The 115,343-nt window shown below is 39.2% G+C and carries 98 protein-coding genes; 54 read left to right on the plus strand and 44 right to left on the minus strand.

Translation table 11 applies throughout. From position 1 onward, the window contains the following. Window positions 1-467: 467 nt before the first annotated feature. The 4 genes from clpB (at window position 468) to OC25_RS20725 (ending at window position 5,697) form a co-directional block, all read left to right on the plus strand. Window positions 468-3,068 (plus strand): ATP-dependent chaperone ClpB, encoded by a 2,601-nt coding sequence (clpB, locus tag OC25_RS20705; protein ID WP_039479992.1) that lies wholly within the window; start codon window positions 468-470, stop codon window positions 3,066-3,068. Between the two features lie 546 nt (window positions 3,069-3,614). Beyond that, window positions 3,615-4,268, plus strand: a complete 654-nt coding sequence (locus tag OC25_RS20715) for a hypothetical protein (protein WP_156131548.1) — start codon at window positions 3,615-3,617, stop codon at window positions 4,266-4,268. Window positions 4,269-4,277: 9 nt separating this feature from the next. Next, the gene (locus OC25_RS20720; protein WP_039479995.1) at window positions 4,278-4,898 is read left to right on the plus strand and encodes a hypothetical protein; all 621 of its coding nucleotides are present in this window, start codon (window positions 4,278-4,280) and stop codon (window positions 4,896-4,898) included. Between the two features lie 148 nt (window positions 4,899-5,046). Then, on the plus strand, window positions 5,047-5,697 hold the full coding sequence (locus OC25_RS20725) for an outer membrane beta-barrel protein (protein WP_156131549.1): 651 nt from the start codon (window positions 5,047-5,049) through the stop codon (window positions 5,695-5,697). A 54-nt stretch (window positions 5,698-5,751) separates the two neighbouring features. On the opposite strand, the gene OC25_RS20730 is transcribed toward OC25_RS20725, so the two are convergent. Then, on the minus strand, window positions 5,752-6,954 hold the full coding sequence (locus OC25_RS20730) for an MFS transporter (protein WP_039479997.1): 1,203 nt from the start codon (window positions 6,952-6,954) through the stop codon (window positions 5,752-5,754). Between the two features lie 265 nt (window positions 6,955-7,219). Between OC25_RS20730 and OC25_RS27070 the strand changes: the two genes are divergently transcribed. After that, the gene (locus OC25_RS27070) at window positions 7,220-8,521 is read left to right on the plus strand and encodes a M12 family metallopeptidase (protein ID WP_052266362.1); all 1,302 of its coding nucleotides are present in this window, start codon (window positions 7,220-7,222) and stop codon (window positions 8,519-8,521) included. 398 nt (window positions 8,522-8,919) lie between these two features. Continuing rightward, complete coding sequence (locus OC25_RS20740; protein ID WP_039479998.1) at window positions 8,920-9,528, plus strand: outer membrane beta-barrel protein; 609 nt, start codon at window positions 8,920-8,922, stop codon at window positions 9,526-9,528. A gap of 80 nt (window positions 9,529-9,608) precedes the next feature. Here OC25_RS20740 and OC25_RS20745 read toward each other — a convergent pair whose 3' ends face one another. Together OC25_RS20745 and OC25_RS20750 are read right to left on the minus strand one after the other, a co-directional pair. Beyond that, window positions 9,609-11,261 carry a M28 family metallopeptidase gene (locus OC25_RS20745; RefSeq protein ID WP_039479999.1) on the minus strand — a complete coding sequence of 551 codons (1,653 nt, stop codon included), beginning with the start codon at window positions 11,259-11,261 and terminating at the stop codon, window positions 9,609-9,611. Between the two features lie 52 nt (window positions 11,262-11,313). Then, window positions 11,314-14,139, minus strand: coding sequence for a S8 family peptidase (locus OC25_RS20750; RefSeq protein ID WP_039480000.1), 2,826 nt, complete (start codon window positions 14,137-14,139; stop codon window positions 11,314-11,316). 123 nt (window positions 14,140-14,262) lie between these two features. Between OC25_RS20750 and OC25_RS20755 the strand changes: the two genes are divergently transcribed. After that, window positions 14,263-15,099, plus strand: a complete 837-nt coding sequence (locus tag OC25_RS20755) for a M57 family metalloprotease (RefSeq protein ID WP_039480001.1) — start codon at window positions 14,263-14,265, stop codon at window positions 15,097-15,099. A 122-nt stretch (window positions 15,100-15,221) separates the two neighbouring features. On the opposite strand, the gene OC25_RS20760 is transcribed toward OC25_RS20755, so the two are convergent. After that, a complete protein-coding gene (locus tag OC25_RS20760) occupies window positions 15,222-17,729 on the minus strand; it encodes a S9 family peptidase (RefSeq protein WP_039480002.1) in 2,508 nt (835 codons plus the stop codon). Window positions 17,730-17,905: 176 nt separating this feature from the next. On the opposite strand from OC25_RS20760, the gene OC25_RS20765 reads away from it, so the two are divergent. The 3 genes from OC25_RS20765 to OC25_RS27075 are packed head-to-tail and all read left to right on the plus strand — an operon-like array spanning window position 17,906 to window position 20,869. Continuing rightward, window positions 17,906-18,787, plus strand: coding sequence for a polysaccharide deacetylase family protein (locus OC25_RS20765; RefSeq protein WP_039480003.1), 882 nt, complete (start codon window positions 17,906-17,908; stop codon window positions 18,785-18,787). A gap of 13 nt (window positions 18,788-18,800) precedes the next feature. Then, window positions 18,801-19,664 (plus strand): polysaccharide deacetylase family protein, encoded by an 864-nt coding sequence (locus tag OC25_RS20770; RefSeq protein ID WP_039480004.1) that lies wholly within the window; start codon window positions 18,801-18,803, stop codon window positions 19,662-19,664. A gap of 38 nt (window positions 19,665-19,702) precedes the next feature. After that, complete coding sequence (locus OC25_RS27075) at window positions 19,703-20,869, plus strand: RsiV family protein (RefSeq protein WP_052266363.1); 1,167 nt, start codon at window positions 19,703-19,705, stop codon at window positions 20,867-20,869. A gap of 772 nt (window positions 20,870-21,641) precedes the next feature. Here the strand turns inward: OC25_RS27075 and OC25_RS20780 are convergent. The 4 genes from OC25_RS20780 to OC25_RS20795 all read right to left on the minus strand — a co-directional run bounded on the left by OC25_RS20780 (window position 21,642) and on the right by OC25_RS20795 (window position 23,915). Continuing rightward, window positions 21,642-22,094 (minus strand): 3-oxoacyl-ACP synthase, encoded by a 453-nt coding sequence (locus tag OC25_RS20780; RefSeq protein WP_039480005.1) that lies wholly within the window; start codon window positions 22,092-22,094, stop codon window positions 21,642-21,644. A 47-nt stretch (window positions 22,095-22,141) separates the two neighbouring features. Then, window positions 22,142-22,486 (minus strand): DUF1801 domain-containing protein, encoded by a 345-nt coding sequence (locus OC25_RS20785; protein ID WP_039480006.1) that lies wholly within the window; start codon window positions 22,484-22,486, stop codon window positions 22,142-22,144. 107 nt (window positions 22,487-22,593) lie between these two features. Further along, entirely contained in the window at window positions 22,594-23,169 is a 576-nt protein-coding gene (locus OC25_RS20790; RefSeq protein WP_039480007.1) for a nitroreductase family protein, read from the minus strand. Window positions 23,170-23,339: 170 nt separating this feature from the next. Next, window positions 23,340-23,915: a hypothetical protein gene (locus tag OC25_RS20795; RefSeq protein ID WP_039480008.1), complete on the minus strand. Its 576-nt coding sequence runs from the start codon at window positions 23,913-23,915 to the stop codon at window positions 23,340-23,342. Window positions 23,916-24,098: 183 nt separating this feature from the next. Between OC25_RS20795 and OC25_RS20800 the strand changes: the two genes are divergently transcribed. The 5 genes from OC25_RS20800 to OC25_RS20820 all read left to right on the plus strand — a co-directional run bounded on the left by OC25_RS20800 (window position 24,099) and on the right by OC25_RS20820 (window position 29,187). After that, window positions 24,099-25,721, plus strand: a complete 1,623-nt coding sequence (locus OC25_RS20800; protein ID WP_039480009.1) for an ABC-F family ATP-binding cassette domain-containing protein — start codon at window positions 24,099-24,101, stop codon at window positions 25,719-25,721. A gap of 168 nt (window positions 25,722-25,889) precedes the next feature. Next, complete coding sequence (locus OC25_RS20805) at window positions 25,890-26,585, plus strand: DUF4397 domain-containing protein (RefSeq protein WP_052266364.1); 696 nt, start codon at window positions 25,890-25,892, stop codon at window positions 26,583-26,585. A gap of 114 nt (window positions 26,586-26,699) precedes the next feature. After that, complete coding sequence (locus tag OC25_RS20810; protein WP_039480010.1) at window positions 26,700-27,284, plus strand: RNA polymerase sigma factor; 585 nt, start codon at window positions 26,700-26,702, stop codon at window positions 27,282-27,284. Then, entirely contained in the window at window positions 27,277-28,518 is a 1,242-nt protein-coding gene (locus OC25_RS20815) for a hypothetical protein (RefSeq protein WP_156131550.1), read from the plus strand. The genes OC25_RS20810 and OC25_RS20815 overlap by 8 nt, the downstream gene beginning before the upstream one ends. 39 nt (window positions 28,519-28,557) lie before the next feature. Next, entirely contained in the window at window positions 28,558-29,187 is a 630-nt protein-coding gene (locus OC25_RS20820) for a Uma2 family endonuclease (RefSeq protein WP_082018676.1), read from the plus strand. A gap of 84 nt (window positions 29,188-29,271) precedes the next feature. On the opposite strand, the gene OC25_RS20825 is transcribed toward OC25_RS20820, so the two are convergent. Together OC25_RS20825 and OC25_RS20830 are read right to left on the minus strand one after the other, a co-directional pair. After that, window positions 29,272-29,778: an FKBP-type peptidyl-prolyl cis-trans isomerase gene (locus OC25_RS20825; RefSeq protein ID WP_039480012.1), complete on the minus strand. Its 507-nt coding sequence runs from the start codon at window positions 29,776-29,778 to the stop codon at window positions 29,272-29,274. A gap of 10 nt (window positions 29,779-29,788) precedes the next feature. Further along, window positions 29,789-31,798 (minus strand): thioredoxin domain-containing protein, encoded by a 2,010-nt coding sequence (locus OC25_RS20830; protein WP_039480013.1) that lies wholly within the window; start codon window positions 31,796-31,798, stop codon window positions 29,789-29,791. Between the two features lie 126 nt (window positions 31,799-31,924). Between OC25_RS20830 and OC25_RS20835 the strand changes: the two genes are divergently transcribed. After that, window positions 31,925-32,302, plus strand: a complete 378-nt coding sequence (locus OC25_RS20835; protein ID WP_052266365.1) for a DUF1016 N-terminal domain-containing protein — start codon at window positions 31,925-31,927, stop codon at window positions 32,300-32,302. A gap of 17 nt (window positions 32,303-32,319) precedes the next feature. Beyond that, window positions 32,320-33,417 carry a mandelate racemase/muconate lactonizing enzyme family protein gene (locus tag OC25_RS20840; RefSeq protein WP_039480015.1) on the plus strand — a complete coding sequence of 366 codons (1,098 nt, stop codon included), beginning with the start codon at window positions 32,320-32,322 and terminating at the stop codon, window positions 33,415-33,417. 80 nt (window positions 33,418-33,497) lie between these two features. On the opposite strand, the gene OC25_RS20845 is transcribed toward OC25_RS20840, so the two are convergent. After that, window positions 33,498-34,394: a glycoside hydrolase family 25 protein gene (locus OC25_RS20845; protein ID WP_039480017.1), complete on the minus strand. Its 897-nt coding sequence runs from the start codon at window positions 34,392-34,394 to the stop codon at window positions 33,498-33,500. Between the two features lie 141 nt (window positions 34,395-34,535). On the opposite strand from OC25_RS20845, the gene OC25_RS20850 reads away from it, so the two are divergent. Next, on the plus strand, window positions 34,536-35,762 hold the full coding sequence (locus tag OC25_RS20850; protein WP_039480019.1) for an MFS transporter: 1,227 nt from the start codon (window positions 34,536-34,538) through the stop codon (window positions 35,760-35,762). A gap of 53 nt (window positions 35,763-35,815) precedes the next feature. On the opposite strand, the gene OC25_RS20855 is transcribed toward OC25_RS20850, so the two are convergent. Both OC25_RS20855 and OC25_RS20860 read right to left on the minus strand, forming a co-directional pair. Then, complete coding sequence (locus OC25_RS20855) at window positions 35,816-36,796, minus strand: glycoside hydrolase family 43 protein (protein ID WP_039480021.1); 981 nt, start codon at window positions 36,794-36,796, stop codon at window positions 35,816-35,818. 457 nt (window positions 36,797-37,253) lie between these two features. Further along, window positions 37,254-38,624: a dipeptidase gene (locus OC25_RS20860; protein WP_039480023.1), complete on the minus strand. Its 1,371-nt coding sequence runs from the start codon at window positions 38,622-38,624 to the stop codon at window positions 37,254-37,256. Window positions 38,625-38,881: 257 nt separating this feature from the next. Here OC25_RS20860 and OC25_RS20865 point away from each other — a divergent pair, with 257 nt between their 5' ends. Genes OC25_RS20865 through OC25_RS20875 form a run of 3 tightly spaced genes read left to right on the plus strand, consistent with a single transcriptional unit; the run spans window position 38,882 to window position 41,974 of the window. Next, on the plus strand, window positions 38,882-39,868 hold the full coding sequence (locus tag OC25_RS20865) for an SGNH/GDSL hydrolase family protein (protein ID WP_039480025.1): 987 nt from the start codon (window positions 38,882-38,884) through the stop codon (window positions 39,866-39,868). A gap of 55 nt (window positions 39,869-39,923) precedes the next feature. Then, the gene (locus tag OC25_RS20870) at window positions 39,924-40,472 is read left to right on the plus strand and encodes a PH domain-containing protein (protein WP_052266366.1); all 549 of its coding nucleotides are present in this window, start codon (window positions 39,924-39,926) and stop codon (window positions 40,470-40,472) included. Further along, on the plus strand, window positions 40,469-41,974 hold the full coding sequence (locus OC25_RS20875) for a PH domain-containing protein (RefSeq protein ID WP_039480027.1): 1,506 nt from the start codon (window positions 40,469-40,471) through the stop codon (window positions 41,972-41,974). Before OC25_RS20870 ends, OC25_RS20875 begins: the two co-directional genes overlap by 4 nt. 45 nt (window positions 41,975-42,019) lie before the next feature. On the opposite strand, the gene OC25_RS20880 is transcribed toward OC25_RS20875, so the two are convergent. Then, window positions 42,020-42,904 (minus strand): NmrA family NAD(P)-binding protein, encoded by an 885-nt coding sequence (locus OC25_RS20880; RefSeq protein ID WP_039480029.1) that lies wholly within the window; start codon window positions 42,902-42,904, stop codon window positions 42,020-42,022. Window positions 42,905-42,985: 81 nt separating this feature from the next. Here OC25_RS20880 and OC25_RS20885 point away from each other — a divergent pair, with 81 nt between their 5' ends. Then, a complete protein-coding gene (locus tag OC25_RS20885) occupies window positions 42,986-43,339 on the plus strand; it encodes a winged helix-turn-helix transcriptional regulator (protein WP_039480031.1) in 354 nt (117 codons plus the stop codon). A gap of 369 nt (window positions 43,340-43,708) precedes the next feature. Next, complete coding sequence (locus tag OC25_RS20895) at window positions 43,709-46,018, plus strand: ATP-dependent helicase (RefSeq protein ID WP_039480220.1); 2,310 nt, start codon at window positions 43,709-43,711, stop codon at window positions 46,016-46,018. A 246-nt stretch (window positions 46,019-46,264) separates the two neighbouring features. On the opposite strand, the gene OC25_RS20900 is transcribed toward OC25_RS20895, so the two are convergent. After that, entirely contained in the window at window positions 46,265-46,684 is a 420-nt protein-coding gene (locus OC25_RS20900) for a hypothetical protein (protein WP_039480034.1), read from the minus strand. Window positions 46,685-46,786: 102 nt separating this feature from the next. On the opposite strand from OC25_RS20900, the gene smc reads away from it, so the two are divergent. The 5 genes from smc to OC25_RS20930 all read left to right on the plus strand — a co-directional run bounded on the left by smc (window position 46,787) and on the right by OC25_RS20930 (window position 55,062). Continuing rightward, window positions 46,787-50,326 (plus strand): chromosome segregation protein SMC, encoded by a 3,540-nt coding sequence (gene smc, locus OC25_RS20905; protein ID WP_039480036.1) that lies wholly within the window; start codon window positions 46,787-46,789, stop codon window positions 50,324-50,326. Between the two features lie 373 nt (window positions 50,327-50,699). Further along, window positions 50,700-50,888, plus strand: coding sequence for a hypothetical protein (locus OC25_RS20915; RefSeq protein ID WP_039480041.1), 189 nt, complete (start codon window positions 50,700-50,702; stop codon window positions 50,886-50,888). Window positions 50,889-51,007: 119 nt separating this feature from the next. Beyond that, window positions 51,008-51,982: a M28 family peptidase gene (locus OC25_RS20920; protein WP_039480044.1), complete on the plus strand. Its 975-nt coding sequence runs from the start codon at window positions 51,008-51,010 to the stop codon at window positions 51,980-51,982. A gap of 186 nt (window positions 51,983-52,168) precedes the next feature. Then, on the plus strand, window positions 52,169-52,540 hold the full coding sequence (locus OC25_RS20925) for a BlaI/MecI/CopY family transcriptional regulator (RefSeq protein ID WP_039480047.1): 372 nt from the start codon (window positions 52,169-52,171) through the stop codon (window positions 52,538-52,540). Then, on the plus strand, window positions 52,540-55,062 hold the full coding sequence (locus tag OC25_RS20930) for a M56 family metallopeptidase (protein ID WP_039480049.1): 2,523 nt from the start codon (window positions 52,540-52,542) through the stop codon (window positions 55,060-55,062). The genes OC25_RS20925 and OC25_RS20930 overlap by 1 nt, the downstream gene beginning before the upstream one ends. On the opposite strand, the gene rsmG is transcribed toward OC25_RS20930, so the two are convergent. Then, complete coding sequence (gene rsmG / locus OC25_RS20935; RefSeq protein WP_039480052.1) at window positions 55,063-55,698, minus strand: 16S rRNA (guanine(527)-N(7))-methyltransferase RsmG; 636 nt, start codon at window positions 55,696-55,698, stop codon at window positions 55,063-55,065. A gap of 25 nt (window positions 55,699-55,723) precedes the next feature. Continuing rightward, entirely contained in the window at window positions 55,724-56,941 is a 1,218-nt protein-coding gene (locus tag OC25_RS20940; protein WP_167335422.1) for a glycosyltransferase, read from the minus strand. A gap of 39 nt (window positions 56,942-56,980) precedes the next feature. Here OC25_RS20940 and tgt point away from each other — a divergent pair, with 39 nt between their 5' ends. From tgt to OC25_RS20970, 6 genes are all read left to right on the plus strand, one after another. Next, a complete protein-coding gene (tgt, locus tag OC25_RS20945) occupies window positions 56,981-58,111 on the plus strand; it encodes a tRNA guanosine(34) transglycosylase Tgt (RefSeq protein ID WP_039480055.1) in 1,131 nt (376 codons plus the stop codon). A gap of 1 nt (window position 58,112) precedes the next feature. Continuing rightward, window positions 58,113-59,216, plus strand: a complete 1,104-nt coding sequence (locus OC25_RS20950) for an LptF/LptG family permease (protein WP_082018677.1) — start codon at window positions 58,113-58,115, stop codon at window positions 59,214-59,216. A gap of 2 nt (window positions 59,217-59,218) precedes the next feature. Then, entirely contained in the window at window positions 59,219-60,097 is an 879-nt protein-coding gene (locus OC25_RS20955) for a DMT family transporter (RefSeq protein WP_039480058.1), read from the plus strand. 2,599 nt (window positions 60,098-62,696) lie between these two features. Further along, window positions 62,697-65,501, plus strand: a complete 2,805-nt coding sequence (locus OC25_RS20960; protein WP_039480060.1) for a TolB-like translocation protein — start codon at window positions 62,697-62,699, stop codon at window positions 65,499-65,501. Window positions 65,502-65,504: 3 nt separating this feature from the next. Further along, window positions 65,505-65,786 carry a LapA family protein gene (locus OC25_RS20965; RefSeq protein WP_039480062.1) on the plus strand — a complete coding sequence of 94 codons (282 nt, stop codon included), beginning with the start codon at window positions 65,505-65,507 and terminating at the stop codon, window positions 65,784-65,786. Window positions 65,787-65,886: 100 nt separating this feature from the next. Further along, window positions 65,887-66,288: a GxxExxY protein gene (locus OC25_RS20970; protein ID WP_039480064.1), complete on the plus strand. Its 402-nt coding sequence runs from the start codon at window positions 65,887-65,889 to the stop codon at window positions 66,286-66,288. A gap of 57 nt (window positions 66,289-66,345) precedes the next feature. Here OC25_RS20970 and OC25_RS20975 read toward each other — a convergent pair whose 3' ends face one another. The 4 genes from OC25_RS20975 to OC25_RS20990 form a co-directional block, all read right to left on the minus strand. Next, window positions 66,346-66,642: a response regulator gene (locus OC25_RS20975; RefSeq protein ID WP_039480230.1), complete on the minus strand. Its 297-nt coding sequence runs from the start codon at window positions 66,640-66,642 to the stop codon at window positions 66,346-66,348. A gap of 129 nt (window positions 66,643-66,771) precedes the next feature. Then, window positions 66,772-67,494 (minus strand): pirin family protein, encoded by a 723-nt coding sequence (locus OC25_RS20980; RefSeq protein ID WP_039480066.1) that lies wholly within the window; start codon window positions 67,492-67,494, stop codon window positions 66,772-66,774. A 186-nt stretch (window positions 67,495-67,680) separates the two neighbouring features. After that, a complete protein-coding gene (locus OC25_RS20985; RefSeq protein WP_039480067.1) occupies window positions 67,681-68,364 on the minus strand; it encodes a DNA alkylation repair protein in 684 nt (227 codons plus the stop codon). Between the two features lie 33 nt (window positions 68,365-68,397). After that, window positions 68,398-70,650 (minus strand): family 20 glycosylhydrolase, encoded by a 2,253-nt coding sequence (locus tag OC25_RS20990; protein ID WP_156131551.1) that lies wholly within the window; start codon window positions 70,648-70,650, stop codon window positions 68,398-68,400. Between the two features lie 169 nt (window positions 70,651-70,819). Between OC25_RS20990 and OC25_RS20995 the strand changes: the two genes are divergently transcribed. After that, a complete protein-coding gene (locus OC25_RS20995; RefSeq protein ID WP_039480070.1) occupies window positions 70,820-72,076 on the plus strand; it encodes a hypothetical protein in 1,257 nt (418 codons plus the stop codon). 73 nt (window positions 72,077-72,149) lie between these two features. Here the strand turns inward: OC25_RS20995 and OC25_RS21000 are convergent, their stop codons facing one another. The 3 genes from OC25_RS21000 to ispE all read right to left on the minus strand — a co-directional run bounded on the left by OC25_RS21000 (window position 72,150) and on the right by ispE (window position 74,771). Further along, entirely contained in the window at window positions 72,150-73,316 is a 1,167-nt protein-coding gene (locus OC25_RS21000) for a trans-sulfuration enzyme family protein (protein WP_039480073.1), read from the minus strand. 162 nt (window positions 73,317-73,478) lie between these two features. After that, a complete protein-coding gene (locus OC25_RS21005; protein WP_039480075.1) occupies window positions 73,479-73,895 on the minus strand; it encodes an OsmC family protein in 417 nt (138 codons plus the stop codon). Between the two features lie 72 nt (window positions 73,896-73,967). Next, window positions 73,968-74,771 (minus strand): 4-(cytidine 5'-diphospho)-2-C-methyl-D-erythritol kinase, encoded by an 804-nt coding sequence (gene ispE / locus OC25_RS21010; RefSeq protein ID WP_039480076.1) that lies wholly within the window; start codon window positions 74,769-74,771, stop codon window positions 73,968-73,970. A 498-nt stretch (window positions 74,772-75,269) separates the two neighbouring features. Here ispE and OC25_RS21015 point away from each other — a divergent pair, with 498 nt between their 5' ends. The 6 genes from OC25_RS21015 (at window position 75,270) to OC25_RS21040 (ending at window position 83,317) form a co-directional block, all read left to right on the plus strand. Further along, window positions 75,270-76,064, plus strand: a complete 795-nt coding sequence (locus OC25_RS21015; RefSeq protein WP_039480077.1) for a thymidylate synthase — start codon at window positions 75,270-75,272, stop codon at window positions 76,062-76,064. 97 nt (window positions 76,065-76,161) lie between these two features. Continuing rightward, entirely contained in the window at window positions 76,162-76,533 is a 372-nt protein-coding gene (locus OC25_RS21020; protein WP_039480078.1) for a four helix bundle protein, read from the plus strand. An 83-nt stretch (window positions 76,534-76,616) separates the two neighbouring features. Next, complete coding sequence (locus OC25_RS21025) at window positions 76,617-77,120, plus strand: dihydrofolate reductase (protein WP_039480081.1); 504 nt, start codon at window positions 76,617-76,619, stop codon at window positions 77,118-77,120. Window positions 77,121-77,451: 331 nt separating this feature from the next. Continuing rightward, a complete protein-coding gene (secDF, locus tag OC25_RS21030; RefSeq protein ID WP_039480236.1) occupies window positions 77,452-80,436 on the plus strand; it encodes a protein translocase subunit SecDF in 2,985 nt (994 codons plus the stop codon). Window positions 80,437-80,807: 371 nt separating this feature from the next. Continuing rightward, window positions 80,808-82,142, plus strand: a complete 1,335-nt coding sequence (locus OC25_RS21035) for an NAD(P)/FAD-dependent oxidoreductase (RefSeq protein ID WP_039480082.1) — start codon at window positions 80,808-80,810, stop codon at window positions 82,140-82,142. Window positions 82,143-82,456: 314 nt separating this feature from the next. Further along, window positions 82,457-83,317: a hydroxymethylglutaryl-CoA lyase gene (locus OC25_RS21040; protein ID WP_039480084.1), complete on the plus strand. Its 861-nt coding sequence runs from the start codon at window positions 82,457-82,459 to the stop codon at window positions 83,315-83,317. A 184-nt stretch (window positions 83,318-83,501) separates the two neighbouring features. On the opposite strand, the gene OC25_RS21045 is transcribed toward OC25_RS21040, so the two are convergent. The 3 genes from OC25_RS21045 to fbaA form a co-directional block, all read right to left on the minus strand. Continuing rightward, window positions 83,502-83,924, minus strand: coding sequence for a GNAT family N-acetyltransferase (locus tag OC25_RS21045; protein WP_039480086.1), 423 nt, complete (start codon window positions 83,922-83,924; stop codon window positions 83,502-83,504). Beyond that, window positions 83,899-84,405 (minus strand): low affinity iron permease family protein, encoded by a 507-nt coding sequence (locus OC25_RS21050; RefSeq protein WP_039480087.1) that lies wholly within the window; start codon window positions 84,403-84,405, stop codon window positions 83,899-83,901. Before OC25_RS21050 ends, OC25_RS21045 begins: the two co-directional genes overlap by 26 nt. A 131-nt stretch (window positions 84,406-84,536) precedes the next feature. Next, window positions 84,537-85,616, minus strand: a complete 1,080-nt coding sequence (gene fbaA, locus OC25_RS21055; protein ID WP_039480089.1) for a class II fructose-bisphosphate aldolase — start codon at window positions 85,614-85,616, stop codon at window positions 84,537-84,539. Between the two features lie 352 nt (window positions 85,617-85,968). On the opposite strand from fbaA, the gene accD reads away from it, so the two are divergent. The 3 genes from accD (at window position 85,969) to OC25_RS21070 (ending at window position 89,398) form a co-directional block, all read left to right on the plus strand. After that, the gene (gene accD, locus OC25_RS21060; RefSeq protein ID WP_039480091.1) at window positions 85,969-86,814 is read left to right on the plus strand and encodes an acetyl-CoA carboxylase, carboxyltransferase subunit beta; all 846 of its coding nucleotides are present in this window, start codon (window positions 85,969-85,971) and stop codon (window positions 86,812-86,814) included. A gap of 320 nt (window positions 86,815-87,134) precedes the next feature. Continuing rightward, entirely contained in the window at window positions 87,135-87,599 is a 465-nt protein-coding gene (locus OC25_RS21065; protein ID WP_039480093.1) for a YciI family protein, read from the plus strand. 251 nt (window positions 87,600-87,850) lie between these two features. Further along, a complete protein-coding gene (locus tag OC25_RS21070; RefSeq protein WP_039480095.1) occupies window positions 87,851-89,398 on the plus strand; it encodes a M20/M25/M40 family metallo-hydrolase in 1,548 nt (515 codons plus the stop codon). Between the two features lie 534 nt (window positions 89,399-89,932). On the opposite strand, the gene OC25_RS21080 is transcribed toward OC25_RS21070, so the two are convergent. From OC25_RS21080 to OC25_RS21095, 4 genes are all read right to left on the minus strand, one after another. Continuing rightward, on the minus strand, window positions 89,933-90,937 hold the full coding sequence (locus OC25_RS21080) for a cytochrome d ubiquinol oxidase subunit II (protein WP_039480097.1): 1,005 nt from the start codon (window positions 90,935-90,937) through the stop codon (window positions 89,933-89,935). A gap of 303 nt (window positions 90,938-91,240) precedes the next feature. Then, window positions 91,241-92,560, minus strand: a complete 1,320-nt coding sequence (locus OC25_RS21085; protein ID WP_052266368.1) for a cytochrome ubiquinol oxidase subunit I — start codon at window positions 92,558-92,560, stop codon at window positions 91,241-91,243. Between the two features lie 218 nt (window positions 92,561-92,778). Beyond that, entirely contained in the window at window positions 92,779-93,678 is a 900-nt protein-coding gene (locus OC25_RS21090; RefSeq protein WP_039480239.1) for an MBL fold metallo-hydrolase, read from the minus strand. Window positions 93,679-93,758: 80 nt separating this feature from the next. Beyond that, window positions 93,759-93,962 carry a hypothetical protein gene (locus OC25_RS21095; protein WP_039480101.1) on the minus strand — a complete coding sequence of 68 codons (204 nt, stop codon included), beginning with the start codon at window positions 93,960-93,962 and terminating at the stop codon, window positions 93,759-93,761. 229 nt (window positions 93,963-94,191) lie between these two features. Here OC25_RS21095 and OC25_RS21105 point away from each other — a divergent pair, with 229 nt between their 5' ends. Further along, window positions 94,192-94,752, plus strand: a complete 561-nt coding sequence (locus tag OC25_RS21105) for a transposase (protein ID WP_209435619.1) — start codon at window positions 94,192-94,194, stop codon at window positions 94,750-94,752. A gap of 971 nt (window positions 94,753-95,723) precedes the next feature. Here OC25_RS21105 and OC25_RS21115 read toward each other — a convergent pair. Together OC25_RS21115 and glmM are read right to left on the minus strand one after the other, a co-directional pair. After that, a complete protein-coding gene (locus OC25_RS21115; RefSeq protein WP_039480108.1) occupies window positions 95,724-96,872 on the minus strand; it encodes a cysteine desulfurase family protein in 1,149 nt (382 codons plus the stop codon). A 141-nt stretch (window positions 96,873-97,013) separates the two neighbouring features. Beyond that, the gene (gene glmM, locus OC25_RS21120; protein WP_039480110.1) at window positions 97,014-98,399 is read right to left on the minus strand and encodes a phosphoglucosamine mutase; all 1,386 of its coding nucleotides are present in this window, start codon (window positions 98,397-98,399) and stop codon (window positions 97,014-97,016) included. Between the two features lie 355 nt (window positions 98,400-98,754). On the opposite strand from glmM, the gene OC25_RS21125 reads away from it, so the two are divergent. The 5 genes from OC25_RS21125 to OC25_RS21145 all read left to right on the plus strand — a co-directional run bounded on the left by OC25_RS21125 (window position 98,755) and on the right by OC25_RS21145 (window position 102,217). Continuing rightward, a complete protein-coding gene (locus tag OC25_RS21125) occupies window positions 98,755-99,486 on the plus strand; it encodes a class I SAM-dependent methyltransferase (protein WP_039480112.1) in 732 nt (243 codons plus the stop codon). Continuing rightward, a complete protein-coding gene (locus OC25_RS21130) occupies window positions 99,483-100,046 on the plus strand; it encodes a phosphatase PAP2 family protein (protein ID WP_039480115.1) in 564 nt (187 codons plus the stop codon). Before OC25_RS21125 ends, OC25_RS21130 begins: the two co-directional genes overlap by 4 nt. 3 nt (window positions 100,047-100,049) lie before the next feature. Further along, window positions 100,050-100,766: a ZIP family metal transporter gene (locus tag OC25_RS21135; protein ID WP_039480117.1), complete on the plus strand. Its 717-nt coding sequence runs from the start codon at window positions 100,050-100,052 to the stop codon at window positions 100,764-100,766. Window positions 100,767-100,874: 108 nt separating this feature from the next. Further along, window positions 100,875-101,501 carry a Uma2 family endonuclease gene (locus tag OC25_RS21140; RefSeq protein ID WP_082018678.1) on the plus strand — a complete coding sequence of 209 codons (627 nt, stop codon included), beginning with the start codon at window positions 100,875-100,877 and terminating at the stop codon, window positions 101,499-101,501. A 116-nt stretch (window positions 101,502-101,617) separates the two neighbouring features. Then, window positions 101,618-102,217 carry a Uma2 family endonuclease gene (locus tag OC25_RS21145; protein WP_167335423.1) on the plus strand — a complete coding sequence of 200 codons (600 nt, stop codon included), beginning with the start codon at window positions 101,618-101,620 and terminating at the stop codon, window positions 102,215-102,217. 109 nt (window positions 102,218-102,326) lie between these two features. Here the strand turns inward: OC25_RS21145 and OC25_RS28155 are convergent, their stop codons facing one another. From OC25_RS28155 to OC25_RS21180, 8 genes are all read right to left on the minus strand, one after another. Then, the gene (locus OC25_RS28155) at window positions 102,327-102,470 is read right to left on the minus strand and encodes a C1orf53 family protein (RefSeq protein WP_167335424.1); all 144 of its coding nucleotides are present in this window, start codon (window positions 102,468-102,470) and stop codon (window positions 102,327-102,329) included. A 71-nt stretch (window positions 102,471-102,541) separates the two neighbouring features. Next, window positions 102,542-103,483, minus strand: coding sequence for an exonuclease (locus tag OC25_RS21150; RefSeq protein WP_039480120.1), 942 nt, complete (start codon window positions 103,481-103,483; stop codon window positions 102,542-102,544). A gap of 45 nt (window positions 103,484-103,528) precedes the next feature. Next, complete coding sequence (gene coaE, locus OC25_RS21155) at window positions 103,529-104,146, minus strand: dephospho-CoA kinase (RefSeq protein ID WP_039480122.1); 618 nt, start codon at window positions 104,144-104,146, stop codon at window positions 103,529-103,531. After that, window positions 104,146-105,093, minus strand: coding sequence for a YbbR-like domain-containing protein (locus tag OC25_RS21160; RefSeq protein ID WP_039480125.1), 948 nt, complete (start codon window positions 105,091-105,093; stop codon window positions 104,146-104,148). Before OC25_RS21160 ends, coaE begins: the two co-directional genes overlap by 1 nt. Before the next feature lie 120 nt (window positions 105,094-105,213). Further along, window positions 105,214-105,528, minus strand: coding sequence for a preprotein translocase subunit YajC (yajC, locus tag OC25_RS21165; protein WP_039480127.1), 315 nt, complete (start codon window positions 105,526-105,528; stop codon window positions 105,214-105,216). 76 nt (window positions 105,529-105,604) lie between these two features. Next, the gene (locus OC25_RS21170; protein ID WP_039480129.1) at window positions 105,605-106,054 is read right to left on the minus strand and encodes a DUF1573 domain-containing protein; all 450 of its coding nucleotides are present in this window, start codon (window positions 106,052-106,054) and stop codon (window positions 105,605-105,607) included. A 3-nt stretch (window positions 106,055-106,057) separates the two neighbouring features. After that, entirely contained in the window at window positions 106,058-107,008 is a 951-nt protein-coding gene (gene nusB, locus OC25_RS21175; RefSeq protein ID WP_039480131.1) for a transcription antitermination factor NusB, read from the minus strand. A gap of 50 nt (window positions 107,009-107,058) precedes the next feature. Continuing rightward, entirely contained in the window at window positions 107,059-108,147 is a 1,089-nt protein-coding gene (locus tag OC25_RS21180) for a Glu/Leu/Phe/Val family dehydrogenase (protein WP_039480133.1), read from the minus strand. Window positions 108,148-108,359: 212 nt separating this feature from the next. On the opposite strand from OC25_RS21180, the gene OC25_RS21185 reads away from it, so the two are divergent. Both OC25_RS21185 and OC25_RS21190 read left to right on the plus strand, forming a co-directional pair. Beyond that, on the plus strand, window positions 108,360-110,150 hold the full coding sequence (locus OC25_RS21185) for an ABC transporter ATP-binding protein (protein WP_039480135.1): 1,791 nt from the start codon (window positions 108,360-108,362) through the stop codon (window positions 110,148-110,150). A gap of 79 nt (window positions 110,151-110,229) precedes the next feature. Next, window positions 110,230-110,550, plus strand: a complete 321-nt coding sequence (locus tag OC25_RS21190; protein WP_039480137.1) for a DUF3276 family protein — start codon at window positions 110,230-110,232, stop codon at window positions 110,548-110,550. 72 nt (window positions 110,551-110,622) lie between these two features. Here OC25_RS21190 and OC25_RS21195 read toward each other — a convergent pair whose 3' ends face one another. Next, window positions 110,623-111,084 (minus strand): DUF5362 family protein, encoded by a 462-nt coding sequence (locus tag OC25_RS21195; RefSeq protein ID WP_052266370.1) that lies wholly within the window; start codon window positions 111,082-111,084, stop codon window positions 110,623-110,625. 192 nt (window positions 111,085-111,276) lie between these two features. Here OC25_RS21195 and ychF point away from each other — a divergent pair, with 192 nt between their 5' ends. Both ychF and OC25_RS28490 read left to right on the plus strand, forming a co-directional pair. Beyond that, window positions 111,277-112,377, plus strand: coding sequence for a redox-regulated ATPase YchF (ychF, locus tag OC25_RS21200; protein WP_039480140.1), 1,101 nt, complete (start codon window positions 111,277-111,279; stop codon window positions 112,375-112,377). 114 nt (window positions 112,378-112,491) lie between these two features. Beyond that, window positions 112,492-113,037 carry a YcxB family protein gene (locus OC25_RS28490; RefSeq protein ID WP_039480142.1) on the plus strand — a complete coding sequence of 182 codons (546 nt, stop codon included), beginning with the start codon at window positions 112,492-112,494 and terminating at the stop codon, window positions 113,035-113,037. A gap of 204 nt (window positions 113,038-113,241) precedes the next feature. Here OC25_RS28490 and OC25_RS21210 read toward each other — a convergent pair whose 3' ends face one another. Together OC25_RS21210 and mgtE are read right to left on the minus strand one after the other, a co-directional pair. Next, complete coding sequence (locus tag OC25_RS21210; RefSeq protein ID WP_039480145.1) at window positions 113,242-113,856, minus strand: HAD hydrolase-like protein; 615 nt, start codon at window positions 113,854-113,856, stop codon at window positions 113,242-113,244. A 5-nt stretch (window positions 113,857-113,861) separates the two neighbouring features. Then, complete coding sequence (gene mgtE / locus OC25_RS21215) at window positions 113,862-115,238, minus strand: magnesium transporter (protein WP_039480147.1); 1,377 nt, start codon at window positions 115,236-115,238, stop codon at window positions 113,862-113,864. Window positions 115,239-115,343: the final 105 nt, after the last annotated feature.

Below are 115,343 nucleotides of genomic sequence, written 5' to 3' on the forward strand. Positions count from 1 at the left end.
CCATAATAATAGGCCCTCAATGCCTGAATTTCTATTTAAGCCCGAAGCATAGCAAAGTCAAAGGACCGTATCCCTAAATAGGTCTTCACACCTAGGATTGCAGTTGGATCACCTCTGAATTGCGATATCTTTAAATATAAAACAAACCTAATGGATTGTAAGGGTTTAGTGCCGGTTTTTAACTGGTGCCGGAGCGCAGCGCAGCCCTGAAAAGCCCGACCCTTTCCCGATTTTTCATCGGTAAAGGGTAACGCCCAAATTAGTTAGCAGTTGGCAATGCACTAAAACTGTATGAGCGTCAGGTTGCTTCATCGTATTCTGTAATGCTGCCTTAACAACGCGACATTTTTTCAGTATAAAACACTAAAAATCAGCAATTTAGTCATTAAAAATAATTCCATACCGACAAAATTTCCGATTCTGAAAATCAAAATGGCTATGGCATTTGTTTTGACCTTAAAGGGAATATGAACTTCAACAATTTTACCATAAAAGCCCAGGAAGCAGTTCAACAGGCTTCTGCAATAGCCCAGGGCAACCAGCAACAGGCTATTGAAACAGCACACCTGCTTAAAGGTTTGCTTACTGTTGATGAAAACGTAGTTTCTTATGTATTAAAGAAGCTTAACGTTAACCTGAATACCTTAAATCAAAACCTTGATGCGGAGATTGCCAAATTCCCGAAAGTGAGCGGAAGCAATGTCTATCTGTCATCAAATGCCAATAGCGCTTTACAGAAAGCACAAACCTTTTTAAAAGAATTTAAAGACGAATTTGTTTCGGTTGAGCACTTATTATTGGGCATTTTAGCTGTAAACGATTCTGTTTCGAAATTATTAAAAGAACAGGGCGTTAACGAAAAAGACCTTAAAAAAGCCATTATCGAGTTGCGTGGCGATAACCGCGTGACCGATCAAAATGCCGAAGCCACTTATCAGGCTTTGAGTAAATATGCCCGGAATTTAAACGAATATGCCGAGAGTGGAAAACTGGATCCGGTAATTGGCCGTGATGAAGAAATCCGCCGGGTGATTCAGATTTTATCGCGCCGGACCAAAAACAACCCGATTTTAATCGGTGAGCCTGGTGTGGGTAAAACGGCGATTGCCGAAGGTATTGCTTTCAGGATTATAAAAGGAGATGTACCCGAAAACCTGAAAAGCAAAACCGTGTATTCGCTGGATATGGGTGCTTTAATTGCCGGTGCAAAATATAAAGGCGAGTTTGAAGAACGCCTGAAAGCCGTTGTTAAAGAAGTTACCCAAAGTGATGGCGATATCATCCTGTTTATTGATGAGATCCATACGCTGGTTGGTGCGGGTGGTGGCGAAGGTGCTATGGATGCCGCAAACATTTTAAAACCGGCTTTGGCTCGTGGCGAATTAAGGGCCATAGGTGCAACTACTTTGGATGAATACCAGAAATACCTGGAGAAAGATAAAGCTCTTGAACGCCGTTTCCAAAAGGTAATGGTTGAGGAGCCTGATACCCAGGATGCCATTTCGATCCTCCGTGGATTGAAAGAACGTTACGAAACCCACCACAAAGTGCGGATTAAAGACGAAGCCATTATTGCTGCCGTAGAAATGAGTCAAAGGTATATTGCCGACCGTTTCTTACCCGATAAAGCTATCGATTTAATGGACGAGGCTGCTTCTAAGCTTCGCATGGAAATGGATAGCGTACCCGAAAATGTGGATGCGCTAGAACGCGAAATTATGCGTCTGGAGATTGAACGCGAAGCCATTAAACGTGAAAAAGACGATAGAAAAGTTAAAGAGCTATCAGAAGAAATTGCCAACTTATCGGCCGAACGCGATGAGTTTAAAGCCAAATGGCAAGGAGAAAAAGATTTAGTTGATGCGGTAAACAATCAGATTGAGCAGATTGAACACTATAAATTGGAAGCCGAGCAGGCCGAACGTGCCGGAGATTATGGTAAAGTTGCCGAAATCCGTTACGGAAAAATTAAAGAAGCACAAGATAAGGTTGAACAGTTAAAAGCCGATTTAGAAAGCCAGCAAAGTGACAGCCGCATGTTGAAAGAAGAAGTTACAGCTGATGACATTGCAGGTGTAGTTGGCCGCTGGACAGGCATTCCGGTTACTAAACTGATTGCCAGCGAACGCGAAAAACTGCTGAATTTAGAAAATGAGCTGCATCAGCGTGTGGCTGGTCAAGACGAAGCTATTGAAGCCATTTCTGATGCAATCCGCCGCTCGCGTGCCGGTTTGCAGGATAAACGTAAGCCAATTGGTTCATTCATATTTCTAGGTACTACCGGTGTGGGTAAAACCGAATTGGCCAAAGCGTTGGCTGAGTTTTTATTTAACGATGAAAATGCTTTGACCCGTATTGACATGAGTGAATACCAGGAACGCCACGCGGTTTCGCGTTTAATTGGTGCGCCTCCGGGATATGTAGGTTACGATGAGGGCGGACAACTGACTGAAGCTGTAAGGCGGAAACCTTACTCGGTAGTATTGCTTGATGAGATTGAAAAAGCGCACCCTGATGTGTTTAACATCCTGTTGCAGGTACTGGATGATGGCCGTTTAACTGATAATAAAGGCAGGACGGTAAACTTTAAAAATACCATCATCATCATGACCTCTAATATTGGTGCACACTTGATTCAGGATAATTTCAAAAACTTAAGTGATGAAAACCGTGATGAAGTGATTGCCAAAACCAAAAATGAGTTGTTTGAAGTGTTGAAACAAACCATTCGTCCGGAGTTTTTAAACCGTATTGATGAGTTGATTATGTTTACCCCGTTGAACCGCAGCGAAATCAGGAATATTGTAAGCCTGCAGTTTAAACAGGTGCAACATACCCTGGCCGAGATGGGCATTGAAATGGAAGCGAGCGACGAAGCTTTAGATTGGTTGGCGCAACTGGGCTACGACCCGCAGTTTGGGGCAAGACCACTGAAAAGGGTTATTCAGAAAAGAATCTTAAACGAGCTGTCGAAAGAGATATTGGCGGGCAAGGTAGATAAAGACAGTAAAATTAAGTTAGATATGTTCGATCATAATTTTGTGTTCCTGAACCAAAAGGCAGATTAAAACATAGTAATCAAAATCCCATAGATTAACTTCTATGGGATTTTTTTATTTAAGATATAAGTTATTTAAAAATAAAAAGCACTCATCTCATTTAGATAAAATTCTCCTTTTGAGCTACGCTTCGTCATTATTGACAATACTTTAGATCACCCATAAATTAATGGCTCATGCATTTCCAACCAGCAAGGCCAAAGCACTGTTTCTCCGTTTTACTTTAATCCGGCCTAATAAATTTTTCGGACTTTACTGCCTCCTCCGTCGCACCGACTTCGAAAGAAAAATTTTCAGCCGGCATTTTTTGTTTCTTTTTGATGCCAAAAAGAAAGAGCCCTTCGGCGGCGGCAAGCCGAGGCAAGGATGAGCGGGTAGGCAAAATAATCAATTGCAGAATTCATTGATTTTTATGCAATGACTTTAAATAGAAGTAACGATTGCGTAATATACCCAGGTTAAAAATGTTCATTAAAGTAACTAACATGATAGTTTCATTTCTTGCTTTTTGTTTCAATAATGATTATTATTGATTACACACAAAAACACAACATAATGAAACCTAAATTAATCATCATGGCGCTGCTATGCGCCGTCAGTTGGCGCTGTTATGCCCAAACTGAAAAGGGAACAGGCTTTGCCGGCCTCAGCGTAAGCTTTGGCACTTCTAAACAAAACAGTTCGGCCCCAAGCCTCAACACCTTTACCGTAACTCCACGAGGAGGTTATTTTTTAGCCAATAACCTGGCTATTGGCCTCGAGCTCCCTTTAAACCTTTCCAAATTACGTGGCGAAAGCTACATTTCATGGGATGAAGAAGATGGCCGCTACGAAGACCGTTATGGCCCGAAAGAATTTAGCTTTGGCTTTTCTCCTTTTCTGCGCAAATATGTAGATGTAAAAGATCATTTTAAGTTCTTTATGCAGGCCAATCTGTTGCTTCAGGTTAACACTTTTAACCGGATTGATGAGGAAGGCTATTTAATTAAGACCGATGCCAAGGTAAAAGGATATGGGGCTAGCTTAAGTCCGGGCTTTACTTATTCCCTATCCAACCACACCACGCTCGAGTTTTCGTTTCCGATTGTAACGTTCTTTCATCAGAATTACTATGCTTCCGAATCGCTGTACAATTACGATAAGACCAATAACCTGAGACTGGCCTTACAGAACTTCACCCCTACATTTACCGTAAATTATCACTTTTAACGCTTCATTATGAAAAACATATCGAACCCTACCATAAATGGCTTAAAAATATTAAGCTGCTTGTTTTTAACTGTCCTTACTATAAACACAAAGGCACAGGAGGTAAAATATTTTAAAAGTATTTTTCCGGAAGAGGACGGAAAGGTTAAATCAATTGGCAATACCCAATTCGAATACTATCGCAGTATCTTTCCGGAGGAAAATGGCAAAATTAAATCCATTGGCGATACCAAATTTGAGTACAACCGAAGTATTTTCCCTGAAGAGAATGGAAAATTAAAATCTGTTGGCAACAAAACCGTAACCTATTACAGAAGTATTTTCCCGGAAGAAAACGGAAAGATCAAATCGATTGGTGATATTGAATTTACCTATTACAGAAGTATTTTCGACGAAGAAAATGGTAAAGTAAAATCAATAGGCAATACCAAAGTAGAATACTACAGAAGCATTTTTCCGGAAGAAAATGGTAAAATCAAATCTATTGGCGGAGCTCAGATCGAGTATCACCGCAGTATTTTTCCTGAAGAAAATGGTAAACTCAAATCCATTTCAGGCCAAACCGGCAGTAATTTTATCTCCTCGCCTATTGAGCTCTATCAGTTTATTATGCAAGAGAATGCTAAATAATCATAAAAACAAACTCAATATCCGGTATTCAGTTCGACCGGATATTTTTATTTTCTGATTATCAATCGCTTAACAATTATTTAACTAAAAAATTAGTTTTATATCATTTTTTTAGTTTATAATTGAATACACAAAAACACAAATGAAAATGAAAAAACAATTATTACTTGCTGCTATGGCAGTTGGAATGTCGCTGTCTGCGTTTTCCCAAACAAAAGGTACAAATGCGCTAAGCTTTGGTGTAAACACTTACACAAACAAAAGCAAGGATAACAGCTACCAGGGAATCAATTACGAGAACAAAACTCAAAACAATACTTTTACACTGGGCTATGGCTATTTCTTTAAAGATAATAGCAAATTTGGATTGGATTTAACCTATGGGCTCAATAAATATAGTAATACCAACAATTCTGAGCAACAACAAAAAAGCTATGGCGGAAATTTAAACTATCAACATTACTTCCCTATAGTAAAAACACTTTTCGCCTATGCAGGCGGTAGAGCTGGTTACACCCATAGTAAGACAGAAAACTCAAACACAAATCCATCTTATCCACAGACTAGCACCAATATTGGGAATCAATATAATGTTGGTGCTTATGGCGGCATTACCTGGTTTATATCTAAAAGGTTTGCCTTAGAAACTTCTTTATTGAGTGCAGATTTTAGTTATAGCAAAACAAAGCAAACAGAATCAACAAATCAAAGTTACTACTCAAACGAAAACACAAATTTCAATTTAAATACACAAGGCTTTATCAATAACCTTGGCTTTAAGATTTATATCCTATTTTAACCTCAAAATCTCAATCAAAACAAAAAATCCCATCAGTGATGGGATTTTTTTGTTTTATTTCTTTTTGGTTTCGATATTAGGAAGGAAACCGGTGAGCAAACCGATCAATGGCAAAAATGCACACACATTAAATACATATTCAATACTGGTAGAATCGGCCAGTTTACCTAAAAGCGCCGACCCTATCCCACCCATACCAAAGGCAAAGCCAAAAAACAAACCGGCTACCAGGCCAACTTTACCCGGAATAAGCTCTTGCGCATATACCAGTATAGCCGAAAATGCCGAAGCTAAAATCATCCCAATGGGTACAATTAAAACGCCTATCCAGAACAAGCTGGCATAAGGTAACAATAAAGCAAAGGGCGCAGTTCCTAAAATAGAAGCCCAGATTACATATTTCCGGCCTATTTTATCGCCAATTGGTCCGCCCAATAAGGTTCCGGCAGCTACCGAAAATAAAAATACAAACAGGTAAACCTGCGAAGTTTGTACCGAAACATGGAATTTATCAATTAAATAAAAGGTAAAATAATTGGTTAAACTGGCCATGTAAAAGTATTTAGAGAAAATCAACAGCAATAAAATACATACCGAAAAGATAACCTTGGTTCTCGAAAACTGATTAACAACGGTCTGAATATTAACTTTTTTACTTCTTGAAAGCATAAAACCTTTATACCAGTTGCCTACATAAGTTAATATGATGATGGCTAAAAGGGCAATAACTGAAAACCAAACTACACTAAACTGTCCATAAGGTACAATAATCCAGGCCGCCAACAATGGACCTAAAGAGCTGCCTGCATTGCCACCTAACTGAAAAACAGATTGTGCCAGGCCTCTCTTCCCTCCTGATGCGGCATGCGCCATACGCGAAGCTTCAGGATGAAAAATAGAAGAACCAATACCGATAAAACAAACCGATAACAAGATGGTATAAAAGTGCGTGGATTGCGAAAGCGACACCAAACCAATTAGCGTAAAGCCCATACCAACGGCAAGCGAATAAGGTTGTGGTTTTTTATCGGTATACAAGCCCACAAAAGGTTGCAGTAAAGAAGCCGCCAGCTGAAATGTTAGTGTAATGAGTCCAATTTGCGAGAAACTAAGCTGATAGCTGGTTTTAATGATGGGGTAAATTGCCGGAATGAGCGACTGAATGGTATCATTTAAAAGGTGCGAGAAACTTAAAGCAAACAGGATCGGAAAAACAGTTTTTTCAATAATGGCTGTGGTAGAGGTATTTTCGGTCATAGCAAAATGTTATTATGCGCCAAAAATAAGGATTATATTTTTATACCATGTTTCACTGAATCAGACACTTGCCCTTTACAAATTTGAATAGGGAAATTTAAATACATCAAAGTAAATATTAAAATACAACTATATTTGGTTAAAATACTACTAAACGGCCGCATATTTTCTATATAATTTCGAAATAGCCTTTAACTTTAAAAACATAATAAACTATATACCAACGCACTACCATCATTTTATAACCAAATACAACCTAAACCTTATGAAAACAAACAAAATTAAGATCAGGCTGGCGTTATGCCTGGCCACTGGTATTATGCTTACCATTTTTAGCTGTAAGAAAGTAAATGAAACAAATTCCGTTCCCGATAAAAGCCGTCCGGATCAAACCTATACTTTTACTATAGATGGGAACAAAATCATCATCAAGGAAATTAACGGGATATACTATTTTGCTGATGATATTACACTTAGCCCACAGCAATTTAACCTCTTAAAAGCAAACAGCAATAAATCGTTATCGACTACCGAAAGGGGGCTGATTATCAACAACCTGGTAAAAAGATGGACCAACGGAATTGTTTACTATGACCTTACCGGCCTGGGTGCAGATACTTCTTGGACATTAAAAGCTATGCAGAACATTTCGAGGGTATCGCCAGTTGTTTTTATCAAGAGAACAAATCAGGCCAATTACATCAATTTTGTAAAAGGTAGTGGAAACAGCTCATCAGTGGGCATGGTTGGCGGTGCCCAAAACCTCAATATATACAATTACAATTATCCGGGTATATTGATGCACGAAATATTCCATGCGCTGGGTATAAACCACGAACAGTGCCGGCCCGATCGCGACAGCTATGCTATTTTTTACCCTGAAAATGTTCCTGACGATAAAGAGTTTAATTTCAATAAACTATCGGCCAGTAGCAATACTACAGTTGGTTCATTCGATTTCGAATCGATTATGATGTATGAGCCTTATGCTTTCTCCAACACTGGCCAGCCCAGCATAACCAAACTGGATGGTTCGACTTATCAATCCAGTTACCCCACAAGTAATTTAACTCCCAGCGATATTGCTGCAGTGAACCAGATGTACAGTGGTTTTACCTATGTAGGCTTACCTGCCAATACCAATTATGAAATTGCAACGGCCCTTGACAACAATAAACTCCTTAACGTATCGGGTGGCTCGTCAAGTGATGGTGCGCAAATCATTCTTTATACTGACGGTAATTCGAACAATGCGCGGTGGAGTGTAAGCAAAAATGCAGAGGGTTATTACCAGCTATCGCCTTTAAATGCGCCTGGTAAAGTACTTACCGTAGTAGGTGCCGCTATTGCCAACGGTACTAAACTCGAAATAAGAACCAATAGCAATGCCACCGCCCAGCAATTTAACATTATTCCGGTAGAAGGCGGTTATTATACGCTATCACCACGCAATGTGCCTTCAAAAAATGTTGATGTACCAGGTAGCAATACAGCCAACAGTACTTTACTTAACATCTGGTCGGAAGGCGGTGGAAATAACCAGAAATTTAAATTCAACACTTTTTAATTTAATCAAATCCTAAAATGATGGAAAAAGCAAACGGGTGGGTATCCGTTTGCTTTTTTTCATTTAAGCCCACCTCTCCTGCTCAACTGCCAGATGAATTAAAAAAACTGCCAGATTGTACCATTTAAAAGTCTGACATTTATACAAAAAAAGTCAGATTGTCAATTTGTCATAGCCAAAAAATTAATCAATCGATTGATTTTTAGTCACACGAAAATAATATTGAGTTAACACTAAACTTACATCTAACTATAAATTAAGGGGTTGACATAAAACTGATTTTTTGATGACTTAAAGGAAGTTTTTTGGCACAAGTGTTGACTTTTAGGCAAATATAGTCAGACATTAAAATAGTAAAACTGGCTATATTTTTAACACAAAATATAATTAATAAAACAATGAAAAAACTATTATTATCATTAGTAGCAGTAGCAGGTTTAGCTTTTGGTGCAAAAGCACAAACTGAAAAAGGAAAATTTATTTTAGGCGGTAATGTTGGTTTTAATTCAACCAAAGTAGAAGGTGCTGCTAAATCTGATATCGACTTTAGCGTAATCCCAAGTGTTGGTTATTTTGTAGGCAACAACTTTGCCATCGGTACTGGTGTAGGTTACACTTATGCTAAAACTGTAAGTGGTGCAGCTCCACACCAAATTGGTGCTTTCCAGGTTTCGCCTTTTGGCCGTTACTATGTTGGTTTATCAGAGCAATTTAAATTCTTCGGACAATTATCAGTTCCTATGGCTTTCGGTACCGTAAAAGCAGTTGATGCTAACGGCGATACAGGTGCTAAAGTAGGTACTACTACTTCAATCGGTGTAAACATTGCTCCGGGTTTTGCTTTCTTCCCAACCAAAAGAATCGGTATCGAAGTATCGGTTAACGGTTTAGGTTATGCAAACAACCAAATCAAAGCTGAAGCAACTGGTGCAAAAACTACCACCAACTCTTTCGGTTTAGAAGCTAATACTTTCGCGCCAAAATTAGGTGTACAGTTCCACTTTTAATTAAATCCTTCCGGCAGGAAGTATTTAACTAATGACTTTTTTTCGAAAAGCGCCCCGTATACCAACGGGGCGCTTTTTGTTTATTTCTTTTCTCTAATGGCTTTAAATTCCGAGCCTGTTTTCCACTTTGGAAAGGTATCTTCATTGCTTAAACGGTAACCCAAATCAAAAAGCATCCGTACATCTGCTACAATACCCGATAAATCCCAGGTTTTGGCATCAAAATTATCCTGTGGTGAGTGGTAGCGCATTTTGGTAAAATCAGCCACCTGTTTTAATCCCCATTCCCTGCCATGCTTAACATTATCTACACCAGAACCCGTAAATAAAGCCGGAACACCAACTTTAGCCAGGTTAAAATGATCGGAACGGTAATACAGGCCAGATGATGGAACGGGATCGGGAACAATTACCCTTCCCTGTTTTTTAGCAGCTTCGGCCGCATAATCTTCGAGTTCTGACTGACCAAAACCATACACCACAATATCTTTGGTTTTACCAGCTATCCCCATCATGTCCATATTGATATTGGCAACCGTTTTAGCCAGCGGAAAAACCGGATGTTTGGCATAGAATTCAGAACCCAATAAACCCTGCTCTTCTGCAGTATAGGAAATAAATAAGATGGTGCGCTCAGGATTTTTGGGCAGTTTTTTAAAAGCTGAGGCAATTTCGAATAACGAAGCCACTCCGGTGGCATTATCAACTGCACCATTGTAAATCGAATCGCCTTTAACTTTTTCGCCTATCCCTAAATGATCCCAATGGGCTGAATAAATAATGGCTTCATCATTACGCTTGTTGCCCGGTATAGTGGCCAATACATTATAAGTGACCGACTTTTTAATGGTGTTTTTAACCTTAAGTGAAGTGGTAACATTTAAATCAACAGCCTTAAACCCTTTTTTACGCGCGCTTAAAGCCAGCTGATCGAAGGATTTTCCATCCAGTGCAAAAAGCTGCCTCGCTTTGTCTAAAGTAATCCAGCCTTCAACCACTGCCCTGTTCATGCCATTATCGGCCGATTGGAGATTGAGTTTGGATTTAGACCAGCCGCTTCTTACTACTGTCCAGGGATAAGCAGCAGGCTCGGTATCGTGTACAATAATAATCCCTGTAGCGCCTTGTCTGGCAGCCTCTTCAAATTTATAGGTCCAGCGGCCGTAATAAGTCATATTTTTGCCTTTAAACAAGGTCGAATCGGCAAATCCCGGATCGTTAATCAGTACTACTACGGTTTTTCCTTTCACATCTAAACCGGCATAATCATTCCAGCCATATTCGGGTGCAACAATACCGTAGCCGGCAAAAACCAAAGGCGAATTGCTAATGCTTACCTCCTCCTGCACGCGCCTTGTACCTGCAACAAAATCGGTTAAATAATTTAGCGCAAGCGAAGTTGTTTTCCCTTTCAATACCATTTTATCTTCAGGCACCGATTTGATCTCAACCATGGGTACTTCCTGAAAATAACTTCCGTTATTGCCGGGTGCTAATCCCAGTTGCTCAAACTGTGCCTTTAAATAGTTAATGGTTTTGGTTTCGCCCTCGGTAAAGGGTTTTCTTCCCTGCAAACTATCGGCAGCAATAACCGAAAGGTATTGTGTTAAACTGCCATCATTAATGGCTTTTATGGCTAAAGAATCAGCAGAAACAGCGGCTGTTTTTGTCTCTTGCCTGCAGGACGCGAAAAATAAGAGCGCACAAACCGAAAACAAACATGATTTTTTCATATTAAGATGTTATTTTCTGAAAAATACGAAGAAATAGGGAGAATATGATCAGTTACCTCTTTATCAACTTGAACTTCTTAACCTGCTGTCCATCCTGTACAATTACCCCTACATATACACCGGTTGCCAATGCATTTAACCCGAAGCGGTTAGTGCTGGATGCTTTTTCATCAAAAACCTTTTGCCCCAGCATATTGTAAACAGATAGATTATAATCTTTAAAAGAACCACTTAAAATGGTAAGGTAATCGCTTACCGGATTGGGATAAAAAGAAAAATCGTTCTCTTTAAGGAATACCGCGGAAGCGAGATCGCTGCTATACTTACCGTTGGCGGTTTCGAAGGTAACCCGGTAAAACTGGATCCCCAGTTTGGGGTTTTCGTCCAAAATACTGTAATCCAGTTGATTTTGAACGGGCTGTGTTTGTTTTAAAACCGTATAGGTATTTACGCCCGTCTGTTTCTCCCAAATGATGTTCCTGATATCGAGCGTGGTGCCAATGCTCAGGTCGAGTCTGATTTTATCGTCGCTGGTATTATTGGCCGATAAACTCCTTACATAACAGGCAACCCCCTGCTGGGTATAATCGATGGTATAGGTCTTTAACCCTGTAAAATTAGTTCCGTTGGCAGCTACAGCGAAATATTTACTGTTTACCTTAGCCATTTCAAGCTTGATTAAAGTATCAGTTACGTTTAAAACGGGCGACAATACATTGTTAACCAAATTGTAAACGGTATAATCTTTTGCGCCAGGCTGTGGATTCCAGTTTAAAACAATGCCATCGTTGCATACATAGCCTACTCTCAATATGCGGGGGCTCGAAATTGTAAAAGTTGGACTCAAAATCACATTGCCTTCTACTTCCATTTTTAAAATGGCTTTGGCAAAACGATCTGGTGCATTCCAGTTATACAATCCCCTGCTTAGATCAACACCTGCGGCGATAGTTTCCCAGGTTTTACCCTCATCATAACTTATAGATAAATTGCCCGATTGGGAATTATAGGTATTATCCCAACGGAAATAATTGTTTTCACCGGCAAAAAAACTGCCTTCTTTTTCGGGCGTGATGAAAGTAAAGGTATTTTTAAGCCTGTAGCTATAGGCCAAAGCAAAGTTCTGCTGGCTGCCCTGTGTAATTCTATCCCCTTTTACGTGAATCTTAAAACTACCAGCCGCCGGATTTTCTAAAGTAACCTGCTGAATGTTGTTAACTAAATCGGCCTTACGCTCTGCTGCTGCAGAAAGTGAATTTAAATTGGCCGCAGCATTTAAAACCCATGGTAAGGTCAGGCTACCACCTGGGTTTTCGAGGCTCAGATCTAAACCATTTACCAGGCCCTGTGCAGCATTTACTACCGCAGCCGGATCGTTCCATACCAGCGTAATTTTAACTTCAGCAACATTGGCCGGTATAGTTATAGGAGTAACCAAATCCTGGGCTTTGGCTACCGTATAAACAGCCACCCTGTTCTCATCCAACGTTTTTAGCGCCTGGGCTACATTTAATTTACCATAGCCGTATACATAATCTACGTGTGGCGTTCCTAAATCGTCGGCAGCATTAATTAAAGTTGCTTTAATAAGCGAGGCTGAAGGGGCCTTTTTAAATTTCTGGTGATAAAATTGCTCCAAAAGAATCACTGATCCACTGGTAATGGCAGCAGAACCGGATGTACCATCTTCTCCCAAAGATACCAGCTCGGGTTTTACACGTCCATCGTAAGCCGGCCCCTTGCTACTTAAATTTTCAGCAACATTTTCGCGGTTTATTCCCCCAATAACCAATACGTTTTTGGCCTGTTTAAAATTCCCCGTTAAATTAGCCCTGGCGGTTATACCCTGATAAAAGCCTGCAGATGGCGTTTGTGTACCACTATTCCCTGCCGAAAAAACATGGATTAAAGTATCGGTTTCAAAAACCTGCTTATCGTATGCAGCAGCTTCAATACCGTAGTTATTATCGATACCCACACCATACGAATGGTTTTGAACGCGGATTTGAAACTTATTTAAATCGGCCGGCAAATCGGGCAGTAGATTATCGAAACTCGAAAAAGCCAGCTTTGCTTTGGGTGCCGCGCCCAGGCCACGGATAAATGAGTTACCATTGCCAATGGCTAAAGTTGCCATGGTAGTGGCATGCGCAGTAGCTTTGCCCGTAAGTGTAGCTCCGGGCACTGTTTTACCCAAAATATCGAGATCGGTTACATCGTACATGTCTTCTTTAAGTGAAAGGTTAATGCCCGTTCCGTCAATGCCCGGGAACAGGCTATGCGCGTTGGCTATCTGGTTGAGGCCCAAATCTAAACCATTAATTACTACTTCGGTTTTTGCCTGTGATACAATATCTGCATACAATACCTCATCGTAAGCTAAAACCTCTTGTAAGTCATCAGGTGAGATATAAACGGTGCAGATATTGTTATCCTTATCAACCGATTTAACCTTTAAATTTTTGAGAAAAGCCGGTGAAACAGCTAAATTTTTAACAGCCAGTCTAACCAGTAACGAATCGCTTTTTTTGCTGTTTTTATTCAGCAGTTTCATTAACCCATCGCTTACCTTCCACAAACCACTGGCTACCCCCTGGTAAACAAGACTCGGTGCAAGCGCTGAAACTGCACTTTTCTCTGCAATAAAGTAGTCGCCGGCGAGTTTCTTTTTGGGCTTTAACAATTGAATTTCACTTGCGGTTAGGGCATGGTTAAACCTGACTAATAACAGTTCATTTGGCTGCAATAATTCGATATTGCCTTTTGCAGAAAGAAATTTTTGAAAATTTTTATCTACTCCACCAGGTTGTGACTGTGCGTTTAAAGCACCTACACAAAGACATAATAATATAACTAAAAATACAGGACTGACTTTCAAGAATTATTTTATTGTAAAATTTTGCTTACATCGCAATTCTTCTCTAAATTAGTATTTATAAGGTAATTAGCAAACATTATTAACTAACTTATTTTAATCATTATTCATTTAAACCTAACAAAAATGAAAAACGCCAAATTTTTATCATTAGCAGCCGCGTGCCTGCTATTCACTACTTTATACTCTTGTAAGAGTAATAATACAGAAAACGCAGTAGAGAATAAAACTGATATTTCGAACAATACCCTGGCACAAGTAAAAACGCTGGGCTTTAGCACTGATAATATCCGTAAAGTAGAGGGTGGTTATTTAGTTGAAGGTGATATCTTTTTAACAGAAGATAATTTAACTGAGGTTTCTACAGATGCGAATCTGAATATTGCTGAAACCGAGCAATACAGAACCACAAACCTGGTTAAATCTTTGCCACGTGTAATCACCGTATCGGTTACCAACCTGCCTCAGGTTTATAGTGATGCGGTTAATACCATGATTTCGCGCTATAATTCTTTAGGCCTGCGTATTACTTTCCAGAGAGCAGCTACAGGATCAAAAGGTAACATTGATGTAGTTGGTTTTAACGAAGGCCCTAGCGGGGGTTTCATCACTTTAGGTTCGGCCGGTTTCCCAACGTCTTCAGGTAATCCTTACAATCAGATCAAAATGAATACCAACGAAGCGGCTTATGGCAGCAACCCGAATTTATTGTACCTGGCTTCAGTGATCCAGCACGAAGTTGGCCACTGCATTGGTTTCCGCCATACCGATTACATGAACCGTGCCTTTAGTTGCGGCTCAAGTGGTGCCGGTAACGAAGGTAAATCGACTGTTGGTGCGGTAAGGATTCCGGGTACCCCTTCTCAACCTGATGCAGCTTCATTTATGTTGGCCTGCTCTAATGGCGGTAACCGTACCTTTAATGCAAACGACGTAATTGCAGTAAACTACCTTTACAAGTAAAAATCAGATCAGATCAGCTAATTACCTTAAAGGTTCCGGATATATTCCGGAACCTTTTTTGTTTTTGATATATGGTTTGTGTGACACAAACCATGGCTCATAAAAATTCAAAAACAAAAACCTTATTTTCCGTTTTGTTCAATATCACGGTCCATTTCTACCAGATCCACGTCAGCTGGGGTAGAAAAATCGCCAATTAAATATTTGTTAAAATGGTCGGCCAGTTTCCAGAATGCATATTCGGTCATATCGCCAAAACCATGACGTTGCCCCGGAATAAGCAAGAAATCGAAACGTTTACCGGCTTTCATTAAAGCATTAGCCACACGGATAGAGTTCGCCGGATGTACGTTGTTATCCACATCACCGTGCATCAATAACAAATGTCCTTTAAGGTTCTTAGCCAGATCAGGGTTTTTATCAATGCTGTATTTAAATGAAGTATCGCCTTTTAACGAGATAGTTTCTTTTACACCATGGTGTTTCTCACTCCACCAGCGGTTGTAAATGCTGTTATCGTGGTTACCCGCATTTGAAACAGCCGCCTTAAAGAAATCGGGGTAAACCAACATGGCAGCTGTAGACATAAATCCACCACCCGAATGACCGGTAATGCCCACTCTCGATTCGTCAATAAAAGCATATTTTGAAGCCAGTTGTTCAACAGCAGTTTTCTTATCGGCTAAGCCATAATCGCGCAGGTTTCCGTAACCATAGGTATGGTACCATTTAGAACGCGAAGGATTACCGCCACGGTTACCTACTGTAATTACAATGTAGCCAAACTGCGCCAAACGCTCGGTACGGTCCATACTTTTGCTAAAGGCTTTGTTTACCGCCTCTGTTTGTGGTCCAGGGTACACATACTCGATGATCGGGTATTTTTTATTCGGATCGAAATCGAAGGGCTTATACATTACACCGTACAAATCGGTTATGCCATCATCAGCCTTAACCTTAAAAGGCTCAGGAAATTTATAACCGGCAGCCATTAGCAATGAAAGATCGGTAGTTTCTAACTCCATTACTTTCCGGCCTGCACCATCATACAAGGTCGATTTAGGTACCGTATTTACCCTCGAATAGTTATCAACGAAAAATGAATTGTTATCGTTCATGTTAATGGCATGGTCGAAATCGCCTGCATTTAACAGCTTCATGTTCGACCCATCGAAATTGATGCTGTATAAATGTAAATAGTAAGGATCTTCTTTCCCCTCCCGGCCATTTGCAGTAAAATAAAGCACACGCTTTTTCTCGTCGATATTTACAATACTTTCGCAGTGGAAAGCGCCTTTGGTAATCTGGTTTTTCAGCTTTCCATTTTCATCAAAAAGATAAAAATGTGCCCAACCATCACGCTCGCTCCAGTGAATCAACTCTTTACCATCGTTTACCAAACCCGGACGGTTTACTTCAACGTAGGTATTAAAACGCTCGTCAATTAATGGTGTAACTTTACCGGTAGCAATATCAACGGTACCGATATCAATGCGCTTTAAATCGCGACTGGTGCGCGAAAAATAGAAACGGTTATCGTTACCCAGCCAAACCGACGGGCGGAATTCGTTATCGCGATCTTTATTTAAGGCAGGTTTGCTCCACACCGAAATACTTTGATCTTTAAACGCCGAAACATTGAGTTTTTTGTAGGTTTTTGCATTAAAATCAAACAACAATACTTCATCCTGAGGGGCCTCTGCCTCACCCGGCATCTGGTATTTATAAGTTTCTAAAGTTGGGCGGCCAGGTGTAACACTGTTAATTACCCAAAGATCTTTCACCTTGCGCGAATCGGTACGATCTAACACAAAATACTTCGAATTTGGCGACCAAAGCACATAAGCTCCCCGACGTTTTTTATTATTTTTCTCGTTCTCTACGTTATTTTCGCCATCGCCATCGCTTCCGTACGAGTAAAATTTAACGCCATCTTTGGTTAACTGGTGCTCTACAATGGTGCTATCATCTTCATTTTTAACTGCTTTTTTGTAGTTCTCTTTATCCATCCAATACAAATTGTAATTGCGCGAAAAGATAATCGCCGACGAATCAGGCGCTACCGAACCCCAGCCTGGTTTTGGTTTAGGTCTGCTGAAGTTAGGGATCTCAGTTAATTTCGCTGTAGCCAGGTCGTATTTAAAAGAATAGATTTTCTTCTGCAATGAATCGGCCGCTTTTTTATCCTTGCGGTCTTTTTTCAGTTCATCAACCGTACTTTTAACTTCGAAAGAAATGCTTTTTTCATCGGCTGCAAACTTCAGGTTCTCTAAAGGCAGGTGCTCGGCATCAAATGGATCGCGTACAATTAACGTAATATCTGCAGCCAGTTTGGCATTATCGAACATTACTTTTTTGCTTTTGGCAGCGGCATCAACCAGGTACCAGAATTTGCCTTTTGGGCTTTCGAAAGTGTACCAGAAACGGTTACTTAGTTTTAACCAATGTGGATCTACCGCAGTAGAATATACCATTTTCTTCAGCTTATTTGGCGAAAAACGCGAAGCAAGCTGATAATTTGCTTTAGGTTGCGGCTGAGTATTTTCGGTAATGGTAAATGTTTTGGTTTGTGCGGCAACAGTTAGCGACAAAAACTGCGCGCAAACAAGTAGTTTGTAAAGTTTATTCATGAATAATGGTTTGGAGCGGCTAAATTATTTAATTAAAGCCGATTAAGCTGTTTAATTTTGTAATAAATACGATAGTTTATTTAAATATCAAGCCCACACAAATAATTATCAACAACATTACATTTGATATAAAATAACTAAGGGATTTTATAGTTTTGCAAGCATATATAATAACTATGAAATACAGCCTACTAACGCTAATTACAGCAGGTGCTATCCTATTCGCCAGCTGCCAATCTAAATCGCAAACAGAGAGTTCAACAGGAAAAGATTCGACTGGTAAAACAGTGCAAACCACTGCAAATACCGGAGCTGCTGCCGTTGATGTATCGAAAATAAAAGTGGCTGATGCCAAAACCATCTTAGCCCGCAAACAAGTACCTATTTTGTGTTACCACCAGGTGAGAAACTGGAAACCTACTGATGGAAAAGTGGGTAAAGATTATATCGTAGAAATCCAGAATTTCAAAGATCAGATGAAAATGCTGGCCGACAGTGGTTACCACACCATTCTGCCCGATCAGCTTTATGCTTACCTGAACACAGGTGCGGCCTTGCCAAGCAAACCCATCATGTTAACTTTTGATGATACCGACATGGACCAATTTACAATTGTACGTCCGACCTTAGATAAGCTAGGCTTTAAAGCAGTTTATTTTATCATGACGGTTTCGATTGGCCGTAAGGGTAAATTTGTAGATTACATGACTAAGGAGCAGATTAAACAACTTGCTGACGAAGGCAATGTGATTGGCAGCCATACTTACGACCATAAAAACTTTAAAAAATATGCTGGTAAAGACTGGGAAGAGCAACTGGATAAACCAACCAAAAAACTGGAAGAGATTACAGGCAAAAAAATGACTGAATTTGCTTACCCATTTGGTTTATGGAATGCAGAAGGTATTCCTGAATTGAAAAAACGCGGTTTCAGAATGGCTTATCAGCTTTCTACCAAACGTGATGAAAAAGATCCTTTGTTTACCATCCGCAGAATTATTGCAAGCGGTTACTGGTCGCCAAAAACATTGAGCAACAGCATTAAAAACAGCTTTTAACTGCATAAGGAACATGAAAAATTTTCTGCTCTACGGCGCGCTTTCTTGTGTATTATTTGCTTCATGCCAGCCATCGAACGCAGCAAAGGAAAAACCTGCCGCAAAAACGGCTACTGAAGCGGCTAAAACAGATTCGGTAAATACAAAACCTGCTGATGCGAAAACGATCCTCGCCCGGCGGGAAGTACCGGTTTTGTGTTATCACCAGATTAGAAACACCACAGCGAGCGACAGCAAAAGGGCACACGATGACATTATAGCGCCAGATAAATTCAGGGAACACATGAAAATGCTGGCCGATAGTGGTTATCACTCTATTTTACCCGATCAGTTGTACGATTATCTGGTTTATGGCGCCAAATTACCGGAGAAACCCATTATGATTACTTTCGATGATACCGATGAAGATCAGTTTACGGTGGGCAACACCACACTGAAAAAACATGGTTTCAAGGGTGTTTATTTTATCATGACGGTATCAATCGGTAGAAAAGGGCGCATTAATTATATGACCAAAGAGCAGATTAAACAACTCTCTGACGAAGGAAATACCATTGCCAGTCATACCTACGACCATAAAAACTTTGCCCAGTTTACGGATGCAGACTGGAAAACCCAGATTGATGAACCCACAAAAAAGCTGGAAGAAATTACAGGCAAAAAAGTGGAATATTTCGCCTATCCTTATGGCGTGTACAAAGCGGCAAACCTGCATAAACTGAAAGAACACGGATTTAAGGCCGCTTTTATTTTATCGACTGCGCGCGATGAAAACTATCCGTTGTTGACCATCAGAAGGATAATTGACCCGGGAAGATATACCGCAAAAAACCTGTATTACAGCATTAACAAGAGCTTTAATAAAACAAAACCTTAGTTTCGACTGTAAGTTATAAGCGAATTAATTGTTGCTTTATGAAATATCTTATCCCTTTTTGCCTTTTCGGATTGCTGATTGCATCGGCTTGTAACAACCCTAAAAACAATACAAACAGTACGGAAAATACTGACAGTACCCAAACGACCAAAACCGCTTTACCTGAAAACTTTTACAAACGTTTAACAGGTACAATTGACGGTAAAACAGTGGTGGTAAACCTGCAAAAAGTAAATGGCGAATATGATGGAAACTATTATTACGATGGTTCATGGCTCAATTTGGCCAGCGATACCTTAATTGGAGCAGATAGTGTAGTGTTGCGCGAGAACAGTTTTTACGATTATTACTTCGACCAGAACGCCAAACAGCCCCACTTTTCTTTAAAATGGACCGGTAACGCATTTAAAGGTACCTGGGAAAGTGGAAATAAAACCAAACAACATCCGGTTTTACTAACAGAGGCATATCCCGAAGGTAGTTACGAATTTATAGCCGGTATTTATCAGGATTCGGCAAAGGCTTTTGCCAACAAAGCCAAATCGCCTTCGGCACAAATCAGCTTCGAATACTTACAAGCTAAAAAGCAGGATGATCAGAGCATCTGGTTAGATAATCAGCTTAAACAGATAGTTGGTATTAAAAACAATGCAAACCGCGAAACTGGCTTTAAAACTATCGCACAGGCCTACTTTAAAGATTATGTTAGCGAAGTGGCCGACCAGCAAAAAAATGGCAGGACTGACGATTTTGAAGCCTGGATGAATTATACCAATAACAGCCAGCAAAGTATAAGTTTTAATGGCAATGGCTATGTGGTAATCGATTTTCTGGCTGATAGTTACACTGGTGGAGCCCATGGTAATTACAGCAGTACCATGTATTGCTTAGACGTGCAGAGCAAAAAGCAAATGACTTTAAGCGATGTAGTTAAAATTGACAGCAATACCTTACAGCGCATTGTAGAAAAAAACTTCAGAAAAGAATACAATGTTAAAGCTAACGATGCCCTTAACTCGGTTTTGTTTGATAATTTTTTAAAGCCTAACAAAAACTTTTACTTCAATAGCAGCGGGCTTGCTTTTATGTACAACCCTTACGAAGTTGCCAGCTATGCGCAGGGGCAGATTGTGGTATTTATTCCTTTTGCTGAACTCAAACCTTATCTGGTGCCAACTTTTGTTACAAGAATGGGGTTGAAATAAATTTCACTGCTGTATTGCATTAAAACGCTTAATTATAACGCACGCGTTAGAAATGGGTGTGAGCATAAATGAAAACTGCACACTGCAAACTGACAACTGATAACTTCTGCGCCTATCACCTTAAATCAGCGGGAAAAACATTAATACAATGGTTCCCGCAGATTACGCGGATTAACGCAGAGTTTAAAATTTGAATCTTTTTTTACCCACTTCAAACTGACAACTGATAACTTCTGCGCCTATCACCTTAAATCAGCGGGAAAAACATTAATACAATGGTTCCCGCAGATTACGCGGATTAACGCAGAGTTTAAAATTTGAATCTTTTTTTACCCACTTCAAACTGACAACTGACAACTGATAATTTCTGTGCTTATTTTCTTAAATCAGCGGGAGAAATAAATAAAGTGCTTACCGCAGTGTTTGAGCAGATCCTTTGACAAAATCAGGATGAAAATCAATATTTAGATATAATTATACCCTCAAAGCGTATATCATTTGGCTAAAAGACTATAATTATCACCTCAAAGCATATATCATTTAGCTAAAAGACTATAATTATCACCTCGGAGCATATATCGTCTAGCTAAAAGATTATAATTATCACCTCGGAGCATATATCGTCTAGCTAAAAGACTATAATTATCACCTCAAAGCATATATCATTTGATCAAAAGACTATAATTATCACCTCGGAGCATATATCATCTAGCTAAAAGATTATAATTATCACCTGGGCGAATTGAATGTTTAAGCTCAAAGCTTAAATTTACTATAAAATATCTTTCACCAAATACTCCTTGCCATTAAACTTAAAACTTTCGCCTATGGCTTTTCCAATCAGCAATTTACCAATAGGCGATGCCTGCGATACCGCAAAGAATTTCTGTCCGTCTACATTTAATTCGCCCGCACTAATGCTGATGTAAAAATTACCTTCAGAAGTTAATACCACACTTCCATTTTTGACCAGTTTAGCTGGTTCTACATTTTCAAGCAGTTGCAAGGCTATTTTCTGTTGCCCCGCTTCGTACAACAACTTACTGTTACGGTCCATTTCCTGCTGCATCATTTCGCGTGTAGTTTCATATTTATCGCCCGCGCTGCTCTTGGTATCATCGTTTGATGCCTGACGCGCCTGCTCCATGGAATAGGTGATATTCTCAATCCTATTTTGAATAAAAGTTAAACACAATTGAAATAAATTCGACTTTAAAGCAGACATAATGCGAAATGTAATAATATAAAATGGATGAAGGGAAATGAACGGATTTACTTTCGAAAGGCAAAAGCCTGCGCCAGAATGGATTCTATTTTTGCTTTGGGAATATCTTCCAGCTGGTTGATTAATAAAATCTTCATTCGGGCTCTTTTCTCTTGCAGTAAATCTTCGTGTTCGATGTGTTTTCCATCTACCAAACCAATATAAGGCTGATGGAGTTTTTTGTGCACCCAAAGATAGCAGAACATTTTTCCTTTATGGTAATAAAAAGGCATGCCATATTTCCAATGTTCTGTAATACCGGTATAACCTGTTAAAAGCGACCTTAAATACTGCAGGCAACTTTTAACAGGCTCGTTTTTCTGTTCGAAATACTGATCGAGTGGATTTAGCATTGTTTTCCTTTTTATAGAACCAATATTTCGTCTAAATTGAAGAAATCCCTTCAATTAGCAAAAGACTTTCTTAACGAAACTCCCAACTCAAAACTTGAATCTCAAAACTACTGCTCAATCCAACTCACCTTTTCGGACATTGGCCCACGGTTTGGCGTCCAGGGTTTTTCGTTGTGATAGCCCATGTAGAACAATCCGATGCATTTCTCGTTTGCTTTCAGGTTTAAAAAATCGTCCAGATCATCAATAAGCGGTGGCGAACTCCAGTAAGCGCCAACTTTTAAACTTTCAGCAGTTATGGCCATATTTTGTACGGCACAGGCGACAGCTGCCAGTTCTTCCCATTCAGGTATTTTGCCGCTCACCTGCATGTTAATGGCAATAATACAATCGGCCTGACCTGTTTTCTCCGCAAAACTATCGTATTTTTTCTGCAAAAACTGTTGCGGGCTAACCAGGGCTTTATACAAGCGCCCCAATTCTTCACCTAATCTGGCTAAACCTGCTTTCCTGATTACCACAAAACGCCAGGGTTCTGTTAATTTATGGGTTGGCGCATAATTGGCAGTTTCTAAAATCTGGTTAATCACTTCAACCGGAATTTCCTTTTTAATATAACTGGCCGGAAAAATACTGCGGCGCTCTTTTATAACTTTTGATACAATTTCGTAATTAGTGCTCATCTGGTAAATATAAGGTAAAAGGCATGAGGTTTAAGGTTTAAGGTCAAAATGCTTAAAGGTTTGACTTTTTATCAACCAAAAATATAGCGGAAAGATTAAAGACTAAAGCAAAAAGACCCAAGCTGAGTACTTGCTACTTGATTCTCCATACTTAACGCTCTATACCCAATTTACTTGATTCTCTGTACCCTGCTCCCTGCCAACTGCTTCCTGATTTGTTTAACCTTAGCAAAAAAAGCAATACTTTCTTTATCGACTAAAAAATCCATAGTCTCCATGAGTTCGTCTTTAATCCACTCGTGCTTGGTATTCAAATTAGCGAGGATATTTAAGCAGTGCGATTTAATGGCAACAGGCACCTTTTCGTCAATTAACCAGCTAAAAACCACTTCTACCAAATGATCGGTATCATAATCACGAATAATTTCTTTTATTTCAGGCGAAGCATTTTTCTTTGTCATAAAAGCCAGGATTTTGACGAAATGCCTGAGGGCTGAAAAATTGTTTTGCTGTGGAAATTTCTCCAGAAAATAAAGCGTGTGCCGCAAAAAGCGATCCTGGTGATTGCTATATACGTTTTCTAAAATCCAGGCTGCCCTGAAACCAATTTGTTCATCTTTATAGAAACTGATATCAATTAAATCTTTAACCGAAAAAGTATCTTCAGATGCAATAGCGGCCAGTTTTTCTACCTTATTCTTTTGCAGGGTGGTTTTGATGGTTTCGAGTAGCGGATGGTTTTCCATGAGGCTAAAATAAATGTTTTGCTACAGATTAACAGATAAAACCTTATTGTTTATCTAGCGAGTTCAATACCTCCACACCTTAAACCCTCCTACCTTCCAGCCTTCAACCTTCAACCTTTCATCCTTCCATCCTTTCCAGCCTCAACCTTTTTGACTATCTTTGCGCCTTATTTCAATTATAGCATGATTTCAGTTTCTAATTTATCGTTACGATACGGCAAACGCACATTATTTGAGGATGTTAACTTAAAATTTACCCAGGGCAACTGTTATGGTGTAATTGGGGCTAACGGTGCAGGTAAATCTACTTTTCTAAAAATTTTATCAGGAGAAGTTAGCCAAACTTCGGGCAGTGTTGCTTTTACTCCGGGCGAAAGAATGGCGGTTTTAAAACAGAACCACTACGAATTTGATGAGTTTTCGGTATTAGAAACAGTAATGATTGGTCATAAAGAACTTTATGCCATCATGAAAGAAAAAGATGCCATTTACATGAAAGAAGATTTTTCTGAAAAAGATGGCGAACGTGCGGGTGAACTGGAAAATCTTTTTGCGGAGATGGATGGCTGGAACATGGAAAGCAATGCAGCAACGCTTTTAAGCAATTTGGGTATTACAGAAGAAAACCACTATAAATTGCTGAAAGAGCTTGATAACACGCAAAAAGTACGTGTGTTATTGGCGCAGGCTTTATTTGGCAATCCTGATATTTTATTACTGGATGAGCCTACCAACGATTTGGACATCGAAACCATCGCCTGGTTAGAGAACTTTTTAGCCGATTACCAGAATATTGTATTGGTTGTATCGCACGACAGGCACTTCCTGGATGCGGTTTGTACGCATATTGTGGATATCGATTTTGCTAAAATGAGTATCTACACCGGTAACTACACTTTCTGGTACGAATCAAGTCAGCTGGCGTTAAAACAACGTAGCGACCAGAACAAGAAAATGGAAGATAAGGTTAAGGAGTTGCAGGAATTTATCCGCAGGTTTAGTGCAAATGCTTCGAAATCAAAACAGGCAACTTCGCGTAAAAAAGCTTTAGATAAGATTGATATTACCGAGATTAAGGCATCGAGCCGTAAATATCCGGCCATTATTTTCAATAATACAGGTCGTGAGGCTGGTGACCAGATTTTACAGGTAGAAAACTTAGGTAAAAGCGGAAATGACGGTGTATTATTCGATAAAATCACTTTCATGGTAAATAAGGGCGATAAGATTGCCGTTTTATCACAAAACAGTTTGGCTACTGCAGCATTTTACGATGTGTTAACCGGCCGCGATGCTGAGCATAAAGGTGAATTTAAATGGGGTGTTACCATCAGTACGGCCGATATCCCTAACGATAACTCTGAATACTTTGCAGGAAAAGACGAAAACCTGGTTGATTGGTTGCGTGAATACTCTGGCACTGATGCCGATGAGCAATTTGTACGCAGCTTTTTAGGCCGTATGCTATTTTCGGGCGAGGAAGTATTGAAAAACGTTAAAGTATTATCGGGAGGTGAGAAAATGCGTTGTATGTTTTCGAGAATGATGCTACAACAAGCCAACTTACTAATGTTTGATGAGCCAACCAACCACCTTGACTTAGAATCGATTGAGGCATTAAACAACGGTATGAAAGATTTTAAAGGCACGATTTTGTTTACTTCACGAGATCACCAGTTAACCGAAACTGTTGCTAACAGGATTATCGAAATTACACCAAAAGGTACTATTGATAAGTTAATGACTTACGATGAATACATTAACAATGCGGATGTTGCCAAACTTCGCGAAGAAATGTATTCGTAAGAACATCGAAAATATACGTAATGAGCCGCCCCGAAAAACCGGGGCGGCTTTTCTTTTTTAAAAAATATCCATCCGCTGTAGCGTTTTCATTGCCTTAATCGTTTTACAAGAAAAAAGCGTTAATGGCCATTAACCAATTTTATTAAAAAATTGATTTAAAACATTAAAATGAAAACTAATTTGAAAAACTTCGGTATCACTACTAAAATTATTTTCGCTCTCCTGGCAATCACAATAACCATAACAGCCTGTAAAAAAGACTTTAACAATGATCCTATTGAGGCCGCCGGTATTGGCTTCGTACACGCATCACCAGGAACTGCTGCTTTAGATTTTGTACTCGACAACCAAAAAATAAACAGCTTTACTTATACCAAAGATTTAGGCTATTATGCGGCTTATCCGGGTACCAGATTGGTTGGCGTAGCTAAAAAAGATTCGTTAAAATATTTAACTACCACTACTGCCACTTTAAAATCGGGCTCTTTTTACTCTGTTTTTGTGGTTGACACCTTAAAATCGACAAAACTGTTAGTATTGGAAGACGATTTAAAAGCACCTGAAACTGATAAGGCTAAAGTTCGTTTCGTAAACTTAAGTCCGGGTTCAAGTCCATTCGATTTAGCTGTTGCCGGTACTGATGCACCTTTATTTACCGCCAAAGCATTTAAAGAATTTACCCCTTTTACCAGCATTGCACCTAACGACAGCTACACTTTCCAGTTAAAACAAGGTGGAACAGTTAAAGTTAGTTTGCCAGCTGTAAAAATTGAAAAAGGAAAAATTTATACCATCTGGGCTAAAGGATTATCATCTAAAACCGATAGCACCGGAGTTGGCTTGTCAGTTATGACCAATAAATAATCTACCTACCTGTGGAAACTGAAAATAACACTGCACAAACTTTTGCGCGGTGTTATTTTCTTAAATTTGAAAAATTAATCATGATAAACCTTTAATTAATAGTCCTTTACAGGGGTGGTAAAAAAAATACTCAGTTTTGAGGAAATTTTAAAAGGCTGTGTAAAAAACGACAATGGCTGTAAAGAAATGATGTATAAATCATTTTATGGCTATTTAATGGGCATTATTTTAAGGTATACCAAGAACCCTTCGGATAGCGAAGAGCTTGTAAATGACACTTTTATCAAAATTTTCAAGCACGTTGGCACTTTCAAAGCCCCGAAAAACCCCGAAGAATTACAGCGTTCGTTTAAAGGCTGGATTGCGCAGATTGCCTCGCGCACGGCTATAGATAAAATACGGAGTTCAAAAATTCAGTTTTATGTTGATGATCTGGCAGAACACGAACATCCGGTTACCCAGGTTTCGGTTGCTTCCGAGCTGCATGTTAATGATATTTTGAACTTACTAAATCACTTACCAGATACGCAGAGACTGGTATTTAACTTATATGAAATTGAAGGTTTTGCACACGATGAGATATCGAAAATGCTAAATATACCAGAAAGTTCGAGCCGTGTTTACCTTACACGCTCCAAAAATAAGTTACGTACCCTTTACCTAAATACCTTGGTTAATTCATATGAAAAAAATGGATAAGGAATTAATTGAGCATATCAAATCACAGCTTCAAAGCCACGAGGAACATTATCCTGCGGGGGCATGGGAGCGCTTTTCAGGAACAGAGGAGAAAAAACGGCGCATTGCTTTTTGGCCGTTATGGGCTGCTGCTGCCTTAATTTTTGTATTTGGAGGCGTATTTTTTGCGCTTAATAACCAGGATCAGAAAAATGGTATCGCTGCAGTTAAACCTCAGTTAAAACAACTTCAGCAAGCGGATACTAAACCAGCAATTGATAAAAATGCAACCATTAAAGAAAATGCTACTCCGGTAACCAACCTGAATGATAAGAATGCATCAATTTTAGCCAGCAGCAAACCTGTTCAAAATACAGGTACCACAAAGCCCGTAACCACTGAAAACACCAGTTTTACACTGCAACAAGCTACTAATGAAATTGAATTAACGAATGTTAATTTGCTAGAAAATACCCTTAAAGGCATTAATCTGGCGGGTTCTTCGTTTAAACCTATCGATATTTTAAATACGCAGAAAAAAACTGCACCTGCTCCTGCTCAGACACCAAAAATGAGGTTTGAGGATTTACTGGCGCAGGATAGCCGCGACAATCAAAATAAACCCGTTACAAAAGCTGGTCAGCCATCTAAATGGACACCAGATGTTTATGTAGCCCCTGCCATGGGGAATGACAATAAGGTAACCATGAATTATGGTGTATCCTTATCATACGCCATTGCCAATAAATTATCAATCAGTTCTGGTGTTTCTTATGCTTCGATTAGCACTACCGAATCACTCAATGCCCAGGCACCACAAAGCTTATCGGGCAAAAATTTATCTTCAGTTGATGCTAAAGTTCGAGGAATAAACATTCCTTTAGAGTTAAAATATAACATTAGCGATAAACTTTATACCGGCATAGGGGTTTCGGCCTTAGCCGTAATTAACAATAGCCAGCAGAATAATTATATCGTAAACCAGGTGCAAAATGTTTCCTATTCAACGGCAAATGGTCTGGCCGATTCGAAAATGTTGATTGTACAGGAAAAAACAACCGAACCGCAGCCTGAAAACAATTTAGATCCGGATAAGTACATTGGTTTTTACAATTTCTCGTTAGGTTATAAGCAAAAAATTTCGAAAAAGAACAACATTGCCATTGAGCCTTTTTTAAGATTGCCAATGAAAACTTTCTCTAAAGAAAACCTGAATCTGACCAACGGCGGCTTGCGTTTAAAGATAGATTTTTAACCAATCGTTTAATATTTGTTATATTTGGTTAACGCCACTATGAAAAATATTAAACCATACCCAACCGAAGAGGAACTCCCTCCTATCCAAACCGTTAACGAGGTAGATTTTTCTGCATACTACAGTTATGCAGATTACATGCGTTTTGAATTTGAAGAGCGTTTGGAAATTATTAAAGGGCGCATCTTTAGCATGAGCCCTGGCCCTAACCGGATTCATCAAAAAATATCCGGACAAATATTTGGTCCTATTTATAATGTTCTAAAAGGTCACCAATGCGAAGTATATAGTGCACCTTTTGATGTCCGACTGGCCAAGAAAACACAGGCCGATAAAGAAGTATTTACTGTTGTGCAACCCGATATTGTGGTGGTTTGCGATCAAAGCAAGCTAGATAATCGTGGCTGCATCGGTGCACCCGATATTGTGGTAGAGATTTTATCGCCAGGTAACAATAAAAAAGAGCTGATCAATAAATATGAAGTTTATGAGGAGGCCGGTGTTAAAGAGTACTGGATCGTGAGCCCTGAGGATAAAAGTTTTTTCAGGTATATACTGGATGATCAGGGTAAATTTCAGCCTACCAAACTACTCACTGTTGGAGAGGAAGTGACCACCAGCATTTTACCTGGCTTAACCCTTGTGCTTGAAGAGATTTTTGAGGATTAAAGGTGGATATCAACGAAAGAAGTCAAGTTTGAATGGCAAAGTTGCTATTTAAACTTGACTTCTTTGAAATCGTTTATTTATAACTTAGTGACCTGAGTGACCATCAGCACCATGAGCGTGACCATGAGCCAACTCATCCTGAGTAGCTTCACGTACATTTAAAATCACACCGTTAAATACCAGGTTTTTACCTGCCATTGGGTGGTTTAAATCTACAGAAACGGTATCTTCATGCACAGCAGTAACACCTGCTCTGAACTGGTTACCATTGTTATCCTGCAAAGGAATTACGTCGCCAACATTAGGCAATTCGCCACCAGCTTCGGTAAACATCGTTTTAGGCAAATCGGCAAAAGCTCCCGGATCAATAGCACCGTAACCATCTTCAGCAGATAATTCGAAACCATATTCATCACCAGTTTTTAAACCAGCAAGGTGCTCTTCAAATTTAGGCAACATCATGCCTACGCCATATAAAAATACTAAAGGATTTTCCTGATCAGCTTTTTCTACAAAAACCTGTTGTCCTTCTTCGTTAGTAGTATGCAATTCGTAAGTTAATGCAACTACTGAGTTTGGTGAAATATTCATCTATTTTTCTTTATTGTATGTGCGTTAATGCTTCCTCAACAGTGTTAACCGGCAACTGGCATACTTTATTTCGGCAAATATAAACTTTTGTTTCATTGCTTTGCTTACCTTTTAACAGCGGCAGGTTACTTTTTGTTCCACCCAATACAATTTTGTTTGGAATATAATGTCCGCTTAATGCTAATTTAACTACTTCGGTTTCTAATCCGGTAATGGCAATTTCGTTTATGCTATAAACCTCGTTTAACAATTGTATGGCCCAGTTCGAATAGGCCGAACCATAAGTTTTAATTTTTGGTTCTACTGCAGCCAGCATTGATGTAGCCTTTTCGGTATAGTTTTCCAGATCAAAAAGCAGTCCAAGTTTTTTAAGGTTTTGCGCCATGGCAGAGTTCGAAGCCGGAATTACGTTATCCATCACTTCATGCTTGCGGGCAATTAAGCCCTCTCCTGCTGCTGGTGTATAAAAAAACATGGGTGAATCGATATCAGCGAAGTTCGCCAATACATAATCGCTCAGCAATTTGGCTTCTTCCAGCCACTTTTCATCAAAATCATATTCGTACAGGGCAATTAAGGCTTCGATTAAAAAAGCATAATCATCAAGGAAGCCTGTAATAGAAGCTTTTCCGTTTTTGTAGTTGCGGTATAAACCACTGTCTTCTGATCGCAGCTTAGTTAAAATAAACCGGGCTGCAGCCGAAGCCTTTTCGTAATAAGGTTGATGGTTTAAAACCGTGGCTGCATCGGCCAGGGCCTTAATCATCATGCCATTCCAGGCAGTTAGGCATTTATCATCTAAACCTGGCCTAATGCGTTTGCTCCGCTCAGTTAAAAGTTTAGCTTTAGCCGCCGCAACCTTATTGTACAAGGTTTCTGCATCAATCCCGAATTGTTGCATTAAGTCATCATCGCTGATGGTTTTACGCAAAATATTAGTTTGTTCTTCTTCCCAATTGCCTGCTTCGGTAACATTGTAATAGGCACCCAACAATTGTGCATCCTCACCCAAAACCGCATCAAATGCTGCTTTATCCCAAACATAAAACTTGCCTTCTACCCCTTCGCTATCTGCATCCAGGGCCGAAAAAAACAAACCATCAGCCGAAGTCATTTCGTTAAAAACCCATTCAATCGTTTCTGTTGCTATTTGCTTAAACAAATTGAACCTGGTGCACTGATAAGCTTCGGTATACAAACTGATTAACTGGGCATTATCGTAAAGCATTTTCTCAAAATGAGGCACATGCCATTTGTCATCAACCGAATAACGGGCAAAACCGCCACCAATCTGATCGTAAATACCTCCGCGCCCCATTTCTTCGAGCGTATGGCAAACTGCTGTAAAAACGGATTGATCGTCTTTTAGAAAGCCATAACGCAACAGAAAAACCCAGTTATTGGGCAAAGGAAATTTGGGTGCACGGTTATAACCTCCGTAACCCATATCGAAATGGCGTTTCCAGGGTTCGATAATCGCTGTTAAATGCTCGTTGGAATAATCTTCCTGATTAACTGCAGGAATTATCTTTTCACTTTCGCGAATACCCGAAGTTAACCTTTCGGCGTACTGAATAGCTTTATCGGGCTCATTTGCCCATAAGGCAGCCACATTCTCCAGGATATTAATCCAGTCGTTTTTTCTAAAATAAGTACCGCCGTAAATCGGACGCTGATCGGGCAGGCAGATGCAGTTTAAAGGCCAGCCACCGCTACCGGTCATCAGCTGGATAGCATACATGTAAATCTGATCAATATCCGGACGTTCTTCACGATCGATCTTAATGCACACAAAATGCCGGTTCATTACTTCGGCTACTTCGTGGTTTTCGAAACTTTCGCGTTCCATTACATGGCACCAATGGCAGGCCGAATAACCAATGCTTACCAAAATCAGTTTATTTTCGGCTTTGGCTTTTTCTAATGCTTCAGCCCCCCATTCGTACCAATTAACCGGGTTATGGGCATGCTGGAGCAAATAAGGTGATGATGCGTGGATTAAATTATTGGTTTCGGACATGGTATGAGCTGTAAAATGTAAGCCGGAAAATGAATTTATTTCGAGGCGTAAAGCTATTAATAATCTACAAACCTGTTTCTATTTAGTTTTTGTTTTTATACTTTAGGTGAGAAATCTAAATCAGGAATGGAATCAACCACAAATAAGTTATTTACTGCCATCAGGGAGATTATTAACCAATCCCGGCTGAAAGTATTCCGTGCTGCAAATTCTGCATTACTGGAATCTTACTGGCAAATTGGAAAGCTTATTGTTGAGGACGAGCAACAAGGAAAACTGCGTGCTGATTATGGCAAATCAACTTTAAAATATCTTTCAGCGCAATTGTCTGCAGAATTCGGTAAAGGTTTTGACGAAAGTAATCTCCGAAATATCAGAAGTTTTTACAACTCGTTTCCAATTCGTGACGCATTGCGTCACGAATTGAGCTGGACCCATTATAGGGTTCTATCCCGATTAGATTCTGATGAAAAAAGGAAATTTTACCTTAACGTTTTGAATTAGATAATAAATAACAACCAATGAAAATCACCCATACCGAAATATACCGTTTTAGTATCCCGATGGAGCCTTTTGTTATTGCAACCGGCACCATGCACTTTGCACAAAATGTACTGGTACGCATTTATACCGATACGGGCATTCATGGCATTGGCGAATGCTCGGCATTTCCGATGATTGTAGGCGAAACGCAGGAAACCTGCATTGCTATGGCTAAAGATTTTGCTGCCATTTTAAAAGGTAAAGATCCATTAGACATTCCGGAGCGGATGAATGATTTGCTCGGTTATGCCGACCACAACAGCACCATTAAAAGCGCTTTTGATATGGCGCTGTTTGATATTGCTGCCAAAAATGCCGGTTTACCGCTCTACAAGTTTCTTGGCGGACAAAAACGGACGATAGAAACCGATATGACCATAGGCATCGATACACCTGAAGGAATGGCCAATACAGCGCTAAAATATATAAACCAGGGTTGCCGAATCCTTAAAATTAAACTGGGTAAAAACGTTCACGATGATATTGAACGGGTAAAACACATTCGAGAAGCTGTTGGCGAGGAGATTACCTTACGACTGGATGCCAACCAGGGCTGGAGCTTTGACGATGCGCTGTTTGCTTTAGGTGCACTGGAAAAATATAACATTGAATTTTGCGAACAACCCATGCGTACCTGGTACGACGATAAACTTCCTGAGCTCAACCTGAATTCGCCTATTAAATTAATGGCCGATGAAAGTTGTTACAACCACCACGATGCTCGAAAACTAATTAACAGTCAATCGACCACTTATTTAAACATTAAATTTTCTAAATCTGGAGGCATACTCGAAGCGCAGAAAATACACGAAGAAGCACTGCAAACCGGTGTTAAATGCATGATTGGCAGCATGCTCGAAACCAGAATTGCTTTGAGTGCCAACCTCCACTTTGCCTATGCGAGTCCGAATGTAGAGTTTTTTGACCTGGATACGGCTTTATTGGGCCATTTGATTGATCCGGTTGTTGGAGGCTTAACTTATAATGGCTATTTTTTAGATGTATCTGACGAAATTGGCATCGGTGCTGAAGCAGATGAGTTTTTCTTAGAGAAATGCGAAAGCTGGGTTGTGTAGTTTAACGCGTTTGGAGTTGTGCGTTTAGCGTTTGGGTCGATTAACCGATTTAAACAATTAACCGGTTAACCCTACGATAATTAACGAATCACTAGCTTACTCAGCGCAGTGCTATCACCATTAAAAGCATTAAAATCAACCACATGACCAATGCCATTAATTTTGGCTTTATCAGAATGCTGCCAGAATTTCCAGCGGCTATTGTCCAACCGTAATTTAGGTTGATAGTAGTGGGCAATCCACAAAGGATAATCGCTGAAATGCGTATCCAGATAATCTTCGTAAAACTTAAGCCCGGTGTAAATAATTGGCCTGACTTTCGTTTTCAGTTCTACATAATTTAGGAAATCGGCCAGTTCGGCGCGCATTTTTAATGGAGAAACACCATCTAATGATTCGATATCAACCACAGGAGGTAAATCACCTTTCTCTACATTCACTACTTGCAAAAAGAATTTAGCCTGTGTTTTACCATCTTTCCGCGGCCTGAAAAAGTGATAAGCGCCACAAATGATACCTGATTTTGGTGCTTCGCGCCAGTTGCGCTGAAAATAAGGATCGACCATCATAACACCTTCTGTAGCCTTGATAAAAGCAAAACTGATTCTTACCTCGTCTTCTTTCATCGATTGCACCAGCGGCCAGTTTATCTTGCCCTGATAATAAGAAACATCGATGCCATGAATGGTATATTTTTTAGGGATTTTGATGTTAAAACTCTCGTAAGTGCGGTAATTGGGATCTTGCCCCCAGTCTTTAACCCAACGCCATGTAGCTACAAAGCCTTTTAAAATATAGCCGTAATATAAAGGCGAAAGCAAAACCAGCAACAAAGCTGCAATGGCAATTTTAAGCTGTACCGGAATTTTAGTCTGCTTTTTTTTACTGGTCGCAGGTTTCCTCACGGCTGGTTTACGAACGGCAGGTTTACGGGTAACAGGCTTTTTGTTAATGGGGGCTTTTTTTTCTGGCGGCATTGATTCGGGTTCCGGATGCAAATTTGTAAAAAATTACGCGATATTTTTCTCTCAACTTTTTTTAGTTCTGTAAATGATATGTAATTCAAATGATGAATTAATGATTAGGCTTTTGCTATTTTTACGGCATCCGGAAATACCATGTTCAGACTCTTTTTTAATACCTACAAAGCATCATTTAGCGGCCTCAGTCGCGAAACCTGGTTATTGAGCATTGTAATGATGTTTAACCGCTGTGGAAGCATGGCTGTTCCTTTTATGGGGCTTTATGTTACCCAAAGCCTGCACCGATCAGAAATGGATGCTGGCTTAATTATCACCTTGTTTGGCGTGGGTTCTATTTTAGGTTCTGCAACCGGTGGAAAATTAACCGATATGATCGGCTTCAGACCGGTGCAAATCCTTTCTTCGGTAATTGGCGGAATGCTGTTTATTTTATTTTCAACTATCACCCATTTTTCGACCCTCTGTATACTGGCAGTGGTAATCAGCTTTTTTTCTGAAGCTTTCAGGCCCGCCAATTTTACAGCTGTGGCCCATTATGCAAAAGAAAATACCATTACGCGCTCCTATTCATTAAACCGGCTCGCCGTAAACATTGGTTGGTCGGCAGGGATTAGTATGGCGGGTATTATTGCCTCCATTAACTATAAACTTTTATTTATTGTAGAAGGTTCGGTAAGTATATTGGTTGGACTTTCAATTTTGTTTTTATTACCGAAAGTGAAGGATTTTATTAAAAAAGCAAAAGAAACCCGCAGCAACATGGTTATTTTAAAACCCTGGGAAGATGGCTTTTATGTAAAATTTATCCTATTAACTACCCTGTTTATTACCTGTGCTTTCTTAATGTTCAGGGTAGTGCCGGTATTTTTTAAAGAGGAATGGCATATCGACGAATTTGCCATCGGAATCATTATTGGCTTAAACGGTGCAATTATTGCCTTATTCGAAATGATTATGATCAATAAAATCGAAAAGAAAAGGTCGCCCATGTTTTTCATCATTATTGGCTCTGTTTTCTTTGCAGTATCGTATCTGTTGTTAAGCGCACCAATTATTTTTCATGTTATTTCGGCTGTGTTGACCATTGTAACCTTCACAATTGGCGAAATGTTTGTGCTCCCCTTTATCAATACAGTAGTAATTAGCAGAAGCAATGAACACAACCGAGGCTTATATGCAGCAGGCTATACATTAAGCTGGTCTTGTGCACAGGTAGTAGGTCCGCTTGCTGGTTTTTATATTGCCAAACATGTGGGGTATAACTGGCTTTGGTTTGGATTGGCCTGTATCTTATTGCTTTGTGCCTATGGTTTTAGCGTACTGGATAAACGCCAGCAACAAGCTGTATTGAAAACAAATTAGTTTACAGTTGGGAAATTGCCAACTGTAAACTGAAAACTTTAAGCTGCAAAGAATTACTTAAATTTTTGAGCCTTAACACCTTCTTTGGTAATCTTTACTGGTAAAATCATACCGTCTGCATCAAATTTCATTTCATCGATACAGGTTTCGCGATGGTTTCCGTCAGTTTCTGTGAGTGGTCTGCGGTGGTAAACGATGTAATATTTATTCTTTTTCTCATTAATAATTAAAGAATGATGCCCTGCCCCTCTTGCAATTGTTGCATCTTGCTGTAAAATTTTACCTACTCTTTTAAACGGACCAAATGGCGAATCGCTTACCGCGTAGGCTACGCAATAATCTGGACCTGTCCAGCCGCCCTCGCTCCACATGAAATAGTATTTACCGTTTCTGATGAACATATATGGCCCCTCTACATAATTATCAGGCGTTATTTCTTTAAAGGTAGTTCCATCCGGGAAAGGCAGGAAACCCGTAAAATCTTGATTTAATTTGGCAATATTACAGTGTTTCCAGCCACCATAAATCAGGTAATATTGTCCGTCTTTATCTTTAAACACAAACTGATCAATAGGCTGAGCACCGTTATAAAACTTATCAACCAGTGGCTTACCTAAGTGATCTTTATATGGCCCTTCGGGCTTGTCGGCTACAGCTACTCCAATTCCACCAATTTCTTTATCGCTCTGAATATCGTTGGCCCCGAAAAATAAATAGTATTTTTTGTCTTTTTGTACAATTGCCGGAGCCCACATGGCTTTATTGGCCCACTTAACCGCAGCAGTATCTAAAACATGAGGGTGTTTTTTCCAGTTTACCAAATCATCAGAAGAAAAAGCATCGATAAAAACCTGCTCTTTATACCTTGCCGAGTAGGTTGGATAAACCCAGTATTTATTGTTAAAAACAGCGGCCTCAGGATCGGCGTACCACCCGGGAAATATTGGATTTCCGGATTGCTTAATCGTTTTAGTATCCTGAGCAAAAGAAGCAAGCCCGGATAAAAGTAAAAGAGAAGAGAATAAATATTTCATGGGTACAATTTAGAAAAAAAATCTGTTTAACCGCAAAGTACGCGAAGAAATGGCGCGAAGGACGCTGAGTTGAATGCATGTTTTAGGTAGTTATTAAAACATCAACCACAGAGGGCATAGAGTTTTTCACAGAGAAGCACTGAGGTATATTGCTCAATACTTTCCTGATTAAAAAACTGAGATTATGGCATGCTCCAGAATGACGTATTCAATAACGCATAACCTTATTCTTCTTGTACGCTATGTATTTTCTTTGTGTTCTTTGTGGTTTAAAAAAAAGCAGCATTCAGGTTCTGGAAACAATTTGCAGCTTTAGCGGCCTTTGTGTTTCAATCTGCGTGCTTTCCGGTTAAAAAATAGTGTCTTTTTTTACCAACGACGGAATACAGACGCTGATTTTCAAAAAAAATCCCTGTTTAGCCAGGCCAAACAGGGATTACAGGAGCACGGAATAAGTTTATTTACTTAATTCGGCAAAATACTTGTGGAATAAAGGCAGAGTTTCGATTCCTTTGTAGTAATTATAGATATCGTATTTCTCGTTTGGTGAGTGCAATGCATCGCTATCTAAACCGAAACCAAAAAGTACCGATTTAATACCCAATACATCTTCAAATAAAGCCACAATTGGAATACTACCTCCGCCACGTGTTGGAATGGCCGTTTTACCGAAACTATCTTCGATAGCTTTTTCGGCGGCTTTGTAAGCTACGCTATCAGTTGGCGTTACCACAGGCTCGCCCCCGTGGTGCGGCGTAACTTTAACTTTTACATTTTTAGGTGCAATGCTTTCGAAATGTTTGGTAAAAATTTCAGCAATTTCTTCTGAGCTTTGGTTTGGCACCAAACGCATCGAAATTTTAGCATTGGCTTTACTTGGCAATACGGTTTTAGCCCCTTCGCCAATGTAACCACTCCAGATTCCGTTCACTTCTAATGTTGGGCGCGTTCCGGTACGCTCTAAGGTAGAATAACCTTTTTCGCCCCAAACTTCCTCAATATCAAGATCCTTTTTATATTCAGCCTCATCATAAGGTGCTGAATTTAAGGCTTTTTTCTCTTCGTCTGTTAATTCAACCACTTTATCGTAAAAAGCAGGAATGGTAATATGATTGTTTTCGTCGTGTAAAGAAGCAATCATTTTACACAAGATCGTTGCCGGGTTAGCCACTGCACCACCATAAACACCTGAGTGTAAATCGCGGTTTGGTCCTACTACTTCAACTTCCATGTACGCCAAGCCGCGTAAACCTGTTTCGATTGATGGGTGTTCCATGCTAATCATCGAAGTATCAGAAATTAACACTACATCGGCTTTTAAGCGCGCTGCATTTTCCTTTACGAAAATACCAAGATTTGCAGAACCTACCTCCTCTTCGCCTTCAATCATAAACTTAACGTTGCAAGCCAGGGTGTTGGTTTCCATCATCAGTTCGAAAGCTTTTACATGCATGTAAAACTGGCCTTTGTCATCGCAGGCACCACGGGCATAAATTTTACCATCACGCACCGTTGGCTCGAAAGGAGGCGTATGCCACAATTCTAACGGATCGGCTGGTTGTACATCGTAGTGGCCATATATTAAAACAGTTGGTAAAGCAGCGTCAATAATTTTCTCGCCATAAACAATAGGATATCCGGCTGTTGGACAAATCTCTACGTTATCGGCTCCTGCATCCTTCAGTTTCTGTGCTACATAATCGGCAGTTTTTAAAACATCGCCTTTATATTTAGGATCGGCACTAACCGATGGAAAACGCAATAACTCAAACAATTCATCTAAAAAACGTTGTTTGTGCGTTTCTACGTATTTTTTAATTTCTTGCATAACAAAATTAGTTTGGGCAAATATAGGTTTTACCAAATAAATGACACCAAATACGGGCTAAATTATCGTTAGCTCAGGGTAAAACTAGCCAAATACGTAAGCATGTACTTTTTACTGCTTTAAACACGTCTGCCGGCGAATACAAAAAAATGGTTTATTGTTTGTAAAAAAGAAATCAGAGGGTGTTATTTATATTTACTTTTTTGTACATTGCGCAAACAGATATCCTTAAACCTGCATAGAAAGAATTTTTGAAGATGAAGCATAGTGCATTAGTATTTTTATCGCTGCTGCTACTGCTTTGTGTTTGTACCACCTCTTTTGCCCAAGCTCCGCCACCAAACCAAAACCCAACCCGCGTTAGCTGCCCCGAAGCCGCTCAATATTATTCGAAAGATAGTATCAACATTGTAACTTTTGGCGCTAGTACAGTTGAAGGCGTAAACGGGCAAGGTTTTCAAACCATGCTGAGAAACAACTTTTTAAACTGTTATACCAATAAAATTGTAGATATAACCAACCATGGTATTGGCGGACAAACGACTTTTCAGGGTTTGCTTAGAATTGACAATGCCATAAGTAACCGTACTGGCTTTATTGTGATAGACATGGGGATTAACGATGCTGTATCTATTGCACGAGGTAAAGGAAGTGTTGCCGAAACGATTGCCAATATGCGGAGCTTTATTACCACCAGCATGAAACAAAAGTTAGTGCCTATTTTATGCACTTTACAAAATGTTGATGACCGCACGGATAAATTTAATGTTACCGTTAATACCAACATCAGAAGTATAAATACCGGATACAGACGCCTGGCAGCAGAATATAAAATTTACCTGGCCGATGTTAACGCAGCCATGAGAAGAGATTTCTCTTTATATCAGGATGCTTTCCACCCCAATGCACGAGGCTACCGGTTAGTAAGTTATGTAATTTTTGATACCATTAACAAAGCCATTTTCGATAAGTTTTTAAAGTTTACTGTTACCCAGAACTACCCCAACCCTGCTTCAATGCAAACCTTTATTGATGTGGTTTTACCTGAATCGGATAAAATTAACATCCAGATTTACGATTTAATGGGCCGCCTGGTTAAAACAGTGGTAAACGAATACCTTAATACCGGTAAACATACTTTGGAAATCAATACGTCTACTTTTGTGCCTGGCATTTATTTCTTTAAAATCTCTTCCGATTCAGGTCAGTACAACTCGGCCAAAAAGTTTATTGTGGCACGGTAACAAAACAATTAATCAATAGTCACATAGCTGATTAATTTGTTTCATATCTTTAACAATGCCAACAGAAACTTTTACCAATGAGGTGATCGATATCAGCTCGCTACCGAAATACGAAGAAATAGCACTCCAACATCCTCACTCCGATTATTGGAAAATTATTTGCATTAACTTATCCGTTTTTTTAGGTTTTATCGGAATCGGCGCCGTTATACTGTTGTTTTTTATCAACGAAATCAGAACCCACGCCTTTTTAATAACGACCATCTATGTAACACTTGCCGTTATATTGTTCCTGTTATTTCGGGCCAGCTTTAAGAAAAGAGGATATGCCATCCGTACACATGATGTAATCTACAAAAGCGGCATCATTGCCGAATCTACCACCATTGTACCTTTAAATAGGATCCAACATATCGAACTGAACGAAGGTATTTTATCCAGAGTTTTTCATCTGGGATCGTTACAAATCTTTACCGCAGGCGGCCAAACCGGGCATATCCACATTTCGGGTATCCCGATTGAAACGGCAAAAAACATTAGGGATCTTTTATTAAAAAAACTGGATTTAACTGAAAATCAAACTACTGATCCAACAGCATCATGAACAAGGATTTCAGTAAACCCCAGCGACAATCGGCGGCAGGCATTATTGTAATGGCCACGCACACCTTTTTAAAGATTGTAAAAGCTAGTTTTTTCATTTTTGTTTTAGCTTTTATAAAAATGCCGCTCCACCAAATATTTTATGTTTTGGCAGGCGTAGCTTTGCTTTTAGTAATCAGTTTCTTTTTTGCCTACCTGTGGTATTTAAAATTCACCTTCTTTTTAGATAAAGAAAAACAGGAATTTGTGGTAAACAAGGGGATATTTAACCGCGATCAGGTTATTATACAACTCGATAAAATCCAGCAGGTTAACATCAACCAATCTATCTTACAAAAAATTATAGGAGTTTATGGTTTAAAAATAGATACTGCAGGCGCACACGGCGAAGAAGTAAGTATCAGAGCGATTGACGAAACTTCAGCCTATAACCTTAAATCACATTTACTCCATAAAAAAGTTACCATTGAAAACCAACCGGAAGCCGAAACAGCAGCCCAAATTACTGAAGAAACCCCGTTCTTAAAAATAAGCTCGTGGACTTTATTTAAGGTTGGGCTCACTTCAAACTATGGGCAAAGCCTGGCACTGCTTGCAGCATTCTTTTATACTGTAATTTACGAAGGCAGACAGTTATTAGATAGCCTTAAAATTGATAAAAATACCATAGAAAGTACCGTTACCGGCATGTTAACCATTGTAACTGCATTTATTTTAATTGGTGTACTATTGCTGGTTTTACTGGTAATTAATATGGTGCGAACCTTTTACAAGTATTTTGAGCTGCAAATCAGTCAGCATAAAGATACCCTGCTCCTATCATCAGGTTTAATAGCCAAGAAAAATACACTGGTTAACCCAGCTAAGGTGCAAATTACCAAATACAGCCAAAACTATTTCCAGAAGAAGCTAAACCTGCTAAACGTAAGTTTAAAACAAGCACATTTTGGCGAGAGTAAAAAAGGGCACGAAATGCAGGGCAATACGATGGAAATTCCGGGTTGCAATACTCCTGAGCGAGATGAATTACTGCGGATGATACTGGCCAAGCTCCCTGAATCAAACAAAACCTTTATCCCCGACTGGCGTTTTTTAAACCTGCCTATTTTTTTCAAGTTGGTTTTGCCTGTGGCCATTTTTATAATTATAGCCATAAATGTTCCAGAGATTAAACCTTTTATAAGCGCAGCAGCTATTTATTTAATTGCAGGTGTTGTTATGATTTACATCAGCTACAAAAAGCACTGCATTTCGATAAGCGAAGAATTTGTTGTGAAAAAGAGTGGTATTTGGGATATTTCACATGAAATTATAACACCTGCTAAAATTCAGGCCATTACTACTTTTCAATATCCATGGCATAAAGGTGTAGATGTGGGTCATTTGTGCCTGCATACTGCTGCAGGGCAAATTCGATTTAAATATGGCAATTATACCGAAATTAAAGAGATGGTAAACTATTGGTTGTACCAGGTTGAACATCACAACAAGAACTGGATGTAATAAAAAACAGTTGCCCGGACTTAATACCAGGCAACTGTTTTTGTGCTAATTATTGTAAGCAGCAGCAAACTCAGTGGCAAAATCCTGAAGGCTGGTACTGCCCAAAACCGGCCTGTTTTTGTAATAATCTACAAAAAGCTTGTTACTTCTGATGGCATCGCCCATTTCTACGTAATTTTTGGCAATTTCTTCAGGTAAACCAGCGCCAGTCATGCCGTTAAATGCATCTTCATCGCTAAATGCTATCCATGGCAATTCGGGTTTACCAACAACGGTTCCTAAAGCTTTAGCTACATCGGCAGGTGTGCTTTGATCGTCATTAGCTACATATAATACACTTTTCCCGCTCAATTCACTTTCCAATGTTTCGGCCGCAACTTTTGCAATATGACGTGGGTGAACCAGCACTAATTTTGCATCGGCACCAAAGTTGGAACCTAAAATATTGGCATGTTTAACCATATCGATATTGGCCAGGAAATTAATGAAGAAATAACCTGCGCGTAAATGTTTAATGGCTACGCCATCCAGTTGGGCAAAAGTATTTTCTACCTGGTGTAATCCGGCAATTGGTCCGGTTCCATCTGGCAAATCAGCACCTACACTGCTTAAATTCACCACTTTTTTAACACCCGATTGCTGAATGGCTGCAGCATAATTTTTACCGGTTTCGCTGATATAAGCCTTGAACTGAGGTGCAGAAAAATCTGGCGGTACCATGGTATAAATGGCATCGGCACCAGTAAAAGCAGCAGTTAAAAATGTGGTATCGGCCACGCTTCCAATCAGCGGAATAGCGCCCAATGCTTTAATGGCTTCGGCCCGATCGGGATTGCTGCTGATAATTTTTACTTCGTGGCCTTTGGCTACTAAAATTTCGGCAAGTGGTTTGGTAATATTTCCTAACGATCCTGTTAATGTGATTTTCATGATATTTTGTTTTTAAATTATGGATACAAAGCTATATTTGTACTTACTTTTATACAAGTACTTACCCCAAAGTATGTAACCATGACAGCGATTAAAGAGAGTTCGACCAGAAATTTTAACAAGGGCGTGGCATTAACCAGCTGCCCCGTAACCTTTGTAATGGAAAAAATTGGCGGTTACTGGAAGCCTATTATTATCTATCATTTAATGAGCGGGCCAAAACGCTACAGTGAACTGAAACGGGCCATTCCGCAGATTACCGAAAAAATGCTGATTCAGCATTTAAAACAGTTACAGGCCGATGATATTGTGTACCGGGATGCCCAAGCCGTTGTTCCTCCTGTTGTTACTTATAGCTTAACCAAACCTGGAGAAGATCTTTTTACCGTACTCGACTCTATGGTAGATTGGGCAGTGAAAAATGGTTCGGTTTAAATCAGGAAATGCGATAAAATCGCTTATAAATTAGCACCGAAAGGCAACATTTACAGGCATTTGGATTTTAACACCGTTAATAGCAGCATAGGCTTAATTTACCTAAACCTTGGCGAAGCGGATACCGGCTCAGAGCAGAAGGCCTGCAGGCGTATGAGCGAAGCAAAGGACTATGGTTGCTATGAAAACCAAACCTGGCTTTTCTTAAAGATCAGCAAGCCTTTACCGGCATACAAAACCATGGTATATTGCTTGTTGCTGTGATATACAAGTTTTACTTTTCAAAGAAAATCAGGTTCTATTTCTCCACAAATTCAATAAAAAGCTTTTGATTTCTTATTTTTGAACCTCAAAAAAATAGGAGCCGAATTGGATTATTTAGAAGGATTAAACCCGCAGCAAAGAGCTGCAGTAGAGAATACAAAAGGACCGGTAATGATTGTTGCAGGTGCCGGATCTGGTAAAACCCGCGTAATTACCTTCCGCGTGGCCCACCTTATCCAAACCGGTACCGATCCGTTTAACATATTGGTACTTACCTTTACCAACAAAGCGAGTAAAGATATGCGTGAGCGTATCAGTAAAGTGGTTGGCGCCGAAGCAAAAAACATCTGGATGGGAACCTTCCACTCTGTTTTTGCGAAAATTTTGCGTGTAGAGGCCGAAAAAATAGGCTATCCGAGCAATTTTACCATTTACGATACCGACGATACCAAGAGTGTAATCCGTGCGATCTTAAAAGAGATGCAGCTGGATGATAAATTATATGCCCCGAATTTTGTTTATGGCCGCATTTCTTCGGCAAAAAACAACCTGATTTCGTGGGGCGAGTACCAGGCAAACGATCAGATCCAGGCCGAGGATATCCAGAATAAACGTCCGCTGTTAGGCCAGATTTACGAAACTTATGCTAAACGTTGTTTCAGGGCTGGTGCGATGGATTTTGACGATTTACTGTTTAAAACCAATATCCTCCTGAAAGAACACCCGGATGTACTGAATAAATACCAGCAAAAATTCAGATACCTGATGGTGGATGAGTACCAGGATACCAACTTTTCGCAGTACACTATCGTAAAAAAATTGGCGGCAGCTTATCAGAATATCTGTGTAGTGGGTGATGATGCGCAGAGTATCTATGCATTCCGTGGAGCCAATATCCAGAACATCTTAAATTTCGAACGCGATTATCCGGATTTAAAAGTATATAAGTTAGAGCAGAATTACCGCTCTACCCAAAATATTGTTGATGCAGCGAGCAGTATTATTGCCAACAATAAAAACCAGCTCGAAAAGAATGTATTTTCGGATAACGAACCCGGCGAACGCGTTAAGGTTTCGCGTGCTTTTACAGATAACGAAGAAGGTAAACTGGTAGCCGAAGCCATTATTCAGGAACGGACAAGCAAAGGACTTCATCATAGCGATTTTGCCATTTTGTACCGTACCAATGCCCAAAGCAGGGCCATGGAGGAAGGCTTACGGAAATTAAACATCCCTTATAAAATATTTGGTGGTCAGTCTTTCTACCAGCGTAAAGAGATTAAAGATTTAATTGCTTACTTCCGTTTAACTTTTAATCCGAAGGATGAAGAAGCGATAAAAAGGGTAATTAACTATCCCAAACGTGGTATTGGCGATACCTCGGTAGATAAAATTATTGTAGCTGCCGATCAGCATGGTAAAACCATGTGGGAGGTGATTGCCAATGCGCACATGTATGTAGATGGCCGTTTGGCTAACCAGCTTAACGATTTTGCTACCATGGTACAAAGTTTTCAGGCCGAGGCCAAAAAACTTGATGCCTACGATGCGGCATTATTTATTGCCCAGCATGCGGGTATTTTAAAAGAATTGTATACCGATGATAGTGTTGAGGGCCGCAGCCGTTACGAAAATATCCAGGAATTATTAAACGGTATTAAGGAATTTGCCGAACGTGAAGATATTGAGGAAAAAGGCCTCGAGATTTTTATGCAGGATGTTGCCCTTTTAACCAATGACGATAAAGACGGCGATAAAAACAAGGATAGTGTTTCGCTCATGACCATCCACTCATCAAAAGGATTGGAGTTTAAAAACGTATTTATAGTTGGTTTGGAAGAGAATCTTTTCCCTTCGCAAATGTCGCTAACCAACCGTACCGATTTAGAAGAGGAACGCCGTTTGTTTTATGTGGCCATTACCCGAGCTGAGGTAAAACTAACCTTAACTTACGCTACTTCGCGTTATCGCTGGGGAACCCTAACCAACTGCGAACCAAGCCGTTTCATTAACGAAATTAACCCTAAGTTTTTAGAATTGGATGTTAAACCATCCAGATCGAATTCAATTGAAGGTAGTTTTGACGATGAACGCAAAACCTGGACCTCACAGCCGCGCGATTTCTTTAGCAAGCCTAAACCAGCCGGTGCCGGTAATACAACGACTTCTACCCCTCCTGTACGCCCTAAAACCACTTCGCTTTTAGCTAAGGCACACGTACCCACACCTGGTTTTACACCATCACAGCCGCACGAATTTCAGAATGGCATGGAAGTAGAACACGAAAAATTCGGTTTTGGAAAGATCATCAGTTTAGAAGGATCGCTGCCAGATGTTAAGGCTACGGTATTTTTTCAGGGACTGGGCAATAAACAATTGTTGCTCAAGTTTGCGAAATTAATGATTGTGAAGTAGTAAAAATCAACTATTAGTTAGTCAAACATAAGTTTGTCACGCTGAGCCTGTCGAAACGCTAGTTAACCATTTAACTGGTCCTTCGACAGGCTATTATTGACAGACCCTATAGAAAAATCGTCATTTCGACTGGAGCCGGCCGGTTCTTCACCGGTGGCGGAATGGAGAAATCTATTTCTATCTATGCAGATTTCTCGACTGCGTTGCACTCCGCTCGAAATGACGATCCCGAATAGACTTATACCTCTACCAACCAGACCTATCTTCCAAAAACTCACCATTTTTAAGCTGCACCAACTGCCCGTTAGCTAAAGATTTAGCCGTTATATTCCAATCATCTTTAACTTCCGTAACCTCTACCAAACTACCAAAGGGGAAATCATCTCCTTTATTATCGACAGTAATTTTAACTTTTTCGCCCACTTCCGGTTCTTTAAAAAACAATTGATTGCCAACAATATTTAAACCATTAATTTTTTCCAGATCAGCGATAAGGTATTTCCGGTAAGGCGATTGCGGATTTTGCGATATCAGTACAAAAGACTGTGTTTCCATTTCGTACTGAACCTGCATTTTGTAGAAAAACTTACCTCTGATTTTATCGCCCAGATAAATTTTATCACCCTGTGCTGTACGATAGCCTGTATAAAAAGATGTTATCTCCATAAATTGATTCTACGACCAAATATGGCTTATTTTTTTAAATTTGTTGCCCCGAAAGCCCAAAATTATCCTTAATATTGGGGTCGGTTTTTCCGAATACAAACCATGCAACTTACCAAGTTAGAAATCAAGGGCTTCAAGAGCTTTGGCGATAAAGTAACCATCAACTTTAATGAAGGGGTTACGGCTATTGTGGGTCCTAATGGTTGTGGAAAATCGAATGTAATTGATGCCATGCGTTGGGTTTTGGGTGAACAAAGCACCAAAGCACTCCGATCAGAAAAGATGGAGAACATCATTTTCAATGGTACCAAAAACCGTAAACAGGCACAGCTTGCCGAAGTATCGCTTAGTTTCGATAATACGAAAAACATCTTACCTACTGCTTATTCGCAGGTTACCGTGACCCGAAAATTGTACCGGAACGGTGATAGCGAATACCGCTTAAATGATGTACAGTGCCGGTTAAAAGATATTACCGACCTTTTTCTCGATACCGGGATTGGCTCCGATAGTTACTCGATTATTGAGCTGAAAATGGTCGATGAAATTATTACCAATAAAGAGCATAGCCGCAGATCCTTGTTCGAAGAGGCATCGGGTATTTCGAAATATAAACTCCGCAAAAGACAAACCTTTGGTAAACTAAAAGATACCGAAGCCGATTTAGAGCGTGTAGAAGATTTACTTTTCGAAATTGAAAAAAACCTGAAAACACTCGAAAACCAGGCGCGTAAAGCTGAACGCTATTATAAGCTGAAAGAACAGTACCGCGAGCTGAGTATACAGCTGGCTGCGCACCGTATTGCCTTTTTCCGTACCGATTTAGGGGCACTCGAAACTCAGGAGCAGCAGCAAATGCTTAACCGAACCGAGTTGAGCACCAAAATAGATACCGGAGAGGCCGATTTGCAAAAACTTAAGGTAGGCAGCATCAGTCAGGAGAAAAACCTTTCCGTGCAACAAAAGGCCACCAACGAGTTTGTTTCCAAAATACGTGCTTACGAGAGTGAAAAGAAAGTAAAGAACGAACAAATGCGTTTTTTACAGGAGAAAGAAACACGTTTATCGGGTGAGCTGGAAAAGGATAAAAACCAAGTTAACCACATTAAATACAATATTAAGCGCCTTAATGAGGAAATTTTAACCGAAACAGAGGTTTTTAACCGTCTCGAATCGGATTTAAAAGTGCTAAAATCGACTTTGGATACCCTCCGTGAGCAACAGCAAACTGAGAAAAACCGGATCGATAACCTCTTAAAATCGCTGAATGAGCTGCAAAGCACAGTTTATCAGTCGCAAAAGGAAATTGATATTTTTAACATCCAGAAAGATGCGCTGGTGCAGGAAACCAACCGCAATGTTGATGATACCGAAACCAAAACCTTAGAATTAAAAGCCTTTGACCATGCTTTGGCCGAGCTTGATATTCAGGTAAGGGAAAAGCAGGCAAACATTAAAAACCTTACCGAAGCAGAAGAAGTACTGAAAACCCAATTGGCCACTTCAGAAGCTAACCTGAGTTCGAATAAGGAAAAACTAACGGCAGAAAACCGGAAAAAAGATGCCAAACAAAACGAATACAACCTCACTAAATCACTGGTTGACAGTCTGGAAGGTTTTCCTGAATCTATCCGTTTCTTAAAAAAGAATACTTCTTTTGCCAAAACAGCCCTACTCCTCTCTGATATTCTATTCTGTAACGAAGATTACCGCATTGCGATAGAAAATTATCTGGAGCCGGTAATGAACCATTATGTGGTTGAGAAATATGCAGATGCCGTTGAGGCGATTAACCTCCTTACAGATGCCAGCCGTGGCCGAGCCAATTTCTTTATTTTAGAAAACATACCCGATAAAACCCCTAACCTGGCCGAACATGAGGGTTTGGTATCAGCTTTATCGGTAACTGAAGTAGATAAAAAGTACCAGCATCTTTGCACTTTACTGTTGCAAAACGTGTATATCGCCGTTAACGAACAAGAAAGTCGTTTTAAAGCAACTCCGGGCGATGGCTTAACCGTTTTGGCCAAAAACGGAAAATATGCGCAGACTAAATTCACTCTTGCAGGTGGATCTGTAGGTTTATTTGAGGGAAAAAGGATTGGTAGGGCCAAGAATTTAGAAAATCTGGCGAAAGAAATTAAAGCTTCAGAATCGCTGATTAATAAATATAACGAAGCCATTAAAATGGAAACCGATCAGATTTTCAATTTGAAAGAAGCTTCAAAAATTAACCAGATTAGTGCTTTGCAACAGGAAATGAACCGTTTAAACAACGAGCATATTTCTGTTCAAACACGCCGCGATCAGTATCAGGAGTTTATTACGACCAGCGAAAACCGCAAAATAGATATCGCACAAAAAATTGTATCGATAGAAAAATCGCTTTCAGAAAAGTTGCCGGCATTGGTAGAGTTGCAGAAAAAACAGCAGCAAGACCATGTTAACCTGCAGGAACAACAACTTAATTACCAGGAAATTGCCGATCTGGTAAACGATAACGCTGGCAAATACAATCAGGATAACCTCCGTTTTCACCAGCAACAAAACAAGTTGTCGGGTTTAGAAAAAGACCTCGATTATCGCTTTGTGCAGGAAGAAGCACTAAACAAACGCATTGCCCAAAACGATAAAGAATTACAGGAAGCGCTTACCCAAATTACAGCCACCCTGCAGCACACCGACCTGAACGACGATACCCTTTTAGAAATGTATCAGCAGCGTGAGGAAATGGAAAAAGGGCTTGCTGAGGCAGAAAAAGAGTATTTCGAAATTAAAGGCAATATTAATCAGGTAGAAACTGATTTAACCAACATCCGCAAAAACCGCGAAGAAACCGATTTCCTTTTAACTGAAATTAAGGATAAAAAGAATGCTTTAAAAATCGATCTGAATGCCTTAAAAGAACGTTTGGCAGTTGAATTCAACATTGATATCAATGATCTTTTAGAGACAGAGACCGAAATTGAAGCGCTGGAAAGCGAATTTGAAATCCGCCAGAAGGTAGAAAAAATGAAACGCCAGCTGGATGAATTTGGCGCCATCAACTCGATGGCCATGGAGGCCTTCAAAGAAATGGAAGAGCGCTATGTCTTTATCCAAAACCAGAAAAAAGACCTTAATGCAGCCAAAACCGATCTTTTACAAACCATCAAAGAGATAGACGATACTGCAAAAGACAAATTTATGCAGGCCTTTACCCAGGCGCGCGAGCATTTTATCGTGGTTTTCCGTTCTTTATTTAACGATGAAGACAGCTGCGACCTGATTTTATCCGACATCCACAATCCATTGGAAGCTGATATTGATATTGTTGCCCGTCCGAAAGGCAAAAGACCACTATCTATCAACCAGTTATCGGGTGGTGAAAAAACCTTAACTGCAACTGCCTTGCTGTTTTCGCTTTACCTGTTAAAGCCAGCCCCATTCTGTATTTTTGACGAGGTTGATGCACCGCTAGACGATACCAACATCGACAAATTCAACAATATTATCCGTAAATTTTCCGATCAGTCGCAGTTTATCATTGTATCGCATAATAAACGTACCATTGCCAGTACCGATATTATTTATGGCGTAACCATGGTAGAGCAGGGTGTTTCTCGCGTAGTTGCTGTCGATTTAAGAGAAGTAGCCGCGTAAAAGCAAAAAGACCAAAACTAAGTCTACAAATTATAGCAGAGCAATCTTTTAAGCAATTTGAAAATGGAAGCAACAACTTTTGGCGGCCTTGCGTCCTGCTGTTCACTATAGCCTCGCGAAAAGCTCGGTCTGCCGTTGCCATCAGGTTTATAAACGCAATACAGTGCTTTTAACAACGTTTTCCTTGCTATACGCCAATAATTAATAATCTTTAAAAACATATACTGCGAGGCAATTTTAACCCGTTACTTTTTCGATAGACAACCAGGTATATACATTTGCGCCTTTCTTAGTGAAACAAGTAATATCTTCCTAAAAACCTCGTTTGAATAGCATAGCAAAAAATGTATATTTGTTATTATAACTTAAGGATATGTTAGCCACTGTTAAAGGATATTACGAAAAGGGAAAGATTATCTTAAAGGAAAAACCTCCTGTTCAAACAAAGACAGAGGTGATTGTTACTTTCTTTACAGAAGATAAACCAATTCTGACGAAAAGAGTACCTGGTGCACTGAAAGGCAAAATTTCTATTCCAGATAATTTTAACAATCCATTATAGTTTCACGGAAATAATTCCAAATAATTTAAATACTACGTCATTGCGAGGTACGAAGCAATCTTTTAGCCAATAAGGCTTAGCTAAAGTACGGGATCAACACGTCAACACCAGTTATAAACATGAAAATCCTCTATATCATTCCCTTAGCCATGATGCTAAGTTGTTGTTCATCAGTAAAGAACCAAAGTACAACTGGAAACGAAAAGCTTGATACCCAATTGTTAAAAGATGTAGAAGTATTGTCTTCAGATGCTTATCAGGGCCGGAAGACAGGTACGAAAGGGGCAGAAATGGCGCGGGCTTATATTATCGCACGTTTTCAGAAACTGGGTTTAAAATCCTATCCGCAACATGTAAACTATGCTCAGGAATTTACCTTTAACAGCAGAAACAGCGCCAAAGTAAACGGAACCAACATTATTGGCTATATTCCAGGAAAAAGTAATAATGTAATCGTTGTTTCGGCACATTACGACCATTTAGGCGTAATTAAAGATGAGGTTTTTAACGGTGCCGACGATAATGCATCGGGTACGGCCGGATTGCTAAAAATTGCAGCCTATTACGCCAAAAACAAACCCAACAACACGATCATTTTCGCAGCTTTTGATGCCGAAGAAATGGGCTTACAGGGCGCGAAGGCCTTTGTAGCCAATCCTCCGGTACCGGTTAACACCATTGCCATTAACCTGAATATGGATATGATTAGCCATAGTGATAAAGGCGAATTGTACGTGTGTGGCACTTTTAAGTATCCGGATTTAAAGCAATATATTGATACCACCCGAACCAATATTAAAGTAATTTTAGGGCACGATGACCCTAAACAAGGGCACGACGACTGGACCAACCAAAGCGATCAGGGTGCTTTTAATGCCAAAAACATCCCCTTCCTGTATTTTGGTGTAGAAGATCATAAAGATTACCACAAAGCAACAGACGAGTATAGCACCATTACCCCAGCCTTTTTTAGTAAAGCAGCCGGTGTGGTATTGGATGTAGTAAAACGCATTGATGCTCAATCTGGCTTGCAGCAATTACTTAAAGACAAAATGATTATGATGGATAACCCTCAAAAATCGCAGAAATTTTAATGCTGTAATTCGTTACCCTCCAAAAAGATTAAAACCTGCCCTAGTGCAGGTTTTTTTATGCGCCAATATTTTCAAATAAAAATAATTAACTGATTATCAACTAATTAAAACAAATACTATAAAAATAGTTTGAAAACTAGTTTTATAGTATTAACTTCATTTAAGCAAACTATAAAAATAGTTACCATGATAAAAGAACTCACAAAAGCAGAAGAACAGATTATGCTTATCCTTTGGGAAATGGGCGAAGCCCTTGTAAAAGATGTAATTGAGAAGATGAACGAGCCCAAACCGGCTTACAATACGGTTTCAACGGTAATCAGGGTTTTAGAAACCAAAGGCTTTGTCGATCATAAAGCCATTGGTAATACCTATATCTACTTCCCTATTATCAAAGAAACTGATTATAAACGCTTTGCTTTAAATAAAGTGATGAACAATTATTTCGAAAACTCTTACGAAAGTCTGGTTTCATTCCTGGTAAATGAAAAAAGTATGGGTACCAAAGAACTTGATGAAATTATTCAATTGGCCGAAAAACTTAAAAACAACAAGTGATGAACTGGTTATATTACTTACTCGAAGCCAATCTGTATCTCGTAATATTTTACGGTTTTTACAGATTGTTCCTTCATCGCGAAACCTTTTACGGATTAAATAGAAGTTATTTAATTTTCAGCTCAATAGTGGCTTTTCTTCTTCCATTTTTTCAGCTCGGTTTCTTAAAAGCACCTGTAATCGAACAAATTACCGCAGCCCCCACCCCTGAAATGGTTGTCAGCCCAGTCATAGTGACAGAAAACCTGCCATTAGAAAGTTATCAGTCCAGTATCTTCACCATTGATAATGCGATTATCGCGATTTATAGTCTGGTGACTATTGTATTTCTGCTTAAAATGCTTTTCAACTTATCCAAAATCATCAGTATGCGCAAACTACCATCTGTTAAACTGGATAATGGAGTCAAATTAATAGATCTAAAGGGTTCTAAAATAGCTTTTTCATTCTTCAAGCTCCTCTTTCTTGATCCTGATTTATCCGAAAAAAATACCATACTGAAACATGAACTGGTTCACATTAAACAAAAACATAGTTTGGATGTCTTGTTATTCGAAATCATCCAAATCATCAACTGGTTTAACCCAATCGTTTATCTCGTTAAAAAAGATATTAAGTTAATTCACGAGTATCTGGCCGACGAAGAAACAACTAAGTACGATGTAGAAAAATATCACTACGCCATGTTTTTGATCCAAAATTCAACTGGTATCCAAAACCTAACCTTAACTAACCAAATATTCAGTTCATCAATTTTAAAAAAGAGAATTAATATGTTAAACCAAAAGAAATCAGCGCGTTGGGCCAGGCTCAAACTGCTACTTGTGTTGCCAGTTACTGCAGGGATATTGTGTATTTCTACCATGGCTTTTACAAAAGATTATGGTTTTGTGGACTTGATGCCAGAGGACTTATCTGGAAAAATTAGTCCTTTAGATAGCACAATAGTCAGGGAAATACTCACAAAAAGTGAATTAGTTGCTACCAATCTAAATCCAATGCCCAACTCGACAGATAATGTACATATTGAAGCAAATACTAAAGATATGTTCGCCGTTTATTTACACAATACTAAGACCGGTCAAAGCCTCATGGAATTAGATTGGAGTCTAATACCAAATGGTACAAATATTAAAGAAGGATACTGTTATAAAGGGACAAAAGAATTTTCTAAAATTGATAGTGCTATTAACATGGCAATACGACTAAAAAAAACATTAGCTACAGTAAAATATGGAGATTTGAGAAAAATTGAACTAAAAGATAATCAAAAATTAAAAAGCCAGCTTATAATGCAGGATAAAGGTATATTACCACCACCTGCCATTAGTAAAACATATTTTCCACCTTATAAAAGAGATGGTAAATACAATTATGTTTCACTAGAGAAAAGGGTCGTAATTATCAATGGAAAGGAAATAGCAGATAAAAATAAGTTTTATGGTGCTGCAGACGCAACCGAGATCAAGTTTTTGAAGACAAAAGAAGCAACTGAAAAGTATGGCAAAACTAAAGGGCAATTTGGTGCAGTAGAAATTACAGGAAAAAACGTAGTTTTTTGTTTGCAGCCACCTATCGTAAAGAAAGATCAGATTAAGTTACCTCCATCTGTAGATAGTCAAACTTCTTTTTATCCAAAGAATGAGTATAGCAGTAAAACTCAAAAAGCAGTGATGATTGATCAGAGGTATATCGTAATTAATGGCAAACCAATTACCGATAATAGCACTTTTTATGGTGTTAGGAATACAAATTCAGTAAAATATCTCAATCAATTGGCTGCTACAAAGAAATACGGCCAAGAAAAGGGCAAAAATGGAGCAGTAGAAATTACAGGAGATAATTTAATGTATTTAGCTAAGGTTTCTCCACCTCCGCTTCCAGTAGAAAGAGATACAACTAAAAAGAAAAAAATACAAAAGGTAATCATTAAGGGATATAAAAAAGCTATGGAAGTTAAAACGGTTGAAGGCTATCCCATTCAAACCAAAGACCAAACAACCAGCCTCAAGGCTGCTCCGCAATCTGATAAAAGCTTAAAAGAGGTAACCATTAAAGCCTTGGAGGTTAAAAAAGTACAGGGTTATCCGATTAAACAGAAAGATAAAACTATAGACATAAAACCAGCACCAAAATCTGATAAAAATTTAAAAGAAGTTACGATTAAAGCTTACGAAAAAGCAATGGATGCAAAATCGGATGGTGAAATAAAGGAAATTAGGATAAAAGAGAGCCCAACAAAGGTAGATGAGAAGAAAGGATCTAGAATGGTCCTTGAAATTCATCAAGATGAAATAATTAAGAGTAAAAATGACAAATTAAATGTTAGTATACCAGAAGGTGCTGCTGCCGAATTGACAATTTACAACTCCACTTATGATAAAGCATTTTACCAAACTACTAATTACAAAAATGATTGGTATGCTAAAGAACTTCCAAACGGAAAGTATCCATACAACTTCGTATTCAGAAAAAATGGAAAGGTAGTTGGTGGAAAAAGTGGTTTTGTAGAGATCAAATAACTACTGCGCCACGTATACCACGTATTTCGTTTCAAAGAAATCTTCCTCAAAATAAGCTGAAAGCGGATACAGTTCTGCTTTCAGTTTAGATTCCTTAATCTCTTCGGCCAAATCGCCACCTTTTAAATACAAAATACCGTTTGGAATGGCATTAAGCGATTCTTTCTTAAACTTGCCTTGTATCCAGGGATAAAACTCGCCCAGGCGCGTAACTGCTCTTGAGACAACGAAATTGAATTTCTCTTTAACCTGCTCAGCCCTTAAATGGTCGGCACGCAGGTTTGTTAAACCCAGTGCGGCAGCAACTTCTTTAACCACCTTAATTTTTTTACCGATAGAATCGACCAGGTAAAATTGTGTTTCAGGAAATAAAATGGCTAGCGGAATACCCGGAAAGCCACCTCCAGTACCAACATCCAGCACCGACTCGCCCGCTTTAAACGTACAGATTTTAGCTATGCCCAATGAATGAAGCACATGACGTTCGTAGAGTTCTTCAATATCTTTTCTAGAAATTACATTGATCTGTGCATTCCAGAAACTATATAAATCAAACAACCGCGAAAACTGCTCGAGTTGTTTTTCGCTTAGGTCAGGAAAATATTTTAAAATGATATCTGGCTTTACATCAGGCATATTGCAATTACTAAAGGATTATGAACTATTTCCACTTTACATTTTTCTTCCCAAACATGGATAAAAATCCGTTCAGGATTAAAAACAAAAACAAAAGTATATCTAAAATCGGGAACCACCAACGTAAATCGCCATAGTTTAACCGTTTAAGCAATTTTGGATAGATAAAACACCTGATGATGATGCTCAACACAAAGATTCCCAGGGCTACATACTGTGCTTCACGACTTAAAAACATACACCCCGCAAAAAAAGCGTAAAACAAAAACTGGAATACAATCTGAACCGTTAAAATAAACTTGTGTTTCGGTTTATATAACTTTCCAGCCCCGAAATGGCGTTTCTTTTGACGCAGGTAGCCTGCCCAGGTTTTATTAGGCTCGCTCCATACATGGCTATCGGGATGCAAGCGCACCTCCGTATTATAAGCGGTAGCATGTGCATTTACAAACAAATCATCATCGCCTGAAGGGATGTGCATGTGCGCTGCAAAGCCTTTATGCTTAAAGAAAAGCGATTTTTTGTAGGCCATATTTCGTCCAACCCCCATATAAGGCATGCCTTTTAGCGCAAAAGATAGGTAGTTAACTGCAGTAAAAAAGGTTTCGAAACGGATCAAAGCATTTAACAGGCTTCTCTTTTTCATGTAAGGCGAATAGCCCAATACAATTTCCGTCTGCTCATCAGCAGGTTGCTGCATATCCATTAACCAGTTGCCCGATGCAGGCATACAATCGGCATCAGTAAATACCAGCCAGTCGTATTTAGCCGCTTTAATCCCCATCGTAACAGCGAACTTTTTGCCCGCAATAAATTTATCGTTATCTAAAATTTTAACTACTTTAAGGTTGTGATGCTGCTTTGCAAAAGTTTCTAAGAATTCTTCTGTACCATCCCACGAGCGATCGTTAACCACAACCACCTCAAATTCAGAGTAATCCTGTTCCAGCAAAACAGGCAGATATTGCTCCAGATTTGCAATTTCGTTGCGGGCGCAAACAATTACACTAATGGGTTTTCTGGCCGATACAGGTACTTCTTCTATACTTACCCTGGCCAGCTTTAAATGAACAAACAGTACGTAATAAAGCTGAACTAAAAGGCAGAAGCCCAATATGGAGAGCAGAATAATTTCAAGCGGGGTTAATATCACGATGGTAAAATAAATAGGCGCAAATTTCTCATTTTTAATCTGTAAAACACTTTTATGTGGATAAAAATTTAAACAAAAATATGACCCCATTTTTTGCTATTTTTGGCAGATTTTTGAAGAGGAAAATATATGAAATTTAGTTTACAGGCTAACGATCCACTATCTAAAGCCAGGGCCGGAACAGTAACCACTGCCCATGGCGAAATACAAACACCGATTTTTATGCCTGTGGGCACAGCCGGAACGGTAAAAGCCGTACACCAGCGCGAGCTTAAAGATGATATTGACGCAAAAATCATTCTCGGAAACACTTACCACCTTTATTTAAGACCAGGGCTTGATATCCTGGAGAAAGCAGGTGGCTTACATAAATTTATTGGCTGGGACCGCCCCATTTTGACTGATAGCGGTGGTTATCAGGTATATTCTTTAAGCAAAGTTCGCAAAATTAAGGAAGAAGGTGTTACTTTCCGTTCGCATATCGATGGTTCAAAGCATCTTTTTACACCCGAATACGCCATGGATATTCAGCGTACCATTGGTGCCGATATCATTATGGCCTTTGACGAGTGTACCCCATACCCTTGCGATTACACTTACGCCGCAAACTCCATTAAAATGACGCACCGCTGGTTAGAGCGCTGCTGTACCCATTTCGACAATACCCAGCCTAAATACGGCTTCGATCAAACACTCTTCCCTATTGTTCAGGGCTCTGTATATAAAGATTTGAGAATTAAATCGGCCGAATTTATTGCCAGTATGAACCGTGAAGGCAATGCCATAGGCGGTTTATCGGTGGGTGAACCCGCTGAAGAAATGTACGCCATGACAGAAGTGGTATGCAATATATTACCAGCTGATAAACCACGTTATTTAATGGGCGTTGGGACTCCAATTAATATATTAGAGAATATAGCGCTGGGTATTGATATGTTTGATTGCGTAATGCCGACCAGAAATGCAAGGAATGGCATGCTTTTTACCAGAAATGGAATCATTAACATCAGGAACAAAAAATGGGAGAATGATTTTTCTCCTTTGGATGCTGAAAGTGACCTGCATGCAGATCAGGTAACCACAAAAGCTTATTTAAGGCACCTGGTACACAGCAACGAAATGCTGGGCGCACAAATTGCAACCCTGCATAACCTGCACTTCTATTTATGGCTGGTAAAACAAGCCAGAGAGAAGATTATTGCGGGCGAATTTTACGAGTGGAAAAACAAAATGGTTAAAGTATTAGGCAATAAGCTATAAAATGAACATCATCAAAGGCAACATTAAAATTATAGATCGGTACATTATCGGTAAATATCTGGGTACATTTATATATACACTGGCTATTTTCGTGATCATAATTGTAGTGTTCGACCTTTCTGAAAAGATGGACGATTTCATGAAGAGCGGACTTAGTTTCTGGGGCATCTTATCTAAATATTATGCAGGTTCTATCCCTTTTTACGTAAACATGCTCTCGCCGCTGATCAATTTTATTGCTGTAATTTTCTTTACCGCTAAAATGGCCGATCAAACAGAAATCGTACCCATATTAAGTGGTGGGGTAAGCTTTAACCGCTTTTTATTCCCATATCTGGTATCTGCAAGCATCATTTTCTCTGCAAACCTATTATCGAATCTTTACATTTTACCCTACACCAATACGTTAAAAAACCGTTTCGAAAACACCTACGTAAAGCGTAACGACCCGTCAACAAAATCCAACATCCACATGAAACTGGATGATAAAACCTATATCTACATTGATAATTTCGACAACAAAACCAATTCGGGTTATCGCTTTTCACTGGATAATTTTAGTGGCGATGTGCTAACCAAAAAGATTGTTGCCGAAAACATTAAATGGGATTCGCTTAAGCGCAAATGGCAGTTAACCAATTATTCCATCCGCAAAATTGAGGGCTTAAAAGAGACTATGATTTATGGCAATGGTAAGCTTAAAGACACTATATTAGATATGCGTCCGGATGATTTTTCGGCCTATGATAACGTGGTGCAAAACCTAACTACCAAAGAACTGTCGGACAAAATCAGGAAAGAAAAAATCCGCGGAACGGGCGTTATGAACGACCTCCAGTTTGAGCGTTACAAACGTTACCTGCACCCGCTGTCGGCCTTTGTACTTACGCTTATTGGTGTAGCCCTGTCGTCGCGTAAAGTGCGTGGAGGGGTTGGGGTATCATTGGGTATCGGCATCTTCATTAGCTTCGCTTATATCGTATTTAATCAGTTTACACAAATGTTCTCTACCAAGGGCGGATTACCTCCATTTGCGGCTGTAATTACACCTACCATATTCTTTGGCTTGCTGGGTTTTTACCTGCTTAGAAAAGCGCCAAAATAACAATGGACGCTACCAAAAAGAACCTGCTCATCCTTCACCTTACTGTTTTTGTCTGGGGCTTTACCGGCGTACTGGGCAAGGTAATTTCGATCGATGCTGTACCTATGGTTTGGTATCGGGTATTAATCGCTGCAGGCACACTTTTCGCCTGGTTTTTACTCACCAAAAAGAACATTAAAATCAGCAAAAAACAATTTATCCAGTTCTTTTTAACCGGAGCAATTGTAGCCATCCATTGGATATTTTTCTTCCATGCCATTAAAGTTTCTACGGTATCGGTAACGCTGGTATGCCTTTCTTCTTTCACTTTATTTACCGCTATTTTAGAACCGTTGATTAAAAAACAGCCGATACAAATGGGCGATATTTTAATCGGTTTACTGATTATTTTAGGGATTTACATGATCTTTAAATTTGAAGGACAATATACCTTGGGCATCATTTTCGGACTACTTGCAGCTGTAGCTTCGAGCCTTTTTTCGATCATCAATTCAACATTAGTTCAAAAAAGTGAGCCTTCAACTATTGGTTTTTATGAGTTATTGGGTGGCCTTTTCTGGATAACTTTATACCGCCTTTACGATGGTTCTTTATTGAGCATGCACTTTAATTTAAATGCCAGCGACTGGTTTTATTTAGCTCTCCTGGGTACACTCTGTACATCGGTTGCCTACGTTGCAGGTGTATCGGTTATGCGCACTTTATCGGCCTTCAGGGTTGCCTTAATTACCAATTTAGAACCTGTTTATGGTATCCTGTTAGCATTCATTTTTTTCCAGAATAAAGAACAAATGACCGGAGGATTTTACATTGGCGCAACCATTATCCTGGGCTCAATCTTCCTTTACCCCATCTACAAAAAAAGAAAAAACAAGCTGTAATTATTAGCTGCACAAACCTAATTCTCTATCGATTTCATACCTTGAAAGAATACAATTTCTGTAGCATCAGTGCGGTACTATAAACTCAATTTACAGGAATAAATCACGAGTATAAGGGAATGACTTACCTTATCTTTATCGCCTGATAAACCTATAAACGTTTAGGCTTAAACCTCCAAAAGTCAGGCGATATTATTTAGTCAAAACAAATATTATTGGGGTTTAAAATTTGAATTTTAGTCAGCAGTAAATGGTCAAAGTATGCCATAATACTGACTCAAAAAAAGATAAAAGTATTGCATCTTGACAATTCGAATCATGCTTAATACTTTAATTCATCAACGCTTATATACAGTCTTCAATCTGCGTACAGATCTGTTAAATCTGCGGGAAAAACTAAAATGAATCTACCAAAGCAACTCAATAACCTTCTTAAATAACACGTATTATTGACAGAAAAAATTTCTGGCACAACGTATCAAATCAACCGGATCTAAATAAACAACGTTATTCTAAAACGGCCAAACCGAAAGATAACTCTTAAGAATTCATTGATCCAAAAACATGTCTTTCACCTTTTTACTTAGAATAACAAAAACACTCAAGCAGCAAAAAAAACAAGCCGATAAACAACATAAATCTATGATCAGATAAGCAAAAAAAAGGGCATACCGATTCAGGCTTGAACAGCTATTTCTTCAAGCATAATCAGCAGTAAAAAAGCGGAAACAATAATATTTAATGATGCAGCTCAACTAAAATAAACCAGTATTAAAAAAAGCCAACATTCATCTGAACATCCTATCCAAATTGATTAGAGAACAACAGCATTGGACTTAAAATACTAAACAATAAATCAAAACAACTACACATTACGCTTACCAATTAATGCCTTATTTTATTTAGCCATTTACAAAATAGCGACACATAAAGTGCTAAACAAAATATTAAGAATGCACGAATTTAACCATGTAAAACTTCGCACTAAAGAAGTAAAATACAAAAGAAAGAAGTGTTTAAAACAGGTCTGTGATTTCGATACAAACCGACAAAATAATCTACCTCAAAACTAAATCTGATCCTACATTCGAACCTTAGATATCATTCAGAAATTACGATAAAAAAGACAATAAAAACCAGCAACAAAATAGCGCTAAAAACACACAAATAAGCACTCAAAAAAAAGCAAAAAAAACCACTCATAAAAATCGTGAATAACAGCTATAAAACATAAGGAAAAGCTCAGGTTAGAAACCACAAAAACACAGTACAAAACAACACATTTTATACACATTAAATACATCAAAATATTGGTCATTTGAGAGGCTATTCCTAAAAATAAATGGGCATTTCAACACCCAAAACAGAATGTACTACGGGCACAAATATTCCGATAAAAAACCTGCTATAAAAAGCATATCACTTATTTCATTATACCTTACCAATAAAATCTAAAAGCGTGGCATGTATAAGATTCAGAAAAAATCGATATGTAAAAAAGCTTTAATGAGTTCATCAAAAATCATTTTTTCCAGACAAAAGAGAACAAGATTACAAGTTAAAAATCGTACAAAATGAGGAACAAAAACACTCCCTTTCTGCAGTAAAAAAAGGGTATTTCATAGGTATTTGGTTAAAAAATCGCGCGAATCCATGCATGAGTTAAAAAACTTAAAAACGAGCCAAAAACAGCCTTAAAGCAGCAATAAAGGCACTTTTTCGCTTAAAAATAGCCTAATACAAAAAAAAGCAATAAAACCATCGAATGCGGTGAATATCGCAAGGAAATGGCATTACAAATTAAAATTTCGCTCAATTTTCGGCTTTATAGCACAGCAAAAATATACAATTTCAAAGGTCGATGAACTTTTCCGGACAAGAAATCTGACCTGTTTTTCCAGTTAAAAGTACTGATCAGAAGGTAAAATCGGCCTTAAAAACAACCTGATCAAAAAGGTAAAACTTCACCAAAAGCCGGTTCTTCATCCCAAAGTCTCAGACCCCAAACTTAAAATCACAGCTCAAACAGCGCTCAAAAACAACAGACATTTTGTCACCAACACAATAATTAATCTCCGGAACATAATCAGATAGTGCCTACAAAAAGTTAAAGTTCAGCATTAAATTGAGCAGCAAAACACAGGTTAACCCGAGAGCATTGTCAGACAAAAAGCACCTATTTTTAATCCTTATTCAAGTCTGAAATGACTGGATAAACCTTAGACTTAAGACCTCATTTCTACACTAAAAACAGGCTCACAAAAGTCGTATTCACGCTGATTTTCCCCACTTCTTTCAAGTAAAAAATTCCTCAATCAATTATATATTTTTCAAAATAGTGAGATTTTTTTTCGAAGAAAATCGATTAATAAGTGTAAATTAAACCGTCAAATTACAACAGAAACAAAATGCTTTAATAACACCAATTAAGGCATATTTTTTGGAAAAATTTTTCAACAAAAATGATATTTAAACAATTTAAGTAAAAATCATTAACAATTAAAAATCAATATTTTAAAAACAAACAGTTAAATTAAAAGTTAACAATTTGAACAACTTAAAATTTTTGAAATACTAAATATTTTAGCATATAATTTAGATGAATTTAAAAAAAGCAAACAAAAAATTAATTATCAGCTATTTAAGTGCATTTAGTTTAAGTTTTATTTCACCATCGGTTTTTGGGCAGATTTTCAGCACTGCACAAAACCCACTTAGTGTAAAATGGAACTACATTTTATCGGGCGGCTTTAAAATCATCTACCCGAGAGAACTTGAAAAAGAAGCCCAAAGAATGGCCAATACCCTACCCTATATCTACCCTAAAATCGGGCTGGGTTTAAGGCAGCAAAAAACGAGTATTCCACTCCTGCTACAGAACCGCGGAACAGTAGCAAATGGCTTTGTTCAGCTAGGGCCAAAGAAGTCTGAATTCTATGCTACCCCTCCACAGTTTTTCGATAGCCAGGACTGGCTTAACAACCTCGCCGTACACGAGCTCAGGCACATTGCGCAGTTTGACAAATTGACAGGAACGCAAGCACATCCCTTTCCAGCGCTGGTTTACTTCGCTTACTTTGGGGCAGCCATCCCCACCTGGTTTTTCGAGGGTGATGCCGTTGTGAACGAGACCGCACTGACCTACTCGGGACGAGGCCGGCAGCCCAATTGGATCATGCCTTACCGGGCCTCACTTTTAGAAGGCAAAAAAATCAGCTACAGTAAAGCCTATTTCGGATCGAACAAAGACGTTACTCCGGGCTACTACCAAACCGGTTATTTAATGGTAGCGAACATGAAAGAAAAATACGGGCAGTTTATTTCCGACAGCTTGCTGGGCGACATCAGGAAAAGGCCGTTAAGACCTTACCCTTTTTCGAACAGCTTAAAAAAATATACCGGAGCCAACACCCGAAAATATTTTCTGTCGGTGCAAGATCAGGTTACAGAAAAGTGGAAAATACAGGAGGAAAAATCGGCTACAGAAAGCTATACTAGTTTGAACAAAAAAACTGCTTTGGCTACGAATTATTTTTTACCGGTAAGACTTAATGAAAAACAAATTTTAGCGCTCAAAGAAAGTAAAACTGATGCACGTTATTTTGTGATTATAAATGAGGATCAATCAGAAGAAAAATTGTTTGGAATCGGCTATCAGGAACAACCCTGGTTTAGCCTTAAAAACGGTACCCTGATCTGGGATGAAATCCGTTATGACCCGCGATACAAACAGCGCAGCTACAGCGTTATTTGTTCTTACAACTTTCAGACTAAAAAATTCAAAAAATTAAGCAGTAAAAGCCGGCTCTTCTCGCCCAGCCTTTCAAACGATGGAAAGAAAATAATTGCAGCCAGTGTTGGATTAGAGAACCTGTTTAACCTGGTAGAACTTGACGCCTCAACCGGACAGGTTTTAAAAACTTATCCTAATCCTGAAAACGAAATTATCCAGACTCCATCCTTCGATCAAACGGGAAAAAGAATCGCCTACATCAGTGTTAACGAAAAAGGAAAAAATTTATGGTTGCAAGATGGTGAGCAAAAAACTGCATTGATCGAAAACAGCAGACAGCAATTAAGTCGCCCGGTTTTTATCGGCGACAAGATTGCCTTTAACGCGCACTTTAATGGCATCGATAATATCTATGCTATTGATCTGGCCAGCAAAAAAATCAGCGCGCTCAGTGCGTCGAAATACGGGGCCTTTAACCCCACCGAAAGTAGTGATGGAAAGATGGTCTTCAACGATTACAAAATCAACGGATACGAAATTGCCGAAAAGCAGATTGAAGAAAAACCGGTCGGCGAAAATGCCTTTGTTGATTTTGCAGCCGCAGCAGAAAAGCAAGAACAGGTAGGCAACGTTTTCGAAAATATTCCCGACAGCAGCTACCAATCTAAACCTTATCATACCGCGCTCAATCTTTTCAGCATCCACAGTATTATTCCGGTTATCGACAATGAATATGTTTTTGGCTTACAACTCGAATCGAACAATCTATTGAACACGATGGACTTTTACACAGGAGCAAAATACCACCGCGATTTAAAGCGCTTCGAATACACGGCAGACATTAGCTATAAAGCACTTTACCCTGTATTGAGCATCTTATACCGGAACAGACCAAAACGCACGTTCTACCGCGCTAAAAATGCAATACAGCAAGGCGATTGGCGCGAGAACTATATCAAACTAAATGCCTCACTCCCGCTTTCGTTTAATGCGCGTAACGAGAACTATGCTTTTACCCTAAATGCGGCCACCAGTTTTACACAACGTTACCAACCGGAGAACATGCCTACCAATTTCATCACCAGGCTTAAATTTCCGATGGAATACAATTTCACCTTTAACCACAGCGTGCGTACTACCGAAAGAGACATCGCGCCAAAGTGGGCTCAGGTTTTCAGAATTACCTACAACCACCAGCCTTTTGACACTAACCTGAAAGGTGAAATTCTGGCGCTCGAAAGTTTTCTGTATTTCCCCGGACTGGCCAAAAATCATTCGGTGCTGGCGAGCTTCAATTACCAGCAGGCAACAGGTGTAAACCAGTACGCAACCGAAATTGCAACGGTGTATGGCTACAACAATATCCAGGCGAAAAGTAAATTGCAAAACAGCCTGCTTCTGAACTACCGTTTCCCATTTGCCTTTCCGGATTGGGAGCTTGGTCCGCTGGCCTATGTAAGAAATTTCAGGGCCGGCTTATTTTGCCATTACGAGAATATTGGCAAGGGTACCACCTTTAACGATCCTAAAACTTATGGGGTAGAATTAAACACGAGCGTAAACCTTTTGCGTTACCAACCTGTTGTAGATTTAGGAGCTCGATTGGTTTTTGTTAACCAGATTTACAATCAAAATCCGATATTAGAGTTTTCATTTAATTATAGCTTTTAAACCATGAGTGCAAAAACAATTTCGATTATTATCCTGACTGCATTGCTAACCATTTTTTTAATGGTCAATACCGAACCTGTGGATTTTGATTTCCTGGTTACAACTATTGCCGTATCAAAACTTCTGGTTATTGGCGTCTGCATTATCATCGGTTTCATTATCGGTTTTATTGTGGGCAGACCGAAAAAAACGGTAAGCAGTTATGATGATGAGATTGAACGCAAAGGGCAAACCAGCGGAAACAAAAAGGAGTTGAGTGACGAGGACAGGGATTATATTAGCTAGTACACAGGATTTTTAGGATAGTTGGATTTTAAGATTTTATAGACTATCTTAGATTAGAAAGAGAATCCCTATTTCTTATTGTAAATTTTTATTTATTACTATGAAATATGGTGATTTAACCGGGCGGATTATCGGCTGCTCAATGAAAGTGCATAGTTTTCTTGGTTCTGGTTTTCAAGAGGTAATTTACCAAAGAGCCCTGGCGATTGAAATGAAGAAACAGGGATTGGGTTTTAAAAGAGAAATGACGATGACCATTTTTTACGATGACATCCAGATTGGAACCCGAAGAGTTGATTTCTTTGTTGAAAACAACATTATGTTAGAACTGAAAGCGGTATCAGAATTAAATGATGCACACCTTGCTCAAGCAATCAATTATCTTGAGGCTTATAAACTCCCTGTTGGGCTATTAATTAATTTTGGGAGCAGGAGTTTAACTTTCAAAAGAGTTTACAATACAAAACACCCGGACAACAAAAATTTCGGCAATAATATTTAAGATTTGTGCCCTGGCAGTAAACGCTCCATATCCTAAAATCCTATCATTATAGAAATTCTAGCTTAGTGCTGACATAATCTCCCCGTACAACAGTCCACTCCCTCCGCCATAATGCTGGACGATTTTTAAACCTGGCTGAAGCGCAGTAAGTTTTGCTCTTAACACTTTTTCGCATTCGGCGTTAATTCCGTTTCCCAGCAAAACCAGGTCGAGGTTTTGTGTTTCGCAAAGAGCAACAGCTTCTTCATCCGTACATACACATATTCCTTTCCATTCGGGTCTCGCATTCAGCAGGCGTTCCATTACAATGGTAATTTCGGCATCACGGCCGATGTAAAGTATAGTGGTTTGCATAATTCTTTTTTTTAAATTTAATTCATCAAGCTTAAAAAACAAATCGCCATTCCAACCGTACACCAGATGAAACCTTTAATCTCTACTAAAAGATTTCACCCCTACGGTCGAAATGACGATCGTTCTAAATTAGTTTAACTCCATCGGTACATCCATCAACAACACTTCTGCATCGGCGCTGTTTGCTATAAAGCTAATGGCGTCGGTATCCCAAACACCTAATCCATCTCTTTTGCTCAACACCTGACCGTTAATGGTTACCTCGCCATTGATTACAAAAGCATACACCCCGTTACCTGCTTTTTTAATTTTGTATTCAGTTTCGAAACCGGCATCAAATTTACCTAAAGAGAACCAGGCATCCTGATGAATCCATACGTTATCATCACTGGCACTTGGCGACAGGATTTGCTGAAAGTTATTGTGACGTGCAGCTACATCCAAAGTTCTTTGATCATAGCGTGGTGTAACGTTTTTCTGATTAGGAAATAACCAGATCTGCAATAAATTCAGTTCCTCATCGGCGTTGGCATTAAACTCGCTGTGGCTTACACCTGTACCAGCACTCATTACCTGGATTTCGCCGCTTTTAATTACAGCAGAATTGCCCATGCTGTCTTTGTGCGCAATTGCACCAGCCAATGGAATGGTAATGATTTCCATATTATCGTGTGGGTGAGCGCCGAAGCCCATTCCACCATCTATCAAGTCATCATTTAAAACCCTCAAAACTCCAAAGTGCATTCTTTCAGGATTGTAATAGTTAGCAAAGCTGAATGAGTGATGTGCATTTAACCAGCCATGATTAGCATGACCGCGGGTGTTTTCTTTGTGCAAAATGAACTGTGACATAAATTTCCTTTCTTGTTTATGATACAAAGTTAATACCACGCCAGCACCTGTGCATTGATGTAGGATAAGAAAGAAGTTTGGAGTTTTTAGCCGGGAGTTTGGAGTGCTCTTTAAACCTTTAACCTTTGGTCTTTAAGCTTTAGTCTTTCACCTTCAACCTTCCGCCTTCCAGCCTTCCGCCTCTCTTTAGTCTTTATTAATTTTGGCCAGTACCGCATCGCTGTTCAGTTCTCTTAAAGCATCCAAAGCTACCCAATTGGCCTTTTTGTTATTTTGGGCAAGAATGTTATTGGCTGTTTCAATGGCATGCTCATGCAGAAAGGCATTGCGTTTTCCAATTTGTCTTAAGGCCCAGTTAATGGCTTTCTTCACGAAATTGCGGTTATCGTAAGCTTCGCGCTCAATAATGGGCAGAAAAGCCAGAAAGGTTTCGTTGCGTTCTTTTTTAAGGTGAACGGCAGCCTCGGCCATGAGCACAAAACCGGTACGTTTTACAAATTCAGGGTCGGCTTGCGTAAACTCCAGCACCTTCGGCTTAAAATAAGGCGTTTTAACGAAAAGATTTCCGCAAGCCTGGTCACATATATCCCAGGAACTGAAATCGTTTACCCAGGCGTTTATTTGCGCTTCTGTAACTTGTTTATAATCGCCAATGAAGGTTGCCAGCAGGCGCGCTTCATGAAAACCCGTTTCCCAAAGCAATAACGACAACTCCTGATTTTTACCTATCTGCTTACCCAGTTTGCGAATATTGGGCACACGAATGCCATAAGCTTTAGAAATATCGATCCCAAAATGGGCCATTTTCTTTAAATAACCAGGCTCGCTAATACTTTTCAGCTCCGAAAGGATAAATTCGATATCGTTCATGGCTATTTTTTTTAGAAATTTAGCATAATACCTTTATTCCACAACGAAATCGGCGGCAGAAACGGCTTTGCGTTTAGCTGAACCAACACTATACTCCAGTTGCAAGGTATAACCGCCTCCACCTTCTAAAAACAACAACTCGAACGGATGATAACCTTTTTTAAGTGCAATTTGAGCTGATTTTTCGATTGCAAAGTGCATTCCGTCATTATCAACCAGGGTTTTGTTTTGTATTTTCAGCACACTGCCATCATCCGAACGGAGAAAAAATGAATAAATACCATCTTCTGCAGCATAAAAATAACCCTTATGGCGGGTAGCAAAACTTCCGGCTTTATCTTCAACCGGGATTTCGATCGCTGCAGTGGTTGCTGTTTTAGTTTTATCAGCCTCCGAAATTAAGCTTACCATTTTATAAAATTTAGGATAATAGCTAAAATTTAAGCCAGGTTTTGGATTTTTAAGTGATACCGCATCAACATAATCCGTTTGCACATAATTTGCTGTAAAAACATCGCCCATCCTGCCGTTAGCACCAAATATAGCTGCCTTTATCGTTTGGGTTTTATCAATATAGATTGGTTTGGTGTATTTAGGAGCGCTAATTTTCGGTGCACTTCCATCGGTAGTATAATGCACAACCGCATTTTTAGGGGCTTCGATATTCAAGTTCGCAGATTTCAAAAAAACATTATTTTCGGCAAAGCCTTTAAGATCGGTAAAGCGGTAATTGATATGCATCGCGTCTAAAACAGCAAACTGCTGATCCATTTTGCGGCTAAAGGTTTCGAAATTTTGCTGATGCCCCCATAAAACATCAGACATGGCCAGTAAACGAGGAAAAAGCATGTATTCTAACCTTTGTTCAGACGGGATGTACTCCGTCCATAGATTTGCCTGACCACCTAACACATATTGCTGCTCTTGCTCATTCAGATTAAATCCTCTTGGATTAAAACCATATACCTTTTGCAGCGAATGCGCATCCTGCTGTGCATCAAAATAGCAAAATTCGCCAGGGGTCATGATGATGTAATTCCCTTTTTCTGCTGCATGTTTAGGCGCTGTGGGCACCCAGGTGCGCCAATACATCAGGGTAGCGGTTGGGGAAACACCACCATCTAAAATTTCATCCCAGCCAATTAATTTTTTACCCATGCTATTGAAGTACTTTTCCATCCGCTTAACGAAATAGCTTTGTACCTCATCAATACTTTTCAAGTTTTCACGTTTCATTAAGGCCTCACACTCCGGAATATTCTTCCAGCCGCTTTTTTCAACTTCATCTGCCCCTAAATGAATATATTTTGATGGAAACAGCTGCGCAACTTCTTTAAAAATGTTTTCAGCAAACTCAAAAGTGGTTTCCTTGCATGGACAAATCGGATCGGTAAAGTTTTTTTCCTTTTGAACCGAGCCGGTAGAAGTTAACCACGGAAACTGCCTGGTAGCTGCCTGCATATGACCGGGCATATCTATTTCGGGAATAATTTCGATCCCCTTAGCCCCTGCATAAGCTACCAGCTCGCGGATTTCCTGCTGGGTATAAAAACCACCATACATTTTTTCGCCGTTAATTACCTTGAAGTGTTTTTCGGGCAGTTTATAATCTGGATTGGTTTCCGCTAGTTTTAAACAGGTAGAATCCTGATTATTTAATTTCCGCCAGGCACCAACTTTAGTAAGCTCGGGGTATTTTTTGATTTCGATCCGCCAACCCTGATCATCAGTTAGGTGCCAGTGAAATTTATTAAACTTATAAAACGAAAGCCGGTCTATAAAACGATGCAAATAAGCCATATCAAAAAAGTGGCGCGAAACATCTAAATGCACACCACGCCATGAAAATTTAGGCTGATCGTTAATTTCAAGGGCTGGCAATACCCAGGTATTTTTGCTTTTAAAAGCACTTGTTCCGGCCAGCTGCTTAAGCGTTTGAACTGCCCAGAAAGCCCCCAGTTTATCATTAACGGCAATAGTTATTTGTTTGGGCGATATTTTTAAGCGATAAGCCTCTGGCTTTAAGCTGACATCTTTGGTAAAAACCAGTTGATTGCTTAACCCGGCAGCTCTATCTTTCTTCAACAGCTTAATTTCCGCAACGGCAATGGCAAAAATACTTTCTTTATGATCAACAATGACTGTATTTCCTGAGAAAACAAATTTACCCTGAAGGGTTTTAACAGATTCTGGCTGAGGAAGCATAGCAAGCTCCTGGGCAAAGTTCGATTTGGCAGTTAGCAGAAGGGCTAAGCCCAGCAATGCGCTGATTTTTTTGATGTTCATTGAGGTAACATTTTGATCGTCGGCCAAATATAGTTTTTTCAGGGAGAATAGCTTAAATATAACCAATCCTTAACATGCTTTGATTTTTAAGTTTATATGTACTTGCGAACTTGTTGGGATTATACCAGTATAATTTGTACCCCTACAACCTGTTAACCTTAGAAAAATCATGAAAAAAAACATGCTCCCGTTACTGTTGGCTTTGTGCCTGTTCGCAGTTTCCTGTCAAAAGAACACGCTTACCGAAGAACAAGCCAGCACCACAAGCCAAAAGAAAAACAGCCTTATGGCTACAGCAGCCGAAACCAGCGCTGCAGCAAGCGTTAATGCTTACACCAATACTTCGACTTACATTAACACCGGATTTACTTTTTTAAACCCAACACAGGTTGATAAAAACCGTGTGGCCATTGGCGGCAGTGCCTACACCGAGGTATACGGATTTAACATTCCGGAAGAAAACAGGGTACGCGGAATCAGATGGAATGAAGACGACGAAACTACATCGATCTGGCGCCCGCAGGGAATTGCCGGTTTCTCCAGAAATGGCGTGCGTTATTTACTGGTAAGCTGGTATGCTAAAGATGCGGCCGAAAGTAAAGGATCGAGAATAACCCTGATCGACATTAGTCCAAGCTCCGCCACGTACTTAACTTACAGACATATTTTACTGGTACAACCTACCCTACCTACCGGCACTTTAGATTACACGCAATATGGCACTTACGCTCCCTTGAATGTACATGCCGGTGGAATAGCCTATTTTAACGGAAAAATTTATTTAAGTAGTACTAGCCTTGGATTAAGGGTATTTGATTTGGATAAAATTATTGAAGTAACCAGCGGAACGGGTACTGAAACCAAATGTGGTAAAGATGCCAGCGGTAATCTTTATGCTTTTAATTACCGTTACATCCTGCCACAGGTAGGTTATTATAAAATCAACGATGCCGATCCATTTTCTACCGTACAGGTAAATTACGAAAACAACCAATTGTGGACAGGCCAATACTATGCCGGCAGCGCAGATGCATCGATTGTGCCCAAAATTTTCGGTTTTCCGATTAACACAGCAGGCGAATTGCAAAACTCTGGCATTCAAACGGTAATCCCTAAAAACAGCTTATTTACTTCCGATCACGCACATGGCATACAAGGTGTTTTTAGAAAAGGCAACAGAACCTGGCTTTCTTGTACCGGGTCGCCAAGCGAATCGTACGGATCGACAGCCCGTTTAGCCAGGTATACTGATGGTGATACCAATACCACCCGATACAGATGGCCTTATGGAGCTGAATCATTGTATTTTGAAGCGCAATACGGTTATTTATGGAGTTTAACAGAGTTTGAACCGAATGCCGGGGCTAAAAATGGTAGCCAGGTCAACCGTTGCATATTTGCTGTAGATTTCTCGAAATACGAATAGCAAACTTGAGACGAAACAAAAAGGGAGATGTTTTTAGCATCTCCCTTTTTGTTATTTTATTTCCGGCTATAAATTAAGCCAAAGCCTGCTCAATATCAGCTAAAATATCATTAATATGTTCTAAACCGATTGATAAACGGATAGATCCCTGCTCAATACCCACTTCGTTGCGTTGCGCTTCTGTAAGTTTACTGTGCGTACTGGTTGCCGGATGTGTGGCAATCGAACGCGTATCGGCCAGATTGGCCGAGATCGAAAACATTTTCAAACCATCCATAAATTTACGGGCAGCCTCAATACCACCATCAACCACGATGGTTACGATACCACCACCCTGTTTCATTTGCTTTTTGGCAATTGCATACTGCGGGTGCGATGGTAAAAAAGGATATTTAACCAGTTTAATTTTGGGGTGTTTTTCCAGGTATTCGGCTACTTTCAAGGCATTCTCGCAATGACGATCCATGCGGATAGCCAAAGTTTCTAAACTTTTAGATAAAACCCATGCACTGAAAGGCGATAAAGCCGGACCACTGTGGCGTGCAAAACCAACCACTTCAGCAATCAGCGCTTTGCTACCTAAAATAATACCACCGAGTACACGCCCCTGTCCATCGATATATTTAGTAGCCGAGTGAATAGAAATGTGTGCCCCAAACTGAATAGGTTGTTGCAGGTAAGGTGTAGCGAAACAGTTATCAACTACCAGTAAAGTATTGTGTTTTTTAGCCAGATCGCCTAAAAATTCAAGATCTATAATATCGATACCTGGATTAGATGGGGTTTCTACGAAAATCATTTTGGTGTTGGGCTTAATCAGGCCTTCCCAATCCTCTGGTTTATCCAGGTCGGCATAGTCAAAAGTTACCCCCCAGTTCGAAAACACATTGGTTAACAACTGGTGCGTAGAACCAAAAACCGAACGGCTGGATACAATATGATCGCCACTTTTTAAGAAAGCCCCGAAAGTGGTAAAAATGGCCGCCATACCTGTTGCAGTGGCAAAACCATCTTCGGCACCTTCTAAAAGGCACATTTTTTCGATAAACTCTGAGGTATTTGGATTTGAATAACGGCTGTAAACATTCCCTTCCTTTTCGTTGGCAAATAAAGCACGCATTTCTTCCGCATCATCAAACTTGTAGCTCGAAGTAAGGTAAATAGGCGCCGAGTGCTCTTTATGTAAACTTCTTTCGGTTTGAGTGCGTATAGCTATGGTTTCAAAATTTTCGGATTTCATTTTTAAGTATCAAGTTATGGGTAACAAGTATCAAGTTTTGAGTAGCAAGATTTGAGTAATCAGTATCAAGTTATGCGTAGCAAGTATCAAGAACCTCTTAAAGTCCATCTTGATACTAGATACTTGATACTAAATACTTGATACAATCAAACTTTCACCTTTCTATCTGTTTATTTTATAAGTAAAGTTAATAGTTGCCGAGCGGCCTAAAATATTCGATACCGAGCAGTATTTATCAAAAGTCATTTGCAGCGCTCTTTGTACCTTAGCCTCGCTTAAATCGCCGAAAAGCTCGAAATTGATATCAATTACATCAAAAATCGGGGGCATTTCTTCGTCTTTACGCGTTGCGTTAATAGCAATTTTAATGTCGTTTAAGGGTTCTTTTTGCTTCGTCAGTACGTTTACCATATCTATACCACTGCAACCACCTAAACCAATTAAAAGCATTTCCATTGGTCTAAAACCTTTACCCTCGCCGCCAATAGCAGCTTTTGCATCCAATTCAACAGTAAAACCGCTCTCGTTTTCTGCCTCAAAATTAAATTTACCGCTTTTGCGGATCAGATTGATGTTCATGTTGTTAGCTCCAGGTCGTAAGTATAGGGTATCAAGACCTTAAGCCATCTACCTTTAAACCTTCTACCTTATTTAAATATTGTAATAAACCAAGTTGTCTTGCTCCAGTCCGGGCAATTTAACCGCTTCGGGGAAAATCGCAAAAACTGACGAGCCGCTACCACTCATTAAAGCGAATGTTGCGCCTGCATCGTATAAACTGGTTTTTATTTGATGAATTTGGGGATACTTTGCGAATACCGATGGTTCGAAATCGTTGATAACCTTATTTTTCCATGTTGTTGGAGGCAAATGTATGATTTCTTTTAATGATTGCAAAGGCTTTTGCGGTTTTACATGGGCATAAGCATCGGCCGTGCTGACGTGTACAGGCGGTTTTACCAAAACTTTATACCAGGCTGACAAATCGATTTCGCATTTCTCGAATTCATCGCCCTTGTTGAATGCGTATACTGGTTCATTTTCAACAAAAAAAGCGCAATCGGCACCCAGCTTGCGCGCATAGTCCTGCATTTGCGAAACCGAAAGCCCAAGGCTAAACTTATCGTTAATTAATTTGATTACAAAAGCACAGTCGGCCGAACCACCACCTAAACCGGCCCCTACGGGAATATTTTTAAACAAATCAATCCGTTGAGGGGGAATTTCAAAATCGGCTGCAATTAAATGGTATGCTTTTACGCAAAGATTATCGTCTGCATTGCCTGGAATATCAATACCATGAATTTTACAAGAAGTTACTGGCGCATCGGTAATCTCTACCGCATCTTTAATTTGTATCGGGTAAAATACCGTTTCGAGGTTATGGTAACCATCTGTCCGTTTTTCGGTAATGTTTAAGCCAAGGTTTATTTTTGCGTTGGGAAAAGCTAGCATGTTAGTCCTGAGTCATAAGTCTTAAGTCCTGAGTCCGTAATGCAAAAACCAGCAATTGGCTCATTTTGCAAACATACAAAGTGTTTTTTACTCCATGAGCTTTAGCCGTATTTTTATATTCATGTTTTGAAGCGCAATGACAGCAGCTATTATTTCCTTTCTTCCCGTGTTCCGCTTTTACGCTTCGCTTCGTCGTGCCTCCTCACTGCAGGGTAACGCTGCACCCGGGGCTAATGGGCTAATTACTGCACCTATGCCCGGTTTGCACAAACCCTAAATCATAAACCTGATCCGATAGCTATCGGATGAAACGCAAAGCCCGGAACGAAGTATGAGTGAGGACTTGAAGTGGAAAGCAGGACGAAAGACCGCCATTACCTTTTTACTTTCATTTCAAAAAAAACAATTATCAGCCAAATGTTAGTAAATGCCTAGTGTTTATAAAATTGATTTATAACACCTGATAAATTTTAGATATTTGTAAATTATCAGAACAGTATGAAACAATATTTAGATTTAATGCAGCATGTGCTGGATACCGGCGCGCAAAAGCACGACCGTACAGGAACCGGAACCATCAGTGTTTTTGGCTACCAGATGCGTTTTAACCTGCAAGAGGGTTTTCCGATGGTAACCACCAAAAAACTGCATTTAAAATCTATTATCCATGAACTAATCTGGTTTTTGACCGGCGACACCAATATTAAATACCTGAAAGATAATGGTGTTCGCATTTGGGATGAATGGGCTGATGAAGATGGCAACCTGGGCCCGGTTTATGGCTCGCAATGGAGAAGCTGGCCTACTCCCGATGGGCAACACATTGATCAGATTACCAATATCATCAACACGATTAAAAACAATCCAGATTCGCGCCGCATTATTGTTTCGGCCTGGAACGTTGCCGAAATCGAAAATATGGCCCTGCCACCGTGCCATGCCTTTTTTCAGTTTTACGTTGCCGACGGCAAACTGAGCTGTCAGCTTTACCAGCGCAGTGCCGATATCTTTCTGGGCGTACCTTTTAATATTGCCTCTTATGCCTTGTTAACCATGATGGTAGCACAGGTTTGCGGTTTACAAGCTGGTGATTTTATCCATACGCTTGGCGATGCACATTTATACAACAACCATATTGAACAGGCCAACCTGCAATTAAGTCGCGAGCCTAAGCCGCTTCCAACCATGAAAATCAACCCTGATGTTAAAAGCATCTTCGATTTTAAGTTTGAAGATTTTACTTTGGAGAACTACGAAGCGCATCCGCATATTAAAGGAATCGTTGCTGTATAATATTTGTTCATTGGTCATTAGTCCATTTGTTTGGATGCAGAAATGAATATCCCTATTTTTAGATCGTCCCGATATAAATTCACTTAAATCGAAAAGAATGAATTATAGATTGGAGGATTTGGAAGTTTATAATTTATCAGAATTATTCTCTGATAAAATCTGGAACATTGTTATGGGATGGAATTATTTCGCAAAAGATACCATAGGAAAACAAATATGCCGAGCGGCTGATTCTATCAGTGCAAACATTGCCGAAGGATATGGCCGGTATCATTTTAAAGAGAACAAAAATTTTTGTTATTATAGCAGGGGTTCTCTCTTAGAAGTAAAGTCATTTCTTAGAAAATCGAAAAACAGGAATCTGATCTCTGAAGATTGCTATTCGGAACTTTATACAGAATTACAAACAATCCATTTAAAGCTAAATGCTTATATTAAATATATTGGTAACAATTTAAACAAATTTTAACTCATCGTTGATGCATAGTTTGGAATATTTCCGGGCACCCCAGGCTTTAATACACCATGCAGACACTAATAAACAAATGACCAATGACTAATGAACCAAAAAATATCTATATAGCTGTAGCAGTAGGCGAAAATTTCGCCATTGGCAAAAACAACCAGCTTTTATGGCACATGCCAGCCGATTTAAAGTTTTTTAAGCAAACCACCAGTGGGCATACCGTTATTATGGGCCGTAAAACTTTCGATTCTGTTGGTAAACCTTTACCCAATCGCCGCAACATTGTAATTACACGTGATGCCAGCTTAAAAATTGAGGGAGCAGAAGTAGTAAACAGCCTGGATGAAGCATTAGCCATTACCCAAACCGAAGAAAAACCGGTATTTATTGTGGGTGGAGCGGAGATTTACAGGCAGGCTTTGCCTAAAACAGATAGATTGTACCTTACAACCATTCACCATAATTTTGATGCCGATACATTTTTCCCGGATTTTGATCGAAGCGAATGGACAGTAATCAGCTCAGATCCACACAAGGCTGACGAAAAGAACAAATACGATTACACTTTTGAAGTTTTAGAAAGGAAATAAGCTGTTTTAACCGCAAAGTACGCAGAGAAGAAGGCGCAAAGCACGCAAAGTTTATCTATACGTGTGCTTTATGCGCCCAGACCCCGGACTAAAATTTAATCACAGAGCCCACAGAGAAAAACACTGAGCACACAGCGTTAATATTCGATAACTTTATGCGCCCAGACTTCCGACTTCGGACTCCCGACTCCGGACTATTTTGATAAGATAATTCTATCTTAGAAACTAATCTTAATAAATTATCAATTAAGGGGTTCTATAATTTAAAAATTTAATTAGATTTGCCGACTTGTTAAAAAACAGCGAAAGACAAAATTATTTTAAACAAACAATGCAAGGAAAAGGTTTTATTAAGTTTATAGCGATAGTATTAGCTATCGTTTGTGCGTATGCCCTCTCTTTTACTTTGGTTGCATCCAAGGTAGAAAAAGACGCAAAAAACTATGCGAAAGGTGACTTAGCTAAAGAAAAGGCTTACTTAGATTCGATGAGTACCGAAAAAGTTTATCCTGTAACCGGATTCACTTATCAGGAAGTAAAATCGAAAGAAATTAATTTGGGTCTTGACTTAAAAGGCGGAATGAACGTAACGATGGAGATATCGTTAGCTGAATTGGTTAAATCGTTAGCGGGCAACCCTACCGATGCAAACTTTAACAAAGCTGTTCAAAACGCACAGATCCAGTTAAATGCCGGTGGTAAAGATTACATCAAAATTTTCGTTAACGAATTTGAAAAATTAAGTCCGGGTGTAAAACTTGCTGATTACTTTTCAAATCAGGATAACGCATCGCAGTTAAAACCAAATGCAAGTAATAGCGACGTTGAATCTTTCTTAGAAAAAGAAGCAACCAGCGCTATTGACCGTTCGTTTACGGTATTACGTTCACGTATTGATGGTTTCGGAGTAGTAAGTCCGAACATGCAAAAACAAGAAGGTAGTAACCGCATCTTAATCGAAATGCCAGGTGTACAGGATAAAGAGCGTATTGCTAAACTTTTACAAGGTTCTGCAGAATTACAGTTCTGGCAGGTATACCAGGTACAAGAAGTTGCACCTTTATTAGAAAACATCAACAAAACTTTAGCTGCAACATTAAAAAATGATGCTCCTGCCGCTAAGGATACAACTGCTGCCCCTGCTGCAGCCGGAAGCAAATTAGCTGGTTTAGAAAAAACAGCTGCTAAAGATAGCTCGGCTAAAGGAGGTAAACTTGCAGGTTTAGGTAAAAAAGATTCTTCGGCCGTTAGAGCAGAATTGTTAAAATCGAACCCGTTATATGCGGTGCTTAATTTACCAATCTATCAAGGTCAAAACGGACAACAACAACTAATGCCAGGTGCAGTAGTAGGTATGTCGTTACAAAAAGATACTGCAAAAGTTAATGCTTATTTGAAAATGCCTGAGGTTGCTGCCGCAATTCCATCTACGATGAAATTTATGTGGAGCGTTAGACCAAGAGAAGGTTCTAAAGTTTTCGAATTATATGCCATTAAAGTAGTAAGTGCCGATGGTAAACCAGATTTAGGTGGCGAGGCGATCAGCGATTCGCGTGCTGACTTTGATCAGAAAGGTAAACCAGAAGTAACCATGTACATGACCAGCGAAGGTGCTGCGAAATGGAAAAAAATTACTGCCGAAGCTTCTGCTGATAAAAATAACTTAAAAGCGATTGCAATCGTATTAGATAATCAGGTTTATTCTGCTCCTACTGTTCAAAACGAGATTCCTAACGGTATTTCGCAAATCACTGGTAGCTTTACGCAAGCTGATACCAAAGATTTATCAAACATCTTAAAAGCTGGTAAATTACCTGCTCCTGCACGTATCGCAGGTAGCTATATTGTTGGTCCTACTTTAGGTGCACAAGCTATCCACGATGGTTTAATCTCTTTCGTAATTGCATTTATTGTAATCTTAATCTTCATGGCGTTATATTATCACCGTGCCGGTTGGGTTGCTAACTTTGCCCTTTTAATCAACTTGTTCTTCGTTATCGGTATCCTGGTATCGTTAGGCGCTGTGTTAACTTTACCTGGTATTGCCGGTATCGTGTTAACCATCGGTTTATCAGTTGATGCGAACATCCTTATTTTTGAGCGTGTACGTGAAGAGCTTGCACATGGTAAAAATGTTGGTGCTGCCATTAAAGAAGGTTTCAAACATGCCATGCCATCAATTATCGACTCGAACGTTACCTTATTCATCTTAGGTGCTATCCTTTATGTTTTCGGTAGCGGTCCGGTACAAGGTTTTGCCACTACATTATGTATCGGTATCCTTTCGTCGTTATTTGCTGCTGTAGCCATTTCGAGAGTAGTTTTCGATTCGTTGTTAAACCGTAAAATCGAAGTTAATTTCGATAACAACTTAACCCGTAACGCATTCAAAAACTTAGCCTTCAACTTTGTTGGCCGTCGTAAAATTTACTACGCTATCTCTACCATCATCATTGTAGCTGGTATTGGTATGTATTTCAAAAACGGTGGTTTAAACTTAGGTGTTGACTTTAAAGGTGGTAGAACTTATTTGGTTCACTTCGATAAAGCGGTAAGCACCGAAGATTTAAAATCTAAGTTAACTCCTGCATTCGGTAACGAAACACCAGAGGTTAAAACTGCAGGTGAAGATAGCCAGGTTAAAATTACCACTACTTTCCACATCGAAGATCAGGACATTAAAACTGATAAAGTGGTAGAAGATGCTTTAAACAAAGGTTTAGCAGGTTCTAAATATGAAATCGTAAGCTCGCAAAAAGTAACCCCTATTATCGCCAGCGATATCGTAAATGGTGCTTTCTATGCAGTATTGATCTCATGCTTGTTCATGTTTATCTACATCGTGGTAAGGTTTAAAAAATGGCAGTATGGTTTAGGTGCGGTAATCGCCTTATTCCACGACGTTTTAATGGTATTATCTTTCTACACCATTTTAGATGGTATTATGCCATTCTCATTAGAAATTGGTCAGGATTTCATCGCAGCAATTTTAACAGTAATGGGTTATACCATGACTGAGACAGTTGTTGTATTCGACCGTATCCGTGAGAAACTAAAAGAAGCTGGTAAAGACGATTTACATGGCGAAGAGCGTAACAACTTAATCAACTTCGCGTTAAACAGTACCTTAAGCCGTACCATTTTAACTTCGTTAACCGTATTCTTCGTATTATTGGTAATCTTTATTTTCGGTGGCGATAGCATCCGCGGATTCATTTTCGCCTTGTTAATCGGTCGTATCATCGGTACGTACTCATCACTATGCATCTCTACTCCTATCGTAATCGATTTGGGTAGCTCTGCTGAGAAAAAATAAGGTTTCAAAATCTTAAAATAGATAAGCGCTTCGGTTAACCGGAGCGCTTTTTTTATGCAGTATCGCAAAACCTCGCAGGTTTTAAAAACCTGCGAGGTTTAAAAAGACGAAGTTTTTTATTTTTTTTGAAAAGCAGATCTTGTGGTTCTTCGGTTCCGATAGTCCTGCTGTCCGTTTTAATTCGCTACGCTCCGTGCTCACTCCCATCAGGTTTATTTAACCCAGGGTAATACATAAAACCTTCAAAAACCCACCTTCGTCATCGTAGCGTTATATCTCTAACAAAACAGAAATTAGCACTGACAAAACCCTGTTTTCTAAACCTTTTGGCCATCTTTTTGTTACATTAGCAGCAGATAAACCGATAGAAAATGGATTTACAACTTCCTAAAAGCGAATACCCCAGAGTAGTTATTGTTGGCGGCGGATTTGGTGGAATTGAATTAGCTAAACGTTTAAAAAACAAACCTTTTCAGGTAGTCATGCTCGATAAACATAACTACCACACCTTTCAGCCTTTATTGTATCAGGTGGCAACCGGTGGTTTAGAAGCCGATTCGATTGCTTTTCCACTCCGTAAAATTTTTAAAGGACAAAAGAATTTAATTTTTAGGGTAACCAAGGTTACGGCTGTTAACGCTGCCGAAAATTGCCTCGAAACCGATATCGGCAAAGTGAGTTACGATTACCTGGTGCTGGCCACTGGTTCTACCAGCAATTTCTTCGGCAACAAGGAAATTGAAGCCAACTCCATGCCCATGAAATCTATCCCCGAAGCGCTAGACCTCAGAAGCTTGATTTTACAGAACTTCGAAAAATCGCTGATCGAAAAAGATTTAGATAAAAAGAGCGCGCTGCTCAACTTTGTAGTGGTGGGTGGTGGTCCAACAGGCGTAGAAACCTCTGGAGCCATTGCCGAGCTTAAAAAGCATGTTATACCGAACGATTATCCCGAAATGGATGTAAACAAGGTAAACATCTATCTCATCGAAAATTCGCCAGAGTTATTAGGTGTAATGTCGCCACAGGCGCAACAAAAATCGAAAGATTTCCTGACCGATATGGGCGTGCAGGTAATGAACGAAACGCGTGTATTGGGTTACGACGGACATACCCTTACTTTACAGGATAAAGCCCCTATTTTAAGCTCAACGGTAATCTGGAGTGCCGGTGTGAAAGGTCAGGTAATAAATGGGCTCGACAAAGCAGAGATTGTGCGCGGTGGCCGCTTAAAAACCGATACCCAGAACCTGATTGTAGGTTACCCGAATATTTATGCGATTGGCGATGTGGCTGCCATTATTGACGAAGAAACACCAAATGGTCACCCAGGCGTTGCGCCCGCAGCCATTCAGCAAGGGCATCACCTGGCTAAAAACCTGATCAATATTGCAGAAAATAAACCTTTAGAAAAGTTTAAATATTTCGATAAAGGCTCAATGGCGACTGTAGGCAGAAATAAAGCAGTGGTTGATATTGGTAAAATCCGCTTTCAGGGCGTTTTTGCCTGGTTTACCTGGATGTTTGTGCACCTCATGACTTTAGTGGGCTTCAGGAACAAAATTATTGTGTTTGTAAACTGGATCTGGAGTTATTTTAGCTACGATAGAGGCACCCGTTTAATTATCAGAACTTTTGCCAAAGATCGCAGTGTAGATTACCGCGAGGAAGTACCCGCTGTAAAAGAGATTAAGGCAGTGCAGTAGTTCATTTGTCATTGGTTCATTGGTCATTAGTTCATTGGTCAATAGTTCATAGTTGATAGTTCGTAGCCAAATCCAACTGAAAATTGGTCTTTGGTAATTGATAATTAAAAACTGTAAATACGTTTGTCAGCCTGAGCGTAGTCGAAGGGCGGTTCAGTTACTCGCTTGTATTATCTAACTGAAAATTGGTTTTTGATCATTGATAATTGAAAACTGCAAACTGATAACTGATAACTGATCAACTAACCCTATGCTCCATGCCCTATGCTTCCTTTTTCAAAAAACTTTCCCCAACTTGCGCTTAAACCAAAAATATGAGCCAAAAGCAATTTAAGTTAGTAGAATGCCCCCGCGATGCGATGCAGGGCTTACACGATTTTATACCTACCGGATTAAAATCCGAATACCTCAATTTACTATTGCAGGTAGGTTTTGATACGCTCGATTTTGGGAGTTTTGTTTCACCAAAGGCAATACCACAAATGGCAGATACTGCAGCAGTATTGGCTAATCTCGATTTAAGCAATACAAAAACCAAACTACTGGCCATTGTAGCCAATTTGAGGGGTGTAGAAGCCGCTGTTCAGCATCAACAGATCAATTACCTTGGTTTTCCTTTTTCTATTTCAGAGACCTTCCAGCAACGCAATACCAACTCCAGCATTGCCCAATCGCTAAATACAGTTGAGGAAATGCTTTCGCTTTGTGTTAAAAACAACAAAGAGGCTGTAGTTTACCTTTCTATGGGCTTTGGAAATCCTTATGGCGATGAGTGGAATTATGAAATTGTAGAGCAATGGGCTGATGTACTCGTAAGCAAAGGCGTAAGCATATTATCTCTGGCCGATACCGTTGGTGTTTCAACACCTGCAAAAATCGAAAGTATACTGCCCCAATTAATTACCCGATTTAGTAATACCGAAATCGGGGTGCACCTACACTCCACCCCTGCCGGACGTTTCGAAAAAATAGCTGCTGCTTATCACGCTCGCGTAAAAAGAATAGATTCGGCTTTAAAAGGTTTTGGTGGCTGCCCAATGGCCGCCGATGATCTAACCGGTAACATCGCTACCGAAGATGTAATCAGCTTCTTAAACGCACAAGGTGAAGACCTAAATCTGAATATGGATAAATGGAATGAGACAATGGCCTTATCAGGAAGGATATTTGGATAATCTGCTTTTTAGCTTAGCCACGAAGGTGCCAATTGATACGATCGTCATTACGATGAGGCTTTTCTGCCGAAGAAGCCTGCCTGCAGCAGGCAGGCAATCTTACAACTATGGGTGGGTAAAAATTATCCAATACTATAGCAATCGCATTGAGATTGCTTCTCGCCTCCCAATGGCGATTTAACTTTTAAACCTGTTTCACCATCCTGAAATGCTGTATACCAGCTTCTTCAAACTGTTCTCCTTCAGCCACAAAGCCAAATTTTGCATACAAACTCATGGCATCTAACTGCGAATTCAGGTAAATGTAGTGTGCATCTTCAGGCAAATCAGATAAAGCCTCAGCAATTAGCGCACGACCTACCCCATGACCTCTAAAATCTTTTAAAACAGCAAAACGCTCCAGTTTATAACCGCTATCTGTTTTACGCCACCTGCAGGCCCCGCAAGGCTGCCCATTGTACGAGGCCAAAAAATGGACCGACTCGTCCTCATGCTCCCACTCCAGCTCTGGCGGGCAGTTTTGCTCCTCTACAAATACAATTTTACGAATGGCAAATGCTTTATCTAAATCTTCGGGATGGTTAATTTTTTGAACTTGCAGACTCATTATCGTGGTGTTTAAAGTGTTTATTCTTTTGTATTTTCAATTCATTGAGCGCAGTGGCCACATCAATAGAATGCGAACAATGAATATCGGTCTCTTTTTTGGCTAAGGTAGCCAGCGTAACGTAAAATTTGTGTAACTGATCTAAATCTCTTTCAGTTAAATCCTCAATATCTACCATCCGGTTACTGGCCTTTTCATGCGCGGCAATTAACTCATTTAACTTCAGTTGTATGGCCTTTCCATCTTTGTTTTGTGCTTTTTGGATCAAAAAAACCATTAAAAAAGTAATAATAGTTGTTCCGGTATTAATAACCAGCTGCCAGGTTTCAGAATAATCGAAAACCGGACCGGTTACTGCCCAGAGGATCACGATGGCCGTTGCGGCAATAAATGCGATAGAGCTTCCAGTAAATTTGGTTGCAGCATTGGCAAACCGCTCAAAAAAGTTGTTTTTTTTAATATCAGCTTTAGATTTTCTCATCACAGATTGTTTGCTTAAATATACCTAAAACAAACAAAAGCGCCATAAGTTTTTATACCTACGGCGCTTTCCTTGTTAGTTGTAATGTTAAAAGGGTTTTAATGTTGCAACGTTAAAACATTTTAACCTAATTAAAGTTTATCGTTAACGTTAATGCAATTTAAGTCTTCGAAAGCAACAGTTAAACGCTTAACGAAAGCTTCTTCAGCCTTACGTAACCATACACGTGGATCGTAATATTTTTTATTTGGCTTATCATCACCTTCAGGGTTACCAATCTGGCCTTGTAAATAAGCTTCGTTCTTTTTGTAATATTCTAAAATACCTTCCCAAAATGCCCACTGCATGTCGGTATCGATATTCATTTTAATAGCACCGTAAGAAATGGCTTCTCTGATTTCTTCCTGAGATGAACCAGAACCACCGTGGAATACGAAGTTAATTGGTTTCTCTGCAGTTAAGCTGAATTTTTCTTTGATAAAATCCTGAGAGTTTTTCAAAATTACCGGTTGCAATTTAACGTTACCTGGTTTATAAACACCGTGTACGTTACCAAAAGCAGCAGCTACTGTAAAACGTGGAGAAACTTTGCTTAATTCTTCGTAAGCATAAGCAACTTCACTCGGTTGAGTATATAATTTAGAGCTATCTACATCGCTATTGTCAACACCATCTTCCTCACCACCGGTTACACCAAGCTCGATTTCGATAGTCATGTTCATTTTAGCCATGCGTGCTAAATATTTAGTAGAAATTTCCATGTTTTCTTCAATCGACTCTTCCGATAAATCCAACATGTGAGATGAAAACAAAGGTTTTCCGGTTTCAGCGAAGAATTTTTCACCGTGATCCAATAATCCATCAATCCATGGCAATAACTTTTTAGCTGCATGGTCGGTATGTAATACCACAGCAACACCATAATGCTCTGCCAATAAATGTACATGTTTAGCTGCCGATACAGCACCTAAAATACATGCCTGCAATTTCTCGTTATCTAAAGATTTACCAGCATAAAACTGCGCACCTCCATTAGATAATTGAATCATAACAGGCGAATTTACTGCCTTCGCAGTTTCCATTACCGCATTTACCGTATTGGTACCGGTAACGTTTACTGCTGGTAAAGCAAACTGATGTTTTTTAGCCTGCTCAAACAATTCTTGAACGGCATCTCCGTAAATTACGCCTTTGTAGCCTTTTAAACTCATTTCTTGTTAATTTTATTAAGTCCGAAGTTATAAAAAAAAATAACATTCCAAGCTTTTATAGTAACAGAATTATTTGCCTGACAGCAAAATAAGGCCTGTTTAGTGTAAAAAACACATTATCCTTAGTGTAAAAAAGACACACCTATATAAATAATCAAATCACAATAATCAATTTGAACAATGATCAAATTCCAATAATCAAAGATCAGACTGCACTAAAAGCCATTCTAGTTTGTTCATTGTGATTTGGTTATTGGTTATTAATGGTCGGTTATTGATAATTGGTTATTGGTAATTCCTTTTCTTAATTATATTTTTCGTTTCTTTGCAATCCAATTCTTCAAAAAATTATATGGCTTGGTTTAAGAGAGAAAAAAAAGGTATCATTACCACAACCGAAGAGAAAAAAGAAGCACCGGATGGTTTGTGGAATAAATGTCCAAATTGTAAAAAACCGCTACATCAGGCAGAACTTCAGGAAAACAAATACGTTTGCCACTACTGCGATTACCACCTGAGAGTAGGCTCAAAAGAATATTTCGAGGTTTTATTTGATAATAACGAGTTTAAAGAGCTGTTCCCTAACCTAACATCAGGCGACCCTTTAAAATTTAACGACAATAAACCTTACACCGATAGAATTAAAGAAAGCCAGGCAAAAACCGGCTTAAAAGATGCCATCCGCGCTGGTGTTGGTAAAATAGAAGGCCAGGATATTGTAATTGCCTGCATGGATTTCTCTTTTATCGGCGGTTCGATGGGTTCGGTAGTAGGCGAAAAAATTGCCCGTTCTATCGATTACAGCATCAAACACAAAGTGCCTTTCCTCATGATTTCTAAATCAGGTGGTGCACGTATGATGGAAGCTGCATTTTCATTAATGCAAATGGCTAAAACATCTGCCAAACTCGCTTTATTGGGGCAGGCTAAAGTTCCGTACATTTCTTTATTAACCGATCCAACAACTGGTGGTGTTACCGCTTCTTATGCCATGTTGGGCGATATTAACATTGCCGAACCAGGCTCGTTAATCGGTTTTGCAGGCCCAAGGGTAATTAAAGAAACCATTAAAAAAGATTTGCCTAAAGGTTTCCAAACTTCAGAATTCGTTCTGGAGCACGGTTTCCTCGATTTCATTGTAGATAGAAGAGCCATGAAAGCTAAATTAGGCGCTTTTATTAAAATGATGAACAATTAAAATTGGTTCATTGGGCATTTGTTCATTAGTACAAAACAACTAATAAACAAATGACTAATGAACAAATAAACTATAATGAGAAAAGCAGGGCTTGAAGTACTTCGGTGGCTTCAGTCCTGCTTTTCGCTTTATTATGCTCCGCTTCATATTCGCTGCATCCGATAGCTATCGGATCAGGTTTATTTTACAGCGGCCAGGCTTAAATTTGGAAAAGCAGTTTCTGCAATAGGCATTAACCCCCCCCGCCTTACGGGCTCCCAATCTAAAGGAAAGGAATATCACAATTTTTCATATTTTTAAACTAACCAAACTGCAACAACATGAAAAAACTACTACTTGCTATCTGCCTTAGCGCAACTACGTTAGCTGTGGCTGCACAAGATAAAAAAGCCAAAGTGCCTTATGATGAAGCGCTGGCAAAAAAACTCGGTGCCGACGATTATGGCATGAAGATGTACATCATGGTAATCCTGAAATCGGGCACTAATACAACCGAAACCAAAGCTAAAACCGATAGCTTGTTTGCCGGGCACATGGCCAACATAGAAAAAATGGCAGCCCTGAATAAGCTGGCTGTTGCCGGTCCAATGGGTAAAAATGACAAGAATTACCGCGGTATTTTTATTTTAAACACCAAATCGATGGATGAGGCTAAACAGCTGTTAGATAATGACCCGGCAATTAAAGCAAAATTATTGGAGCCGGAACTTTATAACTGGTATGGCTCTGCCGCACTACCAGAATACCTGCCCTTTCACGATAAAATACAAAAAAAGAGTTTTTAGTTAGCCGTAGAGGTCAGCTGTTACCATCTGACCTTTTTCTTTTATCCCAAAGTTGGTGACTCACCGACCTCAGTCCATATCTCAATTATATATTCTTTGCCTAAGCGCTAACAAATCAAGCAGAAAAGATTGCCACGGCGATGAAAAATCGCCTCGCAATGACGATCCTATTTACTGCAACATTTCCATTAACATCCCCAAATCCTGCCCTTATTTCATAAATTCGTTTATCCATTAACTAAAAACTTATTATGAATAAAAAACTACTCTTTTCAGCGCTATTGCTATGCGCTTCGGTCAGTGTTTTTGCACAAGACAAAAAAGTAATCGACAATATTGTTAAAGAAGTAAACGAAAACTCGCAGCTGGAAAAACTTGCGCACGAATTATTGGATGTGGTAGGTCCGCGCTTGGTAGGTTCGCCACAAATGAAACAAGCTAACGATTGGGCAGTAAAAAAATATAGCGACTGGGGTATTTCGGCCAAAAACGAAAAATGGGGCGAATGGGCTGGCTGGGAAAGAGGCATTACCCATATTGATCTGGTAAGTCCGCGCGTGAGGACCCTTGAGGGAACACAACTGGCCTGGAGCCCCTCAACCAACGGAAAAGCCATCAATGCCGAAGCCATTATCCTGCCCGAAATTACCGATTCGGTAGCTTTCCAGAAATGGTTACCCAACGTAAAAGGCAAAATTGTACTAATTTCTATGAACCAGCTTTCGGGCAGGCCAGAAAAAAACTGGGAAGAATTTGCTACGAAAGATTTATTCGAAAAGTTTAAAAAACAAAAGGCCGATGCGGCAAAAGCATTTGCTGCCGGCATAGCCAAAACAGGTTATAACGCTAAAACCTTACCTGTAGCTTTAGAAACTGCAGGTGCAGTTGCTGTTATCATCAACAACTGGTCGCAAGGCTTTGGGGTTGATAAAATTTTCGGTGCCAACACCACCAAAGTACCTACCCTTGATTTGTCGGTAGAAGATTATGGCCTGGTTTACCGTTTAGCATTAAATGGCAACAAACCAATGCTTAAAATCGAATCAGAATCTAAAAAACTAGGTGCTGTACCAACCTTTAACACCATTGCTGAGCTAAAAGGCAAGCAAAAACCGAACGAGTATGTAATGTTATCAGCGCATTTCGACTCGTGGGATGGCGCAAGTGGCGCAACAGATAATGGCTCAGGCACCATTTTAATGATGGAAGCCATGCGCATTTTGAAGAAATTTTACCCTAACCCTAAACGTACCATTTTAGTGGGGCATTGGGGCAGCGAAGAGCAGGGCTTAAACGGTTCTAGAGCTTTTGTAGAAGATCATCCTGAAATTGTAAGCAACCTGCAGGCTTTATTTAACCAGGATAATGGTACAGGCCGCGTGGTTAACATTGGCGGACAAGGTTTTGCCAAATCGAAAGATTACATTACACGTTGGTTAGCTGCTGTACCAGATACCATTAAAAACCAGATTAAAACCAGTTTCCCTGGAATGCCTGGCGCCGGAGGATCTGATTTTGCATCTTTTGTGGCTGCCGGTGCTTTAGGTTACTCATTAAGCTCTACCAGTTGGGATTACGGTACTTATACCTGGCATACCAATCGCGACAGCTACGATAAACTGGTTTTCGACGAAATTAGAAGCAACGTAATTTTAGCCGTTATTATGGTGTACATGGCTTGCGAAGATCCGGAGAGAACTTCAAACGAAAAAGCTACCGATTTACCGGTAAACGAGCGTACTGGCAAACCAGCTGCATGGCCGGTACCAACCAAATCGAACCGGAAAGGTGGGATGTAGATAAAGACTATTAATTCTTTTATGAAGAGCATTTGGAAACAGGTGCTCTTTTTTAGATTTGTGTATATTAACTCAATAATCTACAATAACCAGCACTTACCTACAATTAACGATTTACTTCCTTATTGGATTAATCTGCATTACGTTAATCGCTACTTTAGGCGCAGTAGCCTCCAGGAAATTTAATTTTAAATACACCTATCTAGACATGTTATCTTTTGCAATATATATTGTTATAGGTTACCTGCTATCCAGTTGGCATTTCGAATTAATAACTGTTTTAGCTATATGCTCACTTTTGGGCTTATATGATAGTACAATAGGCCTAAAATTATCAATCAGATTTAAAGCTAATTCAGAAAATATCGATCTTATTAAATGTACCACCAGGTTGGTGATATCGATGATATCAGTAGCAATTGTTTTAGGTTCATTTGGAGCCAGTATATATAGATTTTCGACGTTTTTATAATAGCAATTTTTAAGCACAATGCTTCCCTCCCAACTCATAACGCTACACTCAAAACTTATTTCCTACTCTTCTTTCTTCTGAAACTTATAAAACAAGTATCCTAAAAAAGGTAAAATAAGCACACTGCCCAGTAAAAGCGCCAAACCTAAACTGTAAATGGTTTTTTCCGGTCCAACGGTTTCTAAAAGTGAAATGGCATCTCCGCTTTTTAAACGGATAAAATTCGGAAAGTGGGCATAACTAATCGCCAGGAGGATCATCGTTACCTGGAAGCCCGCCAAAATGCGTAATACCTTGGTTTTGCCTTTAATCAATAAGTACCACAACAATACAAGTGATAAACTGGCCAGCACAATGGCCAATAAACCAACACTGCTTTTAAAAACCCAATCGATTAGCGGAATCTTATCTCTTTGCGCAGCAATAAATACCATGGCGCCAAAAACAACTGCTGCTACGTTCATTACTTCGGCTTTTTTAATAAAGCGTTTCTTATCGTGTGCTTCTTTTGTTTCACCAATGAGGTAGATGGCTGCTAAGAAACCACAGAGCGCTACCGTAAATAAGCCCACAGCGATAGAAAACCAGTTTAACCAGCCCGAAATATAGGCGGTGTAAAAATCTGTCGCCTGTGTATCAATATGGCCAGAAATCAGGCTTCCTGCTATAATCCCGAGAAACAAAGCAGTAACAAAACTCGAGTACCTGAAAATACGGTTGTACAGCCATTGCATATCGTCTTTAACAGCGTCGTAATGGCGAAAAACAAATGCAGTACCACGCGCAATAATACCAATTAACATAATGGCCAGCGGAATATGCAGGTAAACCGACATGGTGGTATAAATAAACGGGAAGCCTACAAAAAGGATTACAATGGCAATAATGAGCCACATGTGGTTGGCCTCCCAAACCGGACCAATGGCCTGATACATCGTTTTACGGGTTTTACTTCGGTTCTTGGTCGAAGTAAACAGTTCGATAATTCCTGCGCCAAAATCGGCTCCACCCAATAAAAAGTAGAGCAGAATGGCCATGCATAAAAAAGTAATTACAACGTCTTTCATTATCTATTTTTTTGCCACAGATTACACAGATCAACACAGATTTTTAAGGCAATTAGGTAACATGCACCCAAATTCTTATCTGTGTTCATCCTTTTTATCAGTGATTCAATTTATTTTTTTGCCACAGATGGACACAGATTTTAAACCACCGGGTCTTATATTTTTATCTGTGTTCATCCTATTCATCTGTGGTTAATTTATTTTTTGCCACAGATGGGCACAGATTAACACGGATTTTTAAAGCAGTTAAGCAACATGCACCAAAATTTCAATCTGTGTTCATCCTATTTATCTGTGGTTAATTTATTTTGATTCGGTTTTAGCATACAATACAGGTACCATTTTAATCTGCCGGTAAAGTAAAAAGGTTACAATAATGCTCAGCGAAAAATAAATAGCCGAGAAAATATAAAATGAGTACGCTATGCCGGGCATTGGCGTAACGGCATCTTTAGTGCGCATAATGCCATAAATGATCCAGGGTTGGCGTCCAACCTCTGTAACTACCCAACCGGCTTCTAATGCAATGTAACCAAGCGGTATGGCCATAACGAAAAGTTTTAGCAACCAGGGTTGTTCTAATAAAGATCGTTTTTTAACCAGATTAAAAAAGTACACCAGTGCAATCAGCATCAGCAAGGTCCCAATTCCAACCATCACCTGAAAGGCGTAATGCGTTACTGCTACTGGTGGATGTTCATTTTCCGGAATCTGATCTAAACCTTTCACCTCAGCACCGAAATCGCCATGAGCCAGAAAACTTAATGCCCCGGGGATTTTGATAGCACCACTAACCGTTTTATCCTGTTCGTTTACAATGCCACCAATTAACAGTGGTGCCGGTTTTTCGCTTTTATAAAGTGCTTCCATGGCGGCAAGTTTAGCCGGCTGTCTTTTAGCGACATCTTTAGCAGAAATATCGCCGCTTAAAGGCTGCAACAAAGCGCCAATACAGGCAAAAACTGCTGCAATTTTAAAGGCTTTTAAGTGAAACTCACGATTTCTGTCACGTAATATCATTAATGCATGCACACCTGCTACCGCAAAGCCTGTAGCCGTAAATGCGGCCAAACACATGTGCAGAGCCTGCGAAAACCAGGCTTTATTAAACATGGCCTGGATGGGATCGATATTTAGATACTGGCCATTGGCAAAATCAAAACCTGCCGGACTATTCATCCAGGCATTTGCAGCCACCACCAATATCCCCGAAGCCAGTCCGCTAACACCAACCACCATACCGGTAAACCAGTGGAACCACTTATTCAGCTTATTCCAGCCGTATAAGAAAAAGCCTAAAGCAATAGCCTCGATAAAAAACGCAGTTCCCTCTAACGAAAAAGGCATTCCGAAAATTGGTCCGGCATGATCCATAAATTTAGGCCAGAGCAATCCCAGCTCAAAAGAGAGCATGGTGCCCGAAACCGCACCTGTGGCAAAGAAAATGGCTACACCTTTGCTCCAGGCTTTGGTTAGGTTTTTATACACCTCATTATTTGTTTTTAACCATTTATAGTGTGATACCGCCATAAAAAATGGCATCACCATACCAATGCACGAAAAAATAATGTGAAAGCCCAGAGACAGGGCCATTTGGGAGCGGGCTGCGATAAAATCATCCATATCTGATGTTCGATTTTGTGTAACACAAATATAGCAGATCAGGGTATAGTTAGGTCAGATTAACAAGCTCTGTTTAGAATTATTTTAAATATAGAATGTTTATAAATTGAAAAAAGATTTGGATGGTTTCCACCTCAGAGAAAAATTTAACCACAGATGAGCACAGATACTCACAGATGCAGCGATATCTGTGTTCATCCTGTTTATCTGTGGTTAAGCTAAGTTCCTTTTATCTCGTCGTAAGCGGCGGATAAACTCCTTTGTATGCCATCGCCCTGCCATTCTGGTGCCCCTGGAATAGTGGTGGCTTTTAAGATCTCATCTTTACTTTTACCGCTTTTAATTTCGCCCCCAACAAAGGTTAATAAACTTTGCAGGTAATTTTGATAAGCCTTTACATCGGCCTTATTGCCGGTTACTTTTTCCGGATCCAGGCTATGCCCCCAGATAAACAGCGTATCGTTATCAAACTGACTGGTAATTTTATCCAAAGCAGTAATCCAGTTGCCAATGTGTGCACCGTTTTCGCGATCGATATACGGGAACCTCCGGTTAAAAACCAAATCGCCTACATGTACAATATTCGAGTTTTCGAAATGATAAACGGCATCGCCATTGGTATGGCCGGAACCATAATAATAAGCACTGATTCGTTCATCGCCTATTTTAGCTTTCCAGCCAGTACCAAAAGTGGTATCGGGCAGTAATTGTTTATCGAGGTTATTGGCTTTTTCTGCCGCTCTTTTCTGGTTAACCAGCGAATTTTGATGCGCTACCACTTTTTGGGCTAATCCTTTAAAAGCAATGTTGCCTGCTGTATGATCTCCATGGTGATGGGTATTAATGAGGTATTTAAAAGGCTTTTCGCCCAGTTTTTTCAGTTCTTCAATTACATGCGGTGCCGAGGTTGGAAACTGGGCATCTACCACCACAAAGCCATTGCCTGCATTCAGCCAGCCTATGGTACCGCCCTGCTCGATAAATATACCCACATTATTACGCAAAGGCTTAAAGTTATAAGCCCGCATTAAATCCTGCTGTGCAAAAACATCTGTTTTATATAAGGCAAGCATGGCCATAGCCAGCGCCGAGTGTGTGATGAAGTTTCTTCTTTCCATTTTTATATCCATTAAAAAGCCACAGCAATTGCCGTGGCTTAAATGTAATCAATTTGCCGTATTTTTTCTGCTGGCTGGCATTATATTCCTGATCCTGGGGTTGGTCCGGGTTCGTGGCCAGGGCCCAGTGGATTATTTTTACGTTTATTATCTTTAGTAAACAGATTGGTGGTTACCTTCGATGATTTATTTTCATCGAGCGTATCGTGCTCGCGCACATCTTCTGCTTTTTTATCCAGTAAATCGTTCTCAACAACTTTACCTTTTTCTTTATTTGTTTCCATAGCTCTGTAAATTGATGTACTATAGGAACAAGCAAAAAATCAGATTGTTTTTGGCCAGTTGTTTCAGGAATGTGTTTGCTTTTGTTGTTGACGAGTTGCCAATCAGAGAAACTGGTTGGTGGGCCACCAACCATGGGTTTACGCAGATACACCAAGAGAGCAACCCTTGTTTGGTGGCTCACCAAACAATTATGAACAATCTTGCCTATATTAGTTAAAATGTAAGCGTATGAATTCTGATATTTATAAAGATAGAAGAAACTCATTTCTGGAATACAACCAAACATACTTTTGGACTTGTACCATTAAAGATTGGAAACATTTATTAGACACCCCGAATTATAAGCAAATAATAGTAAGTTCTTTAAGCAATCTGGTAAAACAAAGTTTAATAGCAGTTTATGGCTTTGTTATTATGCCGAATCATGTTCACCTAATCTTAAAAATTTTAAAACCTAATGGCAAAGAGAAACCGAGTTCGAGTTTTTTAAAGGAAACCTCACATGAATTAAGGAAAGATATGATCATCAATAATCCGAATGCGTTAAGGCATTTTGAGGTAACCGAATCGGATCGCAAGTATAGAATATGGCAAAGAGACCCGCTTGCGATTTATTTGTTTAATATTAACATTTTAGAACAAAAATTGAAGTATATCCATTACAACCCCTTGCAGGAAAGATGGCGTTTGACTAAAAATACTGAAGATTACTACTGGTCATCGGCCAGATTTTACAAAACAGGTATTGATGATTTTAATATACTAACCGATTACAGGGATGAATACTAAAGATATGAGAATTTAATGGTTGATGAATTAATGGTTGGTGGGCCACCAACCATGGAGTTACAAAATATTGCATAAGCATTTAGTGGTTGGTGCACCACCAACCACGCGAATTTTCAATATCAGCATTTAAGAAGCAGCTGTTTTAAAGCATGGCTCCCGGAAGTTTTCCCAATTCGTGTATACAACCAAAAGAGTGGAACCTCCTTTTGTGTATTTTGTTGAAATGGTGTGATGACTCAAATGAAAATGGTGCCAGGATGAACTTGTAAATGTGTTTCCTGTCATCATTTAAATTTTCTTCTTCCTTCGCGTTTTTTAGATTTTGGTTGGTTTGGCTCTTTTCCATGACGATATAGATTGTAGAAAACTTGTTAGTTTTCAGGGTTAACGAATTTTAATATCAATGCCTTTTTTGTTCGCTATGAAGCCGCATCAAAAAAGCTATTTTAAAATTTGCTTAACCTTATACCACGGGAATAATGATAAGGTTTCGTTTAGGAACTACAGGTAAAATGGCTTGAATTGCCCTTATTTTAATTAAATATAAGTTTTATTTTTGAGTTTTGCAAGATATTTCTTGCGTTTATGGATTGTTCAACCGCAGACATCCAAATCATTTATTCTTTTTGGAAATCAGATACAGTATTGCTTAGGTTTATACAGTCCTGCTCTCCACTTTACTTCGTGTTCGTTCCGATCAGGTTTAAAGTGGCGCAGCCTGCAATAATATCAGGGGCTGCAGGATGCCGGAATTTCTATTTTGCATTAATTCATCCGACCGCAAATAGCAGCAATAAAGCAGTACCTAAACCTGATTGAAATGGCATTCCGATCCTTTATCGGAATATAATGAAAAGCAGGACTGACGTTAAAATGAAATGCTGGGCTTGCTTTCCAAAAAAAACGGAATATTTTCAAACAAAAAAAAGTCCCAACTTTCATTGAGACTCTCCTATTTGGTTACGGATATTTTATGCTAAAGCATTTTGCTTCACAACCATTTTTACTTTTTCTATTACATAATCCAGGTCTTCTTTAGTAGTATATTTACTAAAAGAAAAACGTACCGACGGGCGGTTTGGATCGGCTTTGATCCCGTTTAACACGTGCGAGCCAATGTTAGAACCCGAAGAACAGGCGCTACCACCTGAGGCACAAATACCATTGATATCTAAATTGAATAACAACATATCGGCCATATCCATTTCAGGGAAAGATACGTTTAATACGGTATACAAACTCTTATCGGCATCGGTTTCGCCATTAAAAGCAATACCCGGAATTTCGGCAATTAATTGTGTTTTAAGGTAATCTTTTAAGCCCTGAATATAGGTTTGATGCTCATCCATTTCTGCATAAGCAATTTCGAGCGCTTTAGCCAAACCAACAATGCCATACACATTTTCGGTACCACCGCGCATATTACGCTCTTGTGCTCCACCATAAATCATCGGCGGGATTTTAATGTTGCTGTTTACATACAAAAAGCCAACGCCTTTTGGTCCGTGTAGCTTGTGTGCGGCACAAACAATAAAATGTGCTTTCAGCTCGCGTACATTGTGGCGGTAGTGCCCCATGGTTTGTACGGTATCGGCATGGTAAATGGCATTGTATTTCTCGCAGATATCGCCCACTTTAACCATATCGGTAAGGGTACCCAATTCGTTATTGGCGTGCATTAACGAAACAAAGCTGCGCTCGTTATTTTGAAGCAGTTCTTCTAAATGATTGTAATCGATATTCCCTTTTTCGTCGATATTAACGAAACTTAATTTATCGATTTCGCCATTTTTAAGCATGGTATTTAAGGTATGCTCAACCGCGTGGTGCTCTATTTTGGAAGTAATGGCATGCTTGATACCATAGGCAAAAATACCGCAACGAATGGCTGTATTATCGGCCTCGGTACCTCCTGAGGTGAAAAACACTTCGGATGGGGATGCATTTAATAAACCTGAAACGGTTTTACGGGCCTTTTCTACCAGCGTTCTCACCTCGCGACCTAATGCATGAATGGCAGATGGGTTACCAAAGTAGTTTTCCATCACGTTTGTCATTTCTGCGATTACCTCCTTATCTAAAGGGGTTGTGGCCGCGTTATCTAAATAGACCCTTTTCATTTTTACGAATAATTAATTAGTTAGTGCATTGTGGAAATTATTGTTGCCAATAATACCCGTTTTATTAGCCGTGATTTAATTTGATTTAAATCACGGCTTTTACCTTAAACGTTTGATCAAATTGTATTGATCACAAACCGGTTAAAGGTGTAATATTTCTTTAATGTCAGAAATGATCTTGTTTGCCAGATTCTCGGCAATGGTTTCATTTTCTGCTTCACTGTAGATCCTGATGATCGGTTCAGTGTTAGAACGGCGCAAATGTACCCAAGTTTTATCAAATTCTATCTTTAATCCGTCAATTGTGCTATAAGGCTGACTTTTATATTTCTCTTCTACCTGTTTCAATAAATTATCGATATCCATTTCTGGCGTAAGGGTAATTTTATTTTTAGAAATGTGGTATTGTGGATAGCTGGCCCTAAGTACCGAAATAGATTTACCAAATTTAGCTAAATGTGTTAAAAACAAGGCGATACCAACTAAGGCATCTCTGCCGTAGTGCGATTCAGGATAAATGATACCGCCGTTTCCTTCGCCACCGATGATGGCATTGCTGGCTTTCATTTTATTTACTACGTTTACCTCGCCTACTGCCGATGCATTGTATTCAGCACCTGCTGCTTCAGTAACGTCGCGCAGCGCACGGGTCGACGAAAGGTTAGAAACGGTGTTTCCAGGTGTATTTTTTAATACGTAATCGGCTACAGCAACCAGGGTATATTCTTCTCCAAACATGCTGCCATCTTCGTTTACAAAACATAAACGGTCAACATCCGGGTCAACTACAATACCTAAATCGGCATTTTGCTTTTGAACTTCTTTCGATATTTCGGTTAAGTTCTCTGGCAAAGGCTCCGGATTGTGTGGAAAGTGTCCGTCTGGGGTACAATATAATTCTACCACTTTACTTACACCTAAAGCTTTTAATAAAGCAGGGATAAAAATACCGCCAGTTGAGTTTACACAATCAATTACGACTTTAAAATCGGCTTTTTTAATGGCTTCTACATCAACCAGTGGCAAAGCCAATACTTTATCAATGTGTTTTTGAAGATAAGTATCGTTTTTAATTACCTTACCTAATTTATCTACATCAGCAAAATCGAAATCAGCGCTTTCAGCAAGATCTAAAACCTCTTTACCATCGGCATCAGAAATAAATTCGCCCTTGCCGTTCAACAATTTCAAGGCGTTCCATTGTTTTGGGTTATGGCTGGCCGTTAAAATAATACCACCACCAGCATTTTCGTCCGGTACGGCTACTTCGACAGTTGGTGTGGTTGATAAACCTAAATCGATTACTTCGATCCCAAGGCCTTGTAAGGTTCCAATAACCAGATTGTTCACCATCTCGCCCGAGATCCGCGCATCACGGCCCAAAACTATTCTTTTATTGCCTGTTTTGTTTACTACCCAGCTTCCAAAAGCAGCGGTAAATTTCACAATATCAAATGGAGTTAAGCCGTCGCCGGCACGTCCACCTATGGTTCCTCGTATTCCTGAAATTGATTTTATTAAAGTCACTGTGTATAATTTATTTGAGGTTCAAAAATAGCAAAAAAAACAAAATAGCCAGTATCTCAAGCGCGCTCAAAATGGTTTATTTACATTGATTTTATATCGGTTAATGCGATATATCCGATAGAAATAGCGCGGTTATTAAAATCAAACGTGTGTTCAGTTTTAAGCCTTATGGATAAAAAAATCAGGTATGTGCGAGTTTTCCTACTTTAGCCCGGCACAAAAATTGGCTACTGTAAATCTGTAAGCCAGCGGCTTATTAATTTTTATGCAATAATGTTGCATAAAAGACACCGAAAACTTTAGGAGCGGCCACAAAACCTTATATTTGCAAATTCCAAAACATAAAAGGCTATATATGCAACGCAAGTGGTTTCAATATTGGTTTAATTCGCCATATTATCATATTCTCTACCAGCAAAGGAATGATGCCGAAGCCGAATTTTTTATCGATAACCTTACGCAGTACCTGCAGCCGCGCGAAGATGCAAAAATGCTGGATATAGCCTGTGGCAAGGGGCGCCACTCCATTTACCTTAACAAAAAAGGATTTGATGTTACCGGCATAGATTTATCTGAGCAGAGTATTAAATACGCCAAACAGTTCGAAAACAACAAACTGCATTTTCTGGTGCACGATATGCGCAGGCTGTTCTACATCAATTATTTTGATATTGCGCTAAACCTGTTTACCAGTTTTGGCTATTTTGATACAGAGAAAGACCACGTAAATGCCTTAAAAACCTTTAGAAAATGCTTAACAGCTAAAGGGATTTTGGTTTTAGATTATTTTAATACCGAAAAAATTATCCGCAATTTAAATTCATGCGAAACCAAATCGCTGGATGGGATTACCTTTAACATTACCAAAAATGTGGTTGACGGAAAAATTATCAAGAAAATAAATTTCGAAGACAATAAAAAGGTTTACAATTTCGAAGAGCGTGTACAGGCCTTTAGTTTTGAAGATTTTGAACGTATGCTTACCAAAGCGGGAATGGTAATCGAAAAAACCTTTGGCAGTTACGCCCTCGATGATTTTAACGAATCGGACTCAGACCGTTTAATTTTAATTTGCAAAAAAGCATGATAGAAAGCATACAACAATTTGATGTAGACTTGTTTTTGAAAATCCACCGTGGACTTTCAAACAGCTTTTTTGATTGGTTAATGCCTTTAATGCGTAACCGCTTTTTTTGGTCGCCATTATACCTTTTTATTGTTGTTTTTTGCATTAAACAATATAGAAAACAGGGCTACTATATCATTGGGATGGTACTTTTTACTTTTGCCATGGGTGATTTAATCGCTTCGAGAGTGATAAAACCTTTAGTTTCCAGGGTACGCCCCTGTAACGATATGAGCCTGACCAACGAGATTATACACCGCGTACCTTGTGGCAGCGGATTAAGTTTTCCATCAGCACATGCCACCAACCATTTTGCCATTGCAGTATTCTTAATTTGCCTTTTTTACAGTCGTTGGAAACCGATTTTACCAATCGGAATATTCTGGGCCTTTATTATCAGTTTTGCACAGGTATACGTAGGCGTGCACTACCCTGTTGATGTAACAACCGGTGCTTTTTTAGGAATAACCATTGGCCTAATTTGTTCGAGAATATTTAAAAAATTACAACCTGATTTTTAACATATGGAAATCTGGAAACTCTGTGTACTCTTCTTTTGCGCCTTTTTAGGTGGAACAGCCATTTTTTTAGTTAAAAGTGATAAATCGAAATTGCTAAAGCTAATTTTATCTTTTAGCGGCGCTTATTTATTTGCCATTACGGTTTTACATCTGATACCTGATGCTTACAGCGGCCCGGATAAAGCGCAAATTGGCATTTTTATTTTGGTAGGGTTCCTTTTACAGGTTTTCTTAGAACAATTTTCTGAAGGTGTAGAACATGGCCATATCCATAAACACCACGACGGACATGTTTTCCCTTTTGGGATTATGATTAGCCTTTGCCTGCATGCATTTTTAGAAGGAATGCCCCTGGCAAAAGAACAGCATAACGAACTTATTTTTGGTATTTCTTTGCACCATATCCCGGCTGCGTTTGCACTGGCCAGTATTTTAATGCAAAACCACTTTAAAAAGAGCAGCATCCTGTTATACCTGATCATTTTCGCAGTAATGGCACCGCTGGGCTTTTATGTAAGCGTAGGCCTGAGCAACGGCAGTATTGGTGGTGTAGATGCTTATTTTAACAAAATTATGGGCATTGTAATTGGTATCTTCCTGCATATTTCTACCACTATCCTATTCGAATCGAGTGCCGACCATAAAATTAATACCCGTAAAATGATTGCTGTATTATTGGGAATTGGGGTAGCTCTGATCGGCTTCTTCGCGGGGCATTAGATCAGTTCGCAGTTATCAGTTTTCAGTTGAGCAATTTAAACAATTGATTAGCCACTTTTGGGAATCGCCTCTACAACCGGTTTTAAACGTTTATAATCGTTTAGATTTATGGCATCTGGTCAGAATGAATTAAATTCGTATATGGATGATATTGTAAATGAACCGGTTGTAGCTTATCAGAAAAGGCGTTACACTGTTGAAGAATACCTGGAGATGGAAAAACCATCGCAAGTAAAGCATGAGTATTATCAAGGAGAGATATTTGCCATGTCGGGTGCTGGGCTTAACCACAATAAAATCTTTAGTAATGTTTTTATAGAACTGGGTAGTAAATTAAAGAGTACGCCATGCCGCCCTTACGGAAGTGATATGCGAATGAATATCCCTGAGAATACCTTATTCACCTATCCTGATATTTCTATTTATTGTAATGGTTTAATGCATAGTGATGTTGATGAAGAAACCTTTATTTCTCCAACAGTGATTATTGAAATCCTATCCCCTTCAACCAAAAATTACGACAGGGGCAAAAAATTTAACCTTTATAAAGATATTCCATCATTAAAGGAATACATTATGATCGATTCTGAATCAATTTCGGTAGAGGCATATCACATTAATGAAGAAAAAAACTGGATGCTAAATGAACACAAAGAAATTTGTGATACCCTAACCTTTGTTTCGATGGGATTTGATGTGCCGCTCAGCGAAATATACAATTATGTTAATTTTTGAGTTAAGAAATTTAACCTTCAATTAACCATTTTCGAACAATCGTCCATACAGCTGGTTCTAAACGTTTATAATCGTTTAGATTTATGGCATCTGGTCAGAATGAATTAAATTCGTATATGGAAAACATTGTAAATGAACCTGCTGTAGCGTATCATAAAAGACATTATACGGTTGAAGAATATCTGGCAATGGAAAAGCCATCAACAGTAAAACATGAGTACTATCAAGGGGAGATATTTGCCATGTCGGGTGCTGGGCTTAACCACAATGAGATTTTCAGTAGTATTTTTGGACAATTAACCATTAGACTGAAAGGTAAGCCCTGCAGACCTTACGGAAGCGATATGCGAATGAATATCCCTGAGAACACCTTATTTACCTATCCCGACATATCCATTTACTGCAATGGTTTAAAGCATAGTGATGTTGATGAAGAAACCTTTATTTCTCCAACAGTGATTATTGAAATCCTATCCCCTTCAACCAAAAATTACGACAGGGGCAAAAAATTTAACCTGTATAAAGATATTCCATCATTAAAGGAATACATAATGATCGATTCTGAATCAATTTCAGTAGAGGCATATTACATTAATGAAGCAAAAAACTCGACGCTAAAAACGCACAAAGACACAGCTGAGACCCTAACCTTTGTTTCTATGGGGATTGACGTAGCTTTAACTGATATTTATGAGCGTGTGCAATTTAACGCATAGTAACTAAAAAGAGAAGGCAAGTTTGCGCTCCTTTTATACACAAATTAATATTAAAACTTGACTTCTTTCAGCTTAACTGCAAACTGCCTACTGCAAATTGCTAAATGAATCACTTCTTCTCTTTCTGCTTACCAAAACCCCAGGGACAGTGTTTGCACTTGTTTTTACAGCAATAACCACGCTTTAAATGATACGCTTCGGTAAAAACCATTAAACCTGCCTCGTTAAAATAAAAGTCTTCGCCTTCTTTCATGCTTAGTTTTGAATGGTTGATTTTTTGATAGCTAAAGATCCTGAAACAAGTTCAGAATAAGGAGCCTAGTGTTAATTTAATATTTTAACTTCCAGTTTACCTGCAAAATAATCTCTTAGCTGTTTGCCATCACCATGCAAAGTCCATACCTGCTGTGGTTCTACCTTTTTAATGGTTTCTAAAATGGCATCCCAATCAGCATGATCAGAAATGTAAAGTGATATGCCATTTTGTTGCTGCAGATTTTTCCAGCCTGAAGCAAAGGCCCTTACCACGTTAATCGCTTTATGGTAGCTGTGAAAAACCATTGGCGGCACAATATACACCTGGTGCTCGTGATTATTTTTCATCACTTTGCGGTCGTACATTTTGTAACTGCCCAGTTTCATGCCGTACTCTTCGTAAATTTTAACAAAAGGCATAATACTGTGATGAACCATTACATTTTTAGTAGGACAATGTTCGTTCAGCAACTGAATAATCCGCTGACTCTTACCCAAGGCATAAGCGCCAAGCATAATATTGGCATTGGTTAAGTTTAGTTTCTTAATCTCCTCTACCGCCGAAGGGTGTTTGGTATCGGGGTTGGCAAAGGTACTTTCGGTAATGAGCACATCGGCCTTAACAAATTCGAATGGCTCGCAAGTAGCATCGGCTTCTGTTTTATAATCGCCGGTATAAAGGTATTTAACGCCTTTATATTCCATTAAAACCTGTGCTGAGCCTAAAATATGCCCTGCCGAATAAAAAGTAATCGTAACTTCCTTTATTTTAAACGACTGGTGGTAAGCTTTAACGTAAAAATCAACAGCTGCGAATTTACGGTAACGGTGTTTCATAAAAGCTTCAGTAGCTGAAGTGCAGTATACATTTTGGCTACCGCCTATTGCATGATCGCCGTGTGCATGGGAAACTACCGCTTCTTTTACAGGCTGTTGGGGATCGAGGTAAAAATCGCCGTAAACACAGTATAAACCTGTTGGGGTAATGGTAATAAAATCTGCTAAAATCACAAGTAAGATAAAAAGATTTAAAGATTATAGGATTAGAGTAGATAGTTAAATATTGATGCTTTTAAGCCCTTCTGCAGCCTTTAAAAATTGCTGGTGTAAAGCTAAAACCTGTTCGATAATAGATTGCTGTTCATCATTAACGATAAAATGATTGGCCAATTTCGATTTCTCTTCATCGCTAAGTTGCTTGTCCATGCGGGCTTTAACCTGTTCTGCCGAAACGCCGTCGCGCTGCATTACCCTTTTCAGTTTAATTTCATAAGGTGCTGTAACCAGAATGGTTGTATCGCACATTTTATACGAACCACTTTCAAATAATAGTGCTGCCTCTTTTAAGGTGTAAGGAGTAGTTTGTGGAATACTTGCTTCCCAGGCATCGAAAGCACGAAAAACTGCCGGATGTACCAGCGCATTGAGTTGTTTAAGTGCTGTTTCGTTATTAAAAACAATGCCTGCAATATGTTTATTGTTCAGTTTTCCGTCTTCAAAATAACTTTCACTTCCAAAGGCTTCTTTAATGCCTGCAACCAACACGGCATCTTTACACATGATCTCTTTGGCCACAGTATCGGCATAAAACACAGGGATTCCCAGCACTTCAAAAACCTTACATGCAGTAGTTTTACCACTGCCAATACCACCTGTTATACCTACTTTATACATTATTTTTCTACTATGAAATCTATTTTGGAGGGCATTATGCTCACCAATTTACAATAATCAGGAAATTGGGTTATTTTAACCGTGAACTGACCGTGCTTTAAATTTTGCCACTCATCAGCATCAACCGTTGCGCTAATAAAACTATCGTCTACCTGATCGTAATTGCTTAGGGCAACCAGAAAGGTTACCTTAATCTTTTTGGGATAAAGCTTAATGCTGTTGTAATTCCTGTTATTGATCAGTTTTAATGGCACTTCTATCGTTTTTTCGGTAAACTCATCTACCGGGAGTTTCACCTCCACCGAAGAAGGATAAATACTCACATTTTTATGGATACTGTGCTGCAAACCAACCCTAACCGTAGTACTACCCTGTATTTTATCCAGTTTCAACGTATCGGTTGGCCAGCTGTTTATCTTAGCCAGTTCTTCTACCGGTCCGGCTACCTTAACAAATTTGGGGTTGAGGATAATTTCGCTCGAGATACCAAATTGTTTTACAAAATCAAGCCGGTCTATCAGTTTTACTGGTACTTTCTTCACTATCCGCTTCGTAAAATCGAAATACAGTGTATCAGGCTTAACAGAAATTACCTTTTGTGTACTTTCCAGCTGCCTGTTGATGTTAAACAGCTGATCGGAAAACACAATAAAATCTTTGGTATTGAGCTGGCTTAAACTAACCGAAACCGACGGCGGGCTAATCCTTAACCGTGCAAACAACAATTGCCAGCCAGTACCCTCCACCTGCAAATCAATCGTATCTGATTGCAGTGGATAAAACGCCCTTTTAGTTGGTGTATTTTTGAATACCAGAACGGTTTTGGCAGTATAGATATATTTATTATTCAATGCCATAAAAAGCCATGCAGCAATTGCCAGCAATAAGCAGGCTAGTAAGCTGAATACACGTCTTTTTTCAATTTTAGTTAATCTAATAAAGGGCATAACAATTAAATATTAGCTGTAAAATGGAATTTTACTTCCAAAATGTATGCAACCAAATGTAGTAAAACAAAAACAGTCCCGAAAGTTTTCGGAACTGCTCTTCATTTTAATTATTTCTGCTTAAGCTTTAGCTGCAGTAACTGCTTTTGTAGCATCTAAAGAAACTGCCGATTTATCGAAACGGATTTTAGCACCGCTTTCAACTTCAATTAAGAAGGTAGTATCGTTTAAATCTACAATTTTACCGTGGATACCTGCAGTGGTAATTACTTTATCGCCTTTGCCTAATTCTGCTACTAATTTTTTATGGTCTTTTGCTTTTTTAACCTGCGGACGGATCATGAAGAAGTAGAAAACTACCATGATTAATACCATTGGTACAACTGTACCCAACATATTGCCGTTTGCAGCCTGTAAAATTACTGTTGATGTCATTTCTTTTTTTATTTGTTTTTATGAATAGTTGATGGCTTGTTATACCTGAGGGCAAATAACTTTACCATCAGCCAGTTTATTTTTTAGCCAGTACCTCGCCTACCAAATGTACGGTAGTAGTAGTCGGGTTGGCATTTGAGGTAACGGTTACCACTTTATCCTGCATGCCCATTTTACCTTCGCTGTTAAAAACCACGCTGATAATACCTTCTTTACCTGGCAAAATAGGCTCGCCCGGTACCTGAGGTATAGTACAGCCACAAGTTGCTGTTGCATTTGAAACAATAAGCGGACTTTTACCTGTATTTTTCAGTTTAAAATCGTGTTTTACTTTTTCGCCCTGTTCAATTTTACCGAAATCGTAAATATCGCGTTCAAACACAATAACCGGTGCATCGGCTGGCGCCACCTTAGCGGTTTTTGAGGTATCGTTTCCAGCCGAAGCTGTTTCTGAAGTTTGGTTATTTGCATTGCGGCAAGCTGTAAATGAAATCGCAGCAATGGCCAGGATAAATATTTTCTTCATTTTTTAGTCTTCAATTAATCCGCGGCCAATCTTTTTAATGGTGTTATTTTTCTTAAGATCGCCCAAAATTTTATCTAAAATACCGTTAATAAACGAATTACTTTTCGGTGTACTGTAATCTTTTGAAAGTTCAAGGTACTCGTTAATGGTAACTTTTACCGGGATAGATGGGAAATTCAAAAGCTCGCAGATGGCCATTTTCATCAAAATGGTATCCATTAAAGCAATACGTTCCGATTCCCAGTTTTTGGTCCTGTCGGCAATCAATTCCTGGTATTTGGCATCGTTTTGCAAGGTGTGTACAAAAAGATCCTGTACAAATTTGCTGTCTTCTACCCAATCGGCACTAATTTCGGTCAGTTTGTTCTTGAAAGGATCTTCTGAAGTAAAGTTTTTCAGGGTTTTGGCCACCATACCTTTCATTACCTCATGATCTACCTGCCAGTTGATAAATTTCTCTTCAAAAACCTGGATAATGGCCTGGCTTTTTAAGATAATTTTACGGAAAATGTATTTGATGATATCTTTTGATGATTCTAAACTTTCGTTCGGATCGGCAAGATAATCGGCATACTCTTTTGATGCTTTTAAAGCATTATAAACGGTTTTACGGATTTCAGGATCAAAACCCCAGTCTACCTTGTATTTTTTTACCGCTGCTGCATAATCAGGGTTTTGCTGCAATAAAACACTAAACTTATTGTGCAGCAATTTCATGTTCGGATTAATATCCTCAGCTGTTTTAATGTGTTTGTTTGCGCGCTCTGCAGCGTCGTTAGCAGTAAATTCGGTAACCTCTACCAATAAAGATAACATCCAGATGTACATTTCGTACACGCTGTCGATGCTTTGCATTAAAGTTTTTAAATCACCTTTAATGTCTTTTTTGTCTGCCATGTGCCAAGCAAAAATGTTTTGCAAAGCTTTGATTCTTAAGTGCCTTCTGTTTAACATGAATGTAAGAACGAGTGTGGTTGTTTAAACCTGTTTTTAATAATTATTATTTAATATGATGATTTAATTTTTTTAATATCTGAAATCCGTTTTTCGGCAATGCGGTTAGCAGCAATATTGGTCGAGATATTTTCGGCCTTACTTAATTTAATCACGCTACGCGTGGCATCGTAGATATTCTCGGTAAGCTGTACGGTACGTTTTTTACCAAAACCAGTTAATTCCGAATAGCATGAAATTAAGCCTCCTGCATTAATCAGATAATCCGGTGCAAATAAAATCCCCTTTTTCAAAAGCAATTCGCTATCTACAACCTCATCTTTTAGCTGATTGTTTGCCGAACCTGCAATAATTGCAAATTTCATTTTTTCAATGGTTTTGTTGTTTACCGTTGCTCCCATTGCACATGGTGCGTAAACATCAGCTTCAGTGGTAAAAATCTTATCGGCTTCAATTGGTTTTGCCTTGTATTTGCGGGCTACGTAAGTGAGTTGTTCCTGATTAATATCGCTGATTAAAACTTCGGCGTTTTCTTTTCTTAAAAGTGCTACCAAATGTTCGCCCACATTACCAATCCCTTGCACCACAATGGTTCTTCCGGCAAGCATATCCGTTCCGAAAACTTCCTTAACGCTGGCTTTAATACCTAAGTATACACCTTGTGCGGTAAATGGAGCGGGATTGCCGGCACCACCTATTGATTCGGGCACACCGGTAACATAATCGGTTTCCATGCGGATATATTCCATATCGCGCGTGTTGGTACCCATTTCCTCAGCGGTAATAAATTCGCCATTCAGGTTTTTAATAAACCTGCCATAGCTGCGCATTAAAGTTTCTGTTTTGTCTTTTCTCGAATCGCCGATGATTACGCCTTTACCACCGCCCAGGTTTAATCCTGTAATGGCAGCTTTATAAGTCATTCCGCGTGAGAGACGAAGGGCATCTTCCAGGGCTTCGTTTTCAGTTGCATAGCTCCACATGCGTGTACCGCCTAAAGCAGGACCTAATGTGGTATCGTGTATCGCAATAATTGCTTTTAAACCTGTGTCGGGATCATTGCAAAAAACCAACTTTTTGTGCCCGTAAGCACTTAATTGATCTAAAATGGAAAAATCTGTCTGCGAATTTGCTGGCATATGAACGTTCGGATAACCTGCTGCAAAATTAGAATAAAAAACGATTATTACATGTATTTAACGAAACTATAACAAAATTAATTCTGCCGTGCTATACCTTGTAGTTCTAAAAGCCCCGGACTTAAGAAAAATATGTCATTAATTTTTAAAGCTTAAACACCGATGCATAAATATGCTGTTTGAAATAACAAATTTATCTAAGTTTGTACAACATGAAACATCTGAGCCGATTAAATAAGTACTTTCTAAAATACAAGTGGTGGATTATTCCGGGAAGTATTTTCGTAGTAATTTCGAATATTTTTGGTGTAGTGCCCGCTCAGGTGATTGGCTATGCAGTTGACCTGATTACTGAAAATATCCAGATTTTTAACCTCTTTAGCGGATTTAACCGTCAGGCTATCATTTATGATATTTTTAGCAGCAATCTGTTATACTTTGGCTTGCTGGTTATAGCGCTTTATTTAATGCGTGGTTTGTTTTTATTTTTTATGCGGCAAACCATTATTTTAATGTCGCGGCATATTGAATTCGATATGAAAAATGACATTTACCAACATTATCAGGAGCTGAGCTTAGGTTTTTATCGTCGCAACAATACCGGCGATTTAATGAACCGGGCTACTGAAGATGTAAATCGCGTGCGCATGTATGTTGGTCCGGCCATTATGTACACTATTAACACCTTTGTATTATCTGTGCTCATCATCTGGTCGATGTTTGATGTAAACTCCAAACTGGCCATTTACTGTTTACTTCCCCTGCCCTTTCTGGTGATCATTATTTATTATGTAAACACGCTTATCTTTAAAAAGAGTGGAAAGATACAGGAGCGTTTATCAGATTTATCGAGTTTTGTGCAGGAACGCTTTTCGGGCATCAGAATTATTAAATCGTATGTGCGCGAAGATTATACGCGCAATATGTTCGAAATACAGAGTAATGAGTATAAAAAAGATTCGATGGGTTTGGTAAGGGTTTCGGCTTTGTTTTACCCTACCATGTTGCTGCTCATTGGCCTGAGTACTATTTTAACCATTTATATAGGAGGTATACAGGTAATGAATGGCAGTATTACGGCTGGCAACATTGCCGAATTTATCATTTACATTAACCAGTTAACTTTTCCGGTAACGATGCTGGGTTGGGTAACTTCGTTAATACAAAGGGCAGCCGCATCGCAGAAAAGAATCAACGAATTTCTGGATATTCCTTCCGATATCCAGTCGACTGAAACTGAAGAACGTGTATTGGCAGGAAATATTAAATTCGACCAGGTAAGCTTTACTTATCCGGATACTGGCATTGAAGCACTAAAAAATGTAAGTTTTGAAATAAAAAGCGGCGAATTTGTGGCCATTATTGGTAAAACCGGCTCGGGCAAATCTACTTTGGCCAACCTGATTATGCGGATGTACGATGTAGAAAACGGCCAGATTGATGTAGATGGTAAAAATATTAAGGCATTGAACCTGAAAGATTACCGCGGGCAAATTGGCTTTGTACCACAAGAAGTTTTCCTTTTTTCGGATACAATTAAAAACAACATTGCCTTTGGTTTAGATACGGTTACCGATGAGGAAGTTTACACAGCGGCCAAAAATGCATCGGTTTATAACAACATTATCGATTTTGACGAAAAGTTCGAAACCATGCTTGGCGAACGGGGTATAACGCTCTCCGGCGGACAAAAACAGCGTGTTTCTATTGCACGGGCGCTGATCAAATCACCTAAAATTTTAATATTTGATGATTGTCTTTCGGCGGTTGACACGAAAACAGAGGAAGAAATCTTACAAAACCTGGGTAAAATTATGCTTGGAAAAACCAGTATTTTAATTGCTCACAGAATTTCTACAATTAAAAATGCGGATAAAATTTTAGTGCTCGATGACGGAAAAATCATTGAACAAGGCACACACAATGAATTACTTAGTAAAAACGGCAGTTATACGGAGCTTTATAACAACCAACTTTTAGAGGAAGAAAGCCGCACGTTTTAAATTGTATCAAAATTGTATTTTGAACTTTAAATATTTGCTTTATATTTACCGAAACCAAAAACCAACATCAATACCAACCATGGGAGAATTCGACAACAAGGAAAGAGAAGAAGTTTTTTCAAAGAAAGTAAGAGCAGGTAAGAGAACTTATTTCTTCGACGTGAAGGCTACGAGATCGGGTGATTATTATTTAACAGTTACCGAAAGCAAGAAAAGATTAGAAGACGGTGTATTTGTAAAACATAAAATCTTTTTATACAAAGAAGATTTCGAAAAATTTGCCGAGGGCCTGAACGAAACTGTTGATTATATCAAAACCCACCAGGATGTGGTTGAAAAACGTTACGAATATTCAGAAAACGGAGAACATAGCAGATCAGGCGATGATTTTTCTTTCTAAGTAATATAATTTCACAAAAAAAGCCTTTGCAAAGTAAAAATTGCAAAGGCTTTTTTATACGCTGTATTTATTTTAACGTACAGCCAGGCCTGCACCTACTAAGAATACCAGTAAAAAATAGCCTACAATAACGGCGATGGTAATGATTCCCCAAAATTTAAACAGAGATTTTAAACTCAATATAGCAGTATCTAAACTTTCTTGATCGCCAAATAACACGCCTTGTTTACCCTTATTGGCCAATCTGAACAATAAAATGCTGGGATAGAAATAAAATAAGCCTAAGAGCAAATAAACCACGGTTACAATGGTTGCACCTCCCTGCCCCAGCGGAGCAAACTGTTTAGCGAGGCCAGGGTTGCCCGAAATAATTGAAGGTATACTCAATGCAGCCAAAATGATAAATGCGGCAAATATAAAACCAACAATCGATAAGAATTTGGCCCATTTTGTAATATCGTAAAGGTAGCTCCGCATTTCTTCGGTAACGATTAATTTTACCTCCTGAGGCACGTCTTGTTCTAAATCTTCCATGTGTGTGATCTGTAATTTTTGTTAAACTTAGATAAAATATCGATCTGCCACAAATTACTGCCTTTATTTAAAGGTTTTAAAAGCTTATCTTTGCCCGATTTTTAGGCGGAAGGCGCAGAAGCATGGAGTATAGGTTTTGAACTATGAACCATCAACTAAAAAACTATTGACTATAAAATAACTAAAATATAAATGGCATTACAATGTGGTATTGTGGGTTTACCAAATGTTGGTAAATCGACTCTTTTTAACTGTTTATCAAACGCAAAAGCGCAGGCAGCAAACTTTCCCTTTTGTACTATTGAGCCCAATGTTGGCGTAATTACAGTACCTGACGACAGGTTGACTAAACTTGCTGAGCTGGTTAAACCAAACAAAGTGCAGCCCAATACCATCGAAATTGTAGATATTGCCGGTTTAGTAAAAGGAGCATCGAAAGGTGAAGGCTTAGGAAACCAGTTTTTAGGAAACATCCGTGCGACCAATGCAATTATACACGTTTTACGTTGTTTTGATGATGGTAACGTAATCCACGTAGATGGTTCTGTTGACCCGATCCGCGACAGGGAAATTATTGATACCGAATTGCAGCTTAAAGATTTGGATACTGTAGATAAACGTATCCAAAAAGTTGAAAAAATGGCTAAAACAGGTGGCGATAAAGATGCAAAACGCACTTACGAAATTTTAACTGTAGTAAAATCTCACCTGGAAAGCGGAAAATCAGTTCGTACGGCGCCATTAGCTTCAGAAGATTTCGATTTCATACTGGATTTAGGTTTACTTACGCAAAAACCTGTAATGTATGTATGTAATGTAGATGAAGCATCGGTAGTTACCGGCAACAAATATGTTGATCTGGTTAAAGCAAATGTGGCTGATGAAAACGCTGAGGTTTTGGTTATTTCTGCTAAAATTGAGTCGGAAATTGCTGAACTGGAAAGCTATGAGGAACGTCAGGAGTTTTTAGCTGATTTAGGTTTAACTGAATCGGGTGTAAACAAACTGATTCGCGCAGCTTACAAATTATTAAACCTTTATACTTACTTTACTGCTGGTGTGCAAGAAGTACGTGCCTGGACGATTACCAAAGGATTTACAGCACCACAAGCCGCTGGTGTGATCCACACTGATTTTGAAAAAGGTTTTATCCGCGCAGAGGTAATTAAATACAACGATTTCGTAACCCTTGGTTCAGAAAATGCATGTAAAGATGCCGGTAAGCTGGGTGTAGAAGGTAAAACTTATGTGGTTGAAGATGGAGACATTATGCACTTCAGGTTTAATGTTTAAACCAAAGTACAAAGAAGATTTTCCAAAATCATAATAGAAATAAAGCCGCCTGAAGAAGGCGGTTTTTTTATTCTTTAATATTTATTCACAAGAAAAAACTTATAAACAAACTAAATGACGCTCAATTTCATCATAACCGAAGAAGATTACTTACAATCAAGACTTTTCATTTCTTCAAAAAACAAAACAGTAAAAAGAGCCAGAAAAAGGAATTGGATCATCCTTAGTGGAGCTTTTTTTATCGCTAGTTTAATTTCTTTTCTTCCAGATGACAGGTTTTTAGGCTATTATTTTTTCATAATTGCGATACTTACTTTACTATTTTATCCTAAATACCAAAAAAGAGTATACAAGCGGCACTATAAAAAATTTGTTAATGAGAACTTAAGCCACCATTTCAATGAATCTGCAACAATTACTTTCAATACAGATTCGGTTGAAATGACTGACAAAACAGGTTATACTCAGATGAAACTTACAGAAATAGACCAGGTTACTGAAATTGAAAAATATTTTTACCTCAGAACCAAATCCAATCAATATTTAATTATCCCCAAAGACCGATTAAGTGAATTGGATAACGTCAGATCTTTTTTCGTAAGCCTGGCTAAACAATTAAATATCGAGTTTATAACAGAATTAAACTGGAAATGGAATTAATGGGTTACACCAACATTTGTCATGCTGAGCGGAGTCGAAGCGCTATATAAAGCAATGTGATTTTGTTCTGATTATCATGACATAATCCAATAGGAAGGTCGTCATTCCTGCGAATGTAGAGATCTTAAATACTTGTGTATTTAGATTCCCAGTCAAGCTGGGAATGACGATTCCAATTATAAAAAGCATAACAAATTCATGTTATTAAACCTCCAGCCCATAGGCTGCCAGCTGTGCTTTGGTGTCTTCGTAATCGGTATGGTGTATGCCTTTCAAGCCCAATTGTTCTGCAACCTGCACAAAGAGCATCCTGTCGTCGATATACAAACTGGTATCTACATCGCTTTGCGAAATATCGATGGCTACTTTAAAAATATCGGCATCGGGCTTACGGAAATGCACAAAGCTGGATGAAACGAAGAAATCGACAAATTCATTTAGCTTAAAGGTATTGATGCGGTATTGATTCAGCTCGCGACCTTCGTTACTGATTACCGCAACTTTAAGGTTGTATTTCTTCTTCAAATCGCAAATCAGCTGGATCATTTCGGGATAAGCCAATGATTTCTTGAACATAAATTCTTTAAAATCATCGTAACTGAAACTCCGTTCTTCAAAGAAAACGATACGCTCCAGGTATTCGTCCAAAGTAAGTTTCCCTACTTCATAGGTATCAAAAGTAAGGTGATGACGTTCTTCGAGATCAACTGAATCCAGGTTAAACAGCACCGAAGCTTCGCCCCTTGCCCGCCTGTCCCAGCCATTGGTTAATAAAACGCCACCGATATCGGTAAAAAGTGTGGTTATTTTCTTCTCCATATATGTTATAGTAAAACGCCTTTTAAAATCAATACGGCAACACTAAAATAGATTACAATTCCGGTTACATCAACCATGGTGGCCACAAAAGGGGCCGATGAAGTGGCGGGATCGAGTTTCAGTTTTTTAAGGATAATAGGCATCATCGAGCCAATTAAACTTCCCCACAGCACAATGCCCACCAAGGTAAAAAATATGGTTGTGGCAATTAAAAGCCAATGTGGGCCATAATTATATAAATGCAGTTCCTGCCAGGTAATAATGCGGATAAAACCGATGGTGCCTAAAATTATACCAAGCAATGCACCAGAAATCAGCTCTCGCCGCATTACGCGCCACCACTCGGCAATAGTTACTTCGCCCAGTGCCATGGCTTGTATAATCAGTGTAGATGCCTGAGAGCCGCTGTTACCACCACTACTCATGATTAAGGGAATAAAAAGCGATAATACAACTGCTTTTTCGAGTTCGATTTCGAAATGCTGCATCGCTGTTGCGGTTAACATTTCGCCTAAAAAGAGTACGATTAACCAGCCTGCACGCTTTTTTACCAGCTTTAAAATCGGCATATCCAGGTATGGTTCGTCCAAAGCCTCGGTACCCCCTATTTTGTGCATATCTTCGGTATACTCTTCGTTGGCAATCCACAAAATATCATCAACGGTTACAATACCCAAAAGAATGTTGTTTTCATCCACAACCGGTAGAGCTACACGGTTATTCATCCTGAAGATGTTAATGGCATCTTCCTGCGGATCATTAGCCTTTAATGCGATAAAGCGTCTGTCGGTTAATTCGCCAATAATGGCTTCAGGATCGGCCAGTAAAACTTCCCTGATCCTGATATCGTCCAACAATACACCTTCTTTATCGATTACGTATACCACATCAATGGTTTCGGAGTTTTTACCGTAACGCCTGATGTGCGCCAGAACCCGTGCAATTGACCATTCGGGCTTAACGGCAATGTAATCGGGGGTCATTAACCGGCCAATACTGTATTCGTTATAACCTAAAAGGGTAAGCGACTCGTTACGTTCCTGCGGCGGCAAAAGTGTAATCATTTTCTTTACCACATCGCCTTTTAGCTCACTAAAAAGTGCAGTACGGTCATCAGGTGGCAGATCTTTAATGATCTGGTTAAGCTTATTGCCTGAAAGTTTTTTGATGATACGCTCCTGGGTTGGAAAATCGAGAATCCGGAAAACGTTTACCGCCCTGTTTATAGAGAGGGTTTCGATAAATTTGGCAGCATACTGTGGCAGCTCATCAATAAGTTGTTCAACATCCGAAATGTTCAGTTGGTCGAGATATTGCTTTAAAGCTTTATCGTTTTCCTTTTCAAGCAGTTCCTGAATCTCTTCTACAACCATTTCTTCCATAAACAACTATTTTTTTGTTACATGCCTAAACCTCTATTAACGGTTCGCAAAGGTGCATTTTTATTTCTAAAAAAGCCAGTGCCGGGGCTTTAAAAATCGTTAAGC

The organism is Pedobacter kyungheensis, from assembly GCF_000812965.1.
Taxonomy (GTDB): Bacteria; Bacteroidota; Bacteroidia; order Sphingobacteriales; family Sphingobacteriaceae; genus Pedobacter; species Pedobacter kyungheensis.

Coding starts and splice junctions, on each gene's coding strand:
- OC25_RS20995 (WP_039480070.1), top strand. CDS start 70,820: ATGAAAAAAAACATGCTCCCGTTACTGTTGGCTTTGTGCCTGTTCGCA.
- OC25_RS20950 (WP_082018677.1), top strand. CDS start 58,113: ATGAACATCATCAAAGGCAACATTAAAATTATAGATCGGTACATTATC.
- tgt (WP_039480055.1), top strand. CDS start 56,981: ATGAAATTTAGTTTACAGGCTAACGATCCACTATCTAAAGCCAGGGCC.
- OC25_RS21160 (WP_039480125.1), bottom strand. CDS start 105,093: ATGCCCTTTATTAGATTAACTAAAATTGAAAAAAGACGTGTATTCAGC.
- OC25_RS21195 (WP_052266370.1), bottom strand. CDS start 111,084: ATGGAAGATTTAGAACAAGACGTGCCTCAGGAGGTAAAATTAATCGTT.
- OC25_RS20870 (WP_052266366.1), top strand. CDS start 39,924: ATGCCAACAGAAACTTTTACCAATGAGGTGATCGATATCAGCTCGCTA.
- OC25_RS20855 (WP_039480021.1), bottom strand. CDS start 36,796: ATGAAATATTTATTCTCTTCTCTTTTACTTTTATCCGGGCTTGCTTCT.
- OC25_RS20720 (WP_039479995.1), top strand. CDS start 4,278: ATGAAAAACATATCGAACCCTACCATAAATGGCTTAAAAATATTAAGC.
- OC25_RS21140 (WP_082018678.1), top strand. CDS start 100,875: ATGGCATCTGGTCAGAATGAATTAAATTCGTATATGGATGATATTGTA.
- OC25_RS21090 (WP_039480239.1), bottom strand. CDS start 93,678: ATGGAAAGAAGAAACTTCATCACACACTCGGCGCTGGCTATGGCCATG.
- OC25_RS21025 (WP_039480081.1), top strand. CDS start 76,617: ATGACTAATGAACCAAAAAATATCTATATAGCTGTAGCAGTAGGCGAA.
- OC25_RS27075 (WP_052266363.1), top strand. CDS start 19,703: ATGAAATATCTTATCCCTTTTTGCCTTTTCGGATTGCTGATTGCATCG.
- OC25_RS20850 (WP_039480019.1), top strand. CDS start 34,536: ATGTTCAGACTCTTTTTTAATACCTACAAAGCATCATTTAGCGGCCTC.
- rsmG (WP_039480052.1), bottom strand. CDS start 55,698: ATGCCTGATGTAAAGCCAGATATCATTTTAAAATATTTTCCTGACCTA.
- OC25_RS20880 (WP_039480029.1), bottom strand. CDS start 42,904: ATGAAAATCACATTAACAGGATCGTTAGGAAATATTACCAAACCACTT.
- OC25_RS21135 (WP_039480117.1), top strand. CDS start 100,050: ATGGAAATCTGGAAACTCTGTGTACTCTTCTTTTGCGCCTTTTTAGGT.
- coaE (WP_039480122.1), bottom strand. CDS start 104,146: ATGTATAAAGTAGGTATAACAGGTGGTATTGGCAGTGGTAAAACTACT.
- OC25_RS21145 (WP_167335423.1), top strand. CDS start 101,618: ATGGAAAACATTGTAAATGAACCTGCTGTAGCGTATCATAAAAGACAT.
- OC25_RS21065 (WP_039480093.1), top strand. CDS start 87,135: ATGAAAAAACTACTACTTGCTATCTGCCTTAGCGCAACTACGTTAGCT.
- OC25_RS21045 (WP_039480086.1), bottom strand. CDS start 83,924: ATGAGTCTGCAAGTTCAAAAAATTAACCATCCCGAAGATTTAGATAAA.
- OC25_RS21125 (WP_039480112.1), top strand. CDS start 98,755: ATGCAACGCAAGTGGTTTCAATATTGGTTTAATTCGCCATATTATCAT.
- OC25_RS21020 (WP_039480078.1), top strand. CDS start 76,162: ATGAATTATAGATTGGAGGATTTGGAAGTTTATAATTTATCAGAATTA.
- OC25_RS20725 (WP_156131549.1), top strand. CDS start 5,047: ATGAAAAAACAATTATTACTTGCTGCTATGGCAGTTGGAATGTCGCTG.
- OC25_RS20755 (WP_039480001.1), top strand. CDS start 14,263: ATGAAAAACGCCAAATTTTTATCATTAGCAGCCGCGTGCCTGCTATTC.
- smc (WP_039480036.1), top strand. CDS start 46,787: ATGCAACTTACCAAGTTAGAAATCAAGGGCTTCAAGAGCTTTGGCGAT.
- OC25_RS21080 (WP_039480097.1), bottom strand. CDS start 90,937: ATGAAAGACGTTGTAATTACTTTTTTATGCATGGCCATTCTGCTCTAC.
- OC25_RS28490 (WP_039480142.1), top strand. CDS start 112,492: ATGACGCTCAATTTCATCATAACCGAAGAAGATTACTTACAATCAAGA.
- OC25_RS21115 (WP_039480108.1), bottom strand. CDS start 96,872: ATGAAAAGGGTCTATTTAGATAACGCGGCCACAACCCCTTTAGATAAG.
- OC25_RS20900 (WP_039480034.1), bottom strand. CDS start 46,684: ATGGAGATAACATCTTTTTATACAGGCTATCGTACAGCACAGGGTGAT.
- OC25_RS21035 (WP_039480082.1), top strand. CDS start 80,808: ATGGATTTACAACTTCCTAAAAGCGAATACCCCAGAGTAGTTATTGTT.
- OC25_RS20790 (WP_039480007.1), bottom strand. CDS start 23,169: ATGAGCACTAATTACGAAATTGTATCAAAAGTTATAAAAGAGCGCCGC.
- OC25_RS21170 (WP_039480129.1), bottom strand. CDS start 106,054: ATGAAGAAAATATTTATCCTGGCCATTGCTGCGATTTCATTTACAGCT.
- OC25_RS21095 (WP_039480101.1), bottom strand. CDS start 93,962: ATGGAAACAAATAAAGAAAAAGGTAAAGTTGTTGAGAACGATTTACTG.
- OC25_RS20815 (WP_156131550.1), top strand. CDS start 27,277: ATGGATAAGGAATTAATTGAGCATATCAAATCACAGCTTCAAAGCCAC.
- OC25_RS21185 (WP_039480135.1), top strand. CDS start 108,360: ATGAAACATCTGAGCCGATTAAATAAGTACTTTCTAAAATACAAGTGG.
- OC25_RS20875 (WP_039480027.1), top strand. CDS start 40,469: ATGAACAAGGATTTCAGTAAACCCCAGCGACAATCGGCGGCAGGCATT.
- fbaA (WP_039480089.1), bottom strand. CDS start 85,616: ATGAGTTTAAAAGGCTACAAAGGCGTAATTTACGGAGATGCCGTTCAA.
- OC25_RS27070 (WP_052266362.1), top strand. CDS start 7,220: ATGAAAACAAACAAAATTAAGATCAGGCTGGCGTTATGCCTGGCCACT.
- OC25_RS20960 (WP_039480060.1), top strand. CDS start 62,697: ATGAATTTAAAAAAAGCAAACAAAAAATTAATTATCAGCTATTTAAGT.
- OC25_RS20955 (WP_039480058.1), top strand. CDS start 59,219: ATGGACGCTACCAAAAAGAACCTGCTCATCCTTCACCTTACTGTTTTT.
- OC25_RS20915 (WP_039480041.1), top strand. CDS start 50,700: ATGTTAGCCACTGTTAAAGGATATTACGAAAAGGGAAAGATTATCTTA.
- OC25_RS20965 (WP_039480062.1), top strand. CDS start 65,505: ATGAGTGCAAAAACAATTTCGATTATTATCCTGACTGCATTGCTAACC.
- OC25_RS20715 (WP_156131548.1), top strand. CDS start 3,615: ATGAAACCTAAATTAATCATCATGGCGCTGCTATGCGCCGTCAGTTGG.
- OC25_RS20845 (WP_039480017.1), bottom strand. CDS start 34,394: ATGCCGCCAGAAAAAAAAGCCCCCATTAACAAAAAGCCTGTTACCCGT.
- OC25_RS21085 (WP_052266368.1), bottom strand. CDS start 92,560: ATGGATGATTTTATCGCAGCCCGCTCCCAAATGGCCCTGTCTCTGGGC.
- OC25_RS20865 (WP_039480025.1), top strand. CDS start 38,882: ATGAAGCATAGTGCATTAGTATTTTTATCGCTGCTGCTACTGCTTTGT.
- ychF (WP_039480140.1), top strand. CDS start 111,277: ATGGCATTACAATGTGGTATTGTGGGTTTACCAAATGTTGGTAAATCG.
- OC25_RS21190 (WP_039480137.1), top strand. CDS start 110,230: ATGGGAGAATTCGACAACAAGGAAAGAGAAGAAGTTTTTTCAAAGAAA.
- OC25_RS21015 (WP_039480077.1), top strand. CDS start 75,270: ATGAAACAATATTTAGATTTAATGCAGCATGTGCTGGATACCGGCGCG.
- OC25_RS20990 (WP_156131551.1), bottom strand. CDS start 70,650: ATGAACATCAAAAAAATCAGCGCATTGCTGGGCTTAGCCCTTCTGCTA.
- OC25_RS20820 (WP_082018676.1), top strand. CDS start 28,558: ATGAAAAATATTAAACCATACCCAACCGAAGAGGAACTCCCTCCTATC.
- OC25_RS21180 (WP_039480133.1), bottom strand. CDS start 108,147: ATGCCAGCAAATTCGCAGACAGATTTTTCCATTTTAGATCAATTAAGT.
- OC25_RS21040 (WP_039480084.1), top strand. CDS start 82,457: ATGAGCCAAAAGCAATTTAAGTTAGTAGAATGCCCCCGCGATGCGATG.
- OC25_RS20835 (WP_052266365.1), top strand. CDS start 31,925: ATGGAATCAACCACAAATAAGTTATTTACTGCCATCAGGGAGATTATT.
- OC25_RS20780 (WP_039480005.1), bottom strand. CDS start 22,094: ATGTCTGCTTTAAAGTCGAATTTATTTCAATTGTGTTTAACTTTTATT.
- OC25_RS20930 (WP_039480049.1), top strand. CDS start 52,540: ATGAACTGGTTATATTACTTACTCGAAGCCAATCTGTATCTCGTAATA.
- OC25_RS20825 (WP_039480012.1), bottom strand. CDS start 29,778: ATGAATATTTCACCAAACTCAGTAGTTGCATTAACTTACGAATTGCAT.
- accD (WP_039480091.1), top strand. CDS start 85,969: ATGGCTTGGTTTAAGAGAGAAAAAAAAGGTATCATTACCACAACCGAA.
- OC25_RS20975 (WP_039480230.1), bottom strand. CDS start 66,642: ATGCAAACCACTATACTTTACATCGGCCGTGATGCCGAAATTACCATT.
- OC25_RS20970 (WP_039480064.1), top strand. CDS start 65,887: ATGAAATATGGTGATTTAACCGGGCGGATTATCGGCTGCTCAATGAAA.
- nusB (WP_039480131.1), bottom strand. CDS start 107,008: ATGTTAAACAGAAGGCACTTAAGAATCAAAGCTTTGCAAAACATTTTT.
- OC25_RS20795 (WP_039480008.1), bottom strand. CDS start 23,915: ATGGAAAACCATCCGCTACTCGAAACCATCAAAACCACCCTGCAAAAG.
- OC25_RS20805 (WP_052266364.1), top strand. CDS start 25,890: ATGAAAACTAATTTGAAAAACTTCGGTATCACTACTAAAATTATTTTC.
- OC25_RS21105 (WP_209435619.1), top strand. CDS start 94,192: ATGAATTCTGATATTTATAAAGATAGAAGAAACTCATTTCTGGAATAC.
- OC25_RS20925 (WP_039480047.1), top strand. CDS start 52,169: ATGATAAAAGAACTCACAAAAGCAGAAGAACAGATTATGCTTATCCTT.
- OC25_RS21070 (WP_039480095.1), top strand. CDS start 87,851: ATGAATAAAAAACTACTCTTTTCAGCGCTATTGCTATGCGCTTCGGTC.
- OC25_RS20730 (WP_039479997.1), bottom strand. CDS start 6,954: ATGACCGAAAATACCTCTACCACAGCCATTATTGAAAAAACTGTTTTT.
- secDF (WP_039480236.1), top strand. CDS start 77,452: ATGCAAGGAAAAGGTTTTATTAAGTTTATAGCGATAGTATTAGCTATC.
- OC25_RS20770 (WP_039480004.1), top strand. CDS start 18,801: ATGAAAAATTTTCTGCTCTACGGCGCGCTTTCTTGTGTATTATTTGCT.
- OC25_RS20920 (WP_039480044.1), top strand. CDS start 51,008: ATGAAAATCCTCTATATCATTCCCTTAGCCATGATGCTAAGTTGTTGT.
- OC25_RS20860 (WP_039480023.1), bottom strand. CDS start 38,624: ATGCAAGAAATTAAAAAATACGTAGAAACGCACAAACAACGTTTTTTA.
- OC25_RS21000 (WP_039480073.1), bottom strand. CDS start 73,316: ATGAAATCCGAAAATTTTGAAACCATAGCTATACGCACTCAAACCGAA.
- ispE (WP_039480076.1), bottom strand. CDS start 74,771: ATGCTAGCTTTTCCCAACGCAAAAATAAACCTTGGCTTAAACATTACC.
- OC25_RS20940 (WP_167335422.1), bottom strand. CDS start 56,941: ATGGGGTCATATTTTTGTTTAAATTTTTATCCACATAAAAGTGTTTTA.
- mgtE (WP_039480147.1), bottom strand. CDS start 115,238: ATGGAAGAAATGGTTGTAGAAGAGATTCAGGAACTGCTTGAAAAGGAA.
- OC25_RS20760 (WP_039480002.1), bottom strand. CDS start 17,729: ATGAATAAACTTTACAAACTACTTGTTTGCGCGCAGTTTTTGTCGCTA.
- OC25_RS20745 (WP_039479999.1), bottom strand. CDS start 11,261: ATGAAAAAATCATGTTTGTTTTCGGTTTGTGCGCTCTTATTTTTCGCG.
- OC25_RS20740 (WP_039479998.1), top strand. CDS start 8,920: ATGAAAAAACTATTATTATCATTAGTAGCAGTAGCAGGTTTAGCTTTT.
- OC25_RS21130 (WP_039480115.1), top strand. CDS start 99,483: ATGATAGAAAGCATACAACAATTTGATGTAGACTTGTTTTTGAAAATC.
- OC25_RS20765 (WP_039480003.1), top strand. CDS start 17,906: ATGAAATACAGCCTACTAACGCTAATTACAGCAGGTGCTATCCTATTC.
- OC25_RS20830 (WP_039480013.1), bottom strand. CDS start 31,798: ATGTCCGAAACCAATAATTTAATCCACGCATCATCACCTTATTTGCTC.
- OC25_RS20980 (WP_039480066.1), bottom strand. CDS start 67,494: ATGTCACAGTTCATTTTGCACAAAGAAAACACCCGCGGTCATGCTAAT.
- OC25_RS21050 (WP_039480087.1), bottom strand. CDS start 84,405: ATGAGAAAATCTAAAGCTGATATTAAAAAAAACAACTTTTTTGAGCGG.
- OC25_RS21005 (WP_039480075.1), bottom strand. CDS start 73,895: ATGAACATCAATCTGATCCGCAAAAGCGGTAAATTTAATTTTGAGGCA.
- OC25_RS21210 (WP_039480145.1), bottom strand. CDS start 113,856: ATGGAGAAGAAAATAACCACACTTTTTACCGATATCGGTGGCGTTTTA.
- OC25_RS20840 (WP_039480015.1), top strand. CDS start 32,320: ATGAAAATCACCCATACCGAAATATACCGTTTTAGTATCCCGATGGAG.
- OC25_RS28155 (WP_167335424.1), bottom strand. CDS start 102,470: ATGAAAGAAGGCGAAGACTTTTATTTTAACGAGGCAGGTTTAATGGTT.
- OC25_RS20885 (WP_039480031.1), top strand. CDS start 42,986: ATGACAGCGATTAAAGAGAGTTCGACCAGAAATTTTAACAAGGGCGTG.
- OC25_RS20985 (WP_039480067.1), bottom strand. CDS start 68,364: ATGAACGATATCGAATTTATCCTTTCGGAGCTGAAAAGTATTAGCGAG.
- OC25_RS20785 (WP_039480006.1), bottom strand. CDS start 22,486: ATGCTAAATCCACTCGATCAGTATTTCGAACAGAAAAACGAGCCTGTT.
- yajC (WP_039480127.1), bottom strand. CDS start 105,528: ATGACATCAACAGTAATTTTACAGGCTGCAAACGGCAATATGTTGGGT.
- OC25_RS20800 (WP_039480009.1), top strand. CDS start 24,099: ATGATTTCAGTTTCTAATTTATCGTTACGATACGGCAAACGCACATTA.
- clpB (WP_039479992.1), top strand. CDS start 468: ATGAACTTCAACAATTTTACCATAAAAGCCCAGGAAGCAGTTCAACAG.